The following is a 112,219-nucleotide window of genomic DNA, read 5'->3' on the forward strand; positions in this document are numbered from 1 at the left end:
ACAGTCCCCTCGATTTTTGAGACACGCTTTAAAGGGTGGTCCAGTTCGCTTTGAGACAAGCGCTTAGGGCGAACGGAAAAATGCCGCAGGAGGAAACTCCCGCGGCATTTTTTTATTTCGACGATGAGGGGACATCAGTCGCCGAGTTTGGCGTGCACCTCGGCCAGATCGACCTCATCCAGAGGCATCTTATTGCCCGGGTTTTCGAAGTCATATTTGAACAGCTGGAAATCTTTTTTGTAAATTTCCCACATCAGATGCATCGAGAGATCATCGAAATAATCCTCAACCGGATGCAGACGCTTTGGGCCGTGGCCTTCGGATTCGTTGAACCGCGGGATTTGCGTCAGATCGACGGCATGGGGCGTCTCGATGTGATCGAGCACATCCTGCATGCCTTCGTTGAATTTCTCAGTGAAGAAAATTTTGTCATAGGTCCCGCCGTTCACGATGAAGGTCGAGACATGGCCCGACATGGCGGACCAGTGAATGTCCGGCTCCATCGGGCGGCGCCAACGGATGGTGTCGCGCACGAACAACAAAAACCGCCGGAAGGACGCGATCTGATCGAAGTCGTCCTTGCCGTCCGGACCGCCGACTTCGATGCCGTATTTCTGAATGAGCTGCGGCACGAGGTTGCCGCGATAGCGTTTGCCGTTGCGCTGAATGCCGCAAATCTTGTCGAAAAAGCTCGACAAGACGCGGGTGTACGGGTTGCGCACACAGGTGAAGGCGTAGCTTTTGTGGGCCTGCACATTGGCTTCGATCAGCGGCTGGCTTTCGTCTTGCGCCCATTTGTGCATGCGATCCTTGCTGTCGTGGATATCGCCATCGAAGAATTCGCCATGATCGGAATAGAACATGATCTGCCCGATGGTCGAGCAGGCACATTTGGGGACGACACGATAGACCACACTTTCGCTCTCGGTCATCCAGGTTCCGGGAAAGCCCATATTTACCACAACTCCTCTTTGTCACACTCACCGTGACCCTTTTCGCTTTAAAAGCAAATTAGCCTTGATTATTCAATGATTGGTTACGCTTGTATGTGAACAATGCGTCAGAAATGAGGTTACGGTTTCTAATATGGCACGAATTGCCTTCATCTTGCTGTGCCATAAAGACCCAGAGGCCATCATCGACCAGGCACGTCGGCTGACGCGGGCCGGGGATTATATCTCGATCCATTTCGATGCGCGCGGCGGCAAGGAAATGTTCGAGACCATCAAGAAGGGTCTCGACAACAATCCGAATGTGACCTTCGCGACCAAACGGATCAAATGCGGTTGGGGGGCGTGGAGCCTTGTCGAGGCGACGCTTTACGCCATTGAGGCGGCCGAGCGCGATTTCCCGCGCGCCACGCATTTCTACATGCTCTCCGGCGACTGCATGTCGATCAAGACCGCCGAATATATGCATGACTACCTCGACCGCGAGGATGTCGATTTCATCGAGAGTTTCGACTTTTTCGAAAGCGACTGGATCAAGACCGGGATCAAGGAAGAGCGGCTGATCTATCGCCATTGGTTCAACGAACGCACGCACAAATGGCTGTTTTACGAGAGCCTTAAGATGCAACAGCGGCTGGGCCTCAAACGCGAAATTCCCGAAGATCTTCAGATCATGATCGGCTCGCAATGGTGGTGCCTGCGGCGCCGCACCATCGAGTGGATTCTCGAGTTTACGCGTCAACGCAAAGACGTGATGAAGTTCTTCCGGACCACATGGATTCCCGACGAGACGTTTTTCCAGACCCTCGTGCGCCATGTGGTGCCCGAGAAAGAAATCCGCACCCGGACCCAGACGTTTTTGATGTTCACCGACTACGGCATGCCGGTGGTGTTCTATAACGACCATTACGATTTGCTGATCTCGCAGGACTACCTCTTCGCCCGGAAAATTTCCCCCGACGCCAAGGAGTTGAAAAAACGCCTGGGCGATCTTTTCGCCGCCTCTGGCGTAAATTTTCAGATCTCCAACGAAGGCCGGTCGCTGTTTCAGTTCCTCTCGGGACGTGGGCGCAACGGGCGGCGGTTTGCGCAGAGATTCTGGGAGACCGAAAGCTCTCTGGGCCGCGACCGCGAATTGTTGATGATCGTTTGCAAGAAATGGCACGTCGCCAAACGGCTTGTGGCCGAGATCAAAAACCACACGGACGTCCCTTGTCTCGAATACCTCTTCAACGAAGAACACACCTACCTGCCCGATCTGGGCGGGATCGAGAAAAGCCTTGAGAAACGCACGCGACACCGGCGGGCCTGGGTGCGAATGCTGTTCGATTATTTCAACACGGACCGGATGATCGTCTGCCTCGACCCGGAGGGGATCGAGCTGATCCGCGATTTTTATGCCGACCGTTCCGGCACGCGGCTTTTGGAGATCGAGTGCGAGTTCACCGACGACTATCTGATCGGCCATGCCAAGCGCACAGGCCTTGCGGGCGACCACACGCCGGACGATGCCTTGGCGCGGCTTTTGCCGACGATCCGGTCGGACATGACGCATGAAAGCGACCAAATCCGCGACGCGGATTTCGAGAACTACGCGCGCATCTCACAATTCAACACGCCGGAAGAAAACGCAGCCCCCCTTGCGCGCTTCCTCGGCATCTCCGAAGATAAGGCGCGCGAGATCGTCTCGATGCATTACCTGTTTTCCGACTAAGCGAGCCCCCCATGCCCTACACCTATGATGACCAGAACATCTTTGCCAAAATCCTGCGCGGGGAGATCCCTTCGTCTCCGGTGTTCGAGAGCGAGCACACGCTGGCCTTCCCCGACATCACGCCGCAGAAAAAGGCGCATATTCTGGTGATCCCGAAAGGGCCCTATCGCTGCTACGACCATTTCGTGCAGGCGGCCTCTGACGCGGAACAGCTCGACTTTTTCCGCTCTGTTGCGAAGGTGGCGGAACTGGTCGGTGTGGCCGAGTCTGCGGGCGGTCAGGGGTTTCGCCTCGTGACAAACTCCGGCGAGCATTCGCATCAAGAAGTGCCGCATTTCCATGTGCATCTCTTGGGCGGTGAGCCCGTGGGGCCACTCACCTGCAAATAACAAGTTGCAACCTTAAATGACAAAACCCCGCCTGAGGCGGGGTTTTTAATTGAGTATTTTGACCACGAAAAAGTGGGCGGGTTATTTGCCCGAGGTCAGCTCGACAAAGACGTCTTCGAGATCGGGCTCCATCGTGCGCACGTCGCCGATGGTGATCCCGGCGCTTTTCACCGCGTCGAGAATCGCCCCGACCGAGGCCTGACCACGCGAGAAATCGAACACGAAAGCCCCATCGCGGCGGCGTTCCATTTTGACGCCTTCCGGCAGCGCGAAACTGTCGGGTGCCGCGCCATCCGGTTCGATCACCAAGGTCTTTGCATCCATCAACCCCAAAAGATTCTTCGTCGTATCCTGTTTGATCATCGTGCCGTGGTTGATGATCGCGATCTCGTCACACATTTCCTGCGCCTCTTCGAGGTAATGCGTGGTGAGAATGATCGTCATGCCGCGCTCTTCGTTGAGTTTGCGCACATTCGTCCAAAGCATCTGACGCAGCTCGATGTCGACCCCTGCGGTGGGTTCATCGAGCACCAGAATCTGCGGGTTGTGCACCAACGCCTTGCCCAGCAAAAGCCGCCGCCGCATGCCGCCCGAAAGCGTGCGCGCATAGGCATCGGCCTTATCGGAAAGCCCAATGAGTTCAAGGATTTCATCGGTGCGACGGTCACGTTTCGGCACGCCATACAGCCCGGCCTGCACCTCCAAAGCGCCGCGTGGCGTGAAGAAGGGATCGAGGTTCAACTCCTGTGGCATCACGCCAATGGCGGCCCGCGACTGGCGCGGGTTCACGTCCTGATCGAAGCCCCAAATGTTCACCTTGCCGGAAGTCTTGATCACCAGACCCGCGAGGATGTTGATCATCGTCGATTTGCCCGCGCCATTGGGGCCCAGCAGGCCAAAGATCGACCCCGTCGGTATCTTCAGATCGACGCCTTTCAAGGCCTCTTTCGCAGGCTGCCCTGCCCCGCCGCCATAGGTCTTACGCAGGGCTTCAATTTCGAGTGCGTAGCTCATGTTGCGCGTGTTGCTCATGGGTCTCGCTCCTTTTGTTCCTTTTGCCTGCGCCGCAGATCGGGGTACGGTTGCCCCTTGTCCGTGCCGCCCGGATCGCTATCATGCAGCCCTGACTTAGGCGGTCTACGGGACTGCGGCAACCGCGTCCACCGCCAAGCCCCTTGCACAGACCCGCACAGGCCCCTAGAGGCGACGGGCGACAGAGCCGATGCGATAGCGAAAAGGACAGGACGATGACGATTCAAGCGCCGGAAACCGAAGTGGTCTCCACATGGAAAGTGGCCTGTGATGGCGGCGAAGGTGCACTTGGACATCCGCGCGTCTGGTTGGTGATCCCGCATGACACGGGCTATGTGGAATGCGGCTATTGCGACAAGAAATTCATCCATGAAAGCGCCAAACTGAAAGACGCCTAAAGCTTTTGGTAAGCTGCTGATACATGGAGAAAATGCCTGCGGCGTTTTCCCTTTGTTAAACTCTTGCGCCTAACCTCTCTGCCAGTAACATTTGAGAGGTCGGAATGAAGCTGACGATCCAACAAATCACTTTGGTTCGGAATAATTTTCGGCATCTCGCACCTGTGCGTGTCGATGCCTTGCAAGAAGTGTACAAACGCTTTGCTGCAATGGCGCCTGAGTTCGACGGACAGTATCACACCTCTCTGAATGATCGCGGTCGCACGCTTGAAAGCATCATCGAGCTGTCGCTATTGTCGCTCGATCATCCCGGCGCCCTGTTTGCCACGCTGCACAATCTGGGCCGTGAATATGCCAATTACGGCAGCTGGAAAGACACTTACGACCTCATCAGCGAGCTGATCATCGACGTTTTTGCCGAGCATACCGGAGACGCCTGGACGGTCGAACACGCTCACGCCTGGCGCACGGTCTTGCACTTTATCGCCAAAGGCATGCTTGAGGGGGCGAAATCCCGCGCCGTGGCATAAAGCGTTCTTCTTTCTCTCTGCAGACATGAAAAACGTAGAGCAACATATAAACGTTGTGAGCGCTTCACACCACAGACGACATTTCCAATAAACCGCTCCCAGAGGCGATACCTGCTTGCAGGGGGCGCGCCTTTCCGTGCTATCAAGACGCAACTTTTGAGCACGGGTTAAGAGCAGAGGGAAAGACGCGTCATGACATTCGGCAAGGGCAGCCACCTTCACCTCATCGACGGATCGGCGTTTATCTTTCGCGCCTATCACGCGCTTCCGCCGCTGACGCGCAAATCCGACGGCCTGCCGGTGGGCGCGGTCAGCGGGTTTTGCAACATGCTCTACCGCTATATCGAGGCCAACACCGGCGCCGATGCGCCCACGCACGCGGCAGTGATTTTCGACGCCTCGGGCAAGACCTTTCGCAACGATCTCTATCCGGCCTACAAGGCCAACCGCCCGCCCGCGCCCGAAGATCTGGTGCCACAATTCCCGCTGACGCGCGAGGCCACCCGCGCCTTCAACGTCGCCTGTATCGAGATCACCGGTTTCGAGGCCGATGACATCATCGGAACGCTGTCCCATCAGGCGCGAGACGCCGGCGGGCGCGTGACCATCATTTCCTCGGACAAGGACCTGATGCAACTGGTCGGCGGCGGTGTCGAGATGCTCGACCCGATGAAGAACAAACGCATCGACCGCGAAGGCGTCGAAGAGAAATTCGGCGTCGGCCCTGAGCGCGTCGTCGACGTGCAAGCGCTTGCGGGCGACTCGGTCGACAACGTCCCCGGCGCCCCCGGCATCGGGATCAAGACGGCGGCGCTTTTGATCAACGAATTCGGCGATCTCGAAAGCTTGCTTGCCCGCACCGGTGAGATCAAACAACCGAAACGCCGCCAGACGCTGGAGGACAATGCCGAGCTGATCCGCATTTCGCGCGATCTGGTGAAACTCGACTGCGCGATGGAACTGGATTTTAGCCTCGAAAGCCTCGAAGTGCAGGAGCCCGACACCGAAAAACTCCTGTCGTTCCTCACCGAGATGGAATTCCGCACCATCGTCAAACGTGTCTCCGAACGCTTCGGCGTGGACGCCCCTGCGATCCCCGAGGCCCCTGCCCCCGCCGCCAGCCAATCGCCCGACGCCCCTGCGACGCCAGAGGCCAAGCCGTTTGACACCTCGTCCTACGAGAAAGTCTCCACAATGGGCGCGCTGGAGCGTTGGATCGACGCGATCTATGCTCGCGGCTACGTCGCCGTGGACACCGAAACCACCGGCCTCGACGAGATGCAGGCCGATCTGGTCGGTGTGTCTTTGTGTGTCGAGCCGGGCGAGGCCTGTTACATCCCGGTTGGCCATACGTTGGGAGAGGACGATCTGTTCGGCGGCTCAAATCTGGTCGACGGGCAGCTGTCGAAAAACATGGTTCTGGACGCGTTGAAACCGATGCTTGAGGACGACAGCATCCTCAAAATCGGCCAGAACATGAAATATGACGCCAAGATTTTTGCCCGTCATGGTGTGCGCGTCGCGCCCTATGACGACACGATGCTCTTGTCCTATGCGCTCAACGCCGGCATCCACAATCACGGGATGGATGCGCTGTCCGAGCGCTACCTGAACCACACGCCGATCCCGACAAAGGACCTGTTGGGCAGCGGCAAATCCGCGATCACCTTTGACAAGGTGGAGATCGGCAAGGCGGTCGAATATGCCGCCGAGGACGCCGACATTACGCTGCGGCTATGGCAGGTTTTGAAACCGCGTCTGCACGCCGAACGTGTGACCACCGTTTACGAGACCTTGGAGCGGCCGCTCTCGCCGGTGCTGGCAAAAATGGAAATGGCCGGCATTCTCGTCGACCGCGATGTGCTGTCGCGCATGTCCAACGCGTTTGCCCAGAAAATGGCTGGGCTTGAGGCCGAGATTCACGAACTGGCGGGCGAGACCTTCAACGTCGGCAGCCCCGCACAGCTTGGCGAAATCCTGTTCGAAAAAATGGGCCTTGAGGGCGGCAAAAAGGGCAAGACCGGCAAATATTCCACCCCCGCCGATGTGCTCGAAGACCTTGCCACAGAACACGACTTGCCGGCCCGCGTTTTGGATTGGCGGCAGCTCTCGAAACTCAAATCGACCTACACCGACGCGCTTCAGACCTTTATCCACCCCGAGACGGGCCGCGTGCATACCTCTTACGTCCAGACGGGCGCCGTCACCGGGCGTCTCGCGTCTTCTGACCCGAACCTGCAAAACATCCCCGTGCGCTCGGATGAGGGCCGCCGCATCCGCGAGGCCTTTATCGCCGCCCCCGGCAAGAAACTGATTTCGCTCGACTATTCTCAGATCGAGCTGCGAATCCTTGCCCATGTCGCGGGCATCGACAGCCTGAAACAAGCGTTCCGCGACGGGCTGGACATCCACGCCATGACGGCCTCTGAGATGTTCAATGTCCCGATCGAAGGCATGGACCCGATGGTCCGCCGCCAGGCCAAGGCAATCAACTTCGGTGTGATCTACGGCATCTCCGGCTTTGGCCTTGCCCGCAACCTGCGCATCCCGCGCAAAGAGGCGCAGAGCTTTATCGACCGTTATTTCGAACGTTTCCCGGGCATTCGGGCCTATATGGACGACACGGTGGAATTCGCCAAAGCGCATAAATACGTCGAAACCCTCTTTGGCCGCAAAATCCACACGCCGGAAATCGCCGCCAAAGGCCCGCAAGCAGGCTTCGCGAAACGTCAGGCGATCAACGCGCCCATCCAAGGCTCCGCCGCCGACATCATCCGCCGCGCCATGGTCCGCATGCCCGACGCGATCAAGGATCTCCCCGCCACCATGCTGTTGCAGGTGCACGACGAATTGATCTTTGAGGTTGATGAGGACGCCTGCGATCAGGTGATCGAGGTGGTCAAGGATGTGATGGAAACCGCCTCCGATCCGGCTGTAAAACTCGATGTGCCGATCGAGGTGGACGCAGGCATCGGCGACAACTGGGCCGAGGCGCATTAAGTTTCCGCAATAAGTTTCCTTTGCGCCCCAAATACTCAAAAACGGCGCGAGATCCCTCGCGCCGTTTTCACATTTGAACCCTAGGAAAAGCCTTAAATCAGGCCTTCCTGCTGGAACAGGACTTTCAAATTCGCTTCAGGCCGTGGCCCGATGTGAGAAATCACCTCGGCAGCAGCGACACAGCCCATACGACCACAGGTCGCAAGGCTCTGCCCCGTCGCATAGCCGTAAAGGAAACCGGCGGCGAATTGATCGCCCGCGCCGGTGGTGTCCACAGGCTGGATGCGTTTCACTGGCACCACGGCCTCTTCATCACCCTGCACCAGAACCACGTCGGAACCAGAGCGCGTACAGACCACGAGACCTGATTCCATGGCCGCCGTTTCCAGCGCCGTCGACAGGTCGGTCTGGTAGAGGCTTTCCCATTCGTGCTCGTTGCCGATGACGAAATCCAGCTCCTTCACAAAGGTCCGGAAATCGTCGCGATGACGGTCGACGCAGAACGGATCGGACAGGGAAATCCCGACCTTACCGCCCGCCGCCTTGGTCAGTTTTGCGGCTTGGTCAAAGGCATGTTTGCCTTTCGGTTTGTCGTAGAGGTAGCCTTCGAGGAACATGATCTCCGCATCGCCCGCGACCGCCTCGGCCACATCCTCTTCGGAAATTTCCGACGAAATCCCGAGGTAAGTGTTCATAGAACGCTCCCCATCCGGCGAGACGAAAATCATCGAGCGCGAGGTCGGAAGCTCCCCGCCCGGCACCGGCGCATTGACGAAAGCGGTGCCATCGGCCTCCATCTCGGCGGCGTAAAACCGGCCCAGAGCGTCATCATGCACCCGGCCGATAAAGCCGGTTTTGAGACCCAAAGTGCCGAGCCCGGCCAGAGTGTTCGCGACGGAGCCGCCCGGCGTCTGCACCCGGTTGGACATCGCGCCATAAAGCAATTCGCCCCGCTCGCGTTCGACAAGCTGCATGATGCCTTTCTCGATGCCCATGAGTTCCAGGAAACTGTCATCGGCCTGAGTGATCACATCGACGATGGCGTTGCCGATGCCGACAACCTGATAGGTTTTAGTCAAGGTTCTTCTCCTCGAACATGCAGAGATCGCGGATCAGGCACGCGCTGCATTTCGGTTTGCGCGCGACACAGGTGTAGCGTCCGTGCAGGATCATCCAGTGATGCGCATGTTGTTGAAATTCGGCGGGAATATGGTCTTCGATGGCACGTTCGACCGCCACCACATCCTTGCCCACGGCAACACCGGAGCGGTTGCCGAAACGGAAAATATGCGTGTCCACCGCCTGCGTCGGCACATGCCACCACATGTTCAACACGACATTGGCGGTCTTGCGTCCGACGCCCGGAAGGCTCTCCAAGGCGGCCCGCGACGAGGGCACGATGCCGTCATAGTCGTCGACCAAAATCTGGCTCAACTTGATGACATTCTTCGCTTTGTTGCGGTACAGCCCGATGGTTTTGATGTGTTCGATCAGGCCCTCTTCGCCCAGATCGAGCATTTTCTGCGGCGTATCGGCGATTTTGAACAGCTCTGCGGTCGCCTTGTTCACGCCCTTGTCGGTCGCCTGCGCGGAGAGCGCGACGGCCACCACCAATGTATAGGCGTTCACGTGATCCAACTCGCCCTTGGGTTCAGGCTCAGCAGCCTGAAAGCGGGTGAAAATCTCATGGATCGTATGATAATCGAGCTGTTTGGTCATGGGCTTCTAATGCCTTGTCACAGGGATCGGGGCAAGCCGTTCCTTTGATCGATAGATTTTTCCTAAAATCCTTCGAAAATCAGATGAAAATTCGCATCATTTTGTGTCGAAAAACAAACCGCAGTTAATTTTCGATTCAATCCTATCCCGCATTCTAAGCACAGAGATTTTCAAGTGGGACGACAGAATGGACCCCTTTGCGGCTTACGGCATGAATGCAGGCGCGGCGCTCATGGACGAGGATGACACCAATCAAACCATCGCGGCACAGCCCCTGTCCAGCTATGGTCTGTCGGGCTTTGGTCTGCCGGGCTTTGGCCCCGGCGTGATGGTTGAGACCAGCGAAGGGGCGCAACCCGTCGAATGGCTGCGTCCGGGCGATCTTTTGCTGACTCGTGACGAGGGTTTCAAACCGCTGCTTTGGGTTGGGCGCAGTGCTCTGTCGGACGCGGCGATCAAGCCGCCCTTGCGTATTCATGCGGGCGCCTTCGGAAAACGCACGCCAGAGCGCGATCTGATCCTCGCGCCCGGTCACCATATCCTTCTGCGCTCGGCGCAGGTCGAGTTGCATTTCTTTGAGAGTGAGGTGTTGGTGCCCTCTGGCGATCTCGCCACAGAAGCGGAGGTCGACTACACCCCGCCTGCCTCGGACTATGCCTATTGCCATCTCGTCATGGCCGACCATCAGATGCTTTTGACCGAAGGCGTCTGGACCGAAAGCCTGTTTCCGGACGAAGAAACCCTCTCCGCTTTGGGCGCACAGGCGCGGGCGGAAATTACTGCCAAGCTCGGCCCGACTTTGATCCGGGCACAGCGGGCGCGGATGACACTTAATCCCGGCGAGGCGGTCGTGTTGCAACCGCGTTCCGCCATCGCGGCGCGGCGCATGGCCGCGTAATCCGCAAGTTTCGGGTCGGCAAGCCCAGTGCGACAAGATAGGCTCTCTCCTGATCCCATCTTTGATCCTTCGCCGGAGCCCGCCCGATGTCCGCTGACCTCGAAAACCTCACCGAGAGCGCCCCTGCCCCGGAGCCGTTTGAGGATCGCTATCACTTCAACGTCGTGCGCCGGGCCATCGACATCATCGACCAGTCCGAACAGCCTCTGTCGCTCGACACTCTGGCCGCCGAGCTGGGTATGTCGCCCTATCACCTGCAAAAGCTCTTTAGCCAATGGGCGGGTGTCTCTCCGAAACGGTTTCAGCAATATCTGACATTGAGTCATGCCAAGGCCCTCATTGCGCAAAACCACAGCCTCTTGGACACGACCGAGGCCACGGGCATGTCCAGCACCGGACGGTTGCACGATCTCTTCGTGCGTTGGGAGGCGATGAGCCCCGGTGAATATGCCCGCAAGGGCGAGGGGTTGACCATTTCCTACGGCTGGTTCGACACGCCTTTCGGGCGCAGCCTCGCTATGGCCACGTCGCGCGGGCTTTGCGCCATGGCGTTCACGTCCGAATGTCGCGATCAGGACGCTTTTGCCGACCTGTCTTCCCGCTGGCCCAAAGCTGCTTTCGCGCACAACTCCGACGCGGTGCGCCCCTTTGTCGAGGCCGCTCTTGGCGGCGGCGAAACCAAACTGCATCTCATCGGCGGCCCGTTTCAGATCAAGGTCTGGGAAGCCCTCCTGTCGATCCCTTCCGGTCAGGTCACCACCTATTCCGACATCGCGCGGGCCATCGGCAACCCCAAGGCGGTGCGCGCGGTCGGCACGGCCGTTGGTCATAATCCGGTGAGCTGGCTCATCCCCTGCCACCGGGTGCTGCGCAAAACCGGGGCCTTGGGCGGCTATCATTGGGGCTTGCCGGTCAAACGCGCGCTTTTGGCCTATGAAAGCCTCAAAGCCGATGCCCTCTCCTCTGAGCGAAAACCCGCCACATTTTCGTGATCGCGATAAATCCACCGTGCCAGAGCCGCGAGACACAGGTAAAACCAGCGTCAAGAGCAGTTTCTCAAGGAGGATCCAAATGAAATCCCCGTTTTATATCGCTATTCCGCTGGTGGCCGCTTTCGGCCTGACCGCCTGTATGGACAGCTACGACCCCAACACCAAAGCCACGCAGGGCGTTGCCCTCGGTGCGGCCCTCGGCGGCATCACCGCAGCCGCCACTTCGGGCAGCAATGACAAACTTGCCAAAGTGGCCGTGGGCGCCATGATCGGGGGGGCCGTGGGCGGCGCCATTGGTCAGCAATTGGACAAACAGGCCGCCGATCTGCGTGAGGATCTTGGCAATGACGACGTGAAAATCGTCAACACCGGCTCGCAGCTGATCGTGACCATGCCACAGGACATCCTGTTCGCCACCGACAGCGCCGTGGTCGTGCCCTCGCTGCAAACCGACCTGCGCAAGCTGGCGTACAACCTGCAGGACTATCCGAACACCACGGTTCAAATCATCGGTCACACCGACAGCACAGGATCTGCGGGCTATAACCAAGAGCTGTCGACCCGCCGCGCCTCTGCCGTGTCGACCATTCTGACCGCCAATGGCGTCGCTCCGGGCCGCGTCCGCGCCTATGGGCGTGGCGAAGATCAACCGATCGCCACCAACCTGACGCCCGAGGGCAAGGCGCAGAACCGTCGCGTCGAGATCATCATCACGCCGAACGCGGCCTGATCGCCCTGATATAAGTTTCGAAAGGCCGGGCATGTCCCGGCCTTTTTTATGGCTCACGACTTAGGCTGGTCATATAATCTGACCAGTCACAGCACGAGAGCCCCATGCCCTTTCAAAAAGTCACCCCCGAGAAACTCAGCGCCTCCGTGGCGCGTCAGGTCGAGCTTTTGATCCTGCGCGGGATTTTGCGGCCTGGCGAACGCCTGCCCTCTGAACGCGATCTGTCGGAGCGGCTGGGCGTATCGCGGCCTTCGGTGCGCGAGGCCGTGGCGGAGTTGACCGACAAGGGCCTGTTGGAGACCCGCGCCAATGCAGGCATCTTCGTGGCCGATGTCTTGGGCTCAGCTTTCTCGCCTGCCTTGGTCAAACTCTTCGGCAGCCATGACGAGGCGGTGTTCGACTACATCGCCTTTCGCCGTGATATGGAGGGGCTGGCCGCCGAACGCGCGGCCAAGATGGCCTCTGACACCGACCTGAAAGTCATCGCCACGATCTTTGAAAAGATGGAAGCGGCACATCCGAAGCGCAATCCGACCGAGGAAGCCCGTCTCGACGCCGAGTTTCACCTGTCGATTATTGAGGCCTCGCATAACGTCATCATGCTGCACATGATGCGCTCTATGTTCGATCTGCTGCGCGAGGGCGTGTTCTACAACCGCTCGGTGATGTTCAAACAACGCACCAATCGCGCGCAACTTTTGGAGCAACACCGCGCCATCCACGACGCGCTCCAAGCCCGCAATCCAGAAGCCGCCCGCGCCGCTGTGACCCAGCATCTCAACTATGTCGAAGAGGCACTTTTGGATCAGCAGAGATGCGAGCGCAATGAAGAGGTCGCAAAACTCAGGTTCGAACACGAACAGGCGCGTGGCTAACCCTTTCATTGCAGGCCAAATACTCAAAAAGCCCCGCCAATTTTGGCGGGGCTTTCTATCAGGGTCTGTCTGATCCGGTCAGGAGATCAAACGAGGACTTAGTGCAGCTTGTCACCAACTTCGGCTATCGAGGTGTCGATCAGGGCGTTGGCGTCCGCAGCAGTCATGTTTTTCGCAATCACGTCGGTTGCAGCAGCCACGGCGACGGTGATCGCGGTGTTGCGCACTTCGCGGATGGCGGCAGCTTCGGCGGCACCGATTTGCTCTTCGGCGGCGGCGAGACGGCGGGCGATGGAGGATTTCAGATCCTCTTTCGCTTTCACCGCAGCAGCTTCCGCGTCTTTTTTCGCTTGAGCGACGATGGCGTCGGCCTGTTCCTGAACTTCGCGCTGTTTGCGCTCGTAGGAGGCGAGGATCGACTGAGCTTCTTCACGCAGAGCGCGGGCTTCGTCCAGTTCGGATTTGATGCCTGCGGCGCGCTGATCGAGCATGCCACCGATCATCGACGGAACTTTCTTCCAGAGAAGAATGCCGATGAAGACCAGGAAGCCCAGAAGCACGACGAAGTTGGTGTTCTTAAGTGAAAAGAACGGGCCGGTTGCGGCGAAGGCCGGGCTGGCCGCAGTGAGGGCGATGAGGAGAGAAAGTTTTTTCATGTCCTTAGCCTTTCATCCGTGCGGTGACAGCAGCCGTGATCGAACGCGCATCGGCGGAGGAGCCCATGGCGGCGACGAGTTCCTTGGCGGTGTCTTTGGCCACGTCCTTGACGCTTTCCAAAGCTCCGTCGCGGATCTCAGCGATGGCTTTTTCAGATTCGGCGGCTTTCGCGGAGATCTCTGCATCGGCCTTGGCGGTCGCGGCATCAAGATCGGCCTGAATGGCTGCACGGGTTTCATTGGCGATCTGCTGGGCTTGAGCTTTCGCCTCGGCCAGAGCAGCGTTATACGCCGCTTCCGCTTCTTTCGCTTTGAGCTTGAGCTCTTCGGCGGCGGAAATATCATTCATGATCGTGCCGGAGCGCTCGGCGAGCACCGTGGAGATGCGCGGCAGTGCGATCTTGGACAGCACGAAGTAGATCACGACGAGCGTGACCAGAAGCCAGAAAATCTGGTTGGGGAAAGTGGAGAAGTCGAGCTGCGGCATGCCCGCTTCTGCGGCGCCGTGTGCGGCTTCTGCACCGTGTGTTTCGGTTGCCATCTTGTCCTCCTGGCTCTGACCTAAATCCCCCGAACGGGCCGGGAGAAGCCCTGAATGTGGTCGCAATGCCCATAGCGAAAATCTTTCGATTTCCTCAGCATTGCTCACATATTACGCGAGGGTGGGACAGAAGTCCCACCCTGCCGTAAGGATGGTGCGTCGGATCAGACGGCGAACATCAGGAGCAGAGCGACGAGGAACGAGAAGATCCCCAGAGCTTCTGCGAAGGCCATGCCGATGAAGAGCGTCGCGGTTTGCGAAGCAGCGGCGGACGGGTTGCGCAGAGCGCCGGAGAGGTAGTTACCTGCAACGTTGCCCACACCCATTGCTGCGCCGCCCATGCCGATAGCGGTCAGACCAACACCGATGTATTTGCCGAGTTCTGCGATATTGCCTTCCATTGTGGTATCTCCTTACGTTGGAATTGGCTGGAATTGAGTTCGAACCTGAGTGCTTGCGGCCTTAGTGGACCGGGTGCAGCGCGTCTTTCAGATAGACACAGGTCAGAATGGTGAACACGTAGGCCTGGATGAAGGCCACGAGGATTTCGAGACCGTACATGGCGGAGATCGCCAGAACGGAAACCGGAGAGATCGCGGCGATCGCTGCGAAACCGGCGAAAACTTTGATCACGGCGTGACCGGCCATCATGTTACCCGCAAGACGGATAGAGTGGCTGACGGGACGCACGAAGTAGGAGATCAGCTCGATCACCGCGAGAAGCGGGCGCACAGCGAGGGGCGCGGAGCTGACCCAGAAGAGAGCGAGGAACTTGGTGCCGTTTTTCGCGAAACCGAGGATGGTCACGAAGAGGAACACCAGGAGCGCCAGAACGCCTGTGACGGCGATGTGGGACGTCGTGGTGAACGACAGCGGCAGAAGGCCCAACATGTTCGAGAAGACGATGAAGATGAACAGCGTCATCACATAGGGGAAGTATTTCACGGCGTCTTTGCCGGTCACATCCTCGATCATCTTGTAGACGAAGCCGTAGGTCAGTTCCGCGATGGACTGGCCTTTCGACGGCACGATGGCGCGGCCACGGGAGCCAACGACCAGCAGAAAGATAACGCCGATGACGGAGATCGCCATCCAGAGCGTCACGTTGGTGATGGTGTACCAATGCACCGGTCCGTCGCCAAAGAGCGGCGCGACCTTGAATTGGTCCATTGGGTGAAACACCAGGCTGCTTTCCGAACCGTGAGCCTCAGTCGCCATGTTTGTCCCTCTCAGTACCTGCGGACGTCTCCGCGTTGTCATCTCTGGCCGCGCTTTGTTCAGCGACCTGTTGTTTTTCAATGTCCCGCGCGGTGCGCATCATCGTCTTGACGCCGGCCGCGAGGCCAAATCCGATAAACAGCACGAGAAACAGGGGCATTGTGCCCAAAAGCTTATCCAGCCCGTATCCCATGCCAAAGCCGATCAGAAGACCGGCCACAAGTTCCGTCACCATCCGCCAGGCCATATTGGCCTGAGAAAAGTGTTCTTCGCCGCGGGAGGTTTTGGGCTTTTGCGCCTCTTTCACCTTCGTCAGCCGCTCTTCCAAAGCGCGCAAACGCTCGGGATCATGCGGTTCGGACATGTGAATGGCCCCCTACGGTCAGTTGCGGGCAAGCTATGCGGGGGAGGATTTAGAGTCAACGCGGAATTGATCCTTTGGAAACCGCATTAAGGCAATGAATTTATTGAGTATTTTTACAGCAAAGGAAACGCAAGAACATGACAAACAACGCCGTTAGCGCAAAAGGCTCGCGTTTTCGTTATTCAACCAAATGGTTGACCAAACCCGCTTGCGCGCCTATCGGCAAGACATGACACATGATCTCGACCTCATCTTCGCAGCCCTTGGAGACCCGACCCGTCGGGCCATCCTGTCGATGCTGTTGGAGGACGATATGGCGGTCACCGATGTGGCCGATCCTTTCGAGATGTCCTTGGCGGCGGTGTCCAAGCACCTGACCATTCTGACCCGCGCGGGGCTGATTGCGCAGGAAAAGCGCGGCCGGGTGAAATGGTGCAAACTGGAGCCGGACGCGATGCGCGCGGCCTCTGTTTGGATGCAGGGCTTTGGGCAATTCGACGAGATTGACCTCGACGGGCTGGAACGGTTTCTGGAGCGCGAGCTGTCGCAAGAGGGCGACGCATAAAAAAACGCACGGCCTTAGAGAAGCCGCGCGTTTTTGATTTCAGATGTCGCTCAGCGCTCAGAAGACAAAGCTCAGGATAGCGCCGACAACCACGACAAGACCGACCAGATAGATGACATTGTTCATAACTGTGTTCCTCTTTCGATTTGAAAGACCAACGCACAGCGATGTGAATTTGTTCCCGACGCGGACCATCAGGCCTCGTGTTTGAGCAAAAGATAAAGCGCCAGAATCGTCAGGCCGATGCCACCAAACACCAGCGCTGGCGGCGTGCCGTGGCCCAAAGCGATCTCCCAGATGATCACCCAGGAGGGCACGAGATAGGTGTAGGCCATGACCTTAGCGGCCGCCAAACGCACGGAGGCATAGGCCAGAAGCGAGGCGGTGATGGTGGTGGCAAAGATGGTGACATAGCCCAGCGTGAACCAGACGATCGCGGGTAAATTGGCCCAATCCGTCTCCAACACCTCACGCCAACCAAAGAGGAAGATCGCGATGGAGGCGGAGGCGAGGATGAAGAACGTAAAGACAAGCGTGCGTTCGCCACGATGGAACCGCGGCACCAAAGGCGTGTAGAGCGCATGCGCCACGACGCCGAGGAAATAGATCGCCTCACCGCGCCCGACGTGAAAGGCCAAAGCGGCCTGAATATCGGCCCGGAAAATCACCCAAAGCGCCCCCACGCCACCGATGGCCAGAGCGAGGGCGATGCGGCGCGTGGTGATCTGACGCATGATCAGATAACCGAAGCCCGCCGCGAGCAGTGGGGTCAGGGTAAAGACTGCGGCGGCGGAGACGGGCTCGGCGGTTTTCAGACCGAAGAACATCATCACGAAGTAGAGCGCAAAAATGCCGCCCAAGATGAAATAGCGCCACGGCTGGCGTGTAGCCTCACGCGGGATGCCGCCCGTCGCGATGGCCAAAAGGCCGATCACGATGGCCGCCGCGACAAAGCGCACCCCATTGAGCGCCAGAGGCGTGATGTCATTGGCAACCATAGCGCCCAGAGAAAATGACCCGGCGACGAGACAGGAAAAAGTGAGCATCGCCAGATGCCCGTTGCGGCGATCCTTGGCGGCAGCAGAATGGGGCACGGCGAGGCGTCCTCTCATAAATTCAATTGATTGCACGTGTTCTAGCGACAGCGCCGGACAAGGTCCATGAGCCGCTTGCGCACAGCACGCACGCATAATCCGTCACAGATCAGGAATAGGGCCATTCCTTGGCGCGCGCTTTCAGGAAGGTCAAAAAGGACTGAACCTTGGGCGTGCGGTGCAAATCGACGTGGGTCACCAGCCAGTTCTGGCTTTCCCATTCCGGTTGCGGCGGCATGATCTGAACCAGTTCGGGATTGTCATGCGCCATCCAGGTCGGCAGGAAACCCGCCCCCGCCCCCGCAAGGATCGCATCGGACATGGCCGTCAAATCGGAGGTGCGGAACACGATCCGGTCAGACGGCACGTGATCGTTCATCCAGACCATAAAGGGCGCGCGGGAATTGACGTCATCGAGCGAAACAAAGCGCAATTCATGCGCCAGTTCCTCGCCCTCGCCCTGCGGCGCGCCAAAGGCGTCGATATAGCTTTGATGGGCGTAAAGACCGAAGCCTTGGCGGTAAAACGGCTGTACCACATTGTCGGGTTCTTGCGGCGGCTTGCCGCCCCGGATCGCGATATGGGCCTCGCCATACTCAAGACGAAACACCCGCTCGCCTGCCAGATAGCGCACGGTAAGACCGGGGTGATCGCGCTGAAACTCGGCCAAAATGGGCGCCAAGAGAGGCCCCATCCCCGGCAGGGAGGTCACGACCAGCTCTCCGACCACCTCTTCGCCCCGGCCTTTGATGCGGGAGACGAGTTGAGAGAATTGATCGTCGGTGGTTTGCGCCACTTTCAAAAGATCGATCCCTGCTTCCGTCGGCGTATAGCCGCGGGCATGGCGCTGGAACAGTTTGACGCCAAGTCGGCCCTCAAGCGCATCAATGTGGCGGATCACGGTGGCGTGGTGGACGCCAAGCGCCTGCGCGGCGCCGGAGACGGTGCCCATTTTTGCGACCTGAAACGCGGTGCGGAACTCATCCCAGTTTTCGACGGACATAGAGGCCTCATGTGCAGAGGGGAACGGTTGGCGCCGATCATCGTGAGACCTGTTCGGAATTACAAGCTATTTTGCAGCGGAGCGGTTTCTTAATTCGGCCCAGACCCGCGCGGCCTCCGGCAAATCCGCTTTTTTGGCCCATTCTTCGGCCAGAGCTTCACGCTCAACCTTAAGAAGCGCTTCCAAGGTTGCGATCCGATCGCCGCGCGCTTCATCGCCTTGCTCCCGCATGTGATCCTGAAACCGATGCGAATGCAGGATGGTCGGCACGGCGTCCAAAGGCTCCCAAGCATCGAGCATGGTCACCCGGCGCAGATTGAACTCCGGCGGCAGGACATAGTAGCGCAGATCGCTTTCCCAAAGCAGGTCCTTGAGAATGATCTGATCGCGATGGATGTCATCGTCGGCAAAGAATCTCTCGGCCCAGTCATTGAGAAAGGCCAGCATCTCGGGGCTGTTGCGATAGAGGAAGACGCCGGAATTGTGCTGAGGAAAGGCGTAGGGCGTGGTGTGATCGCGACCCTGTCGAATGAGCGACCAGTCACGACGGACGTCATGACATAGCGCACATTCAAAGCGGTCGAGAATCCCGAAGAGATCGCCCAGAGGCGCCACAAAGAGGGTATCGCTGTCGACATAGAGCGTGCGCTCGAACCGGCTCGCGGGCATGGCGCGGAGTTTCTCGCGCGGGTGCATGTCGTAGCTGGCCGTGACCCGATCAAACAGGCCGGAGGGCAGGTTTTCCGGCAGATCCGTCACCAGATCGATGGCAATTCCGGGTTCGTGTTGGCGCAAAGAGCGCGCCGATTGAATGGCCAGATCGACATAATCCTCGCCGCCCGCCACATAGAGCACACCGCAGGTCAGGCCGTCCTGTTCAGAAATCGCAGGCTGTAGGTCTTGCATCCGTCCCTCCCACCGGGGTCATAAGGAGTGTAGCGCAACAGGCGCCGCAATCCAGTCGGCCATATGCGCTTTGTCTTGACTCCTCATACGCACGCGCGTAGAGACCGGATCAAATTTCCCGGAAGTGTGCATCTTCCGGTCCTCAGGCCATAGGCCAGGATCGCCCCCCGTCAGCGTTATACGCCCACGGGGGCAAATGTGCATTTGCCGCCTTGTCAGTGTGAGCTGGCGGTTTTCGGGGTGTAAAATTCGCCGCTTCATCCCCAGATGGAGCATATCGTCAACGGCCCCTTTAAAGGAGAACGGCCCATGTTTGAAAATCTGTCCGACCGCCTCTCAGGCGTCTTCGACAAGCTCACCAAACAAGGTGCCCTGTCCGAAGACGATGTGAAAACCGCGCTGCGCGAAGTGCGTGTCGCCCTTCTGGAAGCCGACGTCTCGCTGCCGGTTGCCCGTGATTTCGTCAAGGCGGTGACCGAGAAAGCCACCGGCCAAGCCGTGACCAAATCCGTCACGCCGGGTCAGCAGGTCGTCAAGATCGTGCACGACGAGCTGGTGCATGTGCTGCAAGGCGACGAGGCCGACATCGGGTCGCTCAAGGTCGACAACCCGCCTGCCCCGATCCTCATGGTCGGTCTGCAAGGGGGTGGTAAAACCACAACCACGGCGAAACTCGCCAAGCGTTTGAAAGAGAAGCACGGCAAGCGCGTGCTGATGGCGTCCCTCGACGTCTATCGCCCCGCCGCTATGGACCAGCTCAAGGTCTTGGGCGAACAGATCGGCGTCGACACGCTTCCGATCGTGCCGGGTCAAAGCCCCGCTGACATCGCCAAACGTGCGAAACAACAGGCCGCCATGGCCGGTTACGACGTCTACATGCTCGACACCGCCGGGCGTCTGTCCATCGACGATGCGCTGATGGCCGAGGTCGAGGAGGTCAAACAGATCACCTCGCCGCGTGAAACGCTTTTGGTGGTTGACGGTCTGACCGGTCAGGATGCCGTGCACACGGCTGAGAATTTCGACGGTCGCATCGGCATCTCCGGCGTCGTTCTGACCCGGATGGACGGCGACGGTCGCGGTGGCGCGGCGCTTTCCATGCGTGCGGTCACCGGCAAGCCGATCAAATTCGTCGGTCTCGGCGAAAAGATGGACGCTCTTGAAGAGTTCCACCCGGACCGCGTCGCGGGCCGTATCCTTGGCATGGGCGACATTGTGGCCCTCGTCGAGAAAGCGCAGGAAACCATCGAGGCCGAGCAGGCCGAAAAGATGGCCCGCCGCTTTGCCAAGGGTCGGTTCAACATGAACGACATGAAAATGCAGCTCGAGCAGATGCAGAAAATGGGCGGCATGGAGTCGATCATGGGCATGATGCCGGGCATGAAAAAAGCCGCCTCGCAGATCAAAGAAAGCGGCTTTGACGACAGCATCTTCAAGCGTCAGGTCGCGCTGATCAACTCGATGACCAAGAAAGAGCGCGCCAACCCGCAGCTTTTGCAAGCCTCGCGCAAAAAACGCATCGCGGCAGGCGCTGGCCTTGAGGTCTCCGAACTTAATCAGCTGATCAAAATGCACCGCCAGATGTCGGATGCGATGAAAAAGATGAGCAAGATGAAGGGCGGCATGTTCAAACAGGCTCTGAAAGGCATGCTGGGCAAAGGCGGTCCGCAAGGTCTTGAGGACATGGACCCCGCGAAAATGGCCGAGGCGACCAAAGCCCTTGGCGGCGCGATGCCGAAAGGCATGGCTGGTCTTGGGGGGCTTCCGGGTCTGGGCGGCGCGAGCCTGCCGCCGGGCCTGTCGGGCTTCGGGAAGAAGAAATAACATGACCCTCGCCCCCACCATAGAAACCCAGCGCCTGCGGCTGCGCGGCCATGTCGAAGCGGATTTCAACGCCTTCGCCGACATGTTCGCCTCTGACCGCTCGCGCTACATGCACGGCCCGCTCACGCGGCGTCAGGCATGGTTTGCCTTCTGTGGGGACGTGGCACAATGGCAGCTTTTCGGGCATGGCGCCTGGGGTGTGGAGCGCTTGGCAGACGGTGCTTTCGTCGGTCAGGTCGCGCTGAACAAACCGCCGCATTTCCCCGAACTTGAGCTTGGCTGGTTCGTACTCGAAGGCTTCGAGGGCCAAGGCTACGCGCTTGAGGCCGCCACAGCCGCCCGCGATTACGCCTATGTCGAGATGGGCCGCGACACGCTTGTGTCCTACATCGACGCAGCCAACACCCGCTCGGTCGCTTTGGCCAAACGCATGGGCGCCGAATGCGACGAGATGGCCGAAACGCCCGATGGCGAAGACTGCCTCGTCTACCGCCACCCCACCCCAGACGCGCTGCAAGACGGCGGCATGGAGGCCTACGCATGAACGAGACCCAAATCCGCGCGCAAGAGGTGCTCAAGGAGCATCGCGAAAGCATCGACCGGCTGGACGCGATCCTCGTCTACACTTTGGGCGAGCGATTCAAACACACGCAGGCCGTCGGCAAACTCAAGGCCGCTCACGATCTTCCGCCGTCGGACCCGGCGCGCGAAGAAAAACAGATTGCCCGGCTCGAAGATCTCGCCGTTGCGGCGGATCTCGATCCGGAATTTGCAAAAGAGTTCCTGAAGTTCATCATTCAGGAAGTCATCCACCACCACGAAAAACACCAGGATTGCTAAGGCCTTACCAGGACCTTGGCTCAATAGTCAGACTTAGGAGAAACACATCATGGCTATGAAAATTCGTCTCGCCCGCGGCGGTTCCAAAAAGCGCCCCTTCTACAGCATCGTTGCCGCCGATTCGCGCATGCCGCGTGACGGTCGCTTCATCGAGAAGCTCGGCACCTACAACCCGCTCCTGCCGAAAGACAGCGAAGAGCGCGTGAAAATGAACATGGAGCGCGTGCAATACTGGCTCGGCCAAGGCGCCCAGCCGACCGACCGTATCTCCCGCATGCTCGAAGCGGCTGGCGTGCTCGAGAAAAAAGAGCGCAACAACCCGAAGAAAGCCGTTCCGGGCAAAAAAGCTCAGGATCGCGCTGAAGAGAAAGCTGCAAAAGCTGCCGAGGCCGCTGAAGCTGCTGCTGCTCCGGCTGAAGACGCCGCTGCAGAAGAGTAAGCACACCCGGATATTCGTCCGAGTGAGGCCTCTCTCATTCGAAAGCGCAGGTGGTTCGCCCATCTGCGCTTTTCTGTTTCCCTCTTGATTTGTGAGCAATAATTTCAGGCCGCCCGTGCGTCCTGCGATTTGCGCACACTCAAAGTGGACATAAAATCAACCCGCTACGCTGACGTCATATCTGAGCACTCCCAGGGGATCGAAGATGATCAACACCGCTGCAATCGGACAGTTTTCCACCGCTTTTCGTAAAGATTTTGCCGAACTTTTGCGCTGGCGCCGCGATGTGCGCAGATTTCAGGACACGCCCGTCGACGAAGCGACGCTCACGCGATGCCTGCAAACATTCACGCTTGCCCCTTCCGTTGGCTTGTCTCAACCATGGCGCATTGTCCGAGTTTCCAGCCCGGAAGCGCGTCAGGCGGCTCTGGAGAATTTTCAAAGCGCCAATAAAAAAGCGCTTGCTGGCTATTCCGGCGACACAGCGCAAGCTTACGCCAATCTCAAGCTGGCGGGCCTGAAAGAGGCGCCCGTGCAACTGGCTGTCTTCTGCGACGAAGCGACGGAACAGGGCAAAGGGCTTGGCATTCAAACCATGCCAGAGATGTTTCGGTATTCCGTGACCAGCGCCATCATGCAATTCTGGCTGACCTTACGGGCCGAAGGCATCGGGCTTGGCTGGGTTTCGATCTTTGACCCAGAAGCGCTCGCCGTCAGTCTGGATACACCGCAAAGCTGGTCTTTGGTCGGCTATCTCTGTATCGGTTATCCTGAAGAAATCACGCACGAACCGGAACTGGAACGCGCAGGATGGGAACAGCGCAACGCGCAAACCGAGATTATCGAACGGTAATCCCGGCAGACACGGAACCGAAGGGCAAGATGACAAACACACGGATCATCGTCGGAGCCATTGCAGGCGCTTTTGGCGTCCATGGCGAAGTACGCATCAAGAGCTTTTGCTCGGACCCAGAAGCCATCGGCGACTACGCGCCTTTGACCTCGGAAGACGGCACGCAGACCTTTGAGCTGACGCTGACTCGCGCGATCAAGAACGGCTTTGCCGCCGAGATCGAAGGTGTGAACAGCAAGGAAGAGGCCGACGCGCTCAAGGGCGTGACGCTGTTTGCCGACCGCGACGCCCTGCCCTCGCTGCCCGATGACGAATACTACCACGCCGATCTGATTGGCCTCACCGTCTTGGACACCGGCGGTGCCGAGCTTGGTCAGGTCCGCAATGTGCTCAACCACGGCGCGGGCGATCTGTTGGAGGTGCACGGGCCGGGGCTCAAGGCGCCGGTGCTTTTGCCCTTCACCATGGCCAATGTGCCGACGGTCGATCTGGCCGCAGGCCGCATCATCGCCGACCCGCCCGAGGGTCTGTTCGAATGAGCGAGATGGACGACACGCCGAAATCCAAATCCCAATCCAAATCGCATGGCCGCCTCGCGGTGCGCCCGACGCTGCGTCCGCGCGAGTTGATGACCAACACGCCCGATCTCGTCGGCGTTTGGAAAGCCAAGGTGATCACGCTCTTCCCGGAGGCCTTTCCCGGCGTTTTGGGCGAAAGCCTGACCGGCAAGGCCTTGCAGGACGGTCGGTGGCAGTTGGAACAAATCCACCTGCGCGAGTTCGGCGAGGGCAAGCACAAGAATGTCGATGATACGCCTGCGGGCGGTGGCGCGGGCATGGTGATCCGGCCTGACGTGATGGGCAATGCGATTGATTTCGCGATGAACGGCACGCCGCCGGATCGTCGCGAGTGGCCGCTTGTCTACCTGTCGCCGCGCGGCAAGAGGTTCGATCAGGCCACCGCGAAACGCTGGTCAGAGGCGCGCGGCATCACGATGATCTGCGGCCGGTTCGAGGGCGTCGATGACCGCGTGCTGTTTCACTACGGGATCGAGGAAGTGTCTCTTGGCGATTTCGTCCTCACCGGCGGCGAGATCGCGGCGCAGGCGATGATCGACGCCACCGTGCGGCTTTTGCCCGGCGTCTTGGGCAACGCCGAAAGCATCGAAGAGGAAAGCCATTCGAACGGGCTTTTGGAACATCCGCAATTCACCCGGCCCGCCGAGTGGCGCGGCATGGCGATCCCGGAGGTTCTGATGTCTGGCCACCACGGCAAGATCGCCGAATGGCGCCAAAAGATGGCGGAAAAGATCACACGGGATCGGCGCCCGGATATGTGGGAGGCCTATGAGGCCGCGCAAACCGAGCCGAAAGCCAAAAAATAAAGGCCAATCTTCTCTTGATCGACAGACGCGCGCGGCCTATACACCGCTCGTCTGGCACCGGGATTCGGCGCACAGACATTTTTGCTATGGGTCGGACGACCTCTTCCTCGTCCACATTGGCCCCGGCAGATTGCACAAAGCAAAGACGACCTGAACCCTCCCGCGGGCATCCTCCTTTCAGGATTGCGATGGACCCGATCGAAGACGCGGAGCTCTGAGGCAGTTGAAACCTTCGTGGAAAAAACCACGAGCAAATTGGAGAACAAGCGATGGATCTTATCGCCCAGCTTGAAGCCGAGCAAATCGAAGCTCTCGGCAAAACTATCCCGGATTTCAAAGCCGGTGACACCATCCGCGTCGGTTACAAAGTGACCGAAGGCACGCGCACCCGTGTGCAGAACTACGAAGGTGTCTGCATCTCCCGTAAGAACGGCAAAGGCATTGCCGGGTCCTTCACGGTTCGCAAAATTTCCTTTGGTGAAGGTGTGGAACGTGTGTTCCCGCTCTACTCCACCAACATCGACTCCATCGAGGTGGTGCGTCGCGGTAAAGTTCGCCGTGCGAAACTCTACTACCTCCGTTCGCGTCGCGGCAAATCTGCCCGTATCGCCGAAGTCACCAACTACAAGCCGCTCGAAGCCTGAGGAGTATTTCGATGAAAACCGATATCCATCCCGATTACCACTTCATCGACGTCAAAATGACCGATGGCACGATCGTGAAAATGCGCTCCACCTGGGGCGGCGAAGGCGACACGCTCGCACTCGACATCGACCCGACGGTGCACCCGGCCTGGACCGGCGGCAACTCCCGTCTGATGGACGCTGGCGGTCGTGTGTCCAAGTTCAAAAACAAATACGCTGGCCTCGGCTTCTAAGCCCTGTCCCATGCGACGATATGAAAGGCCCGCCAAATTGGCGGGCCTTTTTGTTTGAGCTTCACATCACTGACCGCTGGCGACCACTTGGCCCAAAAGCGGCGTGATCACCCGCACGGCGGCGCGGCGGTTTGTGCGTTCGGCGTCCACGGTCGGCACCTTGAGATAGCGTTCGCCATAGCCCTGAACGATCATGTTCTCCGGCGGCACGTCGAAATATTCGGTCAAGGCCAGCGCGAGGCTCTCAGCCCGGCGATCCGACAGCGCAAGGTTGGAACTCGCATTGCCGACCGCATCCGTGTGGCCCTCGACCAGGAACACCTCACGCGGGTTTTCGGCGATGGCATCGCGCATCGCCCGGCCCAGTGCGGCCAGTTCCTCGGCCTCCGACGGCGTGATCGCAGCAGAGCCAGTGCGGAAGTTCACATTGGTCAGCTCGATCTCAGGCGCCAGCTCGCGCACGGCACGAATGGTCCGGATCTGGTTGAGCGAGAAGCTGCGGTTGAGACCCTCCGCGCGGGCTTGGCTCTCGGCAAGCGCGGCGCGCAGGGCGTCTTCTTCCTCGTCCTGCTCATAACGATAGGTCTGAGTCTTTTGCGGACTGTCCGGCAGGGCCGACACATCCACTGCAGACACATTGCGCGTGTCATCAAACAGCGTCACGACCGTACCATCCGTCAACACCCGATCCCGGCGCAGCACGCGACCGTCGGCGGCACGCACGGTAATCACCTGACTGCCGTCTTCACGCGCGGTGGTCGTGCGAGCGGAACCGTCCGGGAAGGTCTCCGTCGTGACCTGACTGCCCGGCTGACGCAGCAGCGCGTCGTCGTTTTTCAGCACCCGCAGCTGACCGTTGTTTTCCACCACGACGCGGTCGCCGGTGTTGGAAATCACCTGATCGTCATTGCCCAGAATCTGCGACAAGACGGCGGCGCCGATGGCCCCCAAGAGGACCTTTTGACCGTCACTCATGCCGCTGTCTTTTTTCGCGGCGGGGGTGTTCGTCGTCACGATCTCATCTGCGGAACTGCGCGCGGTCTCTTGGGTGACGGTCTCCGTCATCACGTCGACCTCGGCCTCGGCCTCCGGATCTTCCATCGCCGCAGCCGCCGCGCTGTTTTGCTCGGCTTCCAAGGTGGCGGCCATTTCCGCCTCTTCTTCGGCCTGCTCCGCCTGCGCCTCTTCACTCATCGCAGCCTCAAGACTTTCGTCGGTCTGCAGGTCCTGCAACAGGGTCGCGGCACGATCACGCAGCGTTTCACCGCCCTCATCCTCCGCAGCCTCAGAGGCATTTTCATATTCGATGACCTCTTCCTGAACCGGAGCTTCGATGACACCTTCTTCGGCCAGCTCTTCGGCCACCGTGTCATCGCCTGAGGGGTCATCGCCTGAGGGCGTTTCCGTTGCAGTATCTTCTGCAATCTCCTCGCTGGCCGGATTTTCCACGGTTTCCGGATCGACCTCTGCCACAGGATCACTCGGCGCCTCTTCCGTCACGAGTTCTTCCGCGACAGTCGCATCGCCTTGCGCCTCAGCCTCAGCCTCGGGCAAATCCTCAGCCAATTCCTCGGCGATCACCTCTTCTTCAACCACCTCGGCATGTTCCATATCCGCCACAGCCTCTTCGCCAGCGGTGGTGACCTCTTCAGGCGGCATCTCTTCTGTGGTCACGTCCTCGGCCATCTCTGCGCCGGCCTCAGCCTCCGCCTCAATCTCCGCACGGGGTGCCGCGACCCCCAGAGCCTCATAGGCCTCTTCCAGCGACACTTCGCTGCCATCCTTAAGCATCACGGTGTTGTCCGACGTCATGCACGGCGGCGCGATGTCGTCGCAGGCCTCCAGCTCAAGCTCTGCCGCCAATTCCGTTTCAAGCGCTGCGTCCTGTGCAGAGGCCGGCCATGTCGCCCCCAGACTCGCCAGACAAAGCCCCGTCGCTGCGGTGCCGAAAATCATACGTTTCATGGATGTCCTCCAGACTTTCCTCTCCAAGCGCTGTGATCAAGACCAGAGCCTAACTGGGGCCAAGACCAAAGCGCTGCTATCCCGGTTCAACGCGCGACCCCCTCAAAAGGTTTCCGTCGCGTTCCCGGAGCAGGACGGCAACAGTTTCATTTAAGCCGTCGAAACGCTCTTGCACGAGAAGCGAAAGAGAGGTCATACAGAACTCCAAAGCAACATGAACGCGCGGAAAAATGCGCGTCGAAGCGGACGGGAATTCGGGAACGTGGCGCATATCATTATCGTCGGAAATGAGAAGGGTGGAGCGGGGAAATCCACGGTCTCCATGCATGTGGCAACCGCTTTGGCGCGGATGGGCCATCGGGTTGGCGCGCTGGACCTGGACCTGCGGCAAAAGACCTTTGCGCGCTATCTGGAGAACCGGCTGAGCTTTTGCCTGAAGGACGGGATCGAGCTGGCGACGCCCGAATATCGCGATCTGCCGCAGGTCGAGGCGACCGATCTGGCCGAGGGCGAAAACATCTATGACCGCCGCCTGTCCATGGCCGTGGCGGGTCTCGAAGAAACCTGTGATTTCATCCTGATCGACTGCCCCGGGTCGCACACCCGCTTGTCGCAAGTCGCGCACACGTTAGCCGACACGCTGATCACGCCGATGAACGACAGTTTCATCGACTTTGACCTTCTGGCCCGCGTCGATCCGGATTCGAACAAAATCCTCGGACCGTCGGTCTATTCGGAGATGGTCTGGAACGCGCGGCAACTCAGGGCGCAGGCCGGGTTGAAACCCATCGATTGGGTCGTGCTGCGCAACCGTCTTGGCGCCCAGGCCATGCACAACAAAAAGAAAATCGGCGACGCTTTGGATGAGCTCAGCAAGCGCATCGGCTTCCGCGTGGCCCCCGGATTTTCCGAGCGCGTGATCTTTCGCGAATTGTTCCCGCGCGGCCTGACGCTTTTGGATCTCAAGGACATCGGCGTCAAATCCGCGCTCAACATTTCCAACGTCGCCGCACGTCAGGAATTGCGCGATCTGATGAAAGAGCTGTCCCTGCCTGGGGTCGATATCGACCTCTAAAACCGCGCCGGTTCAATCGAGTTTGACCACCGTCACCACATCGGAATTGAGACCCTGTGCGGCCACTTGCGCCGCCAGCGTGTCTTGGCGCGTCTCATTGCCAACCGGCACCCGCCCCGTTTTGACGTTCAGCTCCGCCCTTTGCGGCCGGTCCCGCCAAAGCTGTCTCGGATCGTATTTGACATACCACGGCGTCGTCGCCCCGTAGCCAGAGGTGTGGCTCCCGGACCCTGTCAGGCTGGCAAGAGAAATCGGCGTGGTTTGCGTCAGATAGGCCATCTCGCCGGTTTGCGCCGCACGTCTCAGCCCGTCGGATTTCGTCACGATAAAGCCCATCGCCAGGGCTGTCAGAAGCAGGGAGTAGAAAACCATTTTGATCATGAACCAAAGACTCGCACGAAAAATTTAAAAAAATCTTATCTTCTCAAGTCATGGCCCTCAGGCCATCCGGTCGAGACGGCGCAAAAAAGCATCGCCTTTTTCCCGCGCGACCACATGACGCTCGCCCGGCACGACATATGCCATCTCGGATTTTTGCGGCATACGGACCGGATTCTTTTGGGATTTTTCCCGGCTGCGCTGCCACAAAAGGGCCGCGACGGCGAAGATCATAAGCCCAAAACTCGCCGCCAAAAGCGTCAAATGATCCTCTGCGGTCAGCCCGGCGGCCCAGTTTTGATAGATTGCCACTATATCCATTGACCGGCCTCCTTCGCCGCTTGGGGTCTGATCCAAGTGTCGTTGCGTAAAGCGGCAAAAATCGGGCCAAGGCGTGGAGAAAACGGTCGAATTTCGTGGTAAATTCGGGATCAGCCCCGCGCCACCCAAAGTGCGGCGGCCTTTGCCTCTGCTTCTGTAACACCCAAAGTATCCAGAGCCAGCGCCGCCGTGGCCAGCACGATGCCCTTGGCAAAAGGATCGTCCAGCTCGCCCGACCAAAGCGCCGAAAGCCGCGCCAGATCGGTTTCGCCATCGTTGAGACGCCGTGCGTCGTCCTGATTGGGCGGCACGAGCATGTCCCAAGGCTGGCCGTCTCTGAGACCAAACACTTGAATATCCTTCGACGGGTTGCGTTCAAACTCGCCGCCGCCGCCTTTGATCACCGACATGGCTTTGAGGCCCAAGAGATGCGAGGCATCGGCCTGCAATTCACGATAGGGCGGATGAAACACGCCCTGCACCGAGGCCCCTGCCCCGCCCGGATTGAGCATCCGCGCCACGGTGTTGAGACAGGACCGCAGCCCGAAATCCGCGCGCAGTTGCAAAAGACGCAGCAGCTCCGGCGAGAAATTCTCCAGCGGCAGATAGGCAATGTTGTCGCGCGCCAGAACCTCCGCCGCCTCATCGGGGTCACCGCAACTCGAGATCCCGGCGTAGGGCAGGCCATCGCGCACGAGATGGCCGCGCTCACTCAACCCGTTCCAGCCATGCAGCAAAACCTTATGCCCGTTCTGTGCCACCAAACGCGCGGAGAGCAAGAACCACGGCAGCCCCCGCGTGCGCCCGGCGGCATAGGAGGGCCAATCGAGATCAGGCGTCGGCACTTTGGTCAGCACATCCCGAAAGGCGGCGGTAAACCCCGCAAGCTCCTCGGGCACCTCGCCTTTCATCCGCATCAGCATCAACATCGCGCCAATACTCTCGGGCGCGGCCTCCCCGCGCAGCACGCGTGCCATGGCCTCATGCGCCTCCTCTTGGGTCAAAGAGCGCGAGCGCCCCGGACCACGGCCAAGGATGCGAACGAATTCAGCGATGCTCATCGGATATCTGCCCTATTCTGCGGCGTCTTTGCCTTCCGCGCCCTTGATGAGAGCCGCGATTTCCGAGCGACAGGAGCCACAATTCGTGCCCGCCTGCAATGCCTCGCCAATCGCATCGACCGTCATCAATCCGCGTGTCTCGATGGCGTCGAGAATAGTATTCACACCGACATTGAAGCAAGAGCAGAGCGTCGGTCCCGGATCAGGTTGATCGGCCGGGGATTTGCCCGACAGCACCATGGGCGCGGCGTCTCCGGGCAGGCTGGACAGGTAATCGCGCATCACGGCCACGGGACTTCGCGAGATGAACAAAGCGGCTTTGAGCGCGCCATCATGGTGAAGCGCGATACGCGCGGTGCCTTTGGCCGGGTCGAGCATGGTTTGCACATCTGCATCGGGCAGGCCAAAGATCAGACGTGCCTCTGCGACCCAGTCTTCCGGCGTCTCTTTACCCGCCATTTCAATACGATAGCCCGCGTAGGTTTTCGCCAGTGCCCAATAGTCTGAGGTCGCCTTCACAGGCGTCTGCGAAATCGCAAAGCCGTACCAAGCGGCCTCAAACGGCGCGATGGAAGCGACCGAACCTTTGCTTTCGGGCTGGCCCGAAACGGGATCGGTGACAGGGGCCACCAGCGCATCGATCCGCGCGGCGGGGGCGTTTTCGCCGGTCCAATGCATCGGAGCAAACACCTCGCCACGCGCGATCCGATCCGTGATCATCGCGCGCAGGATCGCCGTGCCATTGGGCGTTTTGACCTCGACCAGCGACGTGGGGCCGATGCCTTTCGCCTTGGCGTCTTCGGGGTGAATCTCAAGGAAAGGCTCGCCCAGATGCGCCGACAGACGCGGCGAGCGCGCCGTGCGGGTCATCGTGTGCCATTGGTCGCGAATGCGGCCGGTGTTGAGCCGGAACGGGTAGCGCGGTTCCGTTTTGGCTGCGGGCGGTTTCCAAGTCACGGGCAACATCCGACCCTTGCCATCCGGCGTGAAAAACTTGCCATCGGCAAAGAACCGACCGCCCGTCTTGCCGTCCGTCACCGGCCAGCGGGTCGGCGCGAGCGTGTCATATTGCGTGTCCGTCAGGCCCTTGAGACCCGAGATGTCGAAATCCTTGCCAAAGCCGCCCGCAATGCCGGAAAGCGCCGCATATTCGCGGAAAATCTCCGCAGGGGTTTCGTAATCGAAGCCGTCCTTGAAGCCCATGCGGCGGGCGACTTCGGCCAGCTGTTCCCAATCCGCGCGGGCCTGACCGGGGGTCGGCAGCGCGGGACGTTGGCGGGACATCAGGCGGTCGGAATTGGTCACCGTGCCGCTTTTTTCTCCCCATGCGGTGGCGGGAAGCAAAACATGGGCCAGCCGCGCGGTGTCGGTGGCGCCGGTGATGTCGGAGACGACGACGAAATCACAGCCCGCGATGGCCTCGCGCACCCGGTCGGCATCGGGCATGGAGACGGCGGGATTGGTGTGAAGAATCCAAAGCGCCTTGATCTTGCCCTCACCCACGGCGCGGAACATGTCGACGGCTTTGAGGCCGGGGTGTTCCGGCATCTCGGGCGCGGACCAAAAGGATTTGACCGCATTGCGATGATCGGCGTTCTCGATGTCGAGGTGACAGGCGAGCATATTGGCCAAGCCGCCGACCTCGCGCCCGCCCATGGCGTTGGGCTGGCCGGTGACCGAAAACGGCCCCATGCCCGCGCGCCCGATGCGCCCTGTGGCGAGGTGGCAATTGGTGATGGAATTGACCTTATCGGTGCCGGATGAGGATTGGTTGACGCCTTGGGAAAAGATCGTGACGACCTTTTCCGCGCCGCACCACAGGTCATAGAAGGTCTTGAGCAGATCGTCGGACAGGCCGGTGACGGAGAGATCGTCGGCTTTGGCGGCGGCGATGGCCTCCTCCAGTCCGGTGACATTCTCGGCAAAGGCATGGTCAATCAGCCCGCGTTTGTCGATCTCCGCCAAAAGCCCGTTGAACAGCGCCACATCGGAACCAAGCGCCAGAGGCAGGTGCAAATCGGCCAGATCGCAGGACGCCGTGCGGCGTGGGTCGATGACGATGAGCTTTTGCTCGGGGCGTTTCTTGCGCGTGGCGAGGATGCGTTGGTAGAGTACTGGGTGGCACCAAGCGAGGTTCGATCCGGTCAGCACGATCACATCGGCCTCGTCCAGATCCTCATAGGTGCCGGGCACCGTATCCGTGCCAAAAGCGCGCTTGTGCCCCGCCACGGTGGAGGCCATGCAGAGCCGCGAATTCGTGTCGATATTGGCCGAGCCGATGTAGCCTTTCATCAGCTTGTTGGCGACGTAGTAATCCTCTGTCAGAAGCTGGCCGGAGACATAAAAGGCGACACTATCAGGGCCGTGCTCAGAGATCGTCTCGGAAAACCTGCGCGCCACAAGGTCCAGCGCCGTGTCCCAATCTGTCTCACGCCCGTCGATCTGCGGCGCCAAGAGGCGGCCCTCAAGCGACACGGTTTCGCCCAAGGCCGAGCCTTTGGAACAGAGCCGCCCGAAGTTGGCCGGGTGGTCCTGGTCGCCGCGCACATCGAGGCCGCCCTGCCCGTCCGGTCCCAAAAGAACGCCACAACCGACGCCGCAATAGGGGCAGGTCGAGCGGACGGAACACATCGGTTTGAGATTGGATTTCGGGCTTCTCATGCGATCGCCTCCAGAAGAACCGGTGTCGCACTGGGGGGCGGCGGGGGCGCATCCTGATAGGCCGGGCCGAAAATCATCATCTCGCGCATGGTGGAGACATCAACGCCCTCGCGGATCAGGTTGAAGAACCACCCGCCATCCTGCGTGTCGCCATACATCACCGCGCCGATGAGACGGTCGTTTTCGATCACCAGACGTTTGTAGACGGCAGAGGGCGCATCGGAATAGGTGATGCATTCGCGGCCCTCAGCGTCACGAAAATCGCCCGCAGAAAACAGGTCACAGCCGGTGACCTTGAGCTTGGTCGAGACCTCTTTGTTGACATACTGCGCGGGCACGCCACGCAGGGTTTTCGCCAAAACTTTCGCCTGATCGAACAGGGGCGCCACGAGACCAAAGAGCGCGCCGTCATGTTCCACGCATTCGCCCAGCGCAAAGATGTTCGGGTCCGACGTCAGAAGTTGGTCATCGACGATCACACCGCGCCCCGTTTCGATCCCGGCCTCTTGCGCCAGTTTGATCGAAGGGCGGATGCCCACCGCCATCACCAGCAGATCGCAATCGAGCATCCGACCGTCGTCGAGCAAAAGTGCGCGCACGCGCCCGTCGTCACCCGCGATGATTTCTTTGGAATTGGCGCTGCAAATCACCTCGATCCCGCGCGCCTCCAGGGCCTGACGCAAAAGCCCGGCGGCCTCGCAATCCAGCTGGCGATCCATCAGGTGGCCGTTGAGATGCACGACCGTCACATGCACCCCGCGGGCGGCCATCCCCGCCGCCGCCTCGAGCCCCAAAAGACCGCCGCCAATCACCACGGCGCGCGCGCCGGCTGTGTCGCCGAGGCGCATCATCTCTTCGGTGTCTTCAAGGTCGCGATAGGCGATCACCCCGGGCAGGTCATGACCCGGAAGCGGCACGATGAAGGGGGTCGAGCCCGAGGCGATGACGAGTTTATCGTAGGGCACTTCGCCCTTCTCGCCGATGACAACCTTGCGCTCCCGGTCGATGCCATGCACCCATTCGCCAAAGCGACAGGTCACATCATTCCGAGCATACCAAGCCTCATCATGGGTGACGATCTCGGCATAGCATTTCTCGCCCGCCAGCACCGGAGACAGCATCAAGCGGTCATAGGTGCCGCGCGGCTCGGCGTTGAACAAGGTGATGTCGAAGGCATCCGGTGCCTCCCCGGTCAGATGATCGAGAAGCCGTCCGGAGGCCATCCCCGCCCCGATGATGACAAGACGTTCCGCCATCAGGCGCCCTCCCCCTCATCGGTTGCATAGGCTGCCGAGATCATCACGGCCGAGAGCGCGGCATAGGCGGTGACCCAGGCCTCTCGCACGTCTGGCGTAAAGTCCGCCCCCAACCCCTGTTCCAAGGTGCGCAGCAAAGAGGCCCCCACCGCATCGTAATGCGCGGGCTCCACGCCATAATCGACATGTTTGCGGGCCAGATCCTCCGCTACGGGAAGGATCGCCCCAAGATCGCTCAAGCCCCTTACCACAACGCCCAGAGTGGCCATGAGTTTCATCCCCTGCGCATTGATGTCGCCCGTGAACAAGGGACGGACCTCGGGCGCGGAGGTGAAGAGATCGGCGTAGAACAGCTCGCCTGCGGTCTCCGACATGGGGCGGATTTTGGCGAAACTGTCCTGCACAAGGGCGATGGTCTGGATGTCCATATCTTTTACTCCGCCGCGATGGCTTTCGGCTCAGGCTTTTTTGTGTTTGGCTTTTTTGCGTTTGGCTTTTGGGGCTTCGCGCCGTGTTCGTATTCCTCGAGGAAATCGAGCACTTCCTGACGATATGTGTAGTAGTCCGGGTGCTCCAAAAGCGCCTTGCGGGTGCGCGGACGCGGCAGGTTCACTTCGGTGATCTTGCCAATCGTGGCCTGCGGGCCGTTGGTCATCATCACCACCCGGTCGGCCAGAAGGATGGCTTCATCCACGTCATGCGTCACACAGATGGCCGTCACTTTCGTGCGTTCCCAAACCTCCATGAGCACCTCTTGGAGCTCCCAGCGCGTGAGGCTGTCGAGCATGCCGAAGGGTTCATCCAAAAGCAGAAGTTTCGGAGAGAGCGCAAAGGCGCGGGCGATGCCCACACGTTGCCTCATACCGTTGGACATCTCCGACGCGGGCTTGTCCATAGAGTCAGCGAGACCGACCCTCTCAAGATAATATTCAACGACATCCTGCCGTTCGGGCTGCGAGGCGGTGGGGTAAACTCTGTCGACACCAATGGACACGTTCTCCTTTGCTGTGAGCCAGGGAAACAGGTTCGGCGATTGGAAGACTACGGCGCGCTCCGGGTCGGCACCGCGCACCTCGAAGCCGTCGAGTTTGATCGCGCCTTTCGAGATGTCGTTGAGACCGGCGGCCATGGTGAGCACCGTGGATTTGCCACAGCCCGAATGACCGATCAGCGAAATGAATTCACCGCGATTGAGTTTCAGGTTGAAATCCTCGACCACCGTCAGCGGACCTTTCGGTGTCGGATAGACTTTGTGCAGACCTTCGAAGCTCAGGAAACGGGTGTCGATCAGGCCTTCCTGCGCCTTCACAACCGCTTTCGGCACATGGTGGATCGCGGTGACATTGGGCAAAAGCTTGCTGCCCTCCGCCTTGGCCTCGATCCCCACATCCATGAGGTAGGTCGTGACCTCAGCGCGCAGTTTGTGAAAGGTCTCGTCGTTGTTCATTTCGCCCCGGTCACGCGGACGCGGGATGGTGACTTTGAACTCTTCGCCAAGGCTGCCGTCGGGATTGAGCGCGATGATGCGGTCGGCCAAAAGAATGGCCTCGTCCACATCGTTGGTGATCAGCACACAGGTCTTTTTGTCGGCCTCCCAGATGTGTTCGATCTCATCGGCGAGATTGGCACGCGTCAGCGCGTCGAGGGCGGAGAGTGGCTCGTCCAAGAGCAAAACCTCCGGGTTCATCGCCAGAGCCCGCGCCACGTTCACACGCTGACGCATCCCGCCGGACAGTTCCGCCGGACGACGCGTCTTTGCATGGCTCAGCCCCACCATTTTGACGAAATGATCGACCTTTTCCTGCTTCTCCGCCTTGGGCAGATCGGGGAAGATCGTGTCCACCGCCAAAGCGACGTTCTGATCCACCGTCAGCCAGGGCATCAGCGAATAGTTCTGAAAGATCACACCGCGCTCGGGGCCGGGACCGGTGATGTCGCGGCCTTTAAACGTGACCTTGCCGGTGGAGGGCATCTCAAGTCCCGCCATCAGGTTGATCAAGGTCGTCTTGCCGGTGCCAGAGAAGCCCAGAAGAACAAGGAACTCGCCCTCCTGCACATCGAGGTTGATATTTTTCAGAACTTCCGTGCGATGCAAGCCTTCACCGAAGCCTTTGGACACAGTGTCAAACGTCAGAATACCCATGTCGCTCACCGATTGTTCGAGAAGGTGAAGAGGGATTGCAGCGCGAACATCACACGGTCCAGCAGAAAGCCGATGATCCCGATGGTCAGCACGGCGACGATGATTTTCGCCAAGGATTGCGAGGAGCCGTTCTGGAATTCGTCCCAGACGAATTTGCCAAGCCCCGGGTTCTGCGCCAGCATTTCAGCGGCGATCAGCACCATCCATCCCACACCGAGGGACAGACGCAGACCGGTGAAGATCAGCGGCAGGGCGGAGGGCAGGACAAGTTTCGTGATCTTCTGCCAAGTGCCCATTTTCAGCACTTTGGAGACCGACACCAAATCCTTGTCGATGGAGGCCACACCGAGCGAGGTGTTGATCAGCGTCGGCCAGAGCGAACAAAGCGTCACGGTGATCGCGGAGACGAGGAAGGATTTGGCGAACAGCCCGTCATTCGTCGTGTAGAGCGCGGAGACCACCATGGTCACGATCGGCAGCCAAGCGAGCGGCGACACCGGTTTGAAGATTTGCACCAGCGGGTTGATCGCGGCGTTCGCATAGGGAGACAGACCGGCGAGGATGCCCAGCGGGATCGCAATGGCTGAGCCGATCAGGAAGCCGAAGAACACGGTTTTGATCGAGGTCCAGATTTGTTCGTAGTAGGACGGCGAGCCGGTGTAGGGGATGTCCTTGACCTTCTCGGGCTGGCCGTTGGCGATGAAGCGTTCATTGCGGGCATCGACGCGCTCGATAAAGGCGGCCTTTTTCTCGGCCTTGGCGATGGCGTCCTGATGCAGGTTCACCGCCTCGTCCCACACAGCCGCAGGACCGGGGATCGCCCCCAGAGAGGTCTGCACCTTCGGCGCCAATGTGCCCCAGAGCATCAGGAACCCGACGATGGCCAGAACCGGCACGCCGAGGAGTTTCCAAATCTCCTTGCCCTGCGCCTTCGGGTTATCCCCCGCCAGCGCCTTCAGGACGGGCGTCATCCACGACAGGCCCAAAACCTGAAACCAGGCGTCGGCCTTGTTGATCCGGGTGAAAAGTTTTGCGCGGCGGGCCGCACGCGCTTTCGCTGTGGCCTCGGCGTCGAGCGCCCGTTCGTCACTTGGGTCGATAGCAGTCATTGCGGCGTCCTCACGAGAGACAAGAGAGTTTGAGTTTGGAGTTGTCGGGGCGCGCTCAGGAAGCGGCGCGCCCCCAAGGGAAAGTTTATTTGCACCGGGGCTCCGCCTGGTGCTGAAATCGCTCCACTGGAGCGATTTCCGGGCGCACCTCACCCTTTGACCTCAGTACCAACGACGGTCTGATCGCCTTTCAGGCCAATCGGCAGGCTGTCGAGGTAAGCGTTCGGGGTTTTGCCGTCATAGGCGATGCCGTCGATGATGTCGGCGGAGGGCGTCGGCGCTTTGTAACCGTCGCTGTCCCAGGGGAAATCGGCCTCGTTGGCGAGACCTTCGTCCACCAGAAGACGCGCGGCTTCGAGGTAAATCTCCGGTTTGTAAACGGATTTCGCGACCTCATCATACCAGCTGTCCGGCTTAGCCTCGGAAATCTGGCCCCAACGACGCATCTGGGTCAGATACCACACAGCATCGGAATAGAACGGATAAGTCGCGTTGTAGCGGAAGAATACGTTAAAGTCCGGCACCTCACGCACATCGCCCGGTTCATATTCGAAGGTGCCGGTCATGGAGGCGGCAATCACCTCCTGATCGGCGCCGACGTAATCGGGCCGCGACAGGATTTCCACGGCCTCTTCGCGGTTGGCGTTGTCATTCGCATCAAGCCACATGGCCGCACGAATGAGCGCCTTGGTCACAGCAAGCGTGGTGTTCGGGTACTCTTCGGCAAACTCTGCGGTGATGCCAAAGACCTTTTCCGGGTTGTTTTTCCAAAGCTCGTAGTCGGTGATCACTGGCACGCCGATGCCCTTGGCGACGGCCTGCTGGTTCCACGGCTCACCGACGCAGTAGCCGTAGATCGTGCCAGCTTCCAAAGTGGCGGGCATCTGCGGCGGGGGCGTCACGGAGAGGAACACGTCGGCGCCGATCTGGCCGGTGATGTTCTCGGGCGAATAGTAGCCCGGATGCAGACCACCCGCGGCGAGCCAGTAACGCAGCTCGTAGTTATGCGTGGAGACCGGGAAGACCATGCCCATGTTAAAAGGCTTGCCCTCGGATTTGTATTTCTCGACGACCGGCGCCAGAGCTTCGGCAGAGATCGGGTGAACCGGCTTGCCGTCATCGCCCACCGGGATGTTCGGCTTCATCTCTTCCCAGACCTCGTTGGAGACGGTGATGCCGTTGCCATTCAGGTCCATGGAAAACGGCGTGATGATATGCGCTTCGGTGCCGAACCCGATGGTCGCGGCCAGCGGCTGACCCGCCAACATATGCGCGCCGTCCAGCGTACCGTCGATCACGCCATCGAGCAGAACCTTCCAGTTGGCTTGGGCTTCAAGCGTCACAAAGAGGCCTTCGTCATCGAAAAAGCCCTGTTCATAAGCGACCGCGAGCGGCGCCATGTCGGTCAGTTTGATGAACCCGAAGGTCAGTTCGTCTTTTTCCAGATCGAGCATCTCTGCCCAGGCACCCGTGGCGAGTGCAGTCGTGGCTGCGAGGCCGAGGAGAAGGTTCTTCATTTTGCGTGTCCCTGCTGTTCCCTGTTGAGGAGAAAAAACAAAAAAGCCGCCGATAGACCGCCAGGGAGGAGAAGGGCGGTGTATCGAGCGGCTTTGCTCTGTTGCCCCGTTCGCCGAGGCATATGCAGACTTCCCGATCTTCGGGAAAATGTTCCGTATCGCGGCATCGTTGCCTTGCGATGACTTCAATCTCCGCCGAAATGCTGCGTGGGCAAAGGTGATTTCGCCGTCTTCTTCGAAAATCATGCCGCAGATGCACGCATTGGCCTAAATTTTGCGCATCATTTCACAAAAGGATCAAAAACGCGTCCGTCGAAAAACTGGTTCTTCTCCAGAATCAGCTGCCCGACCTTCGACGCGACCGCCGTCGGCACGCTCAATCCGCCCTCTTGTTTCGACGACGCACCCGGCAAATCGGCAGAGGTCGTCTCAAGCGCCTGACGGTAGAGATCGGACCGGAACACGCCATGCGCCGCCCGTTGCGCGGCCGCGCGATCAAGCCCCGTGCGCGCCGCCAATTGCGTGCCGATCCACTCCGCCTGAGAGCGCCACGGAAAACTCGCGGCGCCTTTGTAGAACTCGACAAAGCCATCGACCCGACGCGCATCGCCCTGCGCGGAGATCACCATATTGCCGGTCAGCGCGCGTTCCAGCATCTCAGACGGCAGGTCGAGATATTCGGGCCGGCTCAGCAATTCAGAGGCCAGCATAGGGCTGTCCGAGGTGCCCAGCCACCGCCCCGCGCGCCAGACCGCACGGATCAGACGCCCCATCAGGGCCTGTTCCTGTTCCGCCCAGTCGCGACGCACGGCCAGCACTTTTTCCGGGGCGGCCGACCAGATCGCACAGCCCGGCAGCAACAACTCGCCCCCGCCGTGTTCCACCGCCTGCGACCCCCAAGGTTCGCCGACACAAAACGCATCAATCTCGCCCGCCTCGATCGCGGCCCCCATCAAGGGCGGCGGCACCGTGCGGATGTCGACGGATTGCGGCGCGGGCAGGCCCAGCGCAGAGAGCCAATAATACAAAAGCTCGGCATGCATCGAAAACGGGAAGGGCACGCCGATTCTGAGCCGACCTTTGGCGGCCTTGATCAAATCGCGCCCGGCTTTTTCTGCGTCGTCAAAGCCAAACCCGTGCCCGACATCGCGCAGGCGCGCGGCCAGATCATTCGACACACCGATGACATTGCCGTTCATCGACAAGACGGAAAGCGCTGCGAATTGCACGCCCGATCCGCCAAGCCCGAGCGCCGTGGCAACCGGCACCGGCGAGAGCATATGCGCCGCATCCACCCGACCAAAGGCCAGCATGTCGCGCACCGAGGACCAGGACGGCGCCGGTTTGAGATCGAGCGACAGGCCTTCTTCGGCGGCAAAGCCCATCTCCTGCGCTACAATCAAAGGCGCGGCATCAATCAAGGGAATGTAGCCAACGGACAGCGTGGTGGGTCTCATGACAAAAGCCCCGCCGCCGTCACCAGAGCCTGCGCCACATCGGCGACGCGCTTGCCCTGATCCATCGCGGTTTTGCGCAGGAGCGCATAGGCTTCGTCTTCTCCGATGCCTTTGGCGCGCATCAACATGCCCTTGGCGCGGTCGATGACCTTGCGTTCTTCCAGCGCCTTTTTCGTCTCAGCGAGTTCGGTGCGCATGCGTTGGAACATGCGAAACCGGGCGATGGCGGCGTCCATGATCGGTTTGACGCGCTGAGATTGCAGCCCGTCTACGATATAGGCCGACACGCCCGCCTCGATCGCGGCAGAGGACAACCCCTCGTCGGAGCGGTCGACAAACATCGCGACCGGACGATCCAGCGGGCCGGAGGCCAGCGCCAGTTCCTCCATCGTGTCGCGCGACGGGTTTTCGATGTCGATCAGGACCACATCCGGGTTGCGCGCCTGAATTTGACGCGCAAGGCCTGTGACTTCGGAGATGATGAAAATGTCGAAATCCCCGGCGTCGCGCAGGCTGTCGACGATCAGCTGGGCGCGGGTGCGGTCGGTTTCGACGACGATGATGGAAAGAGCGGCACTCATGGCTTCAAATCGCGCCAAGCTGTGCAGGAAGTAAACGATTCCTGTCGGTGGGCGAGAGCGCCCCTTCTGCTTCGCCTAATTCATGAACATCATCGCCCAATATTTAATCAGATCAAAGAGTCTCCAGACACCAGTCCCTGAGCGCCTCCCCCTCTGGCGCGAGCTCTTCGGCGAACTCTCCGGCAAAGTCCAGAAAGCCCGCGATATTCTTGGCGTTCACACCGACGATCACCGGCACACCCTGCGCCAGAGCCTCGCCGATCAGAGTGCGAAAGCCGCGGCCTTCGACCTCTTGCTTGCCGAATTTGTTGATCAAAACCAGATCCGCCCCGGCTTCGAGCCCCCGTTCCGTCTGAAAAACCGCCTGTTCCAGCCCCTCGGGGTTCAACCGACAGCCTTTCGACAGCGCACCAAGGCTCTGCGAAATTTGGATGCGTTCCCCTGAGGGCAAAAGCTGCAACTCCATCCGGCATTTGGTGTCATTGGGCAGGTCGGTGTTGATCTGAACCGCACCGGTGACACGATGCCCTGCGGCCAGCAACCGCTCCGCCAGAGCCGCCAGCAGCGCATCGACTTCTCCGCGGCCTTCCGCCATCACATATCCGAGCATGTCTTTGCCCCTTGATTTGCCTCTCCCCGGACATACAGAATGGCGACCACGGGGGGAAGCGCTTAGAGGGAGTACAGGATATGACACAGGGTCCCAGAGTGACCGAAGGGGTTTTCCCGGGCGTGATCCTCGCAGGCGGGCAAGGCACCCGTCTCGGCGGTGTCGACAAGGGGATGGTTGAGCTGGGCGACACGCGGTTGATCGAGCGGATCATCGACCGGTTGGCCCCGCAATGCGCCACGCTGGCGATCAGCGCCAATGGCGACCCGAAACGCTATTCCGAATTCGGCTTTCCGATCCTGCCCGATGGCACGCCTGAGGCACAGGGGCCTTTGGCGGGGGTTCTGGCCGGGCTCGATTGGGCGGCGATGAAAGGCTTTGAGGCCATCGTCACCGTCGCCACCGACACGCCGTTTTTCCCGACCGATCTGGTGGCACGACTGGCCAGCGTGTCGCAGCCAGAGGGTTTCGGCATCGCGGTGACCAAGGAGGGGGGCGAGGTGCGCTGGCATCCGACCTTTGGCCTTTGGCCGGTGAGTTTGCGCCATGACCTGCGCGTCGCGCTTCAGCGCAACCAACGCCGGATGCAGCAATTCGCCGAGGGCAAAGGCGCCGTGCCGGTTTTGTTCGAGGCGGAACATCCCGAAGAGCTGTTCTTCAACATCAACACGGCGGAGGATTTGGCGCGCGCCGAGGACCGGCTTATCCGCGCTTGATCAGGTAACTTTGGCTCTCGCCGTGATCCGTCATGGCGAGATAGTCGTGCCCCGCCTCCTGACAGAAATGCGGCACGTCGATCACGGCGGCAGGATCAGAGGCCAGAAGCCGCAAGACCTGCCCCGGCGCCATGGACAATAGCCGTTTGCGCGCCTTGAGAACCGGCAAAGGACAGATCAACCCGATGGCATCGAGGGTGTCGTCCCATCTTTCCCGTCCGGCATCCTGTGCCTGATGATCTGTCGTCTCTGTCATGCGCAAAGGCTTAATCCAGCCTCATCGACCCTGTCCAGAGGCAAGCGGCATATAGGTCTGTTCCAACCGCACCCGCAGATAATCCGCGGCCCGCACCGGCGGGTATTGCGGCGCACCCAGCCCCGGCAGAGGCGCGATGACGCTTTCGGGGTTGGGATCGAGGTAAAAGGCCGCGAGCGTCCTTGGCTGCACCGGCGGCAAGACCCGATGCGGCGCGGCGCGGTACAGGTCATTGCTCCAACGCATCAACTCCTCCCCCACCAAAACCGTCAACGTCTCCGGCGTATCCGGGATGTCATACCAGCGCCCGGCGCGGTTTTGCACCTGAAGACTGGCCTCTCCGTCGGACAGAACGAGGGTCAGCGCACCGTAATCGAATTGCGGCAAATCGGCAGGGGCCTCATGGCGTCCCCCATCCGCCGGGGTATGCGACAGGCGCAGCGTGGCGTTGGGCTCGGAGAAATGCGGTTTGAAAAAATCCTTTGGCAGATCGAGGTCGCTTTCGACCGCCCGCATGAGGCTGCGCCCGAGGCTCAGCATTTCTTTGTAATAGTCGCGCATCACGTCGCGAAACTGATCGCAATCGGGCCAGACATTGGGGCCGCGAAACGGCTCGTCCGCCAAGACACGGGGATCGTCGGGGCGCAAATCCAGGCCAATGCTGAAACTCTCCTTGCTCAAGGGTGTGCCGTCATGGCCGCCCAGACGTTCGACCCCCATGCCCGCCCAGCCGCGATTGCAATTGGAATGGCGGATGTCGAGCGGGGCCTTGTCCTCCTCAGGCAGGGCAAAGAACTCCTCCGCCGAGGCGATGACATCGCGCAAAAGCCCGCGCGGAATGCCGTGTTCTCTTAGTTGAAACACGCCTTCGCTGCGGCAGGCCCGCCCCAATTGCGCGGAAAATCCACCCGGGTCTTTCCCCGAGATCAGGTCGTGGTGGTCCAAAATCTGTATCATATCTGTGCTTTCAAATGACTTGTCTGCGTCCTCCTCCCCGCAATGATCCGCAGACAGATCATCCGGTCTTTTCAAGATACACGCGCCGCACCGCGCCCAAGGCACAACCTATAAGTGTGCCGCGAAAAATCGGGCTTGTGATGAAACGAAGGGCACAAATTTGCCCCTCTGGTCAGTTTCGATGCGGTCGGGATTTTGCCAAAGCGCTTGCAGAAAATGCGATTTCAAACCGTCCGCGCGGACAACCTGAGCCTGCGAATTTGATCCAAACGATAAAAAACCGTCACAGAACCATCACAGAGCGTGGGTAGGCGGAGCTTTGTGCAAACCGGTGCGCGGGCGATCTGCCCGGCCCGCTTTGTCTCTCCCAAAGCAATCACGGGAGATAAGGATCGCAACGCCACAGGCCCCAAAGGGTCGCGGCGTGAACCGACAAAAGGCCCCGAGAATGGGCCAAACCGGAGACAGTGTGATGAACACGATCAAAATCACGGCAGCTGCTGCCACCTTCGCCCTCGCGGGCACCGCTGCTTTTGCTCAAACCGAGATCACCTGGTGGCACGCCATGGGCGGCAACCTCGGCGAGACCGTCAACAAAATCGCCGAAGGCTTCAACGCCTCGCAGGACGAGTACAAAATCACCCCGATCTTCAAAGGCTCCTACGAAGAAACTCTGACCTCCGGCATCGCCGCTTTCCGTGCGGGCGAACAGCCGAACATCATGCAGGTCTTCGACGCCGGTTCCGCCACCGTGATCGGTGCCCAAGGCGCGACCGTGCCGGTGCAGGATCTTCTCTCCGAGAACGGCGTTGATTTCGACATCAACGACTATATCCCGGGCGTGCGTTACTTCTACGCCGACAACCAAGGCAAGATGATCGGCATGCCGTTCAACTCTTCCTCGCCGGTGATGTATTACAACGCCGACGCGCTGGCCGCCGCTGGCGTCGAAGTGCCGACCACCTACGAAGAATTCGAAGAAATCGCGCCGAAGCTCAAAGAGGCCGGTTACATCCCGCTCGTGCAAACGCACCTGCCGTGGGAATTCGTCGAGAACTTCCATTCCCGTCACAACCTGCCGTTTGCGACCAACGCCAATGGTTATGACGGCGCAGAAGGCACCCAGATCCTCGTCAACTCCGACGAGATGAAAATGCACTTCACCAAAGTCAAAGAATGGCTCGACGAAGGTTACTTCGGCTTCTTCGGCACCGGTTGGGACGACAACCAAGCGCAATTCGAAGCCGGCAAAGCGGCGATGTACATCGGCTCCTCGGGTGACTTCGGTGGTCTGAGCACGAAAGGCATGTCCTTCGAATGGGGTTCCTCCTACCTCCCCTACTGGGCGTCCATCACCGAAGAGGGCTACCAGACCTTCATCGGCGGCGCGTCGCTCTTCGCCATGGCTGGCAAATCCGCAGAAGAAAACAAGGCCACGGCCGAATTCTTCCGCTACCTGACTTCCCCGGAAGTTCAGTACATGTGGCACCGTGAAACCGGCTACGTTCCGGTCACCACCGCCGCTTACGAGCTTGCCAAAGCAGATGGTCACTACGACCGCTTCCCGGCCGCTGAAACCGGCCCGAAACAGCTGATGCTCGCCGCCGGTGACAACACCCGTGGCTACCGCATGGGCTTCTACGTCCAGATCCGTGACGTGGAAAACCGCGAGCTGTCCCGCGTGCTCTCCGGCGAGACCACCGTCGAGGACGCTCTGGCCACGATCGAAAAAGAGGGCAACGAGCTTCTCGCCCGTTTCGCCAAGACCCAAGGCTAATCCCGGTCTTCAAGACATCTCTGGCGGCCGCGTCTTCGCGGCCGCCAGGCTTTTGCGAAAGGTCCCTCCCATGAAACGCGCAGGCTTTGCCTCCCGCTGGTTGCCGATCCTCCTTCTGGTGCCGCAGCTTTCGATCATCCTCGTCTTCTTCTACTGGCCCGCCGCCTATGCGGTAAAATCCTCCTTCTACCTGCAAGACCCGTTCGGCTTTGGCCAAACCTTCGTCGGGCTGGAGAATTACGCCTCGCTGTCCAAGTCTGCCGAGTATTTCAAAGTCACGAATTTCACCGTGATCTTCACTGTTCTGGTGACGTTTTTCTCGCTGGCACTGGCGCTTTTGCTGGCGGTGAAGGCGGATAAGGTGATCCGAGGCGCTCGGACCTATCGCACGCTCCTGATGTGGGTCTACGCGGTCGCGCCGCCGGTCGCGGGCTTTATGGGGCTTTTGCTCTTTAACCAACGCTGGGGGCCGCTCACCGAATTTTTCGGCAGCCTCGGCTGGGACTTCAACCTGCGGGCGGATTATTTCGACACGGCCTTTGCCATGGTCGTGGTCTCCGTCTGGAAACAGGTGCCGGTGAATTTCATCTTTTTCCTCTCCGGGCTTCAGAGCATTCCGAAATCCGTACGCGAGGCGGCCTTGATCGACAACCGCTCGGCCTCTGGCCGGTTCTGGGACGTGACCTTTCCCCTACTCGCGCCCACCGGGTTTTTCCTCCTGATCATCAACATCACCTACGCGCTCTTCGACACTTTCGGCGTCATCGACACGCTGGTGCAAGGCGAACCGGGCAACAACCCGATGACGCTGGTCTACAAGGTCTATGTGGATGGGTTCCGTGGCAACGACCTTGGCGGATCGTCGGCGCAATCCGTGGTGCTGATGGTGTTGGTTCTGGCGCTGACCGTGTTCCAGTTCCGCATGGTCGAAAAACGCATTCATTATACGTGAGGGAAGGATTTGATGACCAAACGTCCTTATTCTCTCGGAGAAAAGCCGCGCACTCGCCTGACCGGGGGCTGGCGATCAACGTCTGCTACGGTGCGCTTTATACCAGCCATGTCCGTAGAACATCTGAGCGGCACATCTCCCTCACAAAATCGCCAGACCGCCGGACGGTCAGGCGAGTGCGCGGCGGCCTGCGGCCTTGATTCCGCGCCTCCTCTCCGCATGAACTCTCACGCACTGGATCACGCTCATGGCTGACATTTCCCTCTCCGCGGCCACCCCGGTCGTCCCTCGCCGCCGCTTTCGCTGGTCCACCGTGGTGGATCACGCGATCCTCATCACCGGCGCGCTTATCATGTTCCTGCCTTTGCTCATCTTGGTGCAAACCGCCTCGACGCCCGACGTCGAGACGATGAAATACGGCCCCGGCCTCTATTTCGGCGACCAGCTCGATGACAACTTCCGCAAGGCGCTGTTCGAGGCCTCGGGGTTCTCCGGCGAGAACACCGGGCTTGCGATGTTCAAGAACTCGATGATCCTCGGGCTTGGCTTTGCTTTCGGCAAAATCATCATCGGCATGATGGCCGCCTATGCCATCGTCTACTTCCGCCTGCGCTTCGCCACTTTTGCCTTCTGGCTGATCTTCACCACGCTTCTCTTGCCGCTCGAAGTGCGCATCCTGCCGTCCTATGAGATCACACAGAAGCTGGGCCTGTTGAACAGCTACACCGGCCTGATCGTGCCGCTCATTGCCTCCGCCACCGCGACGTTCTTTTTCCGCCAGTTCTTCCGCTCGGTGCCCGAAGAGCTGGTCGAAGCTGCACGGATTGATGGTGCAGGTCCGGTGAAATTCTTCATCGACATCCTCGTGCCGCTCTCGCAAACCATGATCGCCGCGATGTTCATCATCATGTTCGTTTACGGCTGGAACCAGTATCTCTGGCCCACGATGGTGACCACCGAAGAGGGCATGTACACCCTCGTGCGCGGCATCAAACAGATCGTTCAGGTGCTGCAAGGCGGCAATGAAATCCCCGAATACGGACGCGCGAATGTGCTGGCGATCATCGCCGTTCTGCCGCCCGTCGCCATCGTCATTTTCTTCCAGAGCTGGTTCGTCAAGGGCCTCACGGAATCCGACAAATAAGGACAACATCAATGGCTCAGGTCACTTTGGACTCCGTCCGCAAAATCTATCCGAACGGCGTCGAGGCCGTCACCCCCGCAAGTTTTCAGATCAAGGACGGCGAATTCGTCGTTCTGGTCGGCCCCTCTGGTTGCGGGAAATCCACGCTCCTGCGCATGATCGCAGGGCTTGAGGACATCACCGAGGGCGCGCTCTGCATCGGCGAGAACGTGGTCAACACGCTCGACCCGGCGGATCGCGACATCGCCATGGTGTTTCAAAACTACGCGCTCTACCCGCATATGACGGTGCGCAAAAACATCGCTTACGGCCTCAAAAACCGCAAAACGCCGAAAGACGTGATCGCGCAAAAGGTCGATGAGGCGGCGAAGATGCTCAACCTCACCGATTATCTCGACCGCAAACCGGCGCAGCTTTCCGGTGGTCAGCGTCAGCGCGTCGCCATGGGCCGCGCCATCGTGCGTGACCCGGCGCTGTTCCTCTTCGATGAGCCTTTGTCGAACCTCGACGCGAAACTCCGCAACCAGATGCGGATCGAGATCAAGGCGCTTCAGCGTCGCCTCGGCGTCACTTCGATCTACGTCACCCACGATCAGGTCGAGGCCATGACCATGGCCGACCGCATCATCGTCTTGAACGGCGGCAGGATCGAACAGATCGGCACGCCCTCGGAGATTTACCACAACCCGGCCTCGACCTTCGTCGCCTCCTTCATGGGCGCGCCGCCGATGAACCTCGTGGCAGCCGAAATGCAGGACGGCAGGCTGAGCTTTGCCGGGCTGGAGCTGCCGCTGGCTTCATCGCTGCGGGGGCCGGTGACACTGGGCCTGCGGCCCGAGGATTTGATCATCGACAGCCACGGCCCGCTGGCGATGGAGGTCGAATTGATTGAGGAACTGGGCGCGCATCGTCTGTTGCACGGTCAAGTCGACGGCCAGCGCCTCACCGTGCATCTCGCCAAAGAAGAACAGGTCGCGCTTGGCCCCCTGCGCCTGTCGTGCCGGGTGCAAAACCTTTGCCTGTTCCACCCCGAAACCGGCGCGCGTATGGAGGGCGGCTTTGCCTTCAACCTCGCGCAAACACGTCAGGAAGAACGCGTATGATCTCGCTCCTCGACAGCCTGCCCCCGGTCACCGAAGCCCAACGCAACACGCTTTTGACCGCGCCGCGCACCGCCGACGCCCATCGCGCCATGATGGCGGATGTGATGGCGATGAATGCCGTGCAAATCGGCGGCACGGCAACGCACAAGGCTTTGCCCTCTGACATCACCGTGGCCGCGTGGAATGTCGAACGGTGTCTGTTTCCGGCGGACACCGCCGCCCATCTCATGCCGCTTGCGCCCGATGTGGTGCTTCTCTCCGAGGTCGATCACGGCATGGCCCGCACCGGCCAGCGCCACACCACCGAAGAGGTCGCCGCAGCGCTTGGCATGAGTTATGCCTATGGTGTCGAATTCTTTGAAATGGGGCTGGGCGGGCCGACCGAGCGGCATTTCTGCCAAGACGATTTCAACGCCCTCGGCTGGCATGGCAATGCGGTGCTGTCCAAGGTGCCACTTTCCAAAGTGACGCTCATTCGCCTCGACGATCACGGCCATTGGTTTTCCACGGAAAGCGGCGCCGACCCGGAGCAGCCGCGTCTTGGCGGACGCATGGCGATTGCCGCCGTGCTCCCGACAGAGGCGGGCGAGATGTGTGTCGTTTCGACCCATCTGGAAAGCAACTCCGGCGCCGCGCATCGGCATGCCCAATTCGAGCTCCTGCTCGACGCGGTAGAGGACTTCGCGCCAGGGATGCCCGTGTTGATCGGCGGCGACCTGAACACCGGCAACCACATACCGCCTCACTTCGACCATCGCGACGAGACGCTGTTCGAGCTGGGCGAAACGCGGGGCTACGACTGGGGCTTCACGGCCGAGGGCATGACCACACGTCCGTCCTTGATCACGCCGCACCCGGAGCGGGTGATGAAGCTCGACTGGATCGCCGCGCGTGACATGCGCTGTCTCGACAAGGGTGTTTTGTCGTCTCTCGACACCAACAACCGCCCGCTCGCGGATCACGATTGCGTCTGGGCACGGGTCGCGTTTTAGACGCGATCCGGCCGCAACACCGAGCTTGAAATGCTCTGCACAACCTGTTCGCGCAGCATCAGCTGCGCGTCCTCGGCAAACAGATCATCGCCGAAGTTCATGGAAAACGTCGCCCGGTTCGCGACGTTGAAAAAGCTCATCGCCGAGATTTGCCAGTGGATCACCAAAGGCGACACATCGGGGCGAAACAGCCCGGCCTCAATGCCCCGGCGACAAATTCGGTCCAGCTGATCAATCGCCGCGATGTTGGTCGTCGCCAGCGTTTGAATGCGGGACATGTGATTTCCGTCGTGGATGTTTTCGATCATCACGAGGCGGATGAAATCCGGGTTGTTACGGTGGTGATCGAAGGTGAATTCCACCACTTTGCGAAGCGCCTCGTCCGGCGGCAGATGGCGAATGTCGAGATTGGCCTCGGCCTCACGGACCTCGCGGTAGGCTTGATCCAGCACGGCGAGATAGAGGCTCTCCTTGTCGCCGAAATAGTAGAAAATCATCCGTTTCGAGGTTTGGGTGCGCTCGACGATGGCGCTGATCCGCGCGCCCGACAACCCGTGTGCTGCAAACTCTGCACGCGCCGCATTGAGGATGTCCGCCTTCACAGTTTCAGGGTCTTGCTTCCAAGACCGTCCTTGTGACCGCCCCTGAGAACGACCTCGAACACCGGCCTGCGCCGGTTCTGTTTTTGTCTCGCTGACCATAGCTCGCCTCCTCCGCCCCGCCAAAGTTGCACATTTAACCACCGGGTTCAATTGTCTTGACGCAATTAACCGAGTGGTTCATTCTAACACCAACGAATCGTCAATACCGCTTGGGAGGAGCGTCTTGACCACGCCAAACGCACCCAAAACCACAACAGAGACCCCCAAGGACTCTGTCCTCACCGGCCTGATCGGTCGCGGCATCGCCCTGTCGCGCACGCCCGCCATGCATATGGCCGAGGCCCGCGCCCAAGGCATCAACGGCGTCTACCGCATCCTCGACATGGACGCGCCAGAACGTGCCAACACCTCCCTCAAAGCGCTGATCGAGCAGGCGGAAATCCTGGGCTACGACGGGTTCAACGTCACCTATCCCTATAAGATCGAGGTCATCGAGCACCTTGATGAACTGTCAGACAACGCCCGCTCTGTCGGCGCCGTGAACACGGTGGTTTTGAAGGACGGCAAGCGCTACGGGCACAACACCGATCTTTGGGGCTTTGCCGAGAGCTTTCGCCGTGGCCTGCCCCATGCCAAACGCGACCATGCGCTTTTGATCGGCGCGGGCGGGGCCGGTGTGGCCGTGGCCCATGCCTTGGTCGATTGCGGTGTGAAGCTGCTGTCGATCACCGACACGGACCCGGCGCGCGCCGAGAGCCTTGCCGCGCAAGTCCGCGCCAATCGCCCGGATTGCACGACCTGCGCCGTGACCGACATCAAAGCGCTGGTCACCGAGGATCGCCCCGACGGCATCGTCAACGCCACGCCTGTGGGCATGGCGAAGCTGCCCGGCACGTCTTTTCCGGTCGATCTGATCGATCCGGAGATGTGGGTCGCGGACATCGTCTATTTCCCGCTGGAAACCGAATTGCTGCGCGCCGCGCGGGCCAAGGGCTGCGCCGTGCTGCCCGGCTCCGGCATGGCGGTGTTTCAGGCGGTTCGCGCCTTTGAACTGTTCACCGGCCTGCCCGCCAGCCCGGAGCGGATGAAAGCCCGCTTCGATGCCTTTGACGAGGTCCCGCAAACGCAGGCCAGCTAAGAATACGCACACACGACAAGACACAACAGATACGCAAATGGGAGGAACACTATGCGTTTTGAACTGAAAACCCTCACCGCCGCTGCGGCGCTCACGCTCGGCATGGGTGCCATGGCCAGCGCGGAAACCATCCGCATCGCCCACGTCGACCCGGACGAATGGACCGGCTCGAAAAAAGGCGCTGCGGCCCAGATTTTCAAGAACATCGTCGAAGGTGAAACCGATCTTGAAGTCGAAATCTTCCCGGCAGGCGCCCTTGGCAACGAAGACGAGCTGATCGGTCAGGCCCAAGAAGGCCTGTTGCAGATGGCCATCGTCTCCGGCGCCATGTCGAAAGCCTGCCCGGCGGCCTCCGTTCTCGACATCCCTTACACCTTTGCCTCCGCGACCGTGGCTTGGGACGTGCTCGACGGTGAATTCGGCGACAACCTCGCGCAGCACTGCCTCGACCAAACCGGCCTGCGCACGCTGGCTTACGGTGAAACCGGTTTCCGCAACTTCACCAACGGCACCCGCGAAATTCGCAGCCCCGAGGATATGGCAGGCCTGAAATTCCGCGTTCAGCCGATCCCGCTCTACATCGAAATGGTCAAAGGTCTGGGCGGTGAGCCGACCCCGATCGCATGGACCGAACTGCCGAACGCGCTCTCCACGGGTGTGGTCGACGGTCAGGAAAACCCGGTTGGCGTTATCTACAACAACGGCCTGCACAAGCTGCAGCAATACATGACGCTCGACGGCCACGTCTACGCCGCCGACTTCATCGTGATCGACGACGCGTTCTTTGGCGACCTCTCGGCCTCCGAGCAGGAAGTCGTCGCGAAAGCCGCGCGCATCGCGGGCAACATGGGCCGTTCGATCCAGCAGTGGAACACCGCAGAAGGCGTCAAGAAGGTTCAGGAAGAAGGCATGCAAGTCTACTCCCCGACCGCCGACGAAATCGCCGCATTCGCTGAGAAAGCACAGCCTGCCGTGATCGAATATCTCCGTGGCGAGCTGGGCGACGATGCCGTCTGGATCGACAACCTGCAGGCCGCCGTGGCCGCCACGAACGAGTGATCCCTCATCCGGACCACGACACGTAACTGACGGCGGACCGGCGCAAAATGTGCCGGTCCAACGCCGTAAAGAGGGGGCTCCATGCACCGTTTCAACGCCATTCTCAGACGGGTTTTCGCCTTTGGCTCCGGCCTGTCCATGGCGCTCGTCTTCGCGATCATCTTCGTGAACTCGCTGCGCCGCTACATCGTCGGGCAATCCGTGCCTTGGGGCGAGGAGCTTCCGATTTACCTGACCATTTATGGCGTGATGTTCGGCGTCGCTTGGGCCTATAGCGTCGATCAACACATCCGCTTTACGATCCTTGTCGACATGATCAAACGCCGAACCCGCGAGAAACTTTATCTCGCGGTGGATGTGGTCACCATGATCTCCGGGCTGTGTCTCGCCTATTCCGGGCATATGTTCGCCATGCGTCGCGGCAATCTGGCCTCCTCGGGTCTGAAATCCACCGCCGACAGCCTTGCGCAATCCACCGGCATCGAAGCCCTCACCTGGATCGGCAAGGTCGGCACCTGGCAATATGCCATGGCCATCGGCGGCGTGCTTTTGGCGCTGGCGGCCTTTGGAAAATTCTTTGAGCGCCTTGACGCTTTGAAAGGGGTGCAGAGATGATCTACGCCGTTCTGATCCTTGCGCTGATCGCCGGTGTGCCGATCGCCTTCTCGATCCTCGCCGCGCTGTTTTCTTTCATGGCGACGCAGGACAATCCCTATGTCATGCGCATCGTCGCCACCGAGATGTTCAAGAGCCTGAACTCTTTCCCGCTTTTGGCCATCCCGCTGTTCGTTTTGGCGGGTGAGATGATGAACGAGTCCGGCATCACCGGTCGTATCATCGCCTTTGCCAACGTCCTCGTCGGGCGGATGCGCGCGGGTCTGGCCTTGGTCAACATCTGGGCCTCTGTGATCTTTGCCGGTCTTTCCGGTTCTGCCGTGGCCGACACCTCCGCCATCGGGCGCGTGTTCATCCCCGAGATGGAGAAACACGGCTACAAACGCGATTTCGCCGCCGCCCTGACTGCCGCCTCCTCCGTCATCGGGCCGATCATTCCGCCCTCGATCCCGGTGATCATCTATGCGCTGATCGTCTCCGGCGTTTCAGTGCCCGCGCTCTTCATGGCGGGCGTGATCCCCGGCATCCTTTTGGCCGTCTTCCTCTCGGCCTATGTGATGCTGACGGTGAAAATCGACCATGGCGATCAGACCAGCGATCTGGTGACGCAGCCTGCAGGTCAGGCCCTGATGGGTGGCATCCTTCCGCTGTTGATGCCGGTTTTCGTGGTGGGGTCGATCCTCTTGGGCATCGTGACACCCACCGAAGCGGCCAGCTTTGCGGTCGCCTATGCGCTCTTCCTCGGCCTCTTCGTCTACCGCAAGATCAAGCTCGACCGTCTGCCGACGATCTTCGCCGCCGCCATGCGCGACAGTGCGGTGATCCTTGTGATCATCTCTGCCGTGGGCGCGGGCAACTGGCTTTTGACCTACAACCGCGTGCCGAACATGCTCACCGATTGGGTGCTGTCGAACGTCGATGGTCAGACCGCCTTCCTGATCGCCGTGATCCTGCTGTTCCTCTTCGTGGGTCTCTTCCTCGAAGGCATCGCGGCCATGTTGGTCCTCGTGCCGATCCTGCATCCGATTGCCGTGAGCCTCGGCATCGACCCGGTGCATTTCGGCATTCTCGTGATCTTCAACTTGATGATCGGGTTGATCACGCCGCCGCTGGGCCTCTGTCTCTTCGTCGCCGAAGGGGTGGCGCAGGTGGGGATGGCAAAGCTCACCCGCGCGATCCTGCCGTTCTTTGCGGTGGAGGTGCTGGTGCTGTTGATCCTCACCTTTGTGCCGCAAACGGTGACCTGGCTGCCGACCGTGCTTGGTTATTGATAAAACACCCTCGGGCCCATTTTGGGCCTGGGGTCTTTCCCATAGGAGTTTCCCACGATGAAGACCTCGATTGCCACCGTTTCGATTTCCGGCAACTTCCGGGAGAAACTCGACGCCATCTCGAAGGCAGGCTACGACGGCATCGAGATTTTCGAACAGGATTTCATCGCCCATGACGGCGGCCCACGCGAGGTGGCGCGGATGGTGCGCGATTACGGGCTCGACATCCCGCTGTTCCAGCCGTTTCGCGATTTCGAATGCCTGCCGGAACCGCTCCGGTCCAAGGCCTTTGATCGCGCGAAACGCAAATTCGACGTGATGAACGAGCTGGGGACGGACCTTATCCTGTTCTGTTCCTCCTGCCACCCGGCGAGCCTCGGCGGCATCGACCGCGCGGCGGATGATTTCGCTGCATTGGGCGAGGTGGCCAAAGCACATGGCGTCCGCGTCGGCTATGAGGCGCTCGCCTGGGGGCGTCACATCAACGATCACCGCGACGCCTGGGAGATCGTGCGCCGCGCCGATCACGACAACATCGGCTTGATCGTCGACAGTTTCCACACGTTGGGGCGCAAGCTCGACCCGAATTCGATCCGCTCCATCCCCGGCGACAAGATTTTCTTTGTCCAGCTGGCCGATGCGCCGCTCATCGACATGGACCTGCTCTATTGGTCGCGCCACTTCCGCAACATGCCGGGCGAAGGCGATCTCGACGTCACGGGTTTCATGCGCGCGGTCATGGCCTCGGGCTATGCCGGGCCGATCAGCCTTGAGATTTTCAACGACCAGTTCCGGGGCGGCAATCCCCTGACCATCGCGCAGGACGGCTATCGCTCGCTGATTTCGCTGATGGACGATGTGCGCACGTTGGAGCCGACGATCGCGCTCGACCTGCCGCCGATCCCGCCGCGTGTCGGGGTCGAAGGCGTGTCCTTCATCGAATTCGCCGCCCGTGGCGAGGATGCGCAGAAGCTCTCCAAGCTTCTCGGCTCTCTGGGGTTCGTACACACCGGCCATCACCGCAACAAGGAAATCGGCCTCTGGCAACAGGGCGACATCCGTATTGTATTGAACTCCGAAGACAGTGGCCACGCCGCCCATGTCTGGAACGCGCGGGGGCTGAGTGTCTGCGACATCGGGCTCAAGGTCGGCTCGGCCACGGACACCGTCGCCCGCGCCACCGCCTTGGGGGCCAGCCCCTTTGAGCAACCCATCGGCCCCGGCGAATTGTCGATCCCGGCCATTCGCGGGCTTGAAGGATCGGTTCTGCATTTCATCGACGAGGAAAGCGGGCTGTCGCGGGTTTGGGACGTGGAATTCGTGGCGACAGGCGAGGCGCCGACCGCCGACGCCGGTCTCAAGCGCATCGACCACATCGCCCAGACCATGAGCTACGACAATATGCTCAGCTGGACGCTGTTCTACACCGCGCTTTTCGACATGGACAAATCGCCCATGGTCGATGTGATCGACCCGGACGGTCTGGTCCGCTCGCAAGTGGTCGAAAGCGAAGGGCGCGGGTTCTGCGTGTCGCTCAACGGTGCGGAGACGCATCGCACGCTGGCCGGGGATTTCTTGGCGCAGAGTTTTGGCGCCTCGGTGCAGCACATCGCGCTTGCGACCGACGACATCTTTGCCACGGCCGAAGCGTTGAAAACCTGCGGCTTCGATCCCCTGCCCCTGTCGGAAAACTACTATGCCGATCTCGCGGCGCGCTTCGATCTGGCGCCCGGGCTTTTGGAACGTTTGAAAGCCGCCAATGTGTTCTACGACGAACTCAATGGCAGCCCCTTCTTCCAGCTCTATTCCCGCAGCTTCGCAGGCGGCATGTTCTTTGAGATCGTGCAGCGCGAGCCGGGCTATGGCGGCTATGGCGCCGCCAATGCGCCCTTCCGGATTGCCGCACAAAAACGTCTGGCGCGGCCAAAGGGCATGCCCGCGATGAAGGGCTGAGCCGATTTCCAAAACCACAAAGACCGGGCCCCAATGAGGCCCGGTCTTTTTTCTTATGTGCTCTCGCTTAGAGGAAAGCGCCGTTGTCGACCTGAATGATCTGACCTGTGACGGCCTTGCCCATTTCGCTGGCGAGATAGAGCGCGGCATAGGCCTGGTCGCGCGGCTCGGTCATCGGCACGGTGGTGTTGGTGTATTTGTCGGAGAACTCCAGCATCACATCGCCACCTTCCTGTTCACCCGCCGCCCAGGCGCGCGCGGCGTCTGTATCGGTCACGCCCGGCGCGATGGCGTTACAGCGGATGTTAGTGCCCGAAAGACGGATCGCGATGTTTTTGGTCATCGTGTTCAGCCCGCCCTTGGTCGAGGTATAGGCCACGCCGCAGATCGGCAGGGTGCCGTTCACAGACGACACGTTGATGATCCGGCCTTCGTTGCGCGGCATGAAATGTTTCACCGCCTCGCGGCAATAGCGGAACGGCCCGGCGAGGTTCAGCTCCATGATCTTGGCAAAATGTTCGTCCGTGGCCTCCTCGATGGCGACCATATCGCCGGAGCCTGCGTTGTTGACCATGATGTCAACCTGACCATAGGCCTTGATCGCCTCTTCGAACACACGCGCGGGCGCCTCAGGATCGGAGGAATCGGCCACAAGGCCCATCACCGTGCCGCCCTTGGCGTTGATCTCGGCGACTTTCTCGTCGAGCAGGTCCTTGCCGCGTGCGGTCAGGATGACATTGGCGCCCTCTTCGGCGAAGAGCTCGGCAATCGCGAGGCCGATGCCTTTGGTGGCGCCGGTGACAATCGCTGTTTTTCCTTCGAGCATCTTATGCATGGTGTTTTCCTTTCTTGAAATCTAACGGTTCAGCGCGGCGTGATGCGCACGCTGGCGGCACGGGTTCGGGCGGAAATCATCGGCGCGAGGTAAGAGCTTTTGGCGTATTTCGCCTGATAGGCGGCGTCGATTTCGTCATTGAGCGCGGCGGCAGCGGGCGCGAAAGCCACATCATAGATCTGCCCCGCGACCGAAATCCGCCCTGCGCCTTCGCGCATCGCGGCCTTGTACCAGCGCGACGAAGCGCCGTTGTAAGGTCGGACATAAAGCCCGTCGCCCACGACCACCGACCAGATGAACGTCGGCGTGCCATAGGTTTTGCCATCCTCGCGGAACGGCGAAATCCTCAGATCGTCCGCAGCCGCGATCGCGGTGAGTTGCTCCTTGGTCCAATTCATTTTCCAGCTCCTCATTGCCGTTTCGAACATCCAGCTGGCGCTCCCGCACTGGCCGGTTGAAAGGAATATAACCCGCCCGCTGAGCCAGATTAGAGCCGTGCGGAAACTGGCACTCATGATCTAAATTCATGAAACCATTTGAATATTGTGCCGTCGAAGAATGCCCCGCGTTCATGATCTCCGCTCATCAGTGGTGGAGAATTTCCATGCATAGTCTCGCCAAACCGCGCGCTTTAGATGTCTGACAAACAGCGCCCAAACAGGACCGCACACCATGCACCGCACAGATCACGCTTCGACCTCTTCCGCCCTGCCCTTGTTGGCCCTTGGCCTTGGCTCCTTCGGCATTGGCACCACGGAATTCGCGCCTATGGGCCTCTTGCCCGCGATTGCCGAGGGCACTGGCACGTCGATCCCTGCGGCGGGCCAATTGGTCACCGCCTATGCCATCGGCGTCATGGTCAGCGCGCCGGTGATGACCCTCTACATGTCGCGGTTCGACCGCAAAGCCGCACTGATGGCGATGATGGCGGTGCTTATTCTGGGCAACCTGATTTCGGCCCTCGCGCCGGGCTATTGGACGCTTTTGGTCGGGCGGCTGATCACCAGCATGTGCCAAGGCGCGTTTTTCGGCATCGGTGCAGTCGTGGCAACGAGCCTTGTCCCGAAAGACCGCCAAGCCAGCGCGGTGGCTACCATGTTCATGGGGCTCAGCATCGCCAATATCGGCGGGGTGCCTGCCTCGGCTTGGCTCGGCGCCCATGTCGGCTGGCGCATGGCCTTCGGCGCCGCAGTCGTCATCGGGCTGTTCGCGATTGCCGCGCTGGCGCTTGCCCTGCCGAAAGAGGCCCCCGGCCCGCGCCCGAATGCCAAGGCCGAATTGCGCGCGCTGCTCAATCCGCAGATGGCGATCACGCTCATCGCCACGGTGCTTTTCGCAGGCGGGTTCTTTGCGGTCTACACCTATGTCGCGCCGCTTTTGCACACTCTGGCGGGGGCGGATGACAGTTTCGTCGTGCTGGTGCTCGTGCTGATCGGTCTGGGCCTGACCTTTGGCAATTGGTTCGGCGGACGGCTGGCCGATTGGTCGCTGGACAAAGGCGCGCGCATTGCGATGCTGGCTCTTGCGCTGTCCTCTCTCTTGCTGCCGCTTTTGGCCACCACCGGCCCCGGCGCGATGATCGGCTTTGTGCTTTGGGCCGTCACCGCCTTTGCCTGTGTGCCCGCGCTGCAAATCCGCGCGATGCAGGCCGCCGCCGCCGCGCCCTCCCTCGGCGCCGCGTTCAACATCGCCGCATTCAATTTGGGCAATGCTGTGGGCGCGGGCGCAGGCGGCGCGGTCATCGGCTGGGATTTGGGCTACGCCGCCGTGCCGGTGGCGGGCGGGCTGATCGTGTTTCTGGGCCTCGCCAGTCTTTGGGTCCGCCGCGCCACGTCTTGATCCGGCCTCTTAAGCCGGATCACCCATCGTCAAGACGAGCCGACCCATCACATCGCCCGCCGCCAGACGTTCCAGTCCCGCGCCGACATCTTCGAAGGGCAGAGCCTCGATTTCGACGGGCGGCATGTGTTTGGCGGCAAAGTTGAGAAAGGCGCGCAATTCGGCGCGGGTGCCGACAGAGGACCCCATCACCCGATGCCCGCCATTGATCAGCCACATCATCGACAGCGGCACGGGATCGTGCACCAGAGCGACGGCAACGATCTGGCTCAGCGGATTGACGATGGCGGCGATAATGTCCCAGACCTTCGGCGTCGGCGCAAAGTTCAACGTGATGTCGGCCCCGCCCCAAGCACGCAGGGCCTCGATCTCATCGGGGGCCACGGCCAGGCTGGCCCCATGGCGCAGCGCCTCGCCGCGTTTGGCGGGATCGAGATCGACCACCGCCACCTCAAGCCCGCGCGCCAGCCCGATGGCAATGGCATATTGCCCCAACCCACCGGCACCGACGATCACAAGCCGCTTGCCGGCCTGCACCTCGCAACGCTCCAGCGCCGACCAGGCGGTCAGCCCGGCGCAGAGCAAAGGCCCGCCGGTGACCGGGTCGATCTCGTCCGGAATTTCGGTGGCAAAGGCGGCCTCGACAATCGCATATTCCGCGAAGGCGCCGTAGGCGTCGAGACCGCGCGCCTTTTGCGATTGGCAGAAGGTCTCATGCCCGGTCAGACAGGGATCGCAATGTTGGCAGGTCTCATAGAGCCACGGCAAGCCGATCCGCGTGCCTTCCGCCAAAGGACCGTCGCCCGCGACGATCCGACCGATTCCTTCGTGACCGAGGATGAGCGGAAAGGCCTCCTCCGGCATCGGTTCCTCACCGCGCTGCACATGCAGGTCCGAATGACAAATGCCGCAGGCCTCGAGCTTGACGAGATATTGCCCCGGCCCCGGCACCGGCACGGGCACCTCGGCAATCCGCAACGCCGCCCCGGGCGCATCGCAAAGCGCGGCCTTCATCGTGGTGGGAAGATCAGTCATGTTGGCTCCTTTCGGCGCCCAAAAGTCGCGGCAGGTTGCCGAACCGACCGATAAGGCCAAAGATCAGCGCCGAGAGGGCGGCAAAGATCACGGAGACCACGGCAAGGATCGGCGTATAGCCATAGCGGAGCGCGTTGAAAATCTTGATCGGCAGGGTTTCGACGGTGAAGCCCGCGACCATATAGGCGATGATATATTCGTTGAGACTGAGCACGAAGGCGAAGGCATATCCCGAGACCATATAGGGGATCAGCAACGGCAGGATGACGGTGCGAAACACGCCCCATCGCCCGGCGCCCATCACCCGCGCGGCTTCGATGAGGGATCGGTCGATGCCCTTGAGACCCAAGGAGATGGTGACCAAAGGTAGGGTCACGAGGAAGATGCCGTGGGAGATGATGGTGGCGTAAATCCGGCCATAGCCGCCGAGCGTCATCCAGAAAATCATGAACCCAAGCGCAGAGATCACCGGCGGCAAGGCGAAAGGCGCCAGCCCCATACCGGTGAGCGCCTTGGCCGCGATCCCGCGCCGTTCCCAAACGTAAAGCGCCAGAGGCAGGGCAATCGCCACCGCAAGCGCCGCCGCACAGGCCGCGATCACGAGCGAATGACGCAAAGGCACCAACCATTCGCTTTGTCGAAACAGCTCGCCATACCAGCGCAGCGACGGATCGACCGGCGGAAAGCGCAATGACTGCGGGCCGTTCAAAGACACCGCTGCCACGATCACCAGAGGCGCCAAAAGCAGGGCGAGGATCACCAGCACATAGGTGGTTTTCAAAGCGCGCGTCATGCCGCCCCCCTTTCACGTCCGGCCAGAGAGGCCAGCCCCACAAGCGCCAGCGCCACCAGCATGAGAAACACCGACATCGCCGCACCAAAGGGCAAGTTGGATTGATAAACCGCCTGATCGGTGATGTGGACGGACAGGGTCCAATGCTCGGACCGGCCCAGAAGCTGTGGCAAAAGATAAGAGCCCAAAGTGAAGACAAAGACGAGGATGAAGGCGCCGACGATGGCGCCCCGGAGGTTCGGGACAATCACGCCGAAAAACGCGCGCGGTCCGGAGGCGCCCATGACGCGGGCGGCTTCGACGATCTCGGGATCGAGCCGCGAAACCGGCGGGTAGAGCACCAAAACGGCGAAGGGAAAGCCGATGTAACACAGCCCGGTGATCAGCGCGAAGAGCGAGGGCGTGTAGGCGCGCGGTTCATCAATCAGGCCCAGCCAGTGGAACAGATTGCCGATGCCCGCCGTCTGCGACAGGAGCGTCGAGAGCGAGAAGCCGATGATCACCTCGGAGAGCGCCAGCGCCGACAAAAGCACCACGAGAATGCGGGTCTGCGCCCGATGCCCCATGTTCGAGAGAAAGACCGTGAAGGGAAAGGCCAGCGCGACACAGATCGCCGCCGCCGTGAGCGAGACGGAGATCGAGACCGCCATGACCTTGCCGAAAAACGCGGAGAGAAACCGCGCGTAGCTGTCCCATTCGAAGGACCATTCGTAAAAGCCGCTCACATCGCGATGGGCGACGGAGACGGCCAGCATGATGCCGAAAGGCACGAGGAAAAACAGCGTCAGCATGGCGGCGGGCCATAGCCCGAGCCATCGCGGGGTGGCGGTTTGCACAGATGTCGCGCTCATTGCACCACCACCTTTTCGCCATCGCGAAAGCGGATGCCGACGGTCTGACCGGTGGCCAGATCATGACCATGACCGGGGGGCAGATGCGCGGTGATCTCCTGATCGCCGACACGCATCAGAACATGCAGGCTCTCGCCCAAATCGCGCAGGAAACTGATCTCTGCGGGCAGGCCCTCGTCCGGCGCGCCGAGCAGCACATGTTCGGGGCGCACCGAAAGTTGCGCCTCGCCGGATGAGATGGCGATCCGGTCGCCCTCGGTGATCGGGAAGGCATGGCCAAGCACGGAGACCACGCCATCGGCCACGGTGCAGGGCATCAGGTTCGTCGTGCCGATGAACCCGGCCACAAAGGCGTTGGCAGGCGTGTGATAAAGCTCCATCGGCGCGCCCGCCTGTTGGATCACGCCGTCCTTCATGACGATCACCAGATCGGCCATGGTCAGGGCTTCTTTCTGGTCATGGGTCACGACGACGGTGGTCACGCCGAGGCGTTGTTGAATCTGGCGCAGCTCGATCTGCATATGCTCGCGCAGGCTGGCGTCGAGCGCGGAGAGCGGCTCGTCGAGCAAAAACACCTGCGGATCGATCGACAGGCCGCGCGCGATGGCAACGCGCTGACGCTGGCCGCCGGACAATTGGTGGATGCGGCGCGATCCCAGACCGGGCAGTTGCACCAGCTCCAAAAGCTCCTCGGCGCGGGCCCGCCTTGTCGCCTTGTCGACGCCGCGAATGGCCAGCGGATAGGCGATGTTGTCCGCGACATCGAGATGCGGGAACAGTGCCAAAGACTGGAACACCATGCCCATGCCGCGCTTATGCGTCGGCACCTCGGTCTGATCGGCGCCGCCGACGTAGATGCGACCGTCGGTGGGCGTCTCGAGCCCGGCGATCAGGCGCAAAAGCGTGGTCTTGCCACAGCCCGAGGGGCCAAGCAGGCAAACGAATTTGCCGTTGGGAATATCGAGCGACACGGAGTCGAGCGCTCTGAACGTGCCGAAGTCCTTGCTCAGGCTGTCGATGCGCAATTCGGTCATATCGGGTCTCCTGTCGTCAAAAATGCGCGCCGCGGCAAGAGGGCCATCGCGACGCGCCAGGGAAAGTTTAGTGGGACAACGTCACGGGCATATCAGCCGGTGATTTTCTCGGACCACATCTGGTTGATCCAATCGCCGCGGTCCACATAGATTTCGTTGAGCGGCAGGATCGGTGCCTTGTCGGACGACACGGCGGCGAATTCCTCGTCGGTGAGATCGGTCAGCTCGCGCGACACGGTCGGCGCAGTGCCGACGAAGCGCGACAGTTTGGCCTGAATCGCCGGCTGGGCCATGTAGTTGATGAACTCCTGCGCAGGCTCAAGGGCCTTGGAGGCTTTCGACACCACCCAGGAGCCGCTGTCCAGAACGGCACCTTCGTCCGGGAACGAAGAGCGCACCGGCTTGCCTTGCGAGGCGGCGAGGCCCGTCACATCGTGGTAATATTGCCCCATCGGAATCTCGCCGGTTTCCAGCGCCTGCTGGAACTGGCCTTCGTCACGATACCACAGGCGCACGTTGGATTTCACCTCTGCGAGTTTGTCCATCACCTGCAACACACCCTCGTCAGTCTTGAGAATATCCGTGCCGCCGAAATAGGTCGTCGCGGTGATTTCCAAAAGGAAAGAGTTGGTCGCCATGGACATGAGGCCCAGTTTGTCGGCATTTGCCGCATCCCAAAGCGCGGTCCAAGATGTCGGCGCCTCGGCAAACACATCGGTGTTGGTCACCAAAGTGATGTACCAGCTCACAGCCCCCGTGCCGTAGACCTTGCCATCCTCATAGCGGTGCACGAAGTGATCCGGCAGGTTGCCGAGATTGCTCAGAGCCGCCTCATCGAGCGGCGCCCAGAGACCCGAACGCTCGCCTTTGATGCGCGCAAGTTGCGCGATCATCGACACGTCCGCCGGGGCCTGACCGGCACGCGCGGCCTGCGCCAGTTGCACAAGCCAGGCTTCGCCGGTCGGCTCGGCGATGCTTTCGATCTCGATGCCGGTGGCGGCGGTGAACTCCGGGTAGATGTATTGATCAAAGCTTTCCTGGAAATAGCCGCCGTAGGTGCCGACCTTGAGCGGGCTGTTGGCGGCGCGCAGGATCGAAGGGGCGGACAGAGCGGCCACGGTGGCGGCGCTCGCTTTGAGAAACTGACGTCTTTGCATGGTTGGAAACTCCCTGTGGTTCCGGCTTTGGATTAGCGACCCTGCGGCACGCCGGGCAGCGCGCAGAGCATTTCAAACAGAAAATTGGCGGCGATCACAGCGGTGTTGCCCGCCGGATCGTAGGGCGGCGAGACCTCGACGAGATCACAGCCCACGAGGTTCAACCCCGCCGTGCCGCGAATGATTTCGAGGCCTTGCATGGTGGTCAGACCGCCCACCTCGACGGTGCCGGTGCCGGGCGCAAAGGCCGGGTCGAGGCTGTCGATGTCATAGGACAGGTAGACCGGCGCATCGCCGATCTTTTCGCGGATCTCGGCCATCAGCGGCGTCAAAGATTTGTGCCAACACTCCTCGGCCTGAATACAAGTCCAGCCCTGCTCGCGGCCCCAGTCGAAATCAGCCTTGCTGTAGCCCGTGCCACGCAGCCCGATCTGGAACACTTTATCGTTCTGCAGACAGCCCTCTTCCCACGCCCGGCGGAACGGGCAACCATGCGCCTCTTTCTCGCCGAACATATCTTCGTTGGTGTCGGAATGCGCATCGACGTGAATGAGCGCGACAGGCCCGTGTTTTTCCGCAACAGCACGCAGGATCGGCCAAGTCAGCGTGTGATCGCCGCCCAAGGTCAAGGGGATCGCACCATGGGACATCACGCCGCGATAATGCTCGGCGATGATCTCGACGGATTTCTTCAGGTCATAGAGGTTGACCGGCACGTCGCCGATGTCCGCCACTTGCAGATGCTCGAAAGGCGCGGCCCCCGTCGCCATGTTGTAGGGACGGATCATCCGGCTTTCATCGCGGATTTGACGCGGGCCAAGGCGCGTGCCCGGGCGGTTCGAGGTGCCGATGTCCATCGGAATCCCCAGAAAACAGGCATCCAGCCCCTCGGCACTTTGCGCCACAGGCAGACGCATCATCGAGGCCAGCCCGCCCGTGCGGGGCATCTCGTTGCCAGAGAGGGGTTGATTGAATCGGTGCTCGCTCATCGGCTTTCTCCTTAAGTCGGGCGGAGAATGCGCCAGCCTGTTCGTCCGATAAATATCGCGATTAAGATTTTTAGTTTGATAAAAGTCGAAGTTACAAAAGGTCGCGCCGCTTTTTTCGGCAGTTCCCGCGCCCTATACGCCGGCGGGCATCGGCGGGTCGACATAAATCCGCGACAGCTCCTTGAGCATTTCCTGCGCCAGAGGCGAGGCATCGACATCCGGACGGGTGATCGCCTCGAAGGTACAGCGGTAGATAAAGCGGTCGCTCAGCACCGGTTTGAGCCGACCTTCACGCACCCAAGTCGTCACGGAATGATCGGGCAGATAGCCGATATAGGCGCCCGAAAGAATCATGATCAGCTGTTGCTCCAACCCCTGCGCCATGGCCGGAGAATTCGGAAAATCGCGGTTGTTCCAGTGATCATCGCGCCAATAGCTGCGCCCGACGGTGCGCATGGTGGTGACGAATTCCGGCGTCATTTCCTCTTCCGGCACCTTCCACAACAAGTGGTTCGAAGCGCAGTAGAGATAGTTGGTCTCGGTGTAGAGCGGTTTGTAATCGAGCCCTGCAACCTTATGCGGGAACGAGCCGATGCCGAGATGCAGAGAGCCGTCACGCACGCGGGCCTGCAACTCCTGCGGGCTGCATTGCGCCAATTCAAAGCGCAGCGAGGTGGCGCGATTTTCCAGCGCGCCTATTGCCTCGGACAGGCGAAAATTCGGGTCCGTGACGACGTGATCGACCACACCGATCCGCAAAGTCCCCGACAGCGCACCGCGCAGCACGGCGGTTTCCGAGACGAATTCCTCAGAGGCCGCGAGAAAACGCACCACGGCGGCATGCACCGCTTCGCCCTTTTGCGTCAGACGAAACCCCGCCCGCCCGCGACGACAGAGCGTCATGCCGAGGCGGTCCTCGAAGGCGGTGATCTGGGTCGAAATCGTCGATTGGCTGACGTTCAACTCGGCCTGCGCCGCGGCAAAGCCCCGGTGGCGCACCACCGCGTCGAACACGCGCATCAATCGAACGTCTGCGCCGGAAAGTTGCATGATACCTCGGTGTCAATCGGCCTGTAATCGCGCCCCTGCGTGGAGAGCGTCGACGGATCATAGCACGCAGGCACGGTGGCGAGAAGCATCGCCGGATCGCGTCCGGCCTGTGCCAAAATCTTGCCATCCGCGCCGACAATGACGGAACCGCCGAAGTAGCTCAGATGCGCCTCCGTGCCACAGAGATTGGCATAGACAATGCTCAGCCCGTGATTGGCGGCCATCGCGGGAACGACATGGGCGCCGACATGATCAAACGGGTCCATCGCCGCCGTGGGCGTGAGAATGATCTCGACACCTTGGCGTTTGAGCGCGGCAATATGCGGTGCGAATTCAACGTCGTAACAGATCAACATGGCGGCCTTGCGCCCGGCGAGATCAAACAGCGTATAGCGGTCTCCGGGGGTGAACCGTTTGGCCTCTTCCGGGCCGTAGAGCTGAATTTTGCGATGGTTACCCAAAGTCTCGCCCGAAGCCGAGACACAGAGCGCGGCGTTGTAAATCGTGTCGCCCGCCCGCTCCGGGTAGCCGACACAGATCGCACATCCCGCCGCCTGCGCGAGCGGGGCGAGACGGGTGCGCCGCGTTTCTTGCTCAAGCGCCAGATCGGCCAGATCGGGACGTTCATAGCCGGTCAGGAACAGCTCGGGAAAGACAATGACCTCGGCCCCCGCAAGACCTGCCGCAGCCGAGGCACTTGCGATCTGATCGAACGCCAGATCGCAATGTCCTGCGACAGAGGGCGCTTGCCAGAGGGCGACGGTCAAAGCGGTCATAGCCCGTGCACCGCTTTCACTTCGGTGAAGTCCTCGAGGCCCAAAAGCCCGCCTTCGCGACCGTTGCCAGACTGGCCGTAGCCGCCGAAGGGGCTGCCGTAATTATGCGGCGCGCCGTTGAGGTGGACCATGCCCGCGCGCAACCCCTTGGCCACACGCCGCGCCCGTGCCGGATCGCCGGTCTGGACATAGGCCGCCAAGCCATAAGGCGTGTCATTGCCAAGCGCGATGGCCTCTGCCTCGTCCGCAAACGGCGTGATCACCAAGACCGGGCCAAAGACCTCTTCGCGCCACAGACGCATGTCGGGCGTGACATCGGCGAAGACCGTCGGGCGGGCGTAGTGACCGCGATTGAGGCCCTCTGGCTTGCCGGTGCCGCCCGCGATCAGGCGCGCGCCCTCGTCGATGCCCGCTTGAATGAGGCTCTGCACCCGGTCCCATTGCAGCGCGGACACCAGAGGGCCGATGTGATCGCCTTCCTCGGTCGGATCGCCCACCACCGTGGCCTCCGCCGCCGCCTGGGCCAGCGCGACGACCTTGTCGTAAACCGAGGCCTCAACGATGAGCCGCGTCGGCGCGTCACAGCTTTGGCCGGTGTTGTTCATGCACTCCGCCACAGAGGCCGCAACCTGCGTTTCCAGATCGCAATCGGCGAAGACCAGATTGGGGCTCTTGCCGCCCAGCTCCAGCGTCACGCGTTTCACGCTTTCGGCGGCATCGCGGGTCACGGCGGCGCCTGCGCGGGTGGAGCCGGTGAAGGACATCATAGCAATATCTGGATGACGCGAGAGCGCAGAGCCGACCTCCGGCCCGTCCCCGTTCACGAGGTTGAACACCCCCGGTGGAAACCCCGCCTCATGGATCATCTCGGCGTAGAGCATGGCCGACAAAGGCGCGATCTCGGAAGGTTTGAGCACACAGGTGCAGCCGGTCAAAAGCGCCGGGATCACTTTCAAGGCGATCTGGTTCATCGGCCAGTTCCACGGCGTGATCAGGCCGACAACCCCAATCGGTTCACGCATCAGCGTGTCCCCATTGGGCAATTGCCATTCCCATTCCATCGTCTCGAGTGCTTCGAGAAAGCCCTCGACATGACCGACGCCGGTGTCCGCCTGTTGCGCGCGCGACATGGAAATCGGCGCGCCCATCTCGGTGGTGATCGCCTGCGCCATCTCCTCATAGCGGGCTTTGTAAATCTCCAAGAGGCGTTCCACACAGGCACGTCGTTCCGAGAGCGGCGTCGCGGCCCAGCCCGGGAAGGCAGATTTGGCAGCGGCCACCGCACGATCGACATCGGCGGCGGTGCCGAGGCTGATCTGGGTGACGATGTCTTCGGTGGCGGGGTTCTCGACGTCCAAGTCGCGCGCGGTGAGCGGCGCAACGAAAGCGCCGTCGATGTAGAAGGTCTTGTGGTCCATCAGAGGCCCTTTTCTTTCAACCAGGTGGTGATGATGTCGGTGAGACGCGCGCCGGAGAACGACGGAAAATGACCGCCATGCACCACGCGCACCGGCAGACGCGCAAGGCGCTGCATCGAGCGGATGTAGGCCTCCGCATCGGCATGGTAGGTGTCTTCAATGAGCGGCCCATCATAGACGAGATCGCCGGAAATCAAGACGCCCGTGGCCGCCTCCCAAAGCGCGATGCCGCCGGGGCTATGGCCGGACGTGTGGATCACTTCGAAGGTCCGGTCGCCCAGATCGATCATGTCGCCGTCTTCGAGAATGCGCGTCGCGGGGGCGGCTTTCACGGCATAAGTCGTCGAGCTGTAGGGCACATCCGGCAGGGCGTCGAAAATCTCGTCGGTGACATAGGGATCGGCCAGCGTGTTGGCGCGTGTCGGATCGGCGAGGATCTCGGCCTCGGCACTGTGACAGAGGCGACAGGGGAATTCGTGGTGGCATCCGATGTGATCGAAATGCGTGTGGCTTGCCACGGCATCGAGAGGGCGTTCGCTCACGAGCGGCACCCATTCGCGCAGGGACACCACCCCCATGCCGCTGTCGACCATCAGGTCGCGATCACGGCCCCGCACATGCCAGATGTTACAGCGGTAGAATTCCTGAATGTAAGGCTCGTCGATCCAGGTGATGCCATCGCCTGCGGCGCGTTGGCGATACCAGTTCTTGGGTAGAATACGGGTCATGCGGCCTCCGGCGTGGCGTGCGGCAGGATCACCGGATTGCGGCCGAACAGCTCGACCTCCGCGCCGATCTGCGGATGCGCGCCCTGCGGCAGATGTGCAACCAGCGTCAGATCGGGGGCGTTCACCGGCGTGAAGTGACAGCGGTGATGCGCGCCGAAGAATGACGCCTCAGTGAGGCGCGCGGCTCCAAGGCTGAATTGCCCCTCAAGACCGATGTTTTCGGGCCGCAGACAGAGAAGGCCCTCCCCCGCCGGAACATCCAATGGACCAAGCGGCGAGGCCCCCGCCCCGCTCACCGGAATGCGGTTCATCTCGCCCATGAAATTGGCGGAGAACAGTGTTTTGGGCGTGAGGTACACCTCTTCGGGCGTGCCGCAATGTTCGATACGCCCGTGGTTCATCACCACGATGCGGTCGGCGATGGCCATGGCCTCTTCCTGATCGTGGGTGACATGCACAAAAGTGGTGCCGACACGGCGCTGGATGGCTTTCAATTCGTCCTGCATCTGGCGGCGCAGCTTGAGATCGAGCGCGCCCAGAGGTTCGTCGAGCAAAAGCACATCCGGCTCCACCGCCAGCGCACGCGCGAGTGCGACACGTTGCCTCTGCCCGCCCGAGAGCTCGTGCGGTTTGCGCCCGGCCTTTTCCGCGAGCCCCACCATGTCGAGCATCTCCATGGCTTTTTCACTCCGCGCCGCCTTGGACATGCCGCACATCCGCAACCCAAAGGCCACGTTGTCGCGCAGGGTCATATGCGGAAACAGAGCGTAGTCTTGGAACATGGTCGTGGTCGGGCGGTCTTTTGGGCCGACATGAGTCATGTCCTTGCCGCCGATCAGAACCTGCCCCTCAGAGGGCGTGTAAAACCCGCCGATGATGGACAAAAGCGTGGTCTTGCCACAGCCCGACGGGCCAAGCAGAACGATAAATTCGCCCGCTGCAATCTCAAGATCGACCCGATGCAGCGCGGTGAAACTGTTGAACCGGTGCTCGACGGCGTTGATATGAACATCGGCGGTCATTTCGATCCCTTTCGAAACAGGGTGAGTTCCAGCACCACGACGATGGCGATGGACACGAGGAAGACGAGAGAGCCGACCGCGTTGGTCTCGGGCGACAGACCCGAACGTAGCATGGACCAGATCTCAACGGGCAAGGTGACGTCGAAGCGGGTCAGCAGGAAGGCAATGATGAACTCGTCCCAAGAGAAGGTGAAGGCGAGGAAAAATGCCGCCGCCAGCGAGGGCATGAGCATGGGAGCGGCGACCAGCCAGAGCACCTGCCACTCGCGCGCGCCCAAATCCCGCGCGGCTTTGAGCGCGCTTTTCTGATGCTCACCGATGGCCGCATAGATGATCGCGAAGCAAAGCGGCAGGTTGATCACCACATGGCCGATCCCGGTCGCCAAAAGCGAAGGGCGCAGACCGATCTGGTTGAACATCTGCAACAGACCCAGCGCGATGATCAGGTAGCTCACCGTCATCGGCGCAATGAGGGCCCCGCGCATGAGGGCTGAACCGGGCAAGATGACGCGGGCGAGACCCGATGCGGCGAGAAATCCGAGAGTAAGCGCGCAGAGCGAGGACATCAGAGCGACGATCAGAGAGTTGAGCAGCGCCTCCATCATGGCGCGATCCGAGAGCACTTTGGCATACCATTCAAAGGTGACGCCCTTGAACGGCGGCACCGGCAGGCGACCATCCTGAAAGGAAAACACCACGAGGGTGACGACCGGCAAAAGGATAAAGGTGAAGAGCGCCAGAAGGTAGACCCAAGAGAGATACCGCATCACACACGCTCCATTTTCAGCCAACGTGCAGAGGCCGCATAGGCCAGCGTCACGATTGCCATGAGCACAATCGACAGCGCCGAGGCCATCGGATAATCACCGCGCCGCCCAAGCTGCAACATGATGAGCTGCGGCAGGGTCAGCTCGTTATTGCCGCCAAGGATTTGCGGCGTGATGTAGTCGCCGATGCACAGAACAAAGGTCAGGAACGCGCCCGTCATCACCCCCGGCAAAGTGAGCGGAAGGATCACGAGGCGGATCACTTGCCATTGCGAGGCGCCCAAATCCTGCGCCGCGCGGGCGTAGTTGGGCGAGAGTTGAATGAGGTTGGAATAGATCGTCAGCGTCAAAAGCATGACGAAAAAATGCACAAATCCCGTGACGGTGGCGGCGCGGGTCGCCATGATCTGAACGGGTTCCGCCAAGAGGCCCAGCCCCACCAGCGCATTCATCACCACGCCCTTTTCGCCCAAAACCAAAGCCCAGGAATAAGACCGCACCACATAGGAGGTCCAAAACGGCAAGACCGCCAGCAAGAGCACCATGCGCCGCCAGCGCACGGGCACGCGGGTGGCGATGATCCACGCCAAGGGCCAAGCCAGAAGCACGGAGATCACCGTCACGGTCGCGGTGATTTCCAGCGAGACAAAGATGCCACGGCGCAAGGAGGGATCGGTGAAAATCCGAAGGTAATTTCCGAGGTCATGCCCCTGCACGATCTCGCGGCCTTCCAAATGCGCAAGGCTCATGAGCGCCATCGCCCCGAAAGGCACGGCGAAAAAGACGAGGGTCCAAAGGAGCGCGGGGGTGACGAGTGCCACCCCCTGCCGTTTTTCCTGGGCTTCGATGCTCATGTCCGGCTCAGTTCTGAAGCATATCGGTCCAGAGATCCTGCATCCCCGCATCGGTGTCGGCATCCGGCACCGGGTAGAGCTGGGCGCGGGTCAGGTAGTCTGCCTGATCGTCCCAGCGCAGGATATCTTTTTGCGCCTCAGTCAGCACGTCACCGGCGGCTTTGTTTGCCGGCATGCCCCAGTAACAGGACGAGGTCGCAAGCCGCGCCTGACCTTCGGGAGAGGTGACGTATTTGATGAACTCCGCCGCCAGCTCCGGCTTTTCGGTGCCTTCGACGATGGCCAAAGATTGCGCCCAAAGCAGGCCGCCTTCTTCCGGGATGGTCCAGTCGAGATCGGGGTTCTCGGCATTGAGCACGGCGGTCAGCCATTCGCCGCCACCGATCAGCACATCGACCTCGCCGGTCGCCAGAGCGGTCTGGCTGCCGACCACATCGGAGACCTGTTTCGAAGCGGCTTTCAATTGCATCAGCGGATCGCGCAGGCTCTCGACCGCCGAGGCATCGAGGTCCGCCGTGGCGACACCTGCGTTCAGACCGACAAGGCCCAATACCGGCAGGTAATAGTCATAGATCGCGATGCGCCCATCGTATTTGCCGGACCAAAGCGCTGCGAGGCTGGTCATATCCGCCGGGTCCACAGCGGATTTATTGTAGGCGACCGTGTTGTAGCCGAATTTCTCGACGGCAGCATAGGTGGTGCCGTCAATCGTGACGTGATCGTCGAGCCGCACTTCGGGGAAATAATCGCTGGTCGGGGCGGTGCCCTCGGGCAGCGGCGCCAAAAGGCCACGCTCCACCGCGCGCCCGACATCGACCGCGTCGATCACCATGACATCCCAGTCGCCGGGGCGCGATTGTTCCAAAAGCGTCAGACCGGCTGCGGTACCTTCGTATTCCTTCACATTCACCCGCACGTCATGGGCGGTCTCGAAGGGTTCGAGAAGTTCGGGATCGGCGTGGTCGCACCAGATCAGGGCATTGAGGTCTTCGGCATAGGCGGCCGGGGCGAGACCGGCCATGAGGGCTATGAGCGCGCAGCTGTGTTTGAAAGTCATTGTCATCTCCTGTTGGCATGTCGGCTTGTTGGGTCGCCGTATGGGAAGGGCCAAGGGGAGATTGCAACGCTGTTCGCCCTCGGCTTTCTTCTGAAGTCCGGCGCAGCATGCGTTGGAGATTTCATCCGATAAATATCGCGATTAAGATGTTTGGTTTGATGAAAATCGAAGTTAGGAGACGCCACGCCGCTTTTTTCAGCGGCTCATCCGGCCTTCGCGACAGGTTCTATGCACTCCGCCCGGCAGCTCTGCCGAGCGTCACGATGGATCACAGCGGCTGAACCGCATTATAGCGCCGGTCGTGCCAGACAAGCGGTCGCGCCGCGCGGTCAAGCGCAATGCCTGACAGGCCGCCCGCAAAGAGGATGTGACTGCCCAAGTCGATCTCGCCGATCACGGCGCACTCCATCGTGGCCACGGCCTGTGTCAGACGCGGATGACCTGAGGGCCAACTGTCCCAAATTCCCTGTTCAAACCGCTGCTCCGGCGGGCGTTTCCCGGCAAAGGCATCGGCGATGTCGCGTTGCCCCTCGGCCAGCATGGCAAAGGAAAATCCCGCACGCTTTCGGATCAAGGCAGCAAGTTCTGATGTGGCATCAATCGACACAAGGATCGCGGGCGGCGCCCCCGTGAGCGACATCGCCGCCGTCACCGTGCGCCCAAGCCGCATCTCGCCCTCGCCCGCCGTCACCAAACACGCGGTTGCGGCCAGAGACGCCATGGCATCGCGGAAATCCTGCATCTCGATCCCGCTCTCAAAGCGCGGGTCCAGCTCCAGATGTTGCACCACAGTCATGATCCGCTCCCCGGCTTGGGTGAGAACAGCGTCTCGAATTTATTCGGCACCCCGTCCATCTCACTGGCGTTGGCGGGGGGCGTGCCGATCTGGGTGATCACTGGCCAGATCTCGGCATATTTGCGGTTCATCTCGACCCATTGTTCGGCATCCGGCTCGGTGTCCGGGCGGATCGCATCGGCGGGGCATTCGGGTTCGCAGACACCGCAGTCGATGCATTCGTCCGGGTGGATCACCAACATGTTCTCGCCTTCGTAAAAACAATCGACGGGACAGACTTCGACGCAGTCCATGTGTTTGCAGGCGATGCAGTTTTCTAACACGACATAGGTCATTGGGGGGCTTCGACTTCAGAGGGCAAAAACGTCCCGCCCGCAGGGGGTGCGGACGGGACAGGTCTGTCGCACGGGGGGGTGTGCGATCAGGCCAGATTGGACTCAGCGAATTCGTAGTTCGCCAGAGTATCGAGGAAATTGGTGACGTAATCCGGGCGACGGTTGCGGAAATCAACGTAGTAGCTGTGCTCCCAGACATCGAGACCCAAGAGAGCCGTACCTTCGCCGGTCGCCAGCGGGTTCACACCGTTGGGCGTTTTGGTCACGGCGAGCGTGCCGTCCGCTTTTTGGATCAACCATGCCCAACCGGAGCCGAACTGACCGACAGCGGCGGCTTTGAAGGCGGCTTTGAACTCGTCGACCGTGCCGAAGGCTTCGGTGATTTTGGTCTCAAGCTTGCCCGGGATGCCGCCGCCGGTCGGGGACAGAGCGTTCCAGAAGTGGATGTGGTTCCAATGCTGGCCCGCGTTATTGAAAATCGGCGCACGGGCGTCGTCGCCATAGGTCAGCGCGATGATCTCCTCAAGGCTCTTGCCTTGCAGGTCGGCATTGGCGTCGACAAAGCCATTAAGCGCGGTGACATAGGCCTGGTGGTGTTTGTCGTGGTGCAGCTCAAGCGTTTCCTGGCTCATGCCACGCTGGGCCAAAGCAGCGTGTGCGTAGCTCAGGGAGGGAAGTTCAAAGGTCATGTGCGTCTCCTTTCAAGGCGGGGCGGTTCTTGGCAAGTCGACCTCAGCAGGGCTTGCGTCATCGCGGCCGTCACGTTATTAAAACAAGTACGCACTTTGAAAAACATTGAGGGCAATATGTCAAGTGATGACTTGGAAAAATATCGCCAAGATGGTGATGACCCTGAAAACCGCGCGGCGACGCGCGCCTCGGATCAGTCCGCATGGTCGCCTCGCGCGCCCTCGGAGCGCATCCTGATGACCCTCAAAATGCATGGCGCGATGACCTCCGCGCAGGTCGGCAAACAGTTGCAGATCACCGGCGAGGCCGCGCGCCAACAGCTTGCCAAACTCATGGACGACGGTCTGGTCACCGAAGAGCGCCGCGCCGCCGGGCGCGGGCGCCCGGCCATCTATTGGCATCTGTCGGAAAAGGCGCAAACGCGCTTTCCCGACACCCATGCCGCGCTCACCGTCGAGATTTTGAACAACATCTCCGCCGTGCTTGGCGACGAGGCGCTGGACAAGATCATCGCCGCGCGTGAGGCCGGAACGGAGGCGCAATATCGCGCCGCGATGACCGGTTGCAGCGACTTGCCCGCCCGCGTCCACAAACTTGCGCAGCTGCGCAAGGACGACGGCTATATGGCCACGGTCGAGGACCCCGGCGATGGCACGCTCTATCTGGTCGAAAACCATTGCCCGATCTGCGCCGCCGCGAGCATCTGTCAGGGATTTTGCCGTGCCGAGATGGAGGTCTTTCGCGCCATTTTGGGCCCGGGCGTCCAGATCGAACGCGCCGAACATATTCTGAGCGGAGGGCGGCGCTGCACCTATGTGATTTCCGAAGTTCAACCTGCAGAGGCGCTCGGATAACCCCTCATGCGACTCACGGATTATTTCGACCTTTCTCCCCGCAACAGCTTCGGCTTTTCGTCTCGTGCCCGCTATGGCGCGGAGGTGACGCGTGTCGAAGAGATTGCCGAGATTGCTCAGCTTTCTGAACGTCTCGACCTGCCGCTTTATGTGCTGGGCGGGGGGAGCAATTGCCTCTTGCCGGAACGTCTGCGCGCGGTGGTGGCGGTGATGGCGATCGAGGGCTGGTGCGTCGACGACAGCGCAGAAGATCACATCAAGATCACGGCGCAAGCGGGCGAAGATTGGCCCTCTCTGGTGGCGCAGATCACGGGGGCTGGCCTCGGCGGATTGGAAAATCTCGCGGGCATTCCCGGCACGGTCGGCGCCGCGCCGATCCAGAATATCGGCGCCTATGGCGTGGAACTGTCCGATGTCTTCGCGCACCTAACCGCCTATGATCGCAAAGAGAAGAGGATGGTGACGCTGACCAAGGCCGACTGTCGGTTTGCCTATCGTCACAGCGTCTTTAAGGACCATCCGGGGCGTTACATCGTCTCTGAGGTGACCCTGCGCCTTTCCCGTCCTTGGACCCCGATTCTGAGCTATGCGGGGCTTCGCGACCTGCCCCAGCCGCAGAGGCCCGAGACGGTGATGCAGGCGGTTCTCGCGCAACGTGCGACCAAGCTGCCGGATTGGCGGGTGCTCGGCAATGTCGGATCGTTCTTTCACAACCCTGTTGTCACGGAAGAAACATGGCGCACCCTGCCCGAGATGCCCGGACATCCGACCGACGGCGGCGTGAAGCTCTCTGCGGGCTGGCTGATCGATCACGCCGGGCTCAAAGGTCTGCGGATCGGCGATGCGGCGGTGCATGAGGGGCATGCTCTGGTGATCGTGAACCATGGGCAGGCGACATTGCCAGAGGTTCAGGCGCTGGCCAATCAGGTGATCCGCCGGGTGCGCGCCAAGTTTGGCGTCACTTTGGTGCCCGAACCGATCACGCTTGGGAGCGGCTAAAGCCTCGCGGCCTCGCGCGCCGCTTTAGGACTTTGACCGAAGTGGCGCCGGAACTGACGGCTGAACAGGGACTGGTCCGAAAACCCGCATTTATAGCTGATCTGACCGATACTTTGCGACGCGTAACTCGGGTCCTGCAACAGGTGCAGCGCCATGGAGAGACGCCTTTGGCCGATCATCTGGCGCACCGTAACGCCTTCGCGCGCGAAGACCCGGTTGAGATGTCTGAGCGAGATGTTCAGCGCCTCGGCGATCTGTCCGGGTGTAAGCGCGGGATCGGAAAGGTGATCGGCGATCCAGGCCTGAGCCGCCAGAAAATGTGGCCGCATCCGCCGATCCTGACCCGGAAAAGATGTGCCCTCCGAAGGCCCAAACAGCGCCGCGACCAATTCCAGCCCCTTGAGCACCTGATTGGGTTTGCGGGCAGTGTCGCTCAAAGACGCAAGCGCCTGTTCAGACAGCCAAGAGACGTTTTTTTTGCCGAGCTGCGCCTGTGTCGCCCGCTCAAGCCCGGTGATCTCGCGCCCGCACAACGCGGTAAATTCGCAGGTCGGCAGGGTCATCACCATCTGCCGCACCGCGCGCGTGTAGATGCCCTGAAACGCCCGATCCGAGCGCAGCGCGAGGATTTCCCCCGCCTGCGCCGTCATCCACACGCCCCCCTGCCCATAGGTCGCCTCGCCTTCGAGCACCATGATCAACAGGACCATATCGCAAGGATCGTCGATCAGGTCCTGTTCGCTGCGCTCCACCACATGCGGCGTCACGCGCATGTCGGAGAAATGGATCGATCCGGTTTCGAAATTGCGCTGGGTGCCGTGCAGGGTTTCGACATTCACGGTGTGAAACCGCACCCGAAACACATTGGCCTGCGTGTAGTTTTGCCAAAGCGTCACCTGTTGATCCGGCTGCAAACCGCCGGTGTCACAGGTCGAAATATGAGACGCGTGCGCTTTGGGACGCATGGGGTGGCCTCGTGATCCAGAAATCCGGTGGCGCAGACCGCGCCTCTTCCTTTCATACGCGCCCATAGCGCCTGCATCAATGCGGAGTAGCTTTGACGGCCCTCACAGAGGCTCTCTCGGCCTTAGCGAACCACGTCCCTCAGAGCCATAACTTTGGTCCCTCTGCGACAAGACCACCCGCCTGCGTCGTTTTATATCTGCCTCAAAATGTCGCAATTTGTGCAGCCGGGAGTCGGGAACATCCATCGTTCGCGAGGCCGCCGGTACGGAGACCCAAGCAAACGCCATGTCCTCACCTACGCCCTCCTCCCCCTCGCCGCTCCGCCGCAAGCTGATCACAGGCGTCGCCGTCCTCGCCGTCGCCGGGATCGCAGTCGCAGGGTATATGTTCAGCCCGGTCAAACGCCAAGTTGCCGAGACGCCGATACCCGCTTTGGGGCAGCATCTCGACGATGAGATCGCGCGTGGCGCATATGTCGCCCGCGCCGCCGATTGTGCGCCGTGCCACACCGCGCCGGACGGCATTCCTTATGCGGGCGGCTTGGTGATCAACACGCCCTTTGGCAAGATGGCCAGCCCCAACATCACCCCCGACCCGGAGACCGGCATCGGCGGTTGGAGCCGCGATGAGTTTGCCAGCGCCGTGCGCGAAGGCGTGACGGCGCATCCCGGCAATCTCTACCCGACGATGACCTTTACGTCTTACACCAAGATGTCGGACGCCGACATCGACGCGCTTTACGCCTATATGATGTCGATCCCGCCGGTGACCCAAGAGGCGCCCGATCTGGAGCTGGATTTCCCGTTCAACCAGCGGCTTTTGCTGAGCGGTTGGCGCAAGCTGTTCTTCGACAACAGTGAATTCGAAGCCGACCCCGCGCTGAGCGACGAAGTGAACCGCGGTGCCTATCTGGTGCAGGGTCCGGCGCATTGTTCCGAATGCCACACCCCGCGCAACGCCTTTGGTGCCCAAAAGGCCAGCATGATGTTGGCGGGCGCGCAGATCGACGGATTCTGGGCTCCGAACCTGACGCCGGATGCGGAAACCGGTCTGGGCAAATGGTCGGAAGACGATCTCTACACCTATCTGTCCGGCAAAGACGGCGTGCATGGCGGCCCCTTCGGCCCGATGTATGACGTGGTCGCCGAGGGCACCTCGCATCTGACCGAAAGCGACCTGCGCGCCATGGCCGCCTACCTCCATCAGTTGGAGCCGATCCGGCACGCTACAGGTGCGGCGCTCGATCATGCCGACGCCAGCGCCTCGATCGAGCGCGGGCGCGTGGCCTACCGCGTCAACTGTTCCGCCTGTCACCGCCTGAACGGCGAAGGCGTGCCCGATTTCGCGCCCGCCATTGCCGGGCATCACGCCGTGGGCGCCTCCGCCGACAATGTGATCGCGCCGGTGCTGACCGGCCTGTCGGACAAGGACGGGCGCATCGCGATGCCGGCCTTCCTGCTGGACGACACCTCCATCGCCGACATCGCCAACTATGTGCGCAACGCGATGAACGACACCGAAAGCGCCACTGCCACGCCCGAACAGGTCGCGGCGGCGCGTGAGACCCTTCACTGAGACCGCGGAGAGAGCCATGCGATTTTCCAAAACCCCGCTGCGCGTCTGCGCCCTTGCCCTTGGGCTCTTGACCTTCGGGTCGGCCACAGTTGCGCAGGAGATGACCGTCGATCCGGCCGCCGCCGAAATGCAAGGCGACCGCACCGGCGCGCGTCTGGCGCAGAACACCTGTTTTCAATGCCACGGCACCGGCGTCGGCCCGGATTTGCGGCTGCAAAAGCTGGAATTTGAGACCCTGCGCCATGTCACGCGGCATGGACTGAATGCCATGCCCGCCTTCCGTGAGAGCGAAATTTCTGACGACGAGCTGCGTCAGGTGGCCGCCTATATCGCCTCCTTGCGGGTCGAGCCGGGCGAAAAACCGGGCAAGGCGCCGGGCACCGTCCACCATGTGGAGGAACATTGATGTCCACCACCACACTCTCACGCCGGGGGTTCATGGCCTCGGGTTTTGCGGGGCTGTCGCTCTCGGCGCTGCCCCTCTCTTCGGCCCTGGCCAATCCGGCCTTGTCTCGCCCGCCGCTTCGGGTGATCCTCTCCCTGCCGCAAAGCAACACGCTGACGCATACGCTTCAGGATGCCGGATGTGTCGTCACGGAAAGCGACACCGGCGCCTTCCTGACCGATCCCGCGCGTCTTGCGGCTCTCAAAGGCCAGCGCGTGATGCTGATCGGGCGCGAGGCCGATCTTGTGCTTTTCGATCTCGCCCTTGGCGATCATGCCCCGAAAGCCCGCGTGATCCAGCGCAGCCGTCACCAGATGCCGCTGACCGCGACCACCGCAGGCTGGCAGGCGCAAGACCTCTCAAAGCTTCTCGCCGAGACCCTGAACCAGCCCCATTCCGAAATGACGTGGACCGACGCCCCCAGCGCCTTTTCCACCCTGATTGCCGATCTCTGAGGGAGACCCCCCATGGCCACTGAAGATATGACTTTCCTGCCCCCGGGCGTGTCCCACAGCGACTTTGCCGCCGCGCTTCGCGAATGGCGCGCGATTGTTGGCGAAGACAATGTGCACGCCGATGTCGAGAGCCTTGCGCCCTACTCGAAAGTCATGCTGCCCGAACCCGACGCGCGTCACCGCCCGGCCGGTGCCGTTGCGCCTGCGTCTGTCGAAGAGGTGCAGGCCGTCGTCAAAATCGCCGATGCTTACGGCATCCCGCTTTGGATGATTTCGACCGGCAAGAACCTCGGTTATGGCGATGCCGCCCCCGCGACCCCCGGTCAGGTGGTGCTCGATTTGAAACGCATGAACCGGATCATCGAGGTGGATGAGACGCTGGGCTACGCTTTGGTGGAACCGGGCGTGACCTATATGCAGCTCAAGCAATTCCTTGAGACCAACAACATCCCGCTGTGGATTTCCTTCCCCTCCTCCGGGCCGGTTGCCGGGCCGATGGGCAACACGCTGGATCGTGGTGTGGGCTACAACCGCTACGGTCAGCATTTCGAGAACTTCTGTGGTCTCGAAGTGGTTCTGGCCGATGGCTCTTTGGTGCGCACCGGCATGGGTGGCGTCGTGAACAGCCGCGAATGGAACGTCTATCGCTGGGGCTACGGGCCCTGGGTGGACGGGATTTTCAGCCAATCGAACTTTGGCGTCGTGACCAAGATCGGCATCTGGCTGATGCCGAAACCGCCGATGAGCCTCGGGTTCCTGTGCGGTTGGAACGATGACGACGGCATGGCCGCAGGCGTCGACGCCGTGCGCCACCTGAACCTCAACAAGGTGATCGAGAACGGCGTTTTGGGCCACACGATGTATCACATCGCCCAGACCTATCGCCGCGACGAGATCTACACCGGCCCCGGCGCCATCCCGCGCGACCGGGTGCGGGAGATCTGTAACGACATGGGGCTCGGCATCTGGGGCCACATCTCGACGCTCTACGGCACCGAGGAACAGATCGAGGTCAACCTGAAGATCGCACGCGAGGCCTTTGCCTCCACCGGTGGCGAATTCCTGACGGAACGCGACCCGGCGATCGAAGCCACACCGTTCCATCACTGGAACCTCAATATGACCAACGAACCGACCCTGACCGAGTTCACGATCTACAACTACAAAGGCGGCGGTGGCTCGTCCTGGCTGGCGCCTGTGGTGCGCTGCGAAGGCTCCGAGGCGCTCAAGCAAATGAACCTGATGCACGGTGTGCTGGACGACTATGGTTTCGACTATATCGGCGGCTTCCTGTTCGGCGGACGCCACGCCGAACAGCTCACCGACATTCTCTATGACCGCAACAACGCCGAGGAAATGGACCGTGCGCGGCGCTGTTACCTCGCGCTGATCGACGCGCTGCATGGCGCGGGCTACGGGATTTACCGCACCTCGACCTCGTTCATGAACGAGGTGGCGGAGACCTATGGTCCGGGACAGCGCGATCTGAACCGAAGGATCAAACGGGCGCTGGACCCGAACGGCATTCTTGCCCCGGGAAAATCCGGCATTACCATTTGATCATACACGTTGATTGAACATGGGCGGAGGCACGGTGCCTCCGCCTTTTAGATTTTAAGGAGACTGAAAATGAGCGACGCAATTCTCGATTATGACGGCAAAGTGGTTCTGATCACCGGGGCCGCGACCGGCATCGGGCGCGCCACGGCGCTGGCCTTCGCCAAACGCGGCGCGCGGCTTGTGATCGGCGATATGGCCGATGCGGCAGAAGAGACCGCACAGGCCTGTCGCGATCTCGGCGCCGAGGCCGTATTCGTCAAAACCAACGTCGCCGAGGCGGCGCAGGTCGAGGCACTTGTGGCCGAGGCCGAAAGCCGCTTTGGGCGGTTGGACGTCGCCTTCAACAACGCGGGCATCCTGCCTGCGACGAAACCCTTGGCCGAGGTCAGCGACGAGGAATTCGACCGCATCATCTCCGTCGATTTGCGCGGCGTATTCCTGTCGATGAAATACGAAATCCAGGCCATGCTGCGCGCAGGCGGCGGCGCGATCGTCAACACCTCGTCTGTGGCTGGCGTGGTCGCCGACCCCGACATGGCGCCCTATGCGGCGGCGAAACATGGCGTGGCGGGTCTGACCAAGGCGGCGGCTTTGGACTATGCGACGCAAAACATCCGCATCAACGCCGTGGCGCCGGGTCTCATCGAGACGCCGATGACCAAACGTTGGCTGGCTGACCCGGAGATCTCCGGCGCGTTGATGGCCAACAGCCCGATGAAACGCGCAGCTCAGCCCGAAGAGATCGCAGCGGCGGTACTCTTCCTCGCCTCGCCGGGCGCGTCTTTCGTCAATGGCACGGTGTTTGTCGCCGATGGGGGCCAGACCGCGCACTGAAGCGTCACGCGTTGGAAACGTGAAAAACGCCAGAGCGGTTTGATCCGCTCTGGCGTTCTATATGAACAAAGCGTGTCTTACTCAAAATCTACGCCCCGGACGCGCTGTCCTCGACAGTAACGCTGGCCGTCATCCCCGCCGCAAGCGCCATGCCGTCAGGCACCTCATCAATGCCGATGCGCACCGGAATACGCTGCGCCAGACGCACCCAGGTGAACACCGGTTCCACCGAGGGCAGGCCCTGCGCGTTGGAGGCGGTGTTGCTGTCGGCGATGCCTCGGCCAAAGCTTTCGATATGCCCCGACAGGTCGTTGCGCGTGCCCATCAGGCCGATGCGGACGGGATCGCCCACCTCGATCCGCGCCAGTTGGGTTTCGCGAAAATAGCCGGTCACCCGAAAGCTGTCGGCATCCAAAAGCGCCACCGTCGCCGTGCCCGCCATGGCATAATCGCCCTGACGCAGATGCAGGTTGGTGACATAGCCCGTCACCGGCGCGCGCACCGTGGTGCGTTCGAGGTTCAGCTTGGCGACATCCAGCGCCACCTGCGCGCTGCGATAGGCGGCTTTGGCGGCGGCGGCTTCCTGGGCGGCTTGCTCGGCGTTTTCCTGACTGGTCGAGCCCTTCTCGCGCAGGGTCGCATGGCGCGTGGCCTGCGATTGTTTGAAGGTCATGGTTTCGTGCGCGGTGTCGAGATCGGCCTGCGCCGCCTTGAGCGCCAATTGAAACCGCTCCTCCGAAATCTCGAACAGCACATCGCCCGCCTGCACCAGTTGGTTGTCGGTGACATAGACGGTCTGGATCGGCCCGGAAACCTCGGGCGCGACGCGCACCACATCCGCGGTGACCTTGCCGTCGCGGGTCCAGGGCGCGTTGACATAGTAATCCCAGAGATGATGCCCAAGCACCAAAGCACAGGCAAGCACGGCAGCGGTCAGGGCAAATCCCCCGGCCTTGAGTTTAAGTTTCGACATCATGATATGGTTTGCTCCAGACACAGCATGACGGTTCCGAGAACCGTGAAATAAAGGGCGACATCGAACAGCGCAGGGTGCCAAACGTGTCGGTAAAGCCCGATGCGCGCCAGCCAGGCGTGCAGCAGCCGGTAGACGAGGTAACAGCCGAGTGCTGCAATCAGCAGCGTCGGGATGAAGACGCCGAAAAGGTCGATATCCGGTTTCATGCGATCAGACTCCGTGCGGGACGCGTGAATGTGGGTGGGGCCAGCCCCGGACAGGCACCGCTGCGCAGACCGACAAGCGCGTCGCGCAGACGTGAGGACGCAGGCCCCGCCTCGAAAAGCACCTCGTTCAGACAGCGGTCGAGGGCCTCGGCCACCGCCTCCTTGCGCTTGGCAAGCCCTGCGGTGCCCTGTTGATAGTGCGTGGCGATCTGATCGAGCAGATCGTCCAGAAGTTTGTCATCCCGGCGTGGCATTTCGCGCCGGATGCGCTGCAGTTCGAGCACCGTGAGACCGACGCGCAGATCGCGCAGGATGTCGTTTTCCTGCACCTCCGAGCCCGCTGGCAAAAGCGCCAAACGCGGCGCGATCAGACCCAGCCGGTCGGTCATCCGCCCGGCGATCAGCTCAGGATCGACCCGGCGCGTACCGGAGGCCACATCGGCCACCGCCCGCCAGCCGGAGTGCAACAGCCGCGCGGCACTCCATTCGGTGCTGACCGCACGCACCGTCGCCAGTGTGATCATCGCCAAAGCCACACCGCCGAAGGTCGCGAGGCTGGCATTGGCGAAAGCGTTGAAATTCGTGCTCACCTGGTTGTCCAACGTCAGCATGTAGATCAGGTTGACGCTGATCTGAAAGCCCATGAGCCAAGTGGCAGGCACGGCCAAAAGCACACCGGCGGGGATCAGCACGAGCCCCAGGGCAGCGGCCAGCGCATAGAAACTTCCGACCATCGGCATGATGGCGAATTTGTAGAAAAAAGCGGCACCCAAGGCGATGAGCATCAGGGTCACAACCTTACGCAGCACGGGCGTCGCATTGTCCATCGCTGCGAGAACGCAGCACAGGATGGTGCCGATCTGCGCAATGCCCGCGCCGTAGGACCAGCCGGACCAGATCCAGATGCCACAGCCCACCAGCGTGACGATGACCACCGAAAGCGCTGAGCGCAGCGCGATGCCGTAGTCGATGTGCAGCTCCCGCCCCTGCCGGTGCCGGGTGGCGAGCGTGCGGCGCAGCGTGTGGGCTTCGCCGGAGGAGAGATCGGAGCGCAGCACTTCGCAATCCGCCCAGACCTCGACCAGGTCCTTGAGCCGCCCGGTCAGACGCAGCGCCAACAGGACATCCCAATCGCGCGCACGCTCTTCGAGATGTGCCCTGTCCTGATCGATGTCTGCCAAAAGCGCGTCGGTTTCCGCCTTGGCGGCGGAGAGATCAAAAGCACCCGGCGTCAGCCAATGCACCACCCGCTCCAAGATCGAGCTGCGATCTACAGAGGTCGGAGCATCGCGGCCCAGAGCCGCCAGAAGGTCCTCGATCTCGGAGAGCAGGGGCAGCACCGCGATCATCCGCTGTTGCAGCGCGGCCATGCGGTCGGCCATGACGCGCCCCGCGGCACCTTCGTGATCGACCTGATCGGTAAAGCCGCGCAGCGCCACCGCATCGGCGGCCAATTTGTGGCGCTCTTCGCGCAGCACGGCGTTGTCGGCCTCGCCGGTCAGCACATCACGCGTGAGCTTGCGGGCGTTGTCCAACCAACCTTCGACCCGATGCGCCAGCACTGGTCCGGCCTGTTGCGGAAAGACCACCCGCGAGATCACCGAGGCACAGAGGATGCCTATGGCGATCTCCTCGACCCGCGCCACGGCCACATCGAAACTCGTGCCCGGCACCTGCACCAGCGTGAAGCCACTGAGCGCCACCGTATAGCCCGCCAGCATGAAGACATAGCTGCGCGGCGAGCGGTCGAGCATGCTGACGAACAGACACAGCCCGCACCAAAACGCGATCCCGAGGCTCAAGAGCAGCGGCGAGAACACCAGATTGGGCACCAGAACGACGATCATCACCGCACCCAAAACGGTGCCCGCCAAACGGTAGACGGCGCGCGAGGTGGTGCCACCTGACAGCGGCGTGGCGACGATATAGACCGTGCCGATCGCCCAATAGGGATTGGGCAGACCGCATTGCAGGGCGATCCAATAGGCCAGAATGCCCGCCCCGAAGGTCTTGAGCGAAAAGAGCACATGCTCCATCCGAATGCCGCCAGGGACCATCATTTGGATTTCGACCTGTCTTCGAGGCTATCGAGCACGGCGGAGACTTTGCTCAGAAGTTTGAGCGTCTGGGACAACTCTTCGGGCGCCACCTCGGCCAAAAGTTCCTGCCGGAGTTCGCGGGCGATGCGGTCGGCACGGGCGCCGAGGGCGAGGCCGTCGTCCGTCAGTTCGAGAAGTTTGGCGCGCCGGTCCGACGGGTCCTCGACGCGCCGCAGCAGCCCGCGCGTCTCCAGAGAATCGAGCAGGCGCACCACGCCGGAGGTCTCAAGCCCCAGCAGCTGCGCCAATTCGTTTTGCCGCATCGACGCGCTGCGTTCGCGCCAAAGCACAAGGATCGGCAGCGCGGTCGCGTCCGACAGCCCCTCCTTGGCCAGACGTTGCCCAAGAATGCGCCGCCAAACCTGCCCCACGGCGGGGATAAGACGGCCAAGCTCTTCGCTCGGGTCTACCCCTTTCGGGGGGACGCCTTGGATCATCATCCTAATCTCCTGTGTCTTGTGCGACATCCGACGGCCCCGAAACCATTGCGGCACGAGTCGTCGATTATTGGTGATTTATCATTTGATGATGTATCATCTAAATATACGAAGACAAGGCCCGCGCATATTTAGATGGTTCGCGCTTGCACAGCGATGGTTCTCAGATGTGACACGTCATGCGGGACGAGGCCGCATGACGCAGCCGATCACATATTTGCGCGACGGTTGAAGCGCAGCGAGGACACGAAAGACAGCGCGATGATCGTCGCCCCCAGAAGGCCGGTGACGACCTCAGAGATATGCACGAGGCTTTGCGCGAACATGATGACCGCGAGCGCAAGGATGGAATAGAAAGCGCCGTGTTCGAGAAAGCGGAACTCATTGAGGGTTTCCTTTTCCACCAGCATGATCGTCATCGAGCGCACATACATCGCACCGATGCCGAGGCCGATGGCGATCAGAAACAGGTTGTTGGTCAGAGCGAAGGCGCCGATCACGCCATCGAAGCTGAAGGAGGCATCGAGCACTTCGAGATAGAGAAAGGCGCCGAGACCGCCGGCCCGTGCGGCGCTTTGAATTTCGGCTTCGGCATCCAAAACATGGCTCAGCGTCTCGACGCACATGAAGACCACAAGCCCCATGATCGCAGCTTTGAAGAACGTCGCCTGTTCGTCCGTGCCCAGAAACAGTCCGAACCCCAGAACCAGCAAAAGCACCGTGCCATAGGTCACGCCCTTGATCGTCCCCATGGAGCGCAATTTGCGTTCGATCCGGCAGATCCAATCGATTTCCTTGGCCTCATCCATGAAGAACGACAACGCCACCATACCCAGAAACGCACCGCCAAAGGCCGCGATGGAGAGGTGGCTCTCGTCCATGATGCGCGCATATTCCTGCGGCTCGCTGATCGACAGGCGCAGGGCCTCGACCGGCCCGACCCGCGCGGCGATGGCGACGATGGCCAGGGGAAAGATGATCCGCATCCCGAAGACAGCGATCAGGATGCCCCAGGTCAGAAACCGCTGTCGCCAGACCGGCGTCATCGTCTTGAGTTTATTCGCGTTGACGATGGCATTGTCGAAGGACAGGGAGATTTCCAGAACGGCCAGCACCGAGCCGATCATCAGGAATGACAGGGCCGATGACAGCGTTCCGTCATAGCGCCAGCCAAGCCAGAAACTTCCGACCAAACCGATAAACGTGACCAAGAAGGCCCATTTGAAGTAGTGCAAAGCGTTTGTCATGAAGGGCTCCCTCGGCAGGAGCTGCGACGGCACATCCGTCGCAGCCAAAGTAAATGTCAGTCAGTTGTGCGCAGGGTTCGGATGAAGAAATCAATCAGCCCCTGTTCGATCTGCAGGGTGGTCATCGTGTCCTCAATCGAGTGCCCCAGCCCTGCGACCCGCAGAAGCGTGGCGTCGACGCCCGCGTCGGTCAGCGTCTCGTAGAAACGTTCGCTTTGCGTGACCGGCACGATGGCGTCGGCCGTCCCATGGATCAGCAAAACCGGCGGATCGCCTGCATCGACATGGGTCTCGGGCAAACCGGGCGCCACCGCGTCTGCATTGGCCGGGTCACCCGCCATCAGACCGAAGTGCTGATTGATGAGGCTCAGACCGTCGCCCGCCATTTCGTCGGGATAGATCGCCGGATAGATCGCGGCGATGGCCTGCACGGCGGCGCTCTCCCCCTCGCCCCCGGCGCCAAAGGCCGTCTCGTCGCTCAGCCCGGCCAGAAGCGAGATATGCCCACCTGCGGAATTGCCCAAGATGCCGATGGCCTCGGGATCGATGTTCCAGGTTTCAGCATGGGCGCGAATATACCGGATCGCGCGCTTCACGTCCTCCTGTGGCGTGGGGAATGTGACCTCACCAATGCCGCGATAGTCAACTGCCGCCACGGCGAAACCCGCCTCAGCGAGCGGCACGAGTTGCGGCAACACACGGCTGACCTCGACCGGTTGCCAGCCGCTTCCCAACACGAAGACAATCACCGGCGTGGGCGCATCTGTCACCGGGCGCAGCAGATGAAAATAGAGGGCGTCGCGTTTAAAACCGTGATCGTTTTGCGCGAACTGGATTTGAGGCAGGAAATCGACCGGCAGACGCGTGGCATATTCGGGGGTGATGTCAATGATGTCGGCTTCAGCCTTGAGACCAGTGACCCCGAAAAGGGCTGCGATCAGCGCCAATCGCCCACAGTTGGACAGTGTTTTCCATGTCAGCATTTGCCTCACGATGTGTCGTGTCATTGAAATTTCCCCTCCTTGGAAATCCAGTTGGGGCGCGGCGGCGCCCTGTGCCATCCCGCGCCACAAAATCAGCCTCAGCCAAGCGCCAGACGCGCGGCACGGCGGTCGGCCTGGACGTCCGGGTCGGAATCGAGACCTGCGGCCAAAAGCCGTTGCGTGTATCCTTGTTGGGGCGCTTCGAAAATCTGCCGCACAGTGCCCTGTTCGACGATCTCCCCGCGCTTCATGACCAAAACCCGGTCAGCGAAGTCGCGCACGACCGGCAGGTCATGGGCGATGAAGATAAACGCGATACCAAGGCGGTCGCGCAGCTCGCCCAAAAGCGCGATCACCTGCGCCTGAATGGACACGTCGAGCGCGGAAACCGCCTCGTCGCAGATGATCAGATCGGGTTCGAGCGCCAAGGCCCGCGCAATCGCGATCCTCTGACGTTGGCCGCCGGAGAATTGATGCGGATAGCGCAGCGCGTGATCGGCCTGAAGCCCGACCTGCTCTAAAAGCTCCTCGACGCGCGCCCGCCATTTTGCTTTCGGCAGGATGTCGGGATGGATCACCCAAGCCTCGGAAATAATGTCGTACACCGACATATGCGGATTGAGGGATTGGGTCGGATCTTGGAACACCATCTGCAACTGACGCCGCAGCTTGCCCATCTCTTTCGGGGATTTCGTGAGAATATCCTCGCCTTTCCACATCACGGTGCCGCCCGAGGCCTCCTCCAAACGCAACATCAGCCGCGCAATCGTGGATTTCCCGGAACCGGATTCGCCCACCACGGCCAGAGTTTCACCGGCATGCAGGTCGAACTCCGCGCCCTTCAGGGCATCGAAGGCCCCATAGGTTTTCTTCAACCCACGCACCTTAAGGATCGGCGTTTTGCCCTGTTCATGGACGCGCATCGCGCCCTTGCCGGGAGCGGCGGCCAAGAGCTTGCGCGTGTAGGGATGCTGCGCGTTGTGATAAAGCGCGCGCGGCGTACCGCTCTCGACAATCCGCCCGCCTTCCATCACCACCGCACGATCGGCGGCCTCGGCCACCACGCCCAAATCGTGGGTGATCAGCAAAAGCCCCATGCCGGTCTCTTCCTGCAATTCTTCCAACAGTGACAGAACCTCGGCCTGCACCGTCACATCGAGCGCCGTGGTCGGTTCATCCGCGATGAGAATGTCGGGTTTGAGCACCAAAGCCATTGCGATCATCAGGCGTTGCCGTTGCCCGCCGGAGAATTCATGCGGGTATTTGCCCATCGACTCCTTGGCGTTCGGGATGCCCACGCGCTCCATCAGCTGCAAAGCACGCTCATAGGCTTCGGTTTTCGAACGCCCGTGCGCCATCGCGGTTTCAGCGATCTGCCAACCAACCGGATAGACCGGATTGAGGTGGCCCAGAGGGTCTTGGAAAATCATCGAAATCCGTTTGCCGTTGAGGCGACGCCGGTCTTCCTCGGAGGCTTTCAGCAAGTCCATGCCGTCGAAGAGAATTTCGCCGCTGGTGATCTCACCCGGCGGCATGTCGATCAGGTTCATGATCGCAGAGGCCGAGACCGATTTGCCCGACCCGCTTTCCCCCAAGATCGCGAGAGTTTCGCCGCGGTCGAGATGCCACGAGATGCCATTCACCGCATGAACGATGCCATGCGCGGTGTGAAACCGGACGGAAAGATCACGGACTTCGAGAAGATGATCAGCCATTCTTATTCCCTCCGATTTCAAGACGCCAGCGCTGGGTCGGATTGAGCGCAACGCGCATCCAGCTCGACAGCAGGTTCAGGGACATGGTGGTCAGGATGATCGCGAGACCCGGCCAGAACGCGAGCCACCACGCGTTGGTGAGATACTGACGGCCTTGGCTCACCATGAGGCCCCAAGTGACCTCCGGTGCCTGAATGCCAATGCCCAGAAAAGACAGCGCGGATTCCGCCAGCATGACAAAGGCGAAGTCGAGCGTGGCGATGGTCAGAAGCGTCGGCAGGATCACCGGCAGGATATGTTTGAAGATGATGCGGCGGTTCGAGGCCCCCATGACTTTGGCGGCTTGGACGAACATCCGTTCGCGCACCTCCAAAACCTCGGCACGGGTCGTCCGCAGGTAGATCGGGATGCGTGTGATCGCCAAGACAAGCACGAGATTCCCGATAGAAGGCTCCAGCATATAAAGCACGATGACGGCCAAAAGGAGCGAGGGAAAGGACATGATCACATCGGCCAGACGCATGATGACTTCGCCGGTCCAGCGCCCGGCATAGCCCGCGATCAGCCCCAAAGTCGCACCGACCGTCAGAGACCCAAGCACCGCCCCCGCCGCAATCACCATGGTGTTTTGCGAGGCAACAATGATCCGGGCCAAAAGCGGCCGCCCCAAAGCATCCCCGCCGAGGATGTAGAAAAACCCACGCGACAGATCGAAGGGCGGCGCATTGCGCGCCCGCAGGTTGGTTTTCGTCGTCATCTCCTCGAGAGACATCGGACCGAAGAGAGCGCCCAGAAGCACGACGAGCAGAAAGAGCATCGCCATAAAAGCCAGCTTATCGGCCCAAAGCATGCGCAGAATGCGGCGCAGGCCGGTCGCCCCGGTGGTTGCCGTGACGGGAGGGGTCTTGGCGGCATCGGTGGCGGTATCGGTGGTGGTCTCGCTCATGCGTCCCTCCTCAAGCCCGGATACGCGGATCGAGCAGCGCATAGGCGATGTCGATCAGGATATTCATGATAAAGATCGCGATGGCCGTCACCATGATGGCCGCCAGGATCACGTTGAAGTCGCGCTGAAGGATCGAGTCGATCATCAGCTTGCCGACACCGGGAAAACCGAAAATCGTCTCCACCACGACCGCGCCATTCAAAAGCGCCGCCGCCTGATCGCCGATCACGGTGATGACCGGCAGCATGGCGTTGCGCAGCGTATGGACGAAAATCACAGGGCGGTTCTTGACCCCCTTGGCGCGCGCGGTTTTGACATAGGGCGCGCCCAGCGCATTGATCATCGACCCGCGCACGACCTGCAAAATGAGACCGAAGGGGCGGATGAACAGCACGGAAATCGGCAAAATCCAGTGCCAGACCGATCCGGTCCCCGAGGTCGGCAGCCAGCCGAAAGTGACGGAAAACAGAACGATGCCGACGATGGCGATCCAGAAATCCGGCGCAGAGGCTCCGATCAGCGACAGCACCGAGGCAAAGCGATCGAAAGGCCGCCCGACCTTAAAGGCGGCGATGGAGCCGACGATGATCGCGGCCACTGTCACGAGCGCCATGGTGATCACCGCCAGTTGCAGCGTCCAGACGAAGGCTTCGAGAACCACCTCGATGGCGGGACGTGCCTTGCGCAGGCTGTCGCCGAAATCGAGATGGATCAAATCGGAGAGATACCGACCGAACTGGACCAGAACCGGGTCGTTCAGCCCATGGATCTCCCGGAAATTCTCCCGCATCGCCTCAGAGGCATCGACCGGCAGATACAGCGCGGCCGGATCGCCCGTCAGGCGCGACAGGAAGAACACGAGGACGATCAGGACCATCAGCGAGACAAAGCTCGACAGCGCCCGTTTTCCCAGCATCTTTTTCATGTGTCTCTCCGTCTTCAACGTGAGACACGCATGAGGGGAACGCCCCATGCGTGTCTCGGGAGGCAGGGCTTACTTCACACCGATTTCGGCAAGTTGAAGTTGGCTGTTGGTCGCGATGGTCGGGGTGAAATCAACTGCTTCACCCACGCGGGCGTGGCCCACCATATGGAACAACAGGACGTCCGCCACGACATCGTCATGCAGATAGCCGAAGAGTTCCGACCAAAGCGCCTCGCGTTCCTCGCCGGTGGCGGCGGTCGCTTTTTCGATCAGTTCATCGGCATGGCTGTCGTCGATACCGGACTGACGGCCATCGGAATGGTACTTGAAGTACATCGAGAACACCGGATCGCCCCGCGAGTTGTCGTGCTGAGCGCCCACGAGGACCGGCTGATCCTGCACATAGGGTTTCGAGTAATATTGCTCGTGCTCAGCCACTTCGACCATTTGCAGACGGACATTGAACCCGGCCTCGGAGAGCATCGACTGGATCGCCTCATAGGTCTCCGTCGCGCCGGGGAAGTTGCCCGTGCGACCGACCAGCAGGATTTCAGTGTCCACCGGCACGCCATCTGCCTTGGCCTCCTCCAAAAGCGCCTTGGCCGCATCGACATCGTAGTCCCAGGCCTTGGTGTCCGGGTTCCAGCCCAGCGTGGTCGGCACGTTGATCGCGGTGGCCACTTGGGTGCCCTCGGCCAGAATGGTGCCGATAAAGGCATTGCGGTCAATGGCGAGGTTTAGCGCCTTGCGCACGCGGATGTCGTTCAAGGGCGCCATGGAGCTGTCGACCCTGAGATAGGTGGTCTCCGAGTTCGGATAGGCCATATCCATGTCGGTGGTCGCATCAATCGCGGAAATCGAGGGCGCGATATCGGCCTCTCCCGTCGCCACCATTGCGGCGCGCACGGACGGATCGGAGCGGAAGGCATAGGTCGCTTTGGTCACGGCGGGCTGTTCGCCCCAGTAATCCTCGCGGCGCTCAAGCGTGATGCTCTGTCCCGGCTGCCAATCGGACAGGACATAGGGGCCTGTGCCCACCGGTTCGCGGGTGAATTCGATCGGCGTCTCGGACGGCACGATGGTCAGCAAAGACAACAAAAGCGGCAGGATCGGCTGGGCCGGATCGGTTTTAAAGTCGATGGTCAGATCGTCCACCACGCTAGGCGTGATGTCGATGCCTTCGTAGTAGCGCGAGATTTCGCAGGTGATCTGATCGCTGCCCGCGCGTTCGAAAGAATGCTTCACATCGGCGGCATCGAAAGCCGTGCCATCGGAGAAGGTCACGCCCTCGCGCAGATGGAACCGCCAGGTGGTGTCATCCACCATTTCCCAGCTTTCCGCCAACCGCGGCTTGAGACCCTCATCGCCGCGCACGTCAAGCTCGGTCAGGGTTTCACTGATGTTGCCAAGCACGATGCGGCCGATATTGGAGCGCGTCGCCATGCAGGGCTCGACAAGATCGGGCTCTTCGCCGAGCACGATGGTCACATTGGCCTCCTGCGCGAAAGCCGGGCTTAACGCCGACGTCGCCAGTAGCACCCCGGCAAGAAGTGTAGACTGTTTCATATTTCCTCCCTGAAAGCAGATTGCTTTCTCAACTCCCGAGCGCCTCCACGCTCTCTTATGGGCGCAGCCCGCAATTCAATGCATCACCGCCTCCCGCGGCCTCTGCGCACCCTCATTATTGGTAAAGTTGAAAACTAAAGTCAAACCCCCAATTTTGCCCGACCCAAAATTTCATTTAATTGATTGTTTTTAAATTGAATTTATAAATCTCAGACCCAACCCAAGCCCCTTGCGGCTGCGCAAAATACTTTCACAACTTGACAAGTTGCACATTAATCTGATCACTTGTCATGCAAACCATCTGGGGAGGAGACCCGCATGACGCCGAAAGACATCGCTGAAAACATGGACGGATTGCTGTCATCGCGCCCCGATGGCCAGTGGGCGATTCTCCCGGCGGAGACGATTCAGAATCATGCGGCTTTTCTGGCGTGCCTGCCCGATGGAGCACTGGCCTGCGCTTGGTTCGGAGGCACACTTGAGGGCAAATCGGACATCTCCATCTATGCGACCATTCTGGAGGAAGACGCCCCCCAATGGGGCCCCGTAGCACAGCTGACCGACGACCCGGATCGCTCCGAACAAAACCCCGTATTGTTCACGGCCCCGAATGGCAAAATCTGGCTCTTCAACACCGCACAACCTGCGGGAAACCAAGATGAATCACGCGTTTTCATGCGTCCGATCATACGCGCGGGAGACCGCCTGACGTCTGGCGAGAAACGCGACATCGGCCTGCCGAATGGCACTTTTATTCGCGCGCGCCCCTTCGTGCGCGACGATGGCGCCTGGGTGCTTCCGCTGTTTTGCTGCAACCCGCGCGACGGCATCCGCTGGACCGGCGCCTTCGACACAGCCGCCATTGCGGTGAGCACGGACGATGGTGACAGCTGGTCCGTGACGGCGGTCCCCAACTCGCCCGGCGCAGTACACATGACCCCCGTCGCACTGGAGGGTGACGACATGGCGGCCTTTTACCGCCGCCGCCAATCGGACTTTGTGCATCGCTCCGAAAGCCGGGACGGCGGCCGAAGCTGGAGCGCGCCTGCCCCGACAGATGTGCCGAACAACAACAGCTCCATTGGCGTTGCCCGCCTGACCGACGAGGTGCTCGGCATGGTGTGCAACCCCATCTCCGCCGCCGAATCCACTTCTCGCCGCGCGTCGCTATATGACGAGCTCGAAGAGGAGGACGACCGCCCCGAAGGCGAAGGATGCCGCCCGATTTGGGGCGTCGAGCGCGCGCCTTTGACGCTTTGCCTGTCCGCAGATGGCGGCAAGACGTTCCCCACGCGCTACACCGTCGAGACGAGCGCGGGCACTTGCCTGTCGAACAACTCCATCGACGGGCACAACAAGGAACTGTCCTATCCCGTCCTCTTGCCGCGCGCAGATGGCGGACTGGACATCGCCTATACGCTCTACCGCCGCGCCATCCGGCATGTGCGCCTGAGCCCCGAGACCGTGGCCGACCTCGTCGCCCAAACCGTTTGAAAGGAGCGCAACATGTCGACCATGGATCGCCTTATCACCATCCACCAACCCAAACGCCTTGAGATCGGCGTTGGCGCCGCCGCAAAGGTCGGCGATTGGGCGCAGTTTTCCAAACGCCCGCTTGTGATCGCCTCTGGTCCGACCGCCACTTATGTCGAGCGCCTCGGCCTGTCTGGCGATATTCTGATCATCGACAACGTCCCGCCCGAACCCGACCTTCCGTCCTTCAACGCCGTGCTGGAGCAGGCCCGCACCCATGCGCCCGACCTGATAGTCGGGCTTGGCGGCGGCTCGGTTCTCGATGTCGCCAAACTGGTCGCCGCGCTTTGGGACGGCACCCAAACACTCACGGAGGTGGTCGGCCCGAACAAGGTCGCCGGGCGCAACACGCCGCTGGTCCAGATCGCCACGACCGCAGGCACGGGATCGGAAGCCGGCATCCGCGCGCTGATCACTGACCCGGAGACGAAATCGAAACTGGCGGTGGAAAGCCCGTATCTCATCGCCGATCTCGCCGTGCTCGACCCGGAACTGACCTATTCCGTCCCGCCCGCCGTGACGGCGGCCACCGGCGTGGACGCCATGGCGCATTGCGTTGAGGCCTTTACCAACATCAACGCCCACGACCTGATCGACGACTACGCCCGCATGGGGTTCGGACTTGTCGGCAAATACCTCAAACGCGCGGTCGAGGACGGCACGGACAGCGAAGCGCGCGCCGGGATGATGCTGGCCTCCTATTATGGCGGCATCTGTCTTGGTCCGGTGAACACGGCGGCAGGGCATGCGCTGGCCTATCCGCTCGGGACGCGGCTGTCCTTGCCGCACGGATTGGCCAATGCGATCATCTTCCCGCATGTTTTGGCCTTCAACCAACCCGTTGCTTCCGCGAAAACCGCAGAGGTGGCCGGGGCGCTCGGGCTGCGCAATGTCGGCAGTCAGGAGGCGCTGAAAGCGGCGGCTTTCGAATTCTGTCGCGATCTTGGCATCGAAATGCACCTCAAAGCGCATGGCGCAGAGGAGCAAGACCTTCGCACCTGGGCAGAGGAAGCCCACGCCATCCGTCGCCTGATGGACAACAACCCGCGCGAAATGAGCGTCGATGAGGTTCACGCCCTCTACCGCGACGCATTCTAAGAGCTTTCCACCACAAGAAAAAGGCGCGCCTGCCTCGCAGGGCGCGCCTATCATGTGATCCGCCCGACCTCACATCGAGAGATCGAGCATTCCCCCGCCAAACAACCGTTCCCGCGAGTGAATGATATGCCCCCGCATGACGCTGCGGGCGCGCTCTGCGTCGCGGTCCTTGATCGCCTCATAGATGGCGCGATGCTCGCCCAGAACATGCTCCAACGCCGCCGCCCCATCGGACATCAGCGCGTCGCCGTGCATTTTCATGCCGACATAAATGTGGTCGCGCAGCGCCTTCAGGGTTTCGGCGTAATATTGGTTGTTCGAGGCCCGCGCGATCGCGAGGTGAAAGGCGAAATCCGCATCTTCGCGGTGCAGGCGCGAGCCGGTCGCATCCGACAAAAGATCGAGCGCACGATCCATGTCATCGAGCACCTCAGCATTGCGGCGCTGCGCAGCAAGCCCGGCAGCATCGACCTCGACCGTCAGGCGGAATTCGTAGCACCGCTGAATGTCGGCGATGGTCTCGACCGGCGTATAGCCCAGTGCAGGCTCACGTTTGACCCGCACGAAATTGCCCGCCCCCTGACGCGAGACGATCAACCCCTCTTCGCGCAATTGCTCCAGCGCCACGCGCAGCACCGGGCGCGACACCCCGAATTGCCCGGAAAGATCCTTTTCCGCCGGAAGCTTTTCATTGGCACCGTAATCCCCACGGGTGATCCGGTTCTTCAACGCGGTATAGACCTTTTCGGACAGCGGCGGCCGCGCCGTGCGCGAGCTTGCCTTATCTACGTTTTGCTGGTCCATATTGCCCTCACCGCCCGCTCATCGTTTCTTTTACAACACATCTTTTACAAGTCCGGCCAAAAGCTCCGGCGCACCGAAACCGCCCGATTTCGTAACGACCTGCATGTTTCCCCAAGGCATCCGCACCTCACACAACGGCAGGCCCGGCCGCAACTCGGCTGTCACTTGTAAACTGTTTACCCCCAGCCGGTCCAGTATGGCTTGTGCAGATTCTCCACCACAGATCAGCAGAGCTGCGGGCCGGGCACGCTCCGCAAAATGTGCCACGCTTTCGGCAAAGCGCCGCGCAGCCTCATGTCCTGACAACCCACCCCCGCCATCGGAGATCGACAACACGAGAGGCCCCTCAGAGAGGTCGACATCCCGCACCTCACCATCCGGCGCATCCAACACGGTCACCTCGGACGGCAACCGCGCGATCTGCGCCAAGGTCACCGGATCACGCGATCCGTTTGCGACCATCAGAGGGGCGCGCAGACTTGCCACAGCGGGCGCCGAAACACCGGCATAACGCGCCAGCGCAAAAGACAGACCCCGCGCGCCAACCCAGAGCACCTTGCCCTCCGAATGTGCGACAAGCCGGTCCAGATCGGCGCCACTTGCACACTCAGGCACATCCACAGGGGTCTTGAAACATCCCGCAACATTCAGCGGAACCGAGACCCCCTCCCCGACCAGCATTCCCCCTTCGACGCGGCGCCCCATCTCGGGAATCGCCGGACAGGCGACGAGGCGCGCGCCATCGAACCATTGCGCCATCGCCTCGGTCTCCGCAGCGATATTGCCCTTGAGACGCGAGTCGACTTTTTTCATGACGGCTTTGAAAGATCCGGGATGCAAACCGGCCAGCGCAGACACCACCCGTGCCGCCGCCATCTCCGGCGCCACCTCTCGGCTTGCAGTGTTCACCGCCAGAACATCCGGCAAGACATCCGGCATCAAAGCGAGCACCTCGGACACCGCCTCCGGACTGCGCGCGACAACCACCCGGCGCCCCAGGGCCGCAAAGCCGACCGCCGAGTCGAGCGCACCGGTCAAATCATCCGCCAAAATGAGCGCTTCCATCTTCATATTTTACCAATTTTGAACATGTTTTCACCAATCATACATGAAGAAACAAAATAAAATCCACTTATTTTTAAATGTTTACATCAAAAACCCCTCACCCCACCGCCAAGTTGTTGAAACATATTTACCTATAGGTTACTCGTTATCACAAGATCGCCACCCCGAGGAGGAGGAAACATGAGCGAACCAGTTGTCATCACGATGGGAGACCCCTCCGGCGTCGGCGCAGAAGTGACGATCAAGGCCCTTGCCGACCGCGACGCGGCCATGCGCGCTCAAACCATCGTCATCGGTGATCGGGACACGATGGAGCGCGCCGCAAAGGTCTGCGGGGTGTCGCTTCCGATCCTGTCACCCGAGGACGACGGCGACGGTATTCGCGTCGCACATGTCGAGATCGACGGACTTCCCGGCGCCTTCGGCGTCCTGTCTCCGGCCTGTGGCGAGGCCTCGTTTCGCTACATCGAGCGCGCTGTCGAGATGACCATGGCCGGGCAAGCCTCCTGTATCGTGACCGCGCCGATCAACAAGGAAGCGTTGAACTCCGCAGGGCATCATTACGACGGCCACACCGGCATGCTCGCCCATCTCACGGGATCGAAGTCTTCCTGGATGTTGCTGGCCTCCGAGCGTTTGAACGTTGTGCATGTGTCGACCCATGTGTCGCTCAAGGATGCGATTGAACGCGCCAAACCCGAACGTGTTCTGGAGACCATCCGCACCGGCCACAAACATCTCAAGCGCATGGGTCTTGAAGCACCGCGCATTGCCGTCGCCGGGATCAATCCGCATTGCGGCGAGAACGGATTGTTCGGCTCGGAGGATGATCTCTACATCGCGCCCGCTGTCGAGGCGGCCCGCGCCGAAGGCATCAATGTGCAGGGGCCGATTTCGGCGGACACGGTGTATCACCGCGCCTATCAGGGGGCTTTCGATCTCGTCATCGCGCAGTACCACGATCAGGGTCACATCCCGATCAAGCTCGTGGCCTTCGACACGGCGGTGAATGTCTCGCTCGGCCTGCCGATTGACCGTTGTTCCGTCGACCACGGCACCGCTTTCGACATTGCAGGCAAGGGCATCGCCAAGCACGACAATATGCTCTGCGCCCTCGATTACGCGGCCAAGATGGCCACTGCCAAAAGGACCTGATCCATGCCTGAACAAAAAGAAGCCTTCGTCGCGCTCGTCACCTGTTTCAACGAAGACGAGACAATCAACTATGACGCCACGCGCGCGCAGGTCCGTCGCCAGATCGAAGCGGGCAACAACATCATGTGCGCAGGCACCAATGGCGATTTCTCCGCGCTGACCTTTGACGAAAAGGTGCGCCTGTGTGGCGAAGTGGTGGACGAAGTTGCGGGCAAAGCGAAAGTCATCGTCAACGCCGGGATGCCCGCCACCTATGAGACCAAACTTCTCGCCCGCGAATTCGACCGGATCGGCGTCGATGGCATCGCGGTGATCACGCCGTTTTTCATCGCCTGCACCCAAGACGGGCTGATCCGGCATTTCACCTCGGTCGCGGATGCGGTCGAGACGCCGATCTACCTCTACGACATCCCCGCGCGGACCCAGAACCACATCGAACCGGAGACCGCCCGCGTGCTGGCCGCGCATGGCAATATCGCCGGGATCAAGGATTCCGGCGGCGCGCAGGACACGCTTGAGGCCTATATGGCCGTCGGTCGCGACAGGGACGATTTCGACGTCTACTCCGGCCCGGATCAATTGGTGCATTGGGCGCTGACCCATGGCGCCAAGGGCTGTATTTCAGGGCTTGGCAATGTGTTGCCGGATGTTCTGGCTCAGATCGTCTCCTGTGTGAACGCAGGCGACGAGGCAGGTGCAGCTGCGGCGCAGGAAACCTATGCGGCCTTCCGCACTGATCTGTATAAATTGGGTTTTCCGCCCGCTCTGGTCAAACGCGCGCTCTATCTGCGCGATCCCTCCGTCGGCGCCTCACGCCAGCCCGCGCTTTTGCCGAGCCCTGAGCAGGACGCAGAAATCGACGCCATTTTGAAAAAATACGGGCGCTGAACTTTCGGGCGCGCAAGGCCGCGGCGCGTTTGGGTCGTGACCTTGCCAAAATTCTGGCCATACTGGACATCTGAACGATTGCAGTGTCTCGGAAGGACATGAGGATGGATGCGCCCGACCAGAATCTGATCACCGATGTGCGCGGGGTTCTCGTGGGAAATGCGGCCTCCCCGACGTTGAAATCGGGGGTGACCGTTTTGACCTCCGACACGCCGTTCACGGCCTCCGTCAGCGTGATGGGCGGCGCACCGGGGACGCGTGAGACCGACCTTTTGGCCCCCGACAAATTGGTAGATCGGGTGGATGCTTTGGTGCTGTCGGGCGGGTCCGCTTTTGGGCTGGAGGCCTGTGGCGGGGTCGCAGAGGCGCTGCGGCGTGCCGGGCGCGGCTTTCAGGCGGGCACGATGTCCGTTCCGATTGTGCCCGGTGCCATCCTGTTCGATTTGATGAATGGCGGCGAGAAAGACTGGACCCAAAACCCCTATCGGGAGCTGGGCGAGGCGGCCTATCGCAATGCGGCGACGACATTCGCCATCGGCACCGAAGGCGCAGGCTACGGCGCCCTGACGGGGACATTGAAAGGCGGATTGGGGTCGGCCTCGGCGCGCGTGGGCGAGATCACGGTTGGCGCGCTCGTCGCCGTGAACCCGGTGGGGTCGGTGACGCCGGAAAACTCCCGACATTTCTGGGCCGCCCCCTTTGAGCAAGGCGGCGAATTCGGCGGCCTCGGTGCCGATCCGCGCTCAGGACACAGCGGCGCGCCCTTTGGACACAAGATTGCCGCGCTGCAACAAACCAATACCACCATCGCCATTGTCGCCACGGATGCCAAGCTGACCAAGGCGGAATGCTACCGCCTCTCCGTCGCGGCGCATGACGGGATCGCCCGTGCGATCGTGCCGGCGCATACGCCCTTCGACGGCGATTTGGTGTTTGGCCTCTCGACGGGGATTGTCGATCTGCCGGAAGACCGCGCCACGACTTTGGCGCATATTGGGGCTGTGGCCGCAACCAGCCTTGCGCGCGCCATTGCCCGCGGGGTCCATGCCGCGCGTGCCGAGGCGGGCGATCTCTTGCCGTCATGGTCTGACGCCTAACCCCGCCCTTGCAGGCACAGCTGTCGCGGGAATGCATCACCTTGCCCGCAAGTGACATCAAGGACTTTTCAGAACCGCAACACTTGCCCTAATCAGGCGAGAGATTTTCACCCGCAACAGACAGGAGGGTAAGACATGACCGTATCCATCAAAACATCCCTTCCGCAGGATCTGACGCGGCGCTGATCCCCTTTTTGGGGTTTCCCAACATCGTGTCGATTCCTCCGCGACCTGTTTCGGTCGCTTCTTTTGCTATGGAAAGATCAACGATGGGCACTCCCATTTTCGGGGAGCGGGACGCCGTGCGCGCCCACATCTCCAAATTTTACAATCGCGCGACCTGGATCGACGGGCGCGCAGAACACCAACTCGAACAGGTCGCGGGCTGGCCCGGCATGCAAGCCGTCGCCGGATTTCCCGATCTGCACCCCGGTCGCTATGGCCCGGTCGGCGCGGCCTTTCTGGCCGACCGCATCTGGCCCCAGCTTGTCGGGCCGGATATCGGCTGTGGCATGGCGCTGTTTCGCCTTGAGATGCCGCGCCGTCGCCTTAAACTCGACAAGGCGGCGCGTCGTCTCGCGGTGCTGGAGGACGGGGTGGACCCCGATCTGGCCCGCGCCGCTCTGGACGCTGCGGGCCTGACGGGTCTCATCGCCCCTGACGCGCTTGGCACCCTTGGTGGCGGCAATCATTTCTGTGAAGTTCAGGTGGTCGAGGCGGTCTTCGATCCGGCGCAGACTGCTCTGCGCAAAGACGACCTGTGCCTGCTGGTGCATTCCGGTTCGCGCGGGCGCGGCGCCGGGGTTTTTCAGGGGGTGAGCGACAGCTGGACACAGGGCTTTGCCACTGGCAGTGCGGCGGCCACAGATTACCTTGCCCTTCATGACGCGGCCACCCGCTGGGCACGCGTAAACCGCGACCTGATTGCCTCCGCCGCCTCTGAAGCGCTGGGAAGTGACGCGCAGCTGATCTGCGACACGGTGCACAATCATGTCGTGCCGCAATCCGATGGTTGGCTTCACCGCAAGGGCGCGGCTTGCCCGGATCAGGGCCTTGTGCCGCTGGCAGGCTCGCGCGAGACGCCGAGTTTTCTGCTTCAGGTGCCGGATCTGGTGCCCGAGGCGCTTGGCTCCGTATCGCATGGGGCCGGGCGGCGGTATGATCGCACCTCCATGCATGGTCGCATCCGCAAGACGCGCTCCGATCTGGCCGCTCTGACGCGCACGCGGTTCGGCGGGCGGGTCATTTGCGGAGACCGGGACCTGCTTTTGGAAGAGGCCGGGCAGGCCTATAAGGACCCGGAGCAGGTGCTGCAAGACCTGTCCGGTTTCGGTCTCGCCCATGCCCTCGCGCGCCTTGTGCCGCTTGTCACCTTCAAGACGACAGGGGGTGCAAAATGAGCGAGCGAGAAGCCCTTCTGCTGTCCAGCGGCAATGGTCCGGGCGAGTGCCGACAAGCCGTTGCGCACCTGCTGTCTTGGCTGACGGCAATGGCGGCCGAGAGCGATGTCGACCTCGATGTCTCCACGCGAGACGCCCCGCACGGACCGGCCTCCGCAGTGGTGATCCTAAGCGGCCCGCGCGCCGGAGATCTGGCGCGTCGCGTCGAAGGGGTCATCCTGTGGCGGTGTCAAAGCGAACTGCGCCCGAAACATCGGCGGAAAACCTGGTTTGCGCAGATTTTCCGTCTGCCGGGCGCCAGGAAAGCCGCCGACATCGACCCTGACACCGTCGAGATGCAGGCCATGCGCGCCGGTGGCCCCGGCGGCCAGCATCAGAACAAAACCTCAAGCGCCATCAGGGCGCGCTGGACCAGTGCCGAGGGCAAGGTCTACGCCGTCGTGGTGCGCGACAGCCGCTCACAACACCAGAACCGCCGTCTGGCGCTGGACCGTCTGGCCGCCCTCGTCGCGGCAGAGCAGGCTGAGGCCGAGGCTTCGCATCGGGGTGAGACTTGGGCGCTTCACAACCAGCTCCAACGCGGCGCCCCGCGTCGGATTTTCGAAGGGAGGCAGTTCAAAGAAACGCCATGACGGGCCGATATGGGCGCACAGGGCTCAACTGGCCCTGACCTGCTCCCAGTCTAGGCCGTATTTCGCAAGGTATTTGCGCAGGCGGTCCGCGTCATTGGTGGAGGTGCGGCGCGTGCGGGACTGGGCGAAGAGCATGCGCCCGGCCTCGCTCAGACTGGCACTTTGGCGACAACTGCGGATCACCGCAGCCAGTTGCGCGCGGTCGAACAGATCGATCTCCTCGGCCACTCGCCCCAAAAGCTCCGTCAAAAGCTTTTGATCGGCGTCACGTCCAGAGGCGGACCACAGCGCCCTCAGGCGGAGGATTTCCTCCTCGACCATGGGGCGGGTGATCCGTCCGCGCGCCGCCAAAATGCACATCCGCCGCACCGAGGCCCCGAAATCGCGGAAGTTTCCGGGCCAGAGCGTCGCCGGATCCCGGCAGAATTTCAGATAGCGGGCGCGGGCGTCGAGGTTGAATCCGTAATGCACGCCAAGCTCCTTTTCCGCGCGCGCCAGCTCATGGATCAGGTTGGGCTCAATATCTTCGCGACGCTGACGCAGCGGAGGGATTTCAAAGGTCCAGGCTGTGAGCCGGCTCAACAAATCCTGACGAAACAGGCCGTCGGCCGCCAGTTTGCGCAGGTCGCGGTTCGCGCCTGCGATGACCTGAAACTGGCTTGAGACTTCATAATCCGCGCCAAGAGGATAGTAGCGCCCGGTCTCGATGGCGTGCAGGATCACCGCCTGCTCGCGCAGCCCCAGCTCGTCAATCTCATCGAGGAACAACACGCCACCGTCCGCCTCACGCAGCAACCCGTTGCGTTCCGAACCGGCCTGCCCCGTGTAGCCACGGCGCTGCCCAAAGAGCATGGCAATCCCGTCAGGTCCGGCGAGCGTGGCGCAATTTACATGCACCAAACGGCCTTTGATCATCCGTCGGTCGAGTTTCAGCGCATGGATGCGCTCGGCCAGTTGCGTCTTGCCCGTGCCGGTTTCGCCCAGCAACAGGATCGGCGCCTTGGTCGCCCCAGCCACATGTTCGATCTGTGAAATCAGACTGTTATAGGCAGGATTGCGGGTGTCGATGCCGCCTTTCAAAAGATCGCTATATTCCTGCGAGATCAGATCAAAGCGATGTTGCAACGCATTATAGCGCCGCAGGTCCAAATCGATGATGTCGAGTTTCGCGGGGAGATGATCCTCACGCGGCGGCCCGGTTTGCAACAGATGCGCCGGGACGTGACGGCTTTCGGCCAAGAGGAACCAGCAAATCTGGGCCACATGCGTGCCGGTGGTCAGATGCACGTGATACTGTTCGCGGTCCTCATCAAATCCATAGCCTCGCGCGAAATCAAAAAGCTTGGCGTAGACCTCTTCGAAATCCCAAGGGTCTTCAAGATCGAGCCGATTGAGCACCACCTCGGTGTCCGGGCTGGCCGCTTCGATCTCGCGCTTCACCGCATGGGCCAAGCGATTGAATTTGTGGTCATGAAGCAGTTCGAGCCGATCCACGTGAAAGTCTTCATGGGCGACCAGCGATGGTGTCGGCTTCCAGCGCCGCCTCTTTCCCGCATCGAGCTGGGTGCCTAGAAATCCGATGACGACGTTACGCATGATATTATTTTATATAAGTTACGATTTTTTTATATCGTATATGAGAACAACCGCAACGCAAAACCCTTAATTAATCAAATTATTTCAACACCTTAATCTCATCCCGTTTCTTCTTCGAAGTGGGGCCGCGCAACAGCGACAAAGGGCCATCGAAAGAGTGAAGAGAAAAGAACGGGCAAATCCGTGTCCGCTGCACCGCCGGGGGCCAAGGGCCCATTCCCAAAGCCCCCGGCACCAACTTCAGACAGAGACCCTAAAGTTTCCGCCCGAAAGGACGGCCCAGATGACCAAGTACATGACCATAGCCGATCAGGCACAGCGTGCCGCGACGGAGCTCTATCGGCGCAAATTCTATTGGGGCACAGCGGGTTCCGAAATCGCCGTGCTGCATACTATGCTGTCACACCTCTCTCCCGAGGAGCTGGTTCAGGCCGAGCGCGATTGTCGGCAGGCGCTGTACGGCGCGAAATGGCGAAACCACCCGCAAAAACTCCCGCGTTCCTCCGCGAAACGTTCCCCCCTCCTGCTCTCCACATCCGAAAATGGATTTCTGCGCGAAAAAGCCCTGCGTGTCATGGGTCCGAAACCCGGTGATCTCGTCACGGCAGTTTTCCTGATGATCCGCAGCAACGATTGGGTTCCGCAGGTCCGTCAGGTGGCGACAGACAGGCTTGTCGCAATCGTGCCGCAACTCAGCACGCCGCAACTACGCCAACTGCTGCCTTTCGCCTTGCTGCGCATGCAATATTGGCAACGAAGCGCAGGGGCCGCCTTCAAGGCGCTTCGCGAGCACGCCGATTGGGCGGAGACCTTCTACGCCTTTTTGAGAGAGGCAGATCGCGGCCCGCTGTCCCGGCTGATGCGAGCAGAGATGCAGTTTGAGACGCTTGACCCTTACTTGGTCAGACTGGCCACGGAGGCGCGCTCGACACAGGTGCGCGCGGTAGCAACCGAGGTGCTGTTGAACGGCGAGGCCAAATTGCGGGTCAGATGGCGCAAAAAATGGATCAGCAAATGGGACAACTTTTACCGCTGGGATCCGGTGGTTGAAATGCGGCCCATCGCGGCCCCCCCTGACGTCGCTCTGCAGGTGCTGCTCAGTGCCGGAAATGGCACGACCCCATTGCGCAAGCTGGCAGCGGACACCTTCATCCGGCTTGGCCCGCAGATCGCTCCCGATCTTGCTGCCCGCCTGATGAAAGACCGCACCCCTTCGGTGCGCCGCCGCATGGAATTTGTGACCCGAAAATGGGTTGAAAAAGAGACATTGATGACTGGATAGAATGATGACGAAAGACATGACATTGACCCCGATCACCGGGACAGATCTGATCGCATGGGGGCATCTCCCCGGGGCGCAGTTTCCGGCGCTTTTGGAGCGTGCATCTCTGATGCTGGCCGAGGGGGCAAACCCGGAGGACATTCGGGCGGTGCTTGAGGTCGAGAAGCCGAAAGTGCTGCCGAAAATCCCGCTTCACGCCACGGGCGCTGTGCCGTTTCATGAGAACATCCGCGCAGAAACCCCGGACGAAGAGGACAACGTCGCCAAGGTGCGCGAGACCATGAAGGTCCTGATGCGCACGCCCACCGTGGTGAGCGGGGCCGTGATGCCGGATGCCTGCCCGGCGGGGCCGGTGGGGACCATTCCGGTCGGCGGGGTTGTCGCGGCGAAAAACGCCATTCACCCGGGGATGCATTCGGCGGACATCTGTTGTTCGGTGATGATGACCGATCTGGGGGATGCGGACCCGAAAACCGTGCTCGATGCGGCGCAATCGGTGACGCATTTCGGGCCCGGCGGACGGCGCAATGGCGCGCGGTTCACCACATCCCTGAAGCTTCTGGACGCGTTTCGCGAGAACCCCTTTCTGAACCATCCGAAAATCATGCGGATGGCACAGGAACACATGGGAACGCAGGGGGATGGCAACCATTTCCTCTTCGTCGGGCGGTCGCGCAACACCGGTCGCGTGGCCATGGTCACCCACCACGGCTCGCGCGGGCCGGGGGCCGTGCTCTACAAACTCGGCATGGATGTGGCGCAGAAGTTCCGCAAACAGATCTCGCCTGAAACGTTAAAACAGAACGCCTGGATTCCGGCGGACAGCGCGGAAGGCATCGCCTATTGGGAGGCCCTCCAACTCATTCGCAAATGGACCAAGGCCAACCACAACGCGCTCCATCAGGCGACGGTCGAGGCCGGGCGTCTGGGGGATGTCGGCGAGCGGATCTGGAACGAGCATAACTTCGTCTTCAAACGCGGTGATCTCTATTACCACGGCAAGGGGGCGACGCCCGCCTGGGATCACTATGCGCAGGATGCGACGGGGCGCACGCTCATTCCGCTCAACATGGCCGAGCCTGTGCTGGTGGTGCGCGGGAGCGATGCCGGGCACGCGCTTGGGTTTAGCCCGCACGGCGCTGGGCGGAATTTTTCGCGCTCCGAACATCGTCGCCGGATGGGCGAGGTCACACCGGAGGAACAGCTCAAGGCGGAAACCTCCGGTCTCGACGTGCGGTTTCACGCCGGAGGCATCGACGCCTCCGAACTGCCGTCGAGCTACAAAAGCGCCACCTCGGTGGTCGATCAGATCAAGGATTACGGTCTGGCCGAGATCGAGGATTACATCGACCCTTACGGCTGTGTCATGGCCGGCGATGTGCCGCCCTTTTGGATGACCCGCAAGAAAGCGCGCAGATAAGTCGAGGCAGGAGGGATGTGATCCCTCCTGCCTCACTTCTAAAGCGGGCATCGCCGGAAAAACGGCATGCGGTCGGTGTCCAGAAGCGCCTTGTCCGCCGCGAAAAGATCGGCGTAATGCAGGATCAACACCTCCCGATCCGGGCCACGCAGGGGGGCATGCGTCGCATGGGTGGCCACGGCGGCGGTGATCTCTTCGCCGACCCCCAGTTCGGCCAACAGCATGGCCGCCAACACCCCGTGCGGAATGCGCAGTGACACCGGAGTTGCATGGTCCTCCCCTGCCCGACGATCCATCAACAGGGGCTTGTCCAGATCGTGCAGGAGCAGGATCGCCACCAGACGTTGCCGGTCGATCTCCCACCCCCATTGCCGCGCCGCCATATCACTGAGCGCCAGCCCGGCCTCAACGACATCATTGGTGTGATCCACCAAACGGTCAGTCGAACCATGCGAAAACGGCACATCGAACACCGTGTCATAGGAGGAAGAGGCCACCACGCTGCACCAGGCGCAGAGCACCTGATCCCGCAACGCGCCCTCAAGCTCGACCAGACGCGGAAAGGCCTCTGACAGCAGCGCCACCTGTTTTTCATCCGGAATTTCGATCTGATAGCTTTTCATTTTTCAACTTTCGGTTCAGGTTACATCTGTCTTCGGGAAAAAAGTTTCAAAGCCGTGCGCCTTGCCTCGGACACGCAGCAACACCACAGGGACACAGGATGAACGACGCCACATTGGAAAGCCGGATTTATCAGGTCTATGCGGAGCTTAGCCCCTCTGAGAAACGGCTGGCCAATGTCATGCTCGAACATCAGATGGACATGCCGCTCTACACCGCCTCCGAATTGGCGGCGAAGGCCAGCGTGTCCAAAAGCACCGCCGCGCGGCTGATCCGGGTGCTCGGCTATCGCAGCTACCCGGAGGCGAAACGCGCCATTCGGGCCGAACAATTCTGGGGCTCGCCGCAGAGCGGTCTGTCGGATCGCGCGCCAGAAGACGGCGACACGCTGCGCGCCGAAACGATGATTGACACCGACATCGAAAACATTCGCCAGACCTTTGCCGCCCTCCCCGAACAGCGCCTCACCGAGGCCGCTGAGCGCATCGTGGGCGCAACGCGGGTCTGGATCATCGGGCTGCGCAGCGGTCACGGATTGGCCAGCCATGCGGCGCATTACCTGACGCTGGTGCGCCCGGACGTGCATCTGATCGACGTCGGTTCGGGGTCTTTGTCGCATGACGTCGGCAACATGCGGCAGGGTGATCTGTTGATCGTCATCGCCTTTCGCCGCCGCCCCAAGGTGCTTGTGCCCCTGCTCGAAGCGGTGCGAGATCTGGGCGGGCAAACGCTTTTGATCACCGATATGAGCGCGGGCGCCAGTGCGCGCACCGCCGATCTCACCCTGCGTTGCCGGACCCAAAGCCCGGCGCCGTTCAACAGTTTCACGGCGGCGGTGACGCTGATCAATCATCTGGCCTGGCAGGTGCATGGGCTTCAGGGCAGCGCCGCGGCGGATCGGTATCGCCATATCGACCAGCTCGTGCGACGCCTCGACAATGTGTCCACCCCCCAGACCAAAGACGGCTGATCTCAGTCCAACAGAGACAGACGCGTCGGACGGGCCCAGACCCCGACCCGCGAGGTCTGCGCCCCCTGTCGGGCCAATTGACTGGCGAGACCGACCGCCGCACCGACCCCCTCGATCACCGGCACGCCGTGGCGGTGTTCCAGCGCCCGGGCGAAATCGGTCATCCCGGCACAGCCCAACACGATGGCCTCGGCCCCCTGTTTCAGGGCCTGTTCGATGTGCTGCGAAATCACATCGCCCGCGCCGGTCGCCGGATCGTGCAGCGCCAGAACCGGGATGTCACTGGCAAGCACCGCAGAGCAGCGCTCGGCAAAACCGTAGCGCCGCACATTGTCGGAGATCACCGGCACGGAGCGCGACAGGGTGGTGACCACGGCAAACCTGTGCCCGAGGAGCGCCGCGATATGCATGCCCGCCTCGCCGATGCCCACCACGGGCGCGCTCAGACAGGCGCGCGCGGCATCGAGCCCGGTGTCGTCGAAACAGGCGATGACATGGGCTCCCGCGCCGTCGACCTCGGCCCTGCGCATCTGCGCCAGCATGCCGGGCACGGCCAAGGCGCCGTCAAAAGGCCCCTCGATGGCCTCGGGGCCCTGCGCGGACTGACCGGCAAGGATCTCGACATCCGGAGCCGCCGCCGCGCGCGCCGCGCGGGCGATGCCTTCGGTCATCGAGGCGGTGGTGTTGGGATTGGTGACGGCCACACGGATCATGCCACACCTCCGACGTTCAAAGACAAGCTCGGCGCGCTGTCGATCAGGTCGTCATAGCGGATCGACGTTTCGGTGAGATGGGCGTCGGCAATGCCCTTTTGCCAGCGCGCATAGGATTTTTCCCCGATGCGCGGGCTGGTCCACATGTTCATCTCGCGGTACAGATCGACCACCTCGCGCGCGATCTCTGGTGCGATGGCGGGAAAGGTCTCGGTGAGAAAATCCTTGAAACTTGCGGCTTCATGGGCATTCACCCAAGCCATACCCCGGCCCAAAGCGCGCATGAAACGCGCGCGACGATCGTCGCCTTCGGGCACGCCCTCGGTGTAATAGACGCTCCACGGAATATCGCCGCCATCACGGGCAAAGACCGCCGCCAGCTTGCCTTTTCCCGCCGCTTGATACGCCAGCGCGCCCGGCAGGTCGATCAACAGAAAATCGCCCATACCACCTGCGAAACAATCCTGAAGGATGCCTGCGTCGAGGTCCTGAATGAAATTCACCCGCGCCGGGTCGATCCCAGCCTCGCGCAGCATCATCTTGAGGTAGATGCCGACACTCGCCCCGTTCGAACCTTTCATCAAAACGGTGCGTCCGACGAGAGAGGCGGCGTCGAAGGCATAGGACGCCTCGCGCCCCACCAGAGCCAGCGGCGCGCGGTTCGAGATCTGGGCGAAGGGCACAAGGTCCCGGCCTTTGCCGTTAAACCTACGACCGTGAAACATCGAAGGCACCCAGATGCCACCCAGCGCGGCCTCGGCCTCGCCGTCCCGGATGTGATCGAGGACAAGGTCCCAGGGGCGCGGCACGACCTCGGAGACATCGAGGCCTTCGTCTTTGAAATAGCCCTGCCAGACGGCCACGTAATGCGGCAGGTAATTCAGGCTGTGGCCGGTGGCGGAGACAAGAAAACGATCCATGGTCTTATCCTTCAAAAGCAGGCTCGGGTGTGGACACCACGGGGGTTGCGGCGACGTTCTGGCCGCTGGATTTGTCGAACCAAACGACATCGCCCGCGTCGTAATCGAGACCGCAGGCCTCGCCATGAGCAAAGCCCGGATGCCCCGGCGTGCGCACGAACACCAGATCTTCGGTGCTGATCCCGCTCACATCCGCCGCTTCGGCGCCCAGCCGACAGCCCAACACGGTTTCCGCGCCGAGACGTTCGATCACCGCCACCCGTGCCGGAAGTCTCCCCGCGCCCGGCGCCGTCAGGCGGAGCTTTTCGGGACGAATGCCAAAGATCGCGCTCGTGGCCCCTTTCGGAGCACCGCCGTCATGCTGCCAGTGGCTGTCGCCCTCGGCGTGCAGGGTCTGGCCCGCGACCTTGACCGGCAAGAGGTTCATCGGCGGCGCACCGACGAAGCGCGCGACAAAGGTGTTGGCCGGTGTGTCGTAAATCTCGTCCGGGGTGCCGATCTGTTGGATATAGCCTTGGTTCATCACCACGATGCGGGTCGCCATGGTCATGGCTTCGACCTGATCGTGGGTGACGTAGACGAAGGTGCGTTTCACCTTTTGGTGCAGCGTCGTGATTTCGGAGCGCATCTGGGTGCGCAGTTTGGCATCGAGGTTCGACAGCGGTTCGTCCAAAAGATAGAGCGAGGGATCGCGCACCAAAGAGCGCCCGAGCGCCACCCTCTGACGTTGCCCGCCCGACAGGCTGGCGGGGCGCCGGTCGAGAAGCGGGGTCAGTTCCAGTTGCTCGGCGATCCGCTCGACCGCGTCGGCCACCTCCGGCTGGCGCATCACCTTCCAGCGCTGCACCATGTTGACGAAGGGGATATGATGCCATTTGCGGAACCGGTCCATGACCAGAGGAAAGGCGATATTCGCCCGCACGGTCATATGCGGATAGAGCGCGTAGGATTGAAACACGAAGGCGACGCCGCGCTGTTTCGGAGTCCAGTCATTGGCCAATGCGCCATCGAACAACAGCTCGCCGCCGGAAATATCGGTCAGCCCGGCAATCATCCGCAACAGCGTGGACTTGCCACAGCCGGAGGGCCCGAGCAGCACAAGGAACTCGCCGTCCTCGACGCTGGCGTTAAAACGACGGATGACGGTGGTGGGGCCAAAGGATTTGGTGATCCCTTTGAAATCAATCTTGGGCATGGGTTACCCTTTCACTGCGCCGGAGGTCAGGCCTGCGACGATTTTGCGTTGAACGAGGAGGAAGAAGGCGACAGCCGGGATCGAAAACACCAGAGCCGCCCCCATGACCGCCGAAAGCGGGGTCTCATATTGGCCGATGAAGCTGGCGAGGCCGACCGAGGTGGGCCAAAGTTCACGGTCCATCAGGAAGGTCGCGGCAAAGAGGAATTCGTTCCAGCCCGCGAAAAAAGAAATCACCGCGGCGGCGGCCAGCGAGGGCGCGATCAACGGAAAGATCACAAAGCTGAGGATGCCAAGGCGCGGACAATTGTCGATGATCGCACTTTCCTCGACCTCATAGGGAATGGCATCCATCGCGCCTTTGAGGATAAAGGCCGCCACCGGCAGGGAAAAGCCGACATTGGCCAGCACCAGCCCCCAGAGGTTGTTCAAAAGCCCCAGCGTGATGAAGATCGCGTAGAGCGGCACGACGATGAGGGCCTCGGGGATCACCTGTGTCATGAACAGCAGAAAACCGATGGCACCGCGGCCCTGAAACCGAAACCGGCTGAGCGCG

At 61.1% G+C, this 112,219-nt stretch carries 114 protein-coding genes and 1 pseudogene (1 of these 115 cut by a window edge); 49 read left to right on the forward strand and 66 right to left on the reverse strand.

Features of this window, described 5'->3' with window-relative positions; translation table 11 throughout:
* Positions 1–134 precede the first annotated feature (134 nt).
* The gene (locus LC094_RS18345; RefSeq protein WP_226554254.1) at positions 135–953 is read right to left on the reverse strand and encodes a sulfotransferase family protein; all 819 of its coding nucleotides are present in this window, start codon (positions 951–953) and stop codon (positions 135–137) included.
* A 133-nt stretch (positions 954–1,086) separates the two neighbouring features.
* On the opposite strand from LC094_RS18345, the gene LC094_RS18350 reads away from it, so the two are divergent.
* Together LC094_RS18350 and LC094_RS18355 are read left to right on the forward strand one after the other, a co-directional pair.
* Positions 1,087–2,664 carry a DUF5928 domain-containing protein gene (locus LC094_RS18350; protein ID WP_226554255.1) on the forward strand — a complete coding sequence of 526 codons (1,578 nt, stop codon included), beginning with the start codon at positions 1,087–1,089 and terminating at the stop codon, positions 2,662–2,664.
* A gap of 11 nt (positions 2,665–2,675) precedes the next feature.
* Positions 2,676–3,053, forward strand: a complete 378-nt coding sequence (locus tag LC094_RS18355) for an HIT domain-containing protein (RefSeq protein ID WP_226554256.1) — start codon at positions 2,676–2,678, stop codon at positions 3,051–3,053.
* An 81-nt stretch (positions 3,054–3,134) separates the two neighbouring features.
* Here the strand turns inward: LC094_RS18355 and LC094_RS18360 are convergent, their stop codons facing one another.
* Positions 3,135–4,085: an ABC transporter ATP-binding protein gene (locus LC094_RS18360; protein ID WP_226554257.1), complete on the reverse strand. Its 951-nt coding sequence runs from the start codon at positions 4,083–4,085 to the stop codon at positions 3,135–3,137.
* A gap of 215 nt (positions 4,086–4,300) precedes the next feature.
* Between LC094_RS18360 and LC094_RS18365 the strand changes: the two genes are divergently transcribed.
* The 3 genes from LC094_RS18365 (at position 4,301) to polA (ending at position 8,013) form a co-directional block, all read left to right on the forward strand.
* Positions 4,301–4,483, forward strand: a complete 183-nt coding sequence (locus tag LC094_RS18365; protein WP_167601541.1) for a zinc-finger domain-containing protein — start codon at positions 4,301–4,303, stop codon at positions 4,481–4,483.
* A 104-nt stretch (positions 4,484–4,587) separates the two neighbouring features.
* Complete coding sequence (locus LC094_RS18370; RefSeq protein WP_226554258.1) at positions 4,588–5,013, forward strand: globin domain-containing protein; 426 nt, start codon at positions 4,588–4,590, stop codon at positions 5,011–5,013.
* Between the two features lie 192 nt (positions 5,014–5,205).
* Complete coding sequence (gene polA / locus LC094_RS18375) at positions 5,206–8,013, forward strand: DNA polymerase I (protein WP_226554259.1); 2,808 nt, start codon at positions 5,206–5,208, stop codon at positions 8,011–8,013.
* A gap of 92 nt (positions 8,014–8,105) precedes the next feature.
* Here the strand turns inward: polA and LC094_RS18380 are convergent, their stop codons facing one another.
* Both LC094_RS18380 and nth read right to left on the reverse strand, forming a co-directional pair.
* Positions 8,106–9,092 carry an adenosine kinase gene (locus LC094_RS18380; protein ID WP_226554260.1) on the reverse strand — a complete coding sequence of 329 codons (987 nt, stop codon included), beginning with the start codon at positions 9,090–9,092 and terminating at the stop codon, positions 8,106–8,108.
* Positions 9,085–9,732: an endonuclease III gene (gene nth, locus LC094_RS18385; protein ID WP_219785910.1), complete on the reverse strand. Its 648-nt coding sequence runs from the start codon at positions 9,730–9,732 to the stop codon at positions 9,085–9,087. Before nth ends, LC094_RS18380 begins: the two co-directional genes overlap by 8 nt.
* A gap of 187 nt (positions 9,733–9,919) precedes the next feature.
* On the opposite strand from nth, the gene LC094_RS18390 reads away from it, so the two are divergent.
* The 4 genes from LC094_RS18390 (at position 9,920) to LC094_RS18405 (ending at position 13,227) form a co-directional block, all read left to right on the forward strand.
* Positions 9,920–10,630: a Hint domain-containing protein gene (locus LC094_RS18390; RefSeq protein WP_226554261.1), complete on the forward strand. Its 711-nt coding sequence runs from the start codon at positions 9,920–9,922 to the stop codon at positions 10,628–10,630.
* Between the two features lie 86 nt (positions 10,631–10,716).
* Positions 10,717–11,622 (forward strand): methylated-DNA--[protein]-cysteine S-methyltransferase, encoded by a 906-nt coding sequence (locus LC094_RS18395; protein WP_226554262.1) that lies wholly within the window; start codon positions 10,717–10,719, stop codon positions 11,620–11,622.
* Positions 11,623–11,701: 79 nt separating this feature from the next.
* A complete protein-coding gene (locus LC094_RS18400; protein WP_226554263.1) occupies positions 11,702–12,352 on the forward strand; it encodes an OmpA family protein in 651 nt (216 codons plus the stop codon).
* A gap of 104 nt (positions 12,353–12,456) precedes the next feature.
* Positions 12,457–13,227 carry a FadR/GntR family transcriptional regulator gene (locus tag LC094_RS18405; RefSeq protein ID WP_226554264.1) on the forward strand — a complete coding sequence of 257 codons (771 nt, stop codon included), beginning with the start codon at positions 12,457–12,459 and terminating at the stop codon, positions 13,225–13,227.
* A 98-nt stretch (positions 13,228–13,325) separates the two neighbouring features.
* Here LC094_RS18405 and LC094_RS18410 read toward each other — a convergent pair whose 3' ends face one another.
* From LC094_RS18410 to LC094_RS18430, 5 genes are all read right to left on the reverse strand, one after another.
* Positions 13,326–13,883, reverse strand: coding sequence for a F0F1 ATP synthase subunit B (locus LC094_RS18410; protein WP_226554265.1), 558 nt, complete (start codon positions 13,881–13,883; stop codon positions 13,326–13,328).
* A gap of 4 nt (positions 13,884–13,887) precedes the next feature.
* The gene (locus LC094_RS18415) at positions 13,888–14,424 is read right to left on the reverse strand and encodes a F0F1 ATP synthase subunit B' (RefSeq protein ID WP_226554266.1); all 537 of its coding nucleotides are present in this window, start codon (positions 14,422–14,424) and stop codon (positions 13,888–13,890) included.
* A 164-nt stretch (positions 14,425–14,588) separates the two neighbouring features.
* Positions 14,589–14,825 (reverse strand): F0F1 ATP synthase subunit C, encoded by a 237-nt coding sequence (locus tag LC094_RS18420; RefSeq protein ID WP_066608699.1) that lies wholly within the window; start codon positions 14,823–14,825, stop codon positions 14,589–14,591.
* 61 nt (positions 14,826–14,886) lie between these two features.
* A complete protein-coding gene (locus LC094_RS18425) occupies positions 14,887–15,642 on the reverse strand; it encodes a F0F1 ATP synthase subunit A (protein WP_226554267.1) in 756 nt (251 codons plus the stop codon).
* Positions 15,632–16,006: an AtpZ/AtpI family protein gene (locus LC094_RS18430; RefSeq protein ID WP_226554268.1), complete on the reverse strand. Its 375-nt coding sequence runs from the start codon at positions 16,004–16,006 to the stop codon at positions 15,632–15,634. The genes LC094_RS18425 and LC094_RS18430 overlap by 11 nt, the downstream gene beginning before the upstream one ends.
* A 229-nt stretch (positions 16,007–16,235) precedes the next feature.
* Between LC094_RS18430 and LC094_RS18435 the strand changes: the two genes are divergently transcribed.
* A complete protein-coding gene (locus LC094_RS18435; protein WP_226554269.1) occupies positions 16,236–16,571 on the forward strand; it encodes an ArsR/SmtB family transcription factor in 336 nt (111 codons plus the stop codon).
* Positions 16,572–16,765: 194 nt separating this feature from the next.
* On the opposite strand, the gene LC094_RS18440 is transcribed toward LC094_RS18435, so the two are convergent.
* From LC094_RS18440 to LC094_RS18450, 3 genes are all read right to left on the reverse strand, one after another.
* Positions 16,766–17,617, reverse strand: a complete 852-nt coding sequence (locus LC094_RS18440; protein ID WP_226554478.1) for a DMT family transporter — start codon at positions 17,615–17,617, stop codon at positions 16,766–16,768.
* Positions 17,618–17,774: 157 nt separating this feature from the next.
* Complete coding sequence (locus LC094_RS18445) at positions 17,775–18,668, reverse strand: LysR family transcriptional regulator (RefSeq protein ID WP_226554270.1); 894 nt, start codon at positions 18,666–18,668, stop codon at positions 17,775–17,777.
* A 66-nt stretch (positions 18,669–18,734) separates the two neighbouring features.
* Entirely contained in the window at positions 18,735–19,574 is an 840-nt protein-coding gene (locus LC094_RS18450; RefSeq protein WP_226554271.1) for a putative nucleotide-diphospho-sugar transferase, read from the reverse strand.
* Between the two features lie 309 nt (positions 19,575–19,883).
* Here LC094_RS18450 and ffh point away from each other — a divergent pair, with 309 nt between their 5' ends.
* From ffh to rpmE, 9 genes are all read left to right on the forward strand, one after another.
* Entirely contained in the window at positions 19,884–21,398 is a 1,515-nt protein-coding gene (gene ffh / locus LC094_RS18455) for a signal recognition particle protein (RefSeq protein WP_226554272.1), read from the forward strand.
* Between the two features lies 1 nt (position 21,399).
* Positions 21,400–21,942 (forward strand): GNAT family N-acetyltransferase, encoded by a 543-nt coding sequence (locus LC094_RS18460; RefSeq protein WP_226554273.1) that lies wholly within the window; start codon positions 21,400–21,402, stop codon positions 21,940–21,942.
* Positions 21,939–22,238 (forward strand): chorismate mutase, encoded by a 300-nt coding sequence (locus tag LC094_RS18465; RefSeq protein WP_226554274.1) that lies wholly within the window; start codon positions 21,939–21,941, stop codon positions 22,236–22,238. Before LC094_RS18460 ends, LC094_RS18465 begins: the two co-directional genes overlap by 4 nt.
* A gap of 49 nt (positions 22,239–22,287) precedes the next feature.
* Positions 22,288–22,677 (forward strand): 30S ribosomal protein S16, encoded by a 390-nt coding sequence (rpsP, locus tag LC094_RS18470; protein ID WP_226554275.1) that lies wholly within the window; start codon positions 22,288–22,290, stop codon positions 22,675–22,677.
* Positions 22,678–22,882: 205 nt separating this feature from the next.
* Positions 22,883–23,530, forward strand: coding sequence for a 5,6-dimethylbenzimidazole synthase (gene bluB / locus LC094_RS18475; RefSeq protein WP_226554276.1), 648 nt, complete (start codon positions 22,883–22,885; stop codon positions 23,528–23,530).
* Positions 23,531–23,559: 29 nt separating this feature from the next.
* Positions 23,560–24,069, forward strand: coding sequence for a ribosome maturation factor RimM (gene rimM / locus LC094_RS18480; RefSeq protein WP_226554277.1), 510 nt, complete (start codon positions 23,560–23,562; stop codon positions 24,067–24,069).
* On the forward strand, positions 24,066–24,914 hold the full coding sequence (gene trmD, locus LC094_RS18485) for a tRNA (guanosine(37)-N1)-methyltransferase TrmD (protein ID WP_226554278.1): 849 nt from the start codon (positions 24,066–24,068) through the stop codon (positions 24,912–24,914). The genes rimM and trmD overlap by 4 nt, the downstream gene beginning before the upstream one ends.
* Before the next feature lie 269 nt (positions 24,915–25,183).
* On the forward strand, positions 25,184–25,558 hold the full coding sequence (gene rplS / locus LC094_RS18490; RefSeq protein ID WP_226554279.1) for a 50S ribosomal protein L19: 375 nt from the start codon (positions 25,184–25,186) through the stop codon (positions 25,556–25,558).
* Positions 25,559–25,569: 11 nt separating this feature from the next.
* A complete protein-coding gene (gene rpmE / locus LC094_RS18495) occupies positions 25,570–25,791 on the forward strand; it encodes a 50S ribosomal protein L31 (protein ID WP_167601517.1) in 222 nt (73 codons plus the stop codon).
* A gap of 66 nt (positions 25,792–25,857) precedes the next feature.
* Here the strand turns inward: rpmE and LC094_RS18500 are convergent, their stop codons facing one another.
* The gene (locus LC094_RS18500) at positions 25,858–27,756 is read right to left on the reverse strand and encodes an OmpA family protein (RefSeq protein ID WP_226554280.1); all 1,899 of its coding nucleotides are present in this window, start codon (positions 27,754–27,756) and stop codon (positions 25,858–25,860) included.
* 262 nt (positions 27,757–28,018) lie between these two features.
* Here LC094_RS18500 and LC094_RS18505 point away from each other — a divergent pair, with 262 nt between their 5' ends.
* Complete coding sequence (locus tag LC094_RS18505; protein ID WP_226554281.1) at positions 28,019–28,831, forward strand: division plane positioning ATPase MipZ; 813 nt, start codon at positions 28,019–28,021, stop codon at positions 28,829–28,831.
* Positions 28,832–28,843: 12 nt separating this feature from the next.
* Here LC094_RS18505 and LC094_RS18510 read toward each other — a convergent pair whose 3' ends face one another.
* From LC094_RS18510 to LC094_RS18575, 12 genes and pseudogenes are all read right to left on the reverse strand, one after another.
* Positions 28,844–29,212 (reverse strand): hypothetical protein, encoded by a 369-nt coding sequence (locus tag LC094_RS18510; protein ID WP_226554282.1) that lies wholly within the window; start codon positions 29,210–29,212, stop codon positions 28,844–28,846.
* Between the two features lie 57 nt (positions 29,213–29,269).
* The gene (locus LC094_RS18515; RefSeq protein ID WP_226554283.1) at positions 29,270–29,530 is read right to left on the reverse strand and encodes a hypothetical protein; all 261 of its coding nucleotides are present in this window, start codon (positions 29,528–29,530) and stop codon (positions 29,270–29,272) included.
* Positions 29,531–29,640: 110 nt separating this feature from the next.
* Entirely contained in the window at positions 29,641–30,591 is a 951-nt protein-coding gene (locus LC094_RS18520; protein ID WP_226554284.1) for a glycosyl transferase family protein, read from the reverse strand.
* 12 nt (positions 30,592–30,603) lie between these two features.
* Positions 30,604–33,252: a nitrate reductase gene (locus LC094_RS18535; RefSeq protein ID WP_264186588.1), complete on the reverse strand. Its 2,649-nt coding sequence runs from the start codon at positions 33,250–33,252 to the stop codon at positions 30,604–30,606.
* 11 nt (positions 33,253–33,263) lie between these two features.
* Positions 33,264–34,508, reverse strand: a pseudogene (locus LC094_RS18540) (NAD(P)/FAD-dependent oxidoreductase); the annotation flags it as partial.
* The gene (locus LC094_RS18545; protein WP_226554285.1) at positions 34,508–34,936 is read right to left on the reverse strand and encodes a globin family protein; all 429 of its coding nucleotides are present in this window, start codon (positions 34,934–34,936) and stop codon (positions 34,508–34,510) included. The pseudogene LC094_RS18540 and the gene LC094_RS18545, both read right to left, overlap by 1 nt.
* A 5-nt stretch (positions 34,937–34,941) precedes the next feature.
* Positions 34,942–36,651, reverse strand: a complete 1,710-nt coding sequence (locus tag LC094_RS18550; protein WP_226554286.1) for an ABC transporter ATP-binding protein — start codon at positions 36,649–36,651, stop codon at positions 34,942–34,944.
* 5 nt (positions 36,652–36,656) lie between these two features.
* Positions 36,657–37,760: an ABC transporter permease gene (locus LC094_RS18555; RefSeq protein WP_226554287.1), complete on the reverse strand. Its 1,104-nt coding sequence runs from the start codon at positions 37,758–37,760 to the stop codon at positions 36,657–36,659.
* A 149-nt stretch (positions 37,761–37,909) separates the two neighbouring features.
* Positions 37,910–39,277, reverse strand: coding sequence for a CmpA/NrtA family ABC transporter substrate-binding protein (locus LC094_RS18560; RefSeq protein WP_226554288.1), 1,368 nt, complete (start codon positions 39,275–39,277; stop codon positions 37,910–37,912).
* Positions 39,278–39,558: 281 nt separating this feature from the next.
* Positions 39,559–40,734 (reverse strand): CmpA/NrtA family ABC transporter substrate-binding protein, encoded by a 1,176-nt coding sequence (locus tag LC094_RS18565; RefSeq protein WP_226554289.1) that lies wholly within the window; start codon positions 40,732–40,734, stop codon positions 39,559–39,561.
* Positions 40,731–41,315, reverse strand: a complete 585-nt coding sequence (locus LC094_RS18570) for an ANTAR domain-containing response regulator (protein WP_167601505.1) — start codon at positions 41,313–41,315, stop codon at positions 40,731–40,733. Before LC094_RS18570 ends, LC094_RS18565 begins: the two co-directional genes overlap by 4 nt.
* Before the next feature lie 112 nt (positions 41,316–41,427).
* Positions 41,428–41,925, reverse strand: coding sequence for a DUF2478 domain-containing protein (locus LC094_RS18575; RefSeq protein ID WP_226554290.1), 498 nt, complete (start codon positions 41,923–41,925; stop codon positions 41,428–41,430).
* An 80-nt stretch (positions 41,926–42,005) separates the two neighbouring features.
* On the opposite strand from LC094_RS18575, the gene mobA reads away from it, so the two are divergent.
* Positions 42,006–42,641 carry a molybdenum cofactor guanylyltransferase MobA gene (mobA, locus tag LC094_RS18580; RefSeq protein ID WP_226554291.1) on the forward strand — a complete coding sequence of 212 codons (636 nt, stop codon included), beginning with the start codon at positions 42,006–42,008 and terminating at the stop codon, positions 42,639–42,641.
* Here the strand turns inward: mobA and LC094_RS18585 are convergent.
* Both LC094_RS18585 and LC094_RS18590 read right to left on the reverse strand, forming a co-directional pair.
* A complete protein-coding gene (locus LC094_RS18585) occupies positions 42,628–42,897 on the reverse strand; it encodes a sulfurtransferase TusA family protein (protein WP_226554292.1) in 270 nt (89 codons plus the stop codon). The genes mobA and LC094_RS18585 overlap by 14 nt on opposite strands.
* A gap of 21 nt (positions 42,898–42,918) precedes the next feature.
* Positions 42,919–43,854, reverse strand: a complete 936-nt coding sequence (locus LC094_RS18590) for an isopenicillin N synthase family dioxygenase (protein ID WP_226554293.1) — start codon at positions 43,852–43,854, stop codon at positions 42,919–42,921.
* 472 nt (positions 43,855–44,326) lie between these two features.
* Between LC094_RS18590 and LC094_RS18595 the strand changes: the two genes are divergently transcribed.
* From LC094_RS18595 to LC094_RS18615, 5 genes are all read left to right on the forward strand, one after another.
* On the forward strand, positions 44,327–45,631 hold the full coding sequence (locus LC094_RS18595; RefSeq protein WP_226554294.1) for an extracellular solute-binding protein: 1,305 nt from the start codon (positions 44,327–44,329) through the stop codon (positions 45,629–45,631).
* Positions 45,632–45,701: 70 nt separating this feature from the next.
* Entirely contained in the window at positions 45,702–46,583 is an 882-nt protein-coding gene (locus LC094_RS18600; RefSeq protein ID WP_226554295.1) for an ABC transporter permease subunit, read from the forward strand.
* Between the two features lie 247 nt (positions 46,584–46,830).
* Complete coding sequence (locus tag LC094_RS18605) at positions 46,831–47,727, forward strand: ABC transporter permease subunit (protein ID WP_226554296.1); 897 nt, start codon at positions 46,831–46,833, stop codon at positions 47,725–47,727.
* Positions 47,728–47,738: 11 nt separating this feature from the next.
* Positions 47,739–48,830 (forward strand): ABC transporter ATP-binding protein, encoded by a 1,092-nt coding sequence (locus tag LC094_RS18610; protein ID WP_226554297.1) that lies wholly within the window; start codon positions 47,739–47,741, stop codon positions 48,828–48,830.
* Complete coding sequence (locus tag LC094_RS18615; RefSeq protein ID WP_226554298.1) at positions 48,827–49,822, forward strand: endonuclease/exonuclease/phosphatase family protein; 996 nt, start codon at positions 48,827–48,829, stop codon at positions 49,820–49,822. The genes LC094_RS18610 and LC094_RS18615 overlap by 4 nt, the downstream gene beginning before the upstream one ends.
* Here the strand turns inward: LC094_RS18615 and LC094_RS18620 are convergent.
* Positions 49,819–50,523: a TetR/AcrR family transcriptional regulator gene (locus LC094_RS18620; RefSeq protein ID WP_226554299.1), complete on the reverse strand. Its 705-nt coding sequence runs from the start codon at positions 50,521–50,523 to the stop codon at positions 49,819–49,821. The two genes, LC094_RS18615 and LC094_RS18620, sit on opposite strands and share 4 nt — an antisense overlap.
* 124 nt (positions 50,524–50,647) lie before the next feature.
* Here LC094_RS18620 and LC094_RS18625 point away from each other — a divergent pair, with 124 nt between their 5' ends.
* The 5 genes from LC094_RS18625 to LC094_RS18645 all read left to right on the forward strand — a co-directional run bounded on the left by LC094_RS18625 (position 50,648) and on the right by LC094_RS18645 (position 56,460).
* Positions 50,648–51,562 (forward strand): shikimate dehydrogenase, encoded by a 915-nt coding sequence (locus LC094_RS18625; RefSeq protein ID WP_226554300.1) that lies wholly within the window; start codon positions 50,648–50,650, stop codon positions 51,560–51,562.
* Positions 51,563–51,613: 51 nt separating this feature from the next.
* A complete protein-coding gene (gene dctP / locus LC094_RS18630; protein ID WP_226554301.1) occupies positions 51,614–52,621 on the forward strand; it encodes a TRAP transporter substrate-binding protein DctP in 1,008 nt (335 codons plus the stop codon).
* A gap of 81 nt (positions 52,622–52,702) precedes the next feature.
* The gene (locus tag LC094_RS18635; protein WP_226554302.1) at positions 52,703–53,236 is read left to right on the forward strand and encodes a TRAP transporter small permease; all 534 of its coding nucleotides are present in this window, start codon (positions 52,703–52,705) and stop codon (positions 53,234–53,236) included.
* Entirely contained in the window at positions 53,233–54,507 is a 1,275-nt protein-coding gene (locus tag LC094_RS18640; RefSeq protein ID WP_226554303.1) for a TRAP transporter large permease, read from the forward strand. Before LC094_RS18635 ends, LC094_RS18640 begins: the two co-directional genes overlap by 4 nt.
* 57 nt (positions 54,508–54,564) lie before the next feature.
* Positions 54,565–56,460, forward strand: a complete 1,896-nt coding sequence (locus LC094_RS18645; RefSeq protein WP_226554304.1) for a bifunctional sugar phosphate isomerase/epimerase/4-hydroxyphenylpyruvate dioxygenase family protein — start codon at positions 54,565–54,567, stop codon at positions 56,458–56,460.
* 67 nt (positions 56,461–56,527) lie between these two features.
* Here the strand turns inward: LC094_RS18645 and LC094_RS18650 are convergent, their stop codons facing one another.
* Both LC094_RS18650 and LC094_RS18655 read right to left on the reverse strand, forming a co-directional pair.
* Positions 56,528–57,295, reverse strand: coding sequence for an SDR family NAD(P)-dependent oxidoreductase (locus LC094_RS18650; protein ID WP_226554305.1), 768 nt, complete (start codon positions 57,293–57,295; stop codon positions 56,528–56,530).
* A gap of 29 nt (positions 57,296–57,324) precedes the next feature.
* Positions 57,325–57,693, reverse strand: coding sequence for a DUF2255 family protein (locus LC094_RS18655; RefSeq protein ID WP_226554306.1), 369 nt, complete (start codon positions 57,691–57,693; stop codon positions 57,325–57,327).
* A 274-nt stretch (positions 57,694–57,967) separates the two neighbouring features.
* On the opposite strand from LC094_RS18655, the gene LC094_RS18660 reads away from it, so the two are divergent.
* Positions 57,968–59,134: an MFS transporter gene (locus tag LC094_RS18660; protein WP_226554307.1), complete on the forward strand. Its 1,167-nt coding sequence runs from the start codon at positions 57,968–57,970 to the stop codon at positions 59,132–59,134.
* Between the two features lie 9 nt (positions 59,135–59,143).
* Here the strand turns inward: LC094_RS18660 and LC094_RS18665 are convergent, their stop codons facing one another.
* The 17 genes from LC094_RS18665 to LC094_RS18745 all read right to left on the reverse strand — a co-directional run bounded on the left by LC094_RS18665 (position 59,144) and on the right by LC094_RS18745 (position 74,485).
* Positions 59,144–60,169, reverse strand: coding sequence for an alcohol dehydrogenase catalytic domain-containing protein (locus tag LC094_RS18665; protein ID WP_226554308.1), 1,026 nt, complete (start codon positions 60,167–60,169; stop codon positions 59,144–59,146).
* Entirely contained in the window at positions 60,162–60,962 is an 801-nt protein-coding gene (locus tag LC094_RS18670; protein WP_226554309.1) for an ABC transporter permease, read from the reverse strand. Before LC094_RS18670 ends, LC094_RS18665 begins: the two co-directional genes overlap by 8 nt.
* Entirely contained in the window at positions 60,959–61,813 is an 855-nt protein-coding gene (locus LC094_RS18675; RefSeq protein WP_226554310.1) for an ABC transporter permease, read from the reverse strand. Before LC094_RS18675 ends, LC094_RS18670 begins: the two co-directional genes overlap by 4 nt.
* Positions 61,810–62,847 carry an ABC transporter ATP-binding protein gene (locus LC094_RS18680; protein ID WP_226554311.1) on the reverse strand — a complete coding sequence of 346 codons (1,038 nt, stop codon included), beginning with the start codon at positions 62,845–62,847 and terminating at the stop codon, positions 61,810–61,812. The genes LC094_RS18675 and LC094_RS18680 overlap by 4 nt, the downstream gene beginning before the upstream one ends.
* A gap of 92 nt (positions 62,848–62,939) precedes the next feature.
* Entirely contained in the window at positions 62,940–64,004 is a 1,065-nt protein-coding gene (locus tag LC094_RS18685; RefSeq protein ID WP_226554312.1) for an ABC transporter substrate-binding protein, read from the reverse strand.
* 32 nt (positions 64,005–64,036) lie between these two features.
* A complete protein-coding gene (gene speB, locus LC094_RS18690; RefSeq protein ID WP_226554313.1) occupies positions 64,037–64,993 on the reverse strand; it encodes an agmatinase in 957 nt (318 codons plus the stop codon).
* A 132-nt stretch (positions 64,994–65,125) separates the two neighbouring features.
* Entirely contained in the window at positions 65,126–66,043 is a 918-nt protein-coding gene (locus tag LC094_RS18695; protein ID WP_226554314.1) for a LysR family transcriptional regulator, read from the reverse strand.
* Complete coding sequence (locus LC094_RS18700) at positions 66,013–66,819, reverse strand: nitrilase-related carbon-nitrogen hydrolase (protein ID WP_226554315.1); 807 nt, start codon at positions 66,817–66,819, stop codon at positions 66,013–66,015. Before LC094_RS18700 ends, LC094_RS18695 begins: the two co-directional genes overlap by 31 nt.
* Positions 66,816–68,237 carry an aldehyde dehydrogenase family protein gene (locus tag LC094_RS18705; RefSeq protein ID WP_226554316.1) on the reverse strand — a complete coding sequence of 474 codons (1,422 nt, stop codon included), beginning with the start codon at positions 68,235–68,237 and terminating at the stop codon, positions 66,816–66,818. Before LC094_RS18705 ends, LC094_RS18700 begins: the two co-directional genes overlap by 4 nt.
* Positions 68,237–68,965, reverse strand: a complete 729-nt coding sequence (locus LC094_RS18710) for an MBL fold metallo-hydrolase (protein ID WP_226554317.1) — start codon at positions 68,963–68,965, stop codon at positions 68,237–68,239. Before LC094_RS18710 ends, LC094_RS18705 begins: the two co-directional genes overlap by 1 nt.
* Positions 68,962–69,987: an ABC transporter ATP-binding protein gene (locus LC094_RS21730; protein WP_404815048.1), complete on the reverse strand. Its 1,026-nt coding sequence runs from the start codon at positions 69,985–69,987 to the stop codon at positions 68,962–68,964. The genes LC094_RS18710 and LC094_RS21730 overlap by 4 nt, the downstream gene beginning before the upstream one ends.
* On the reverse strand, positions 69,984–70,754 hold the full coding sequence (locus LC094_RS18720; RefSeq protein WP_226554318.1) for an ABC transporter permease: 771 nt from the start codon (positions 70,752–70,754) through the stop codon (positions 69,984–69,986). The genes LC094_RS21730 and LC094_RS18720 overlap by 4 nt, the downstream gene beginning before the upstream one ends.
* Positions 70,754–71,608, reverse strand: coding sequence for an ABC transporter permease (locus tag LC094_RS18725; RefSeq protein WP_226554319.1), 855 nt, complete (start codon positions 71,606–71,608; stop codon positions 70,754–70,756). The genes LC094_RS18720 and LC094_RS18725 overlap by 1 nt, the downstream gene beginning before the upstream one ends.
* A 7-nt stretch (positions 71,609–71,615) precedes the next feature.
* Positions 71,616–72,665 carry a polyamine ABC transporter substrate-binding protein gene (locus LC094_RS18730; RefSeq protein WP_226554320.1) on the reverse strand — a complete coding sequence of 350 codons (1,050 nt, stop codon included), beginning with the start codon at positions 72,663–72,665 and terminating at the stop codon, positions 71,616–71,618.
* A 268-nt stretch (positions 72,666–72,933) separates the two neighbouring features.
* Positions 72,934–73,461: a flavin reductase family protein gene (locus tag LC094_RS18735; protein WP_226554321.1), complete on the reverse strand. Its 528-nt coding sequence runs from the start codon at positions 73,459–73,461 to the stop codon at positions 72,934–72,936.
* Positions 73,458–73,796: a ferredoxin FdxA gene (fdxA, locus tag LC094_RS18740; protein ID WP_226554322.1), complete on the reverse strand. Its 339-nt coding sequence runs from the start codon at positions 73,794–73,796 to the stop codon at positions 73,458–73,460. Before fdxA ends, LC094_RS18735 begins: the two co-directional genes overlap by 4 nt.
* Positions 73,797–73,882: 86 nt before the next feature.
* Positions 73,883–74,485, reverse strand: coding sequence for a superoxide dismutase (locus LC094_RS18745; RefSeq protein ID WP_226554323.1), 603 nt, complete (start codon positions 74,483–74,485; stop codon positions 73,883–73,885).
* Between the two features lie 117 nt (positions 74,486–74,602).
* Here LC094_RS18745 and LC094_RS18750 point away from each other — a divergent pair, with 117 nt between their 5' ends.
* Together LC094_RS18750 and murB are read left to right on the forward strand one after the other, a co-directional pair.
* Positions 74,603–75,340, forward strand: a complete 738-nt coding sequence (locus tag LC094_RS18750) for a helix-turn-helix transcriptional regulator (protein WP_226554324.1) — start codon at positions 74,603–74,605, stop codon at positions 75,338–75,340.
* A gap of 6 nt (positions 75,341–75,346) precedes the next feature.
* On the forward strand, positions 75,347–76,339 hold the full coding sequence (gene murB, locus LC094_RS18755) for a UDP-N-acetylmuramate dehydrogenase (RefSeq protein WP_226554325.1): 993 nt from the start codon (positions 75,347–75,349) through the stop codon (positions 76,337–76,339).
* Here murB and LC094_RS18760 read toward each other — a convergent pair.
* Positions 76,336–77,304: a helix-turn-helix domain-containing protein gene (locus LC094_RS18760; RefSeq protein WP_226554326.1), complete on the reverse strand. Its 969-nt coding sequence runs from the start codon at positions 77,302–77,304 to the stop codon at positions 76,336–76,338. The two genes, murB and LC094_RS18760, sit on opposite strands and share 4 nt — an antisense overlap.
* Before the next feature lie 286 nt (positions 77,305–77,590).
* Here LC094_RS18760 and LC094_RS18765 point away from each other — a divergent pair, with 286 nt between their 5' ends.
* The 5 genes from LC094_RS18765 (at position 77,591) to LC094_RS18785 (ending at position 82,174) form a co-directional block, all read left to right on the forward strand.
* On the forward strand, positions 77,591–78,880 hold the full coding sequence (locus LC094_RS18765) for a cytochrome c (RefSeq protein ID WP_226554327.1): 1,290 nt from the start codon (positions 77,591–77,593) through the stop codon (positions 78,878–78,880).
* 16 nt (positions 78,881–78,896) lie between these two features.
* Entirely contained in the window at positions 78,897–79,286 is a 390-nt protein-coding gene (locus LC094_RS18770) for a c-type cytochrome (RefSeq protein WP_226554328.1), read from the forward strand.
* The gene (locus tag LC094_RS18775; protein ID WP_226554329.1) at positions 79,286–79,780 is read left to right on the forward strand and encodes a hypothetical protein; all 495 of its coding nucleotides are present in this window, start codon (positions 79,286–79,288) and stop codon (positions 79,778–79,780) included. The genes LC094_RS18770 and LC094_RS18775 overlap by 1 nt, the downstream gene beginning before the upstream one ends.
* A 12-nt stretch (positions 79,781–79,792) precedes the next feature.
* Positions 79,793–81,340, forward strand: a complete 1,548-nt coding sequence (locus LC094_RS18780; RefSeq protein ID WP_226554330.1) for an FAD-binding oxidoreductase — start codon at positions 79,793–79,795, stop codon at positions 81,338–81,340.
* 69 nt (positions 81,341–81,409) lie between these two features.
* On the forward strand, positions 81,410–82,174 hold the full coding sequence (locus LC094_RS18785) for an SDR family NAD(P)-dependent oxidoreductase (RefSeq protein WP_226554331.1): 765 nt from the start codon (positions 81,410–81,412) through the stop codon (positions 82,172–82,174).
* A gap of 88 nt (positions 82,175–82,262) precedes the next feature.
* Here LC094_RS18785 and LC094_RS18790 read toward each other — a convergent pair whose 3' ends face one another.
* From LC094_RS18790 to LC094_RS18835, 10 genes are all read right to left on the reverse strand, one after another.
* On the reverse strand, positions 82,263–83,150 hold the full coding sequence (locus tag LC094_RS18790; RefSeq protein ID WP_226554332.1) for an efflux RND transporter periplasmic adaptor subunit: 888 nt from the start codon (positions 83,148–83,150) through the stop codon (positions 82,263–82,265).
* A complete protein-coding gene (locus tag LC094_RS18795) occupies positions 83,147–83,356 on the reverse strand; it encodes a DUF1656 domain-containing protein (RefSeq protein WP_226554333.1) in 210 nt (69 codons plus the stop codon). Before LC094_RS18795 ends, LC094_RS18790 begins: the two co-directional genes overlap by 4 nt.
* Positions 83,353–85,416, reverse strand: a complete 2,064-nt coding sequence (locus tag LC094_RS18800; RefSeq protein ID WP_226554334.1) for an FUSC family protein — start codon at positions 85,414–85,416, stop codon at positions 83,353–83,355. The genes LC094_RS18795 and LC094_RS18800 overlap by 4 nt, the downstream gene beginning before the upstream one ends.
* Positions 85,413–85,895: a MarR family winged helix-turn-helix transcriptional regulator gene (locus tag LC094_RS18805; protein WP_226554335.1), complete on the reverse strand. Its 483-nt coding sequence runs from the start codon at positions 85,893–85,895 to the stop codon at positions 85,413–85,415. The genes LC094_RS18800 and LC094_RS18805 overlap by 4 nt, the downstream gene beginning before the upstream one ends.
* Before the next feature lie 206 nt (positions 85,896–86,101).
* A complete protein-coding gene (locus LC094_RS18810) occupies positions 86,102–87,139 on the reverse strand; it encodes a DUF475 domain-containing protein (RefSeq protein WP_226554336.1) in 1,038 nt (345 codons plus the stop codon).
* A 56-nt stretch (positions 87,140–87,195) separates the two neighbouring features.
* Positions 87,196–88,146, reverse strand: a complete 951-nt coding sequence (locus LC094_RS18815) for an alpha/beta hydrolase (RefSeq protein WP_226554337.1) — start codon at positions 88,144–88,146, stop codon at positions 87,196–87,198.
* 74 nt (positions 88,147–88,220) lie between these two features.
* Complete coding sequence (locus LC094_RS18820) at positions 88,221–89,837, reverse strand: ABC transporter ATP-binding protein (protein WP_226554338.1); 1,617 nt, start codon at positions 89,835–89,837, stop codon at positions 88,221–88,223.
* Positions 89,830–90,783, reverse strand: a complete 954-nt coding sequence (locus LC094_RS18825; protein ID WP_226554339.1) for an ABC transporter permease — start codon at positions 90,781–90,783, stop codon at positions 89,830–89,832. Before LC094_RS18825 ends, LC094_RS18820 begins: the two co-directional genes overlap by 8 nt.
* A gap of 10 nt (positions 90,784–90,793) precedes the next feature.
* Positions 90,794–91,708 (reverse strand): ABC transporter permease, encoded by a 915-nt coding sequence (locus tag LC094_RS18830; protein WP_226554340.1) that lies wholly within the window; start codon positions 91,706–91,708, stop codon positions 90,794–90,796.
* Between the two features lie 69 nt (positions 91,709–91,777).
* Positions 91,778–93,274 (reverse strand): ABC transporter substrate-binding protein, encoded by a 1,497-nt coding sequence (locus tag LC094_RS18835; protein ID WP_226554341.1) that lies wholly within the window; start codon positions 93,272–93,274, stop codon positions 91,778–91,780.
* A 318-nt stretch (positions 93,275–93,592) separates the two neighbouring features.
* Here LC094_RS18835 and LC094_RS18840 point away from each other — a divergent pair, with 318 nt between their 5' ends.
* Together LC094_RS18840 and LC094_RS18845 are read left to right on the forward strand one after the other, a co-directional pair.
* Complete coding sequence (locus LC094_RS18840; RefSeq protein ID WP_226554342.1) at positions 93,593–94,768, forward strand: sialidase family protein; 1,176 nt, start codon at positions 93,593–93,595, stop codon at positions 94,766–94,768.
* A 12-nt stretch (positions 94,769–94,780) separates the two neighbouring features.
* Positions 94,781–95,905: an iron-containing alcohol dehydrogenase gene (locus LC094_RS18845; protein ID WP_226554343.1), complete on the forward strand. Its 1,125-nt coding sequence runs from the start codon at positions 94,781–94,783 to the stop codon at positions 95,903–95,905.
* A gap of 69 nt (positions 95,906–95,974) precedes the next feature.
* On the opposite strand, the gene LC094_RS18850 is transcribed toward LC094_RS18845, so the two are convergent.
* Together LC094_RS18850 and LC094_RS18855 are read right to left on the reverse strand one after the other, a co-directional pair.
* A complete protein-coding gene (locus LC094_RS18850; protein WP_226554344.1) occupies positions 95,975–96,709 on the reverse strand; it encodes a FadR/GntR family transcriptional regulator in 735 nt (244 codons plus the stop codon).
* Positions 96,710–96,739: 30 nt separating this feature from the next.
* Complete coding sequence (locus LC094_RS18855) at positions 96,740–97,774, reverse strand: four-carbon acid sugar kinase family protein (protein ID WP_226554345.1); 1,035 nt, start codon at positions 97,772–97,774, stop codon at positions 96,740–96,742.
* 180 nt (positions 97,775–97,954) lie between these two features.
* Here LC094_RS18855 and pdxA point away from each other — a divergent pair, with 180 nt between their 5' ends.
* From pdxA to prfH, 5 genes are all read left to right on the forward strand, one after another.
* A complete protein-coding gene (pdxA, locus tag LC094_RS18860; RefSeq protein ID WP_226554346.1) occupies positions 97,955–98,929 on the forward strand; it encodes a 4-hydroxythreonine-4-phosphate dehydrogenase PdxA in 975 nt (324 codons plus the stop codon).
* 3 nt (positions 98,930–98,932) lie between these two features.
* Positions 98,933–99,817, forward strand: a complete 885-nt coding sequence (locus LC094_RS18865) for a dihydrodipicolinate synthase family protein (RefSeq protein WP_226554347.1) — start codon at positions 98,933–98,935, stop codon at positions 99,815–99,817.
* A gap of 104 nt (positions 99,818–99,921) precedes the next feature.
* Positions 99,922–100,914: a P1 family peptidase gene (locus LC094_RS18870; protein ID WP_226554348.1), complete on the forward strand. Its 993-nt coding sequence runs from the start codon at positions 99,922–99,924 to the stop codon at positions 100,912–100,914.
* 269 nt (positions 100,915–101,183) lie between these two features.
* On the forward strand, positions 101,184–102,314 hold the full coding sequence (locus LC094_RS18875) for an RNA ligase RtcB family protein (RefSeq protein WP_226554349.1): 1,131 nt from the start codon (positions 101,184–101,186) through the stop codon (positions 102,312–102,314).
* On the forward strand, positions 102,311–102,946 hold the full coding sequence (prfH, locus tag LC094_RS18880; RefSeq protein WP_226554350.1) for a peptide chain release factor H: 636 nt from the start codon (positions 102,311–102,313) through the stop codon (positions 102,944–102,946). The genes LC094_RS18875 and prfH overlap by 4 nt, the downstream gene beginning before the upstream one ends.
* A 24-nt stretch (positions 102,947–102,970) precedes the next feature.
* Here prfH and rtcR read toward each other — a convergent pair whose 3' ends face one another.
* Positions 102,971–104,542: an RNA repair transcriptional activator RtcR gene (gene rtcR, locus LC094_RS18885; RefSeq protein ID WP_226554351.1), complete on the reverse strand. Its 1,572-nt coding sequence runs from the start codon at positions 104,540–104,542 to the stop codon at positions 102,971–102,973.
* A 394-nt stretch (positions 104,543–104,936) separates the two neighbouring features.
* Between rtcR and LC094_RS18890 the strand changes: the two genes are divergently transcribed.
* Both LC094_RS18890 and LC094_RS18895 read left to right on the forward strand, forming a co-directional pair.
* Positions 104,937–105,824 carry a hypothetical protein gene (locus LC094_RS18890; RefSeq protein WP_226554352.1) on the forward strand — a complete coding sequence of 296 codons (888 nt, stop codon included), beginning with the start codon at positions 104,937–104,939 and terminating at the stop codon, positions 105,822–105,824.
* Between the two features lies 1 nt (position 105,825).
* Positions 105,826–107,244 (forward strand): RtcB family protein, encoded by a 1,419-nt coding sequence (locus tag LC094_RS18895; RefSeq protein WP_226554353.1) that lies wholly within the window; start codon positions 105,826–105,828, stop codon positions 107,242–107,244.
* A gap of 38 nt (positions 107,245–107,282) precedes the next feature.
* On the opposite strand, the gene LC094_RS18900 is transcribed toward LC094_RS18895, so the two are convergent.
* Positions 107,283–107,867 carry an HD domain-containing protein gene (locus tag LC094_RS18900; RefSeq protein WP_226554354.1) on the reverse strand — a complete coding sequence of 195 codons (585 nt, stop codon included), beginning with the start codon at positions 107,865–107,867 and terminating at the stop codon, positions 107,283–107,285.
* A gap of 98 nt (positions 107,868–107,965) precedes the next feature.
* On the opposite strand from LC094_RS18900, the gene LC094_RS18905 reads away from it, so the two are divergent.
* Complete coding sequence (locus LC094_RS18905) at positions 107,966–108,835, forward strand: MurR/RpiR family transcriptional regulator (protein WP_226554355.1); 870 nt, start codon at positions 107,966–107,968, stop codon at positions 108,833–108,835.
* Between the two features lie 2 nt (positions 108,836–108,837).
* Here the strand turns inward: LC094_RS18905 and LC094_RS18910 are convergent, their stop codons facing one another.
* The 4 genes in view from LC094_RS18910 to LC094_RS18925 are tightly spaced (at most 4 nt apart) and all read right to left on the reverse strand, a layout consistent with a single transcriptional unit that may run on beyond the window.
* Positions 108,838–109,548 carry an aspartate/glutamate racemase family protein gene (locus LC094_RS18910; protein ID WP_226554356.1) on the reverse strand — a complete coding sequence of 237 codons (711 nt, stop codon included), beginning with the start codon at positions 109,546–109,548 and terminating at the stop codon, positions 108,838–108,840.
* Entirely contained in the window at positions 109,545–110,468 is a 924-nt protein-coding gene (locus tag LC094_RS18915) for an ABC transporter substrate-binding protein (protein ID WP_226554357.1), read from the reverse strand. The genes LC094_RS18910 and LC094_RS18915 overlap by 4 nt, the downstream gene beginning before the upstream one ends.
* 4 nt (positions 110,469–110,472) lie before the next feature.
* Positions 110,473–111,663, reverse strand: coding sequence for an ABC transporter ATP-binding protein (locus LC094_RS18920; protein WP_226554358.1), 1,191 nt, complete (start codon positions 111,661–111,663; stop codon positions 110,473–110,475).
* Positions 111,664–111,666: 3 nt separating this feature from the next.
* Positions 111,667–112,219 carry the 3' portion of a carbohydrate ABC transporter permease gene (locus tag LC094_RS18925; RefSeq protein WP_226554359.1) on the reverse strand. The gene runs 278 nt beyond the window's last position, so the window shows 553 of its 831 coding nt (coding positions 279–831); the start codon falls outside the window, past its right edge; it ends in the stop codon at positions 111,667–111,669.

Source organism: Celeribacter naphthalenivorans, from assembly GCF_020524585.1.
Taxonomy (GTDB): domain Bacteria; phylum Pseudomonadota; class Alphaproteobacteria; order Rhodobacterales; family Rhodobacteraceae; genus Celeribacter; species Celeribacter naphthalenivorans.

Coding starts and splice junctions, on each gene's coding strand:
- LC094_RS18785 (WP_226554331.1), top strand. CDS start 81,410: ATGAGCGACGCAATTCTCGATTATGACGGCAAAGTGGTTCTGATCACC.
- LC094_RS18600 (WP_226554295.1), top strand. CDS start 45,702: ATGAAACGCGCAGGCTTTGCCTCCCGCTGGTTGCCGATCCTCCTTCTG.
- LC094_RS18395 (WP_226554262.1), top strand. CDS start 10,717: ATGTCCGCTGACCTCGAAAACCTCACCGAGAGCGCCCCTGCCCCGGAG.
- LC094_RS18680 (WP_226554311.1), bottom strand. CDS start 62,847: ATGACCGAATTGCGCATCGACAGCCTGAGCAAGGACTTCGGCACGTTC.
- LC094_RS18635 (WP_226554302.1), top strand. CDS start 52,703: ATGCACCGTTTCAACGCCATTCTCAGACGGGTTTTCGCCTTTGGCTCC.
- LC094_RS18685 (WP_226554312.1), bottom strand. CDS start 64,004: ATGCAAAGACGTCAGTTTCTCAAAGCGAGCGCCGCCACCGTGGCCGCT.
- LC094_RS18645 (WP_226554304.1), top strand. CDS start 54,565: ATGAAGACCTCGATTGCCACCGTTTCGATTTCCGGCAACTTCCGGGAG.
- LC094_RS18905 (WP_226554355.1), top strand. CDS start 107,966: ATGAACGACGCCACATTGGAAAGCCGGATTTATCAGGTCTATGCGGAG.
- LC094_RS18595 (WP_226554294.1), top strand. CDS start 44,327: ATGAACACGATCAAAATCACGGCAGCTGCTGCCACCTTCGCCCTCGCG.
- LC094_RS18350 (WP_226554255.1), top strand. CDS start 1,087: ATGGCACGAATTGCCTTCATCTTGCTGTGCCATAAAGACCCAGAGGCC.
- LC094_RS18450 (WP_226554271.1), bottom strand. CDS start 19,574: ATGCAAGACCTACAGCCTGCGATTTCTGAACAGGACGGCCTGACCTGC.
- LC094_RS18650 (WP_226554305.1), bottom strand. CDS start 57,295: ATGCATAAGATGCTCGAAGGAAAAACAGCGATTGTCACCGGCGCCACC.
- LC094_RS18585 (WP_226554292.1), bottom strand. CDS start 42,897: ATGACAGAGACGACAGATCATCAGGCACAGGATGCCGGACGGGAAAGA.
- LC094_RS18745 (WP_226554323.1), bottom strand. CDS start 74,485: ATGACCTTTGAACTTCCCTCCCTGAGCTACGCACACGCTGCTTTGGCC.
- LC094_RS18850 (WP_226554344.1), bottom strand. CDS start 96,709: ATGGACCAGCAAAACGTAGATAAGGCAAGCTCGCGCACGGCGCGGCCG.
- LC094_RS18835 (WP_226554341.1), bottom strand. CDS start 93,274: ATGAAACAGTCTACACTTCTTGCCGGGGTGCTACTGGCGACGTCGGCG.
- LC094_RS18400 (WP_226554263.1), top strand. CDS start 11,702: ATGAAATCCCCGTTTTATATCGCTATTCCGCTGGTGGCCGCTTTCGGC.
- LC094_RS18500 (WP_226554280.1), bottom strand. CDS start 27,756: ATGAAACGTATGATTTTCGGCACCGCAGCGACGGGGCTTTGTCTGGCG.
- LC094_RS18605 (WP_226554296.1), top strand. CDS start 46,831: ATGGCTGACATTTCCCTCTCCGCGGCCACCCCGGTCGTCCCTCGCCGC.
- LC094_RS18800 (WP_226554334.1), bottom strand. CDS start 85,416: ATGATGGTCCCTGGCGGCATTCGGATGGAGCATGTGCTCTTTTCGCTC.
- mobA (WP_226554291.1), top strand. CDS start 42,006: ATGACACAGGGTCCCAGAGTGACCGAAGGGGTTTTCCCGGGCGTGATC.
- LC094_RS18765 (WP_226554327.1), top strand. CDS start 77,591: ATGTCCTCACCTACGCCCTCCTCCCCCTCGCCGCTCCGCCGCAAGCTG.
- LC094_RS18345 (WP_226554254.1), bottom strand. CDS start 953: ATGGGCTTTCCCGGAACCTGGATGACCGAGAGCGAAAGTGTGGTCTAT.
- LC094_RS18570 (WP_167601505.1), bottom strand. CDS start 41,315: ATGAGTGCCGCTCTTTCCATCATCGTCGTCGAAACCGACCGCACCCGC.
- LC094_RS18815 (WP_226554337.1), bottom strand. CDS start 88,146: ATGACACGACACATCGTGAGGCAAATGCTGACATGGAAAACACTGTCC.
- LC094_RS18720 (WP_226554318.1), bottom strand. CDS start 70,754: ATGCGGTATCTCTCTTGGGTCTACCTTCTGGCGCTCTTCACCTTTATC.
- LC094_RS18660 (WP_226554307.1), top strand. CDS start 57,968: ATGCACCGCACAGATCACGCTTCGACCTCTTCCGCCCTGCCCTTGTTG.
- LC094_RS18780 (WP_226554330.1), top strand. CDS start 79,793: ATGGCCACTGAAGATATGACTTTCCTGCCCCCGGGCGTGTCCCACAGC.
- pdxA (WP_226554346.1), top strand. CDS start 97,955: ATGAGCGAACCAGTTGTCATCACGATGGGAGACCCCTCCGGCGTCGGC.
- LC094_RS21730 (WP_404815048.1), bottom strand. CDS start 69,987: ATGACCGCCGATGTTCATATCAACGCCGTCGAGCACCGGTTCAACAGT.
- LC094_RS18810 (WP_226554336.1), bottom strand. CDS start 87,139: ATGACAAACGCTTTGCACTACTTCAAATGGGCCTTCTTGGTCACGTTT.
- LC094_RS18445 (WP_226554270.1), bottom strand. CDS start 18,668: ATGTCCGTCGAAAACTGGGATGAGTTCCGCACCGCGTTTCAGGTCGCA.
- murB (WP_226554325.1), top strand. CDS start 75,347: ATGCGACTCACGGATTATTTCGACCTTTCTCCCCGCAACAGCTTCGGC.
- LC094_RS18870 (WP_226554348.1), top strand. CDS start 99,922: ATGGATGCGCCCGACCAGAATCTGATCACCGATGTGCGCGGGGTTCTC.
- LC094_RS18855 (WP_226554345.1), bottom strand. CDS start 97,774: ATGGAAGCGCTCATTTTGGCGGATGATTTGACCGGTGCGCTCGACTCG.
- LC094_RS18370 (WP_226554258.1), top strand. CDS start 4,588: ATGAAGCTGACGATCCAACAAATCACTTTGGTTCGGAATAATTTTCGG.
- LC094_RS18460 (WP_226554273.1), top strand. CDS start 21,400: ATGACCCTCGCCCCCACCATAGAAACCCAGCGCCTGCGGCTGCGCGGC.
- LC094_RS18515 (WP_226554283.1), bottom strand. CDS start 29,530: ATGGATATAGTGGCAATCTATCAAAACTGGGCCGCCGGGCTGACCGCA.
- LC094_RS18725 (WP_226554319.1), bottom strand. CDS start 71,608: ATGAGCATCGAAGCCCAGGAAAAACGGCAGGGGGTGGCACTCGTCACC.
- LC094_RS18565 (WP_226554289.1), bottom strand. CDS start 40,734: ATGAGACCCACCACGCTGTCCGTTGGCTACATTCCCTTGATTGATGCC.
- speB (WP_226554313.1), bottom strand. CDS start 64,993: ATGAGCGAGCACCGATTCAATCAACCCCTCTCTGGCAACGAGATGCCC.
- LC094_RS18405 (WP_226554264.1), top strand. CDS start 12,457: ATGCCCTTTCAAAAAGTCACCCCCGAGAAACTCAGCGCCTCCGTGGCG.
- LC094_RS18510 (WP_226554282.1), bottom strand. CDS start 29,212: ATGATCAAAATGGTTTTCTACTCCCTGCTTCTGACAGCCCTGGCGATG.
- LC094_RS18890 (WP_226554352.1), top strand. CDS start 104,937: ATGCTGTCACACCTCTCTCCCGAGGAGCTGGTTCAGGCCGAGCGCGAT.
- LC094_RS18825 (WP_226554339.1), bottom strand. CDS start 90,783: ATGAGCGAGACCACCACCGATACCGCCACCGATGCCGCCAAGACCCCT.
- prfH (WP_226554350.1), top strand. CDS start 102,311: ATGAGCGAGCGAGAAGCCCTTCTGCTGTCCAGCGGCAATGGTCCGGGC.
- LC094_RS18805 (WP_226554335.1), bottom strand. CDS start 85,895: ATGATGATCCAAGGCGTCCCCCCGAAAGGGGTAGACCCGAGCGAAGAG.
- LC094_RS18615 (WP_226554298.1), top strand. CDS start 48,827: ATGATCTCGCTCCTCGACAGCCTGCCCCCGGTCACCGAAGCCCAACGC.
- LC094_RS18535 (WP_264186588.1), bottom strand. CDS start 33,252: ATGAGAAGCCCGAAATCCAATCTCAAACCGATGTGTTCCGTCCGCTCG.
- dctP (WP_226554301.1), top strand. CDS start 51,614: ATGCGTTTTGAACTGAAAACCCTCACCGCCGCTGCGGCGCTCACGCTC.
- LC094_RS18675 (WP_226554310.1), bottom strand. CDS start 61,813: ATGAGCGCGACATCTGTGCAAACCGCCACCCCGCGATGGCTCGGGCTA.
- rplS (WP_226554279.1), top strand. CDS start 25,184: ATGGATCTTATCGCCCAGCTTGAAGCCGAGCAAATCGAAGCTCTCGGC.
- LC094_RS18435 (WP_226554269.1), top strand. CDS start 16,236: ATGACACATGATCTCGACCTCATCTTCGCAGCCCTTGGAGACCCGACC.
- LC094_RS18770 (WP_226554328.1), top strand. CDS start 78,897: ATGCGATTTTCCAAAACCCCGCTGCGCGTCTGCGCCCTTGCCCTTGGG.
- LC094_RS18775 (WP_226554329.1), top strand. CDS start 79,286: ATGTCCACCACCACACTCTCACGCCGGGGGTTCATGGCCTCGGGTTTT.
- LC094_RS18520 (WP_226554284.1), bottom strand. CDS start 30,591: ATGAGCATCGCTGAATTCGTTCGCATCCTTGGCCGTGGTCCGGGGCGC.
- LC094_RS18420 (WP_066608699.1), bottom strand. CDS start 14,825: ATGGAAGGCAATATCGCAGAACTCGGCAAATACATCGGTGTTGGTCTG.
- LC094_RS18900 (WP_226554354.1), bottom strand. CDS start 107,867: ATGAAAAGCTATCAGATCGAAATTCCGGATGAAAAACAGGTGGCGCTG.
- LC094_RS18465 (WP_226554274.1), top strand. CDS start 21,939: ATGAACGAGACCCAAATCCGCGCGCAAGAGGTGCTCAAGGAGCATCGC.
- LC094_RS18830 (WP_226554340.1), bottom strand. CDS start 91,708: ATGAAAAAGATGCTGGGAAAACGGGCGCTGTCGAGCTTTGTCTCGCTG.
- ffh (WP_226554272.1), top strand. CDS start 19,884: ATGTTTGAAAATCTGTCCGACCGCCTCTCAGGCGTCTTCGACAAGCTC.
- LC094_RS18910 (WP_226554356.1), bottom strand. CDS start 109,548: ATGATCCGTGTGGCCGTCACCAATCCCAACACCACCGCCTCGATGACC.
- LC094_RS18875 (WP_226554349.1), top strand. CDS start 101,184: ATGGGCACTCCCATTTTCGGGGAGCGGGACGCCGTGCGCGCCCACATC.
- bluB (WP_226554276.1), top strand. CDS start 22,883: ATGATCAACACCGCTGCAATCGGACAGTTTTCCACCGCTTTTCGTAAA.
- LC094_RS18545 (WP_226554285.1), bottom strand. CDS start 34,936: ATGGACATCCAGACCATCGCCCTTGTGCAGGACAGTTTCGCCAAAATC.
- LC094_RS18700 (WP_226554315.1), bottom strand. CDS start 66,819: ATGACCGCTTTGACCGTCGCCCTCTGGCAAGCGCCCTCTGTCGCAGGA.
- LC094_RS18440 (WP_226554478.1), bottom strand. CDS start 17,617: ATGCTCACTTTTTCCTGTCTCGTCGCCGGGTCATTTTCTCTGGGCGCT.
- nth (WP_219785910.1), bottom strand. CDS start 9,732: ATGACCAAACAGCTCGATTATCATACGATCCATGAGATTTTCACCCGC.
- trmD (WP_226554278.1), top strand. CDS start 24,066: ATGAGCGAGATGGACGACACGCCGAAATCCAAATCCCAATCCAAATCG.
- LC094_RS18590 (WP_226554293.1), bottom strand. CDS start 43,854: ATGATACAGATTTTGGACCACCACGACCTGATCTCGGGGAAAGACCCG.
- LC094_RS18640 (WP_226554303.1), top strand. CDS start 53,233: ATGATCTACGCCGTTCTGATCCTTGCGCTGATCGCCGGTGTGCCGATC.
- LC094_RS18575 (WP_226554290.1), bottom strand. CDS start 41,925: ATGCTCGGATATGTGATGGCGGAAGGCCGCGGAGAAGTCGATGCGCTG.
- LC094_RS18410 (WP_226554265.1), bottom strand. CDS start 13,883: ATGAAAAAACTTTCTCTCCTCATCGCCCTCACTGCGGCCAGCCCGGCC.
- LC094_RS18425 (WP_226554267.1), bottom strand. CDS start 15,642: ATGGCGACTGAGGCTCACGGTTCGGAAAGCAGCCTGGTGTTTCACCCA.
- LC094_RS18895 (WP_226554353.1), top strand. CDS start 105,826: ATGATGACGAAAGACATGACATTGACCCCGATCACCGGGACAGATCTG.
- LC094_RS18760 (WP_226554326.1), bottom strand. CDS start 77,304: ATGCGTCCCAAAGCGCACGCGTCTCATATTTCGACCTGTGACACCGGC.
- rpmE (WP_167601517.1), top strand. CDS start 25,570: ATGAAAACCGATATCCATCCCGATTACCACTTCATCGACGTCAAAATG.
- LC094_RS18390 (WP_226554261.1), top strand. CDS start 9,920: ATGGACCCCTTTGCGGCTTACGGCATGAATGCAGGCGCGGCGCTCATG.
- LC094_RS18655 (WP_226554306.1), bottom strand. CDS start 57,693: ATGAATTGGACCAAGGAGCAACTCACCGCGATCGCGGCTGCGGACGAT.
- LC094_RS18430 (WP_226554268.1), bottom strand. CDS start 16,006: ATGTCCGAACCGCATGATCCCGAGCGTTTGCGCGCTTTGGAAGAGCGG.
- LC094_RS18620 (WP_226554299.1), bottom strand. CDS start 50,523: ATGGTCAGCGAGACAAAAACAGAACCGGCGCAGGCCGGTGTTCGAGGT.
- LC094_RS18670 (WP_226554309.1), bottom strand. CDS start 60,962: ATGACGCGCGCTTTGAAAACCACCTATGTGCTGGTGATCCTCGCCCTG.
- LC094_RS18705 (WP_226554316.1), bottom strand. CDS start 68,237: ATGGACCACAAGACCTTCTACATCGACGGCGCTTTCGTTGCGCCGCTC.
- rtcR (WP_226554351.1), bottom strand. CDS start 104,542: ATGCGTAACGTCGTCATCGGATTTCTAGGCACCCAGCTCGATGCGGGA.
- LC094_RS18845 (WP_226554343.1), top strand. CDS start 94,781: ATGTCGACCATGGATCGCCTTATCACCATCCACCAACCCAAACGCCTT.
- LC094_RS18415 (WP_226554266.1), bottom strand. CDS start 14,424: ATGGCAACCGAAACACACGGTGCAGAAGCCGCACACGGCGCCGCAGAA.
- LC094_RS18695 (WP_226554314.1), bottom strand. CDS start 66,043: ATGCAACTTTCCGGCGCAGACGTTCGATTGATGCGCGTGTTCGACGCG.
- fdxA (WP_226554322.1), bottom strand. CDS start 73,796: ATGACCTATGTCGTGTTAGAAAACTGCATCGCCTGCAAACACATGGAC.
- LC094_RS18610 (WP_226554297.1), top strand. CDS start 47,739: ATGGCTCAGGTCACTTTGGACTCCGTCCGCAAAATCTATCCGAACGGC.
- LC094_RS18355 (WP_226554256.1), top strand. CDS start 2,676: ATGCCCTACACCTATGATGACCAGAACATCTTTGCCAAAATCCTGCGC.
- LC094_RS18555 (WP_226554287.1), bottom strand. CDS start 37,760: ATGACTGCTATCGACCCAAGTGACGAACGGGCGCTCGACGCCGAGGCC.
- LC094_RS18665 (WP_226554308.1), bottom strand. CDS start 60,169: ATGACTGATCTTCCCACCACGATGAAGGCCGCGCTTTGCGATGCGCCC.
- polA (WP_226554259.1), top strand. CDS start 5,206: ATGACATTCGGCAAGGGCAGCCACCTTCACCTCATCGACGGATCGGCG.
- LC094_RS18790 (WP_226554332.1), bottom strand. CDS start 83,150: ATGATGTCGAAACTTAAACTCAAGGCCGGGGGATTTGCCCTGACCGCT.
- LC094_RS18550 (WP_226554286.1), bottom strand. CDS start 36,651: ATGGGTATTCTGACGTTTGACACTGTGTCCAAAGGCTTCGGTGAAGGC.
- LC094_RS18820 (WP_226554338.1), bottom strand. CDS start 89,837: ATGGCTGATCATCTTCTCGAAGTCCGTGATCTTTCCGTCCGGTTTCAC.
- LC094_RS18920 (WP_226554358.1), bottom strand. CDS start 111,663: ATGCCCAAGATTGATTTCAAAGGGATCACCAAATCCTTTGGCCCCACC.
- LC094_RS18750 (WP_226554324.1), top strand. CDS start 74,603: ATGTCAAGTGATGACTTGGAAAAATATCGCCAAGATGGTGATGACCCT.
- LC094_RS18915 (WP_226554357.1), bottom strand. CDS start 110,468: ATGGATCGTTTTCTTGTCTCCGCCACCGGCCACAGCCTGAATTACCTG.
- LC094_RS18710 (WP_226554317.1), bottom strand. CDS start 68,965: ATGACCCGTATTCTACCCAAGAACTGGTATCGCCAACGCGCCGCAGGC.
- rpsP (WP_226554275.1), top strand. CDS start 22,288: ATGGCTATGAAAATTCGTCTCGCCCGCGGCGGTTCCAAAAAGCGCCCC.
- LC094_RS18360 (WP_226554257.1), bottom strand. CDS start 4,085: ATGAGCAACACGCGCAACATGAGCTACGCACTCGAAATTGAAGCCCTG.
- LC094_RS18795 (WP_226554333.1), bottom strand. CDS start 83,356: ATGAAACCGGATATCGACCTTTTCGGCGTCTTCATCCCGACGCTGCTG.
- LC094_RS18560 (WP_226554288.1), bottom strand. CDS start 39,277: ATGAAGAACCTTCTCCTCGGCCTCGCAGCCACGACTGCACTCGCCACG.
- LC094_RS18735 (WP_226554321.1), bottom strand. CDS start 73,461: ATGACTGTGGTGCAACATCTGGAGCTGGACCCGCGCTTTGAGAGCGGG.
- rimM (WP_226554277.1), top strand. CDS start 23,560: ATGACAAACACACGGATCATCGTCGGAGCCATTGCAGGCGCTTTTGGC.
- LC094_RS18730 (WP_226554320.1), bottom strand. CDS start 72,665: ATGACTTTCAAACACAGCTGCGCGCTCATAGCCCTCATGGCCGGTCTC.
- LC094_RS18865 (WP_226554347.1), top strand. CDS start 98,933: ATGCCTGAACAAAAAGAAGCCTTCGTCGCGCTCGTCACCTGTTTCAAC.
- LC094_RS18840 (WP_226554342.1), top strand. CDS start 93,593: ATGACGCCGAAAGACATCGCTGAAAACATGGACGGATTGCTGTCATCG.
- LC094_RS18365 (WP_167601541.1), top strand. CDS start 4,301: ATGACGATTCAAGCGCCGGAAACCGAAGTGGTCTCCACATGGAAAGTG.